Annotated in this window: 74 protein-coding genes and 2 pseudogenes (1 of these 76 cut by a window edge); 30 read left to right on the top strand and 46 right to left on the bottom strand. The window is 71.3% G+C overall.

The window, feature by feature from the left end; translation table 11 throughout:
* Positions 1 to 176: the end of an SDR family oxidoreductase gene (locus ACFPZ3_RS26410; RefSeq protein ID WP_379516916.1), read on the top strand. It extends 562 nt beyond the left edge of the window; only the last 176 of its 738 coding nucleotides appear in the window; its start codon lies off the left edge, out of view; it ends in the stop codon at positions 174 to 176.
* A gap of 9 nt (positions 177 to 185) precedes the next feature.
* Here ACFPZ3_RS26410 and ACFPZ3_RS26415 read toward each other — a convergent pair whose 3' ends face one another.
* The 5 genes from ACFPZ3_RS26415 to ACFPZ3_RS26435 form a co-directional block, all read right to left on the bottom strand.
* On the bottom strand, positions 186 to 1,118 hold the full coding sequence (locus ACFPZ3_RS26415) for an ArsR/SmtB family transcription factor (protein ID WP_379516917.1): 933 nt from the start codon (positions 1,116 to 1,118) through the stop codon (positions 186 to 188).
* 168 nt (positions 1,119 to 1,286) lie between these two features.
* Positions 1,287 to 1,658 carry a ribonuclease E activity regulator RraA gene (gene rraA, locus ACFPZ3_RS26420; protein WP_379517060.1) on the bottom strand — a complete coding sequence of 124 codons (372 nt, stop codon included), beginning with the start codon at positions 1,656 to 1,658 and terminating at the stop codon, positions 1,287 to 1,289.
* 3 nt (positions 1,659 to 1,661) lie between these two features.
* Positions 1,662 to 2,162 (bottom strand): DinB family protein, encoded by a 501-nt coding sequence (locus tag ACFPZ3_RS26425; protein WP_379516918.1) that lies wholly within the window; start codon positions 2,160 to 2,162, stop codon positions 1,662 to 1,664.
* Positions 2,163 to 2,228: 66 nt separating this feature from the next.
* The gene (locus tag ACFPZ3_RS26430) at positions 2,229 to 3,326 is read right to left on the bottom strand and encodes an aldo/keto reductase (protein WP_379516919.1); all 1,098 of its coding nucleotides are present in this window, start codon (positions 3,324 to 3,326) and stop codon (positions 2,229 to 2,231) included.
* A 73-nt stretch (positions 3,327 to 3,399) separates the two neighbouring features.
* Positions 3,400 to 3,987, bottom strand: a complete 588-nt coding sequence (locus ACFPZ3_RS26435; protein WP_379516920.1) for a TetR/AcrR family transcriptional regulator — start codon at positions 3,985 to 3,987, stop codon at positions 3,400 to 3,402.
* Positions 3,988 to 4,094: 107 nt separating this feature from the next.
* Here ACFPZ3_RS26435 and ACFPZ3_RS26440 point away from each other — a divergent pair, with 107 nt between their 5' ends.
* Positions 4,095 to 4,715 (top strand): VOC family protein, encoded by a 621-nt coding sequence (locus ACFPZ3_RS26440; RefSeq protein ID WP_379516921.1) that lies wholly within the window; start codon positions 4,095 to 4,097, stop codon positions 4,713 to 4,715.
* A gap of 6 nt (positions 4,716 to 4,721) precedes the next feature.
* Here ACFPZ3_RS26440 and ACFPZ3_RS26445 read toward each other — a convergent pair whose 3' ends face one another.
* Positions 4,722 to 5,681: an AraC family transcriptional regulator gene (locus tag ACFPZ3_RS26445; RefSeq protein WP_379516922.1), complete on the bottom strand. Its 960-nt coding sequence runs from the start codon at positions 5,679 to 5,681 to the stop codon at positions 4,722 to 4,724.
* 118 nt (positions 5,682 to 5,799) lie between these two features.
* Between ACFPZ3_RS26445 and ACFPZ3_RS26450 the strand changes: the two genes are divergently transcribed.
* Positions 5,800 to 6,360 (top strand): NADPH-dependent FMN reductase, encoded by a 561-nt coding sequence (locus tag ACFPZ3_RS26450; protein WP_379516923.1) that lies wholly within the window; start codon positions 5,800 to 5,802, stop codon positions 6,358 to 6,360.
* Between the two features lie 6 nt (positions 6,361 to 6,366).
* Here ACFPZ3_RS26450 and manD read toward each other — a convergent pair whose 3' ends face one another.
* The 10 genes from manD to ACFPZ3_RS26500 all read right to left on the bottom strand — a co-directional run bounded on the left by manD (position 6,367) and on the right by ACFPZ3_RS26500 (position 17,951).
* Entirely contained in the window at positions 6,367 to 7,566 is a 1,200-nt protein-coding gene (manD, locus tag ACFPZ3_RS26455; RefSeq protein ID WP_379516924.1) for a D-mannonate dehydratase ManD, read from the bottom strand.
* Between the two features lie 26 nt (positions 7,567 to 7,592).
* Entirely contained in the window at positions 7,593 to 8,420 is an 828-nt protein-coding gene (locus ACFPZ3_RS26460; protein WP_379516925.1) for a carbohydrate ABC transporter permease, read from the bottom strand.
* Positions 8,417 to 9,322 (bottom strand): carbohydrate ABC transporter permease, encoded by a 906-nt coding sequence (locus ACFPZ3_RS26465; protein WP_379516926.1) that lies wholly within the window; start codon positions 9,320 to 9,322, stop codon positions 8,417 to 8,419. Before ACFPZ3_RS26465 ends, ACFPZ3_RS26460 begins: the two co-directional genes overlap by 4 nt.
* On the bottom strand, positions 9,322 to 10,629 hold the full coding sequence (locus tag ACFPZ3_RS26470; RefSeq protein WP_379516927.1) for an ABC transporter substrate-binding protein: 1,308 nt from the start codon (positions 10,627 to 10,629) through the stop codon (positions 9,322 to 9,324). The genes ACFPZ3_RS26465 and ACFPZ3_RS26470 overlap by 1 nt, the downstream gene beginning before the upstream one ends.
* Positions 10,630 to 10,724: 95 nt before the next feature.
* Complete coding sequence (locus ACFPZ3_RS26475) at positions 10,725 to 11,510, bottom strand: FadR/GntR family transcriptional regulator (protein ID WP_379516928.1); 786 nt, start codon at positions 11,508 to 11,510, stop codon at positions 10,725 to 10,727.
* A 37-nt stretch (positions 11,511 to 11,547) separates the two neighbouring features.
* The gene (locus ACFPZ3_RS26480; protein ID WP_379516929.1) at positions 11,548 to 12,657 is read right to left on the bottom strand and encodes a glycoside hydrolase family 53 protein; all 1,110 of its coding nucleotides are present in this window, start codon (positions 12,655 to 12,657) and stop codon (positions 11,548 to 11,550) included.
* Positions 12,658 to 13,254: 597 nt separating this feature from the next.
* A complete protein-coding gene (locus tag ACFPZ3_RS26485) occupies positions 13,255 to 14,931 on the bottom strand; it encodes an urease subunit alpha (protein WP_379516930.1) in 1,677 nt (558 codons plus the stop codon).
* Positions 14,932 to 15,019: 88 nt separating this feature from the next.
* Positions 15,020 to 15,637 (bottom strand): urease subunit gamma, encoded by a 618-nt coding sequence (locus ACFPZ3_RS26490; RefSeq protein ID WP_379516931.1) that lies wholly within the window; start codon positions 15,635 to 15,637, stop codon positions 15,020 to 15,022.
* Between the two features lie 6 nt (positions 15,638 to 15,643).
* The gene (locus ACFPZ3_RS26495; protein WP_379516932.1) at positions 15,644 to 16,642 is read right to left on the bottom strand and encodes a dimethylarginine dimethylaminohydrolase family protein; all 999 of its coding nucleotides are present in this window, start codon (positions 16,640 to 16,642) and stop codon (positions 15,644 to 15,646) included.
* Positions 16,643 to 16,661: 19 nt separating this feature from the next.
* A complete protein-coding gene (locus tag ACFPZ3_RS26500) occupies positions 16,662 to 17,951 on the bottom strand; it encodes an MFS transporter (protein WP_379516933.1) in 1,290 nt (429 codons plus the stop codon).
* Positions 17,952 to 18,051: 100 nt separating this feature from the next.
* On the opposite strand from ACFPZ3_RS26500, the gene ACFPZ3_RS26505 reads away from it, so the two are divergent.
* Positions 18,052 to 19,182, top strand: a complete 1,131-nt coding sequence (locus ACFPZ3_RS26505; RefSeq protein ID WP_379516934.1) for a PucR family transcriptional regulator — start codon at positions 18,052 to 18,054, stop codon at positions 19,180 to 19,182.
* On the opposite strand, the gene ACFPZ3_RS26510 is transcribed toward ACFPZ3_RS26505, so the two are convergent.
* Positions 19,173 to 20,360, bottom strand: coding sequence for a cysteine desulfurase-like protein (locus tag ACFPZ3_RS26510; RefSeq protein ID WP_379516935.1), 1,188 nt, complete (start codon positions 20,358 to 20,360; stop codon positions 19,173 to 19,175). The genes ACFPZ3_RS26505 and ACFPZ3_RS26510 overlap by 10 nt on opposite strands.
* A gap of 9 nt (positions 20,361 to 20,369) precedes the next feature.
* Here ACFPZ3_RS26510 and ACFPZ3_RS26515 point away from each other — a divergent pair, with 9 nt between their 5' ends.
* The 3 genes from ACFPZ3_RS26515 to ACFPZ3_RS26525 all read left to right on the top strand — a co-directional run bounded on the left by ACFPZ3_RS26515 (position 20,370) and on the right by ACFPZ3_RS26525 (position 23,337).
* Positions 20,370 to 21,419 carry a winged helix DNA-binding domain-containing protein gene (locus tag ACFPZ3_RS26515; RefSeq protein ID WP_379516936.1) on the top strand — a complete coding sequence of 350 codons (1,050 nt, stop codon included), beginning with the start codon at positions 20,370 to 20,372 and terminating at the stop codon, positions 21,417 to 21,419.
* Positions 21,420 to 21,444: 25 nt separating this feature from the next.
* The gene (locus ACFPZ3_RS26520; protein ID WP_379516937.1) at positions 21,445 to 22,875 is read left to right on the top strand and encodes a WS/DGAT/MGAT family O-acyltransferase; all 1,431 of its coding nucleotides are present in this window, start codon (positions 21,445 to 21,447) and stop codon (positions 22,873 to 22,875) included.
* Positions 22,876 to 23,013: 138 nt separating this feature from the next.
* Positions 23,014 to 23,337 carry an MmcQ/YjbR family DNA-binding protein gene (locus ACFPZ3_RS26525; protein ID WP_379516938.1) on the top strand — a complete coding sequence of 108 codons (324 nt, stop codon included), beginning with the start codon at positions 23,014 to 23,016 and terminating at the stop codon, positions 23,335 to 23,337.
* 20 nt (positions 23,338 to 23,357) lie between these two features.
* On the opposite strand, the gene ACFPZ3_RS26530 is transcribed toward ACFPZ3_RS26525, so the two are convergent.
* Positions 23,358 to 24,056 carry a TetR/AcrR family transcriptional regulator gene (locus ACFPZ3_RS26530; protein WP_379516939.1) on the bottom strand — a complete coding sequence of 233 codons (699 nt, stop codon included), beginning with the start codon at positions 24,054 to 24,056 and terminating at the stop codon, positions 23,358 to 23,360.
* Positions 24,057 to 24,206: 150 nt separating this feature from the next.
* On the opposite strand from ACFPZ3_RS26530, the pseudogene ACFPZ3_RS26535 reads away from it, so the two are divergent.
* Both ACFPZ3_RS26535 and ACFPZ3_RS26540 read left to right on the top strand, forming a co-directional pair.
* Positions 24,207 to 25,157, top strand: a pseudogene (locus tag ACFPZ3_RS26535) (RNA polymerase sigma factor); the annotation flags it as partial.
* Between the two features lie 111 nt (positions 25,158 to 25,268).
* Positions 25,269 to 26,030 carry a class I SAM-dependent methyltransferase gene (locus ACFPZ3_RS26540; RefSeq protein ID WP_379516940.1) on the top strand — a complete coding sequence of 254 codons (762 nt, stop codon included), beginning with the start codon at positions 25,269 to 25,271 and terminating at the stop codon, positions 26,028 to 26,030.
* A gap of 24 nt (positions 26,031 to 26,054) precedes the next feature.
* Here the strand turns inward: ACFPZ3_RS26540 and ACFPZ3_RS26545 are convergent, their stop codons facing one another.
* A complete protein-coding gene (locus ACFPZ3_RS26545) occupies positions 26,055 to 26,795 on the bottom strand; it encodes an alpha/beta fold hydrolase (RefSeq protein WP_379516941.1) in 741 nt (246 codons plus the stop codon).
* A gap of 99 nt (positions 26,796 to 26,894) precedes the next feature.
* Here ACFPZ3_RS26545 and add point away from each other — a divergent pair, with 99 nt between their 5' ends.
* Genes add through ACFPZ3_RS26560 form a run of 3 tightly spaced genes read left to right on the top strand, consistent with a single transcriptional unit; the run spans position 26,895 to position 29,287 of the window.
* A complete protein-coding gene (gene add, locus ACFPZ3_RS26550; protein ID WP_379516942.1) occupies positions 26,895 to 27,857 on the top strand; it encodes an adenosine deaminase in 963 nt (320 codons plus the stop codon).
* Positions 27,854 to 28,774, top strand: a complete 921-nt coding sequence (locus tag ACFPZ3_RS26555) for a TIGR02569 family protein (RefSeq protein WP_379516943.1) — start codon at positions 27,854 to 27,856, stop codon at positions 28,772 to 28,774. Before add ends, ACFPZ3_RS26555 begins: the two co-directional genes overlap by 4 nt.
* 54 nt (positions 28,775 to 28,828) lie before the next feature.
* Entirely contained in the window at positions 28,829 to 29,287 is a 459-nt protein-coding gene (locus ACFPZ3_RS26560) for a phosphotransferase (RefSeq protein ID WP_379517061.1), read from the top strand.
* On the opposite strand, the gene ACFPZ3_RS26565 is transcribed toward ACFPZ3_RS26560, so the two are convergent.
* From ACFPZ3_RS26565 to ACFPZ3_RS26575, 3 genes are all read right to left on the bottom strand, one after another.
* Entirely contained in the window at positions 29,254 to 29,793 is a 540-nt protein-coding gene (locus ACFPZ3_RS26565) for a S1 RNA-binding domain-containing protein (protein ID WP_379516944.1), read from the bottom strand. The two genes, ACFPZ3_RS26560 and ACFPZ3_RS26565, sit on opposite strands and share 34 nt — an antisense overlap.
* A gap of 74 nt (positions 29,794 to 29,867) precedes the next feature.
* Positions 29,868 to 31,889: a beta-galactosidase gene (locus ACFPZ3_RS26570; RefSeq protein ID WP_379516945.1), complete on the bottom strand. Its 2,022-nt coding sequence runs from the start codon at positions 31,887 to 31,889 to the stop codon at positions 29,868 to 29,870.
* 29 nt (positions 31,890 to 31,918) lie between these two features.
* Positions 31,919 to 34,195, bottom strand: coding sequence for a beta-xylosidase/alpha-l-arabinosidase (locus ACFPZ3_RS26575; RefSeq protein ID WP_379516946.1), 2,277 nt, complete (start codon positions 34,193 to 34,195; stop codon positions 31,919 to 31,921).
* Positions 34,196 to 34,409: 214 nt separating this feature from the next.
* On the opposite strand from ACFPZ3_RS26575, the gene ACFPZ3_RS26580 reads away from it, so the two are divergent.
* The gene (locus tag ACFPZ3_RS26580; RefSeq protein ID WP_379516947.1) at positions 34,410 to 35,429 is read left to right on the top strand and encodes a LacI family DNA-binding transcriptional regulator; all 1,020 of its coding nucleotides are present in this window, start codon (positions 34,410 to 34,412) and stop codon (positions 35,427 to 35,429) included.
* A 10-nt stretch (positions 35,430 to 35,439) separates the two neighbouring features.
* Here ACFPZ3_RS26580 and ACFPZ3_RS26585 read toward each other — a convergent pair whose 3' ends face one another.
* Entirely contained in the window at positions 35,440 to 36,087 is a 648-nt protein-coding gene (locus ACFPZ3_RS26585; RefSeq protein ID WP_379516948.1) for a response regulator, read from the bottom strand.
* Positions 36,088 to 36,091: 4 nt separating this feature from the next.
* Positions 36,092 to 37,258, bottom strand: coding sequence for a sensor histidine kinase (locus ACFPZ3_RS26590; RefSeq protein ID WP_379516949.1), 1,167 nt, complete (start codon positions 37,256 to 37,258; stop codon positions 36,092 to 36,094).
* A 350-nt stretch (positions 37,259 to 37,608) separates the two neighbouring features.
* Between ACFPZ3_RS26590 and ACFPZ3_RS26595 the strand changes: the two genes are divergently transcribed.
* Entirely contained in the window at positions 37,609 to 38,190 is a 582-nt protein-coding gene (locus tag ACFPZ3_RS26595; protein WP_379516950.1) for a hypothetical protein, read from the top strand.
* A 197-nt stretch (positions 38,191 to 38,387) separates the two neighbouring features.
* Here the strand turns inward: ACFPZ3_RS26595 and ACFPZ3_RS26600 are convergent, their stop codons facing one another.
* The gene (locus ACFPZ3_RS26600; protein WP_379516951.1) at positions 38,388 to 40,700 is read right to left on the bottom strand and encodes a rhamnogalacturonan lyase; all 2,313 of its coding nucleotides are present in this window, start codon (positions 40,698 to 40,700) and stop codon (positions 38,388 to 38,390) included.
* A 610-nt stretch (positions 40,701 to 41,310) separates the two neighbouring features.
* On the opposite strand from ACFPZ3_RS26600, the gene ACFPZ3_RS26605 reads away from it, so the two are divergent.
* The gene (locus ACFPZ3_RS26605) at positions 41,311 to 41,574 is read left to right on the top strand and encodes a hypothetical protein (protein ID WP_379516952.1); all 264 of its coding nucleotides are present in this window, start codon (positions 41,311 to 41,313) and stop codon (positions 41,572 to 41,574) included.
* Here ACFPZ3_RS26605 and ACFPZ3_RS26610 read toward each other — a convergent pair.
* The 5 genes from ACFPZ3_RS26610 to ACFPZ3_RS26630 all read right to left on the bottom strand — a co-directional run bounded on the left by ACFPZ3_RS26610 (position 41,571) and on the right by ACFPZ3_RS26630 (position 46,075).
* Entirely contained in the window at positions 41,571 to 42,815 is a 1,245-nt protein-coding gene (locus ACFPZ3_RS26610; protein ID WP_379516953.1) for a zinc-binding dehydrogenase, read from the bottom strand. The genes ACFPZ3_RS26605 and ACFPZ3_RS26610 overlap by 4 nt on opposite strands.
* Positions 42,816 to 42,887: 72 nt before the next feature.
* Positions 42,888 to 43,247, bottom strand: coding sequence for a hypothetical protein (locus tag ACFPZ3_RS26615; RefSeq protein WP_379516954.1), 360 nt, complete (start codon positions 43,245 to 43,247; stop codon positions 42,888 to 42,890).
* The gene (locus tag ACFPZ3_RS26620) at positions 43,244 to 44,110 is read right to left on the bottom strand and encodes a DODA-type extradiol aromatic ring-opening family dioxygenase (protein ID WP_379516955.1); all 867 of its coding nucleotides are present in this window, start codon (positions 44,108 to 44,110) and stop codon (positions 43,244 to 43,246) included. Before ACFPZ3_RS26620 ends, ACFPZ3_RS26615 begins: the two co-directional genes overlap by 4 nt.
* Entirely contained in the window at positions 44,103 to 44,921 is an 819-nt protein-coding gene (locus ACFPZ3_RS26625; protein WP_379516956.1) for a citryl-CoA lyase, read from the bottom strand. The genes ACFPZ3_RS26620 and ACFPZ3_RS26625 overlap by 8 nt, the downstream gene beginning before the upstream one ends.
* Entirely contained in the window at positions 44,918 to 46,075 is a 1,158-nt protein-coding gene (locus ACFPZ3_RS26630; protein ID WP_379516957.1) for a CaiB/BaiF CoA transferase family protein, read from the bottom strand. Before ACFPZ3_RS26630 ends, ACFPZ3_RS26625 begins: the two co-directional genes overlap by 4 nt.
* Positions 46,076 to 46,233: 158 nt before the next feature.
* Here ACFPZ3_RS26630 and ACFPZ3_RS26635 point away from each other — a divergent pair, with 158 nt between their 5' ends.
* The 5 genes from ACFPZ3_RS26635 (at position 46,234) to ACFPZ3_RS26655 (ending at position 53,815) form a co-directional block, all read left to right on the top strand.
* Positions 46,234 to 47,667, top strand: a complete 1,434-nt coding sequence (locus tag ACFPZ3_RS26635) for an amidohydrolase family protein (protein ID WP_379516958.1) — start codon at positions 46,234 to 46,236, stop codon at positions 47,665 to 47,667.
* 69 nt (positions 47,668 to 47,736) lie between these two features.
* On the top strand, positions 47,737 to 48,537 hold the full coding sequence (locus tag ACFPZ3_RS26640; protein ID WP_379516959.1) for an IclR family transcriptional regulator domain-containing protein: 801 nt from the start codon (positions 47,737 to 47,739) through the stop codon (positions 48,535 to 48,537).
* A gap of 111 nt (positions 48,538 to 48,648) precedes the next feature.
* Positions 48,649 to 50,643 (top strand): M14 family zinc carboxypeptidase, encoded by a 1,995-nt coding sequence (locus tag ACFPZ3_RS26645; protein ID WP_379516960.1) that lies wholly within the window; start codon positions 48,649 to 48,651, stop codon positions 50,641 to 50,643.
* Between the two features lie 72 nt (positions 50,644 to 50,715).
* Positions 50,716 to 53,256, top strand: coding sequence for a M14 family zinc carboxypeptidase (locus ACFPZ3_RS26650; protein ID WP_379516961.1), 2,541 nt, complete (start codon positions 50,716 to 50,718; stop codon positions 53,254 to 53,256).
* Positions 53,257 to 53,311: 55 nt separating this feature from the next.
* A complete protein-coding gene (locus tag ACFPZ3_RS26655) occupies positions 53,312 to 53,815 on the top strand; it encodes a GNAT family N-acetyltransferase (protein WP_379516962.1) in 504 nt (167 codons plus the stop codon).
* Positions 53,816 to 53,868: 53 nt separating this feature from the next.
* Here the strand turns inward: ACFPZ3_RS26655 and fusA are convergent, their stop codons facing one another.
* Positions 53,869 to 55,881 (bottom strand): elongation factor G, encoded by a 2,013-nt coding sequence (fusA, locus tag ACFPZ3_RS26660; RefSeq protein ID WP_379516963.1) that lies wholly within the window; start codon positions 55,879 to 55,881, stop codon positions 53,869 to 53,871.
* A gap of 371 nt (positions 55,882 to 56,252) precedes the next feature.
* Here fusA and ACFPZ3_RS26665 point away from each other — a divergent pair, with 371 nt between their 5' ends.
* Together ACFPZ3_RS26665 and ACFPZ3_RS26670 are read left to right on the top strand one after the other, a co-directional pair.
* Positions 56,253 to 56,972 (top strand): GNAT family N-acetyltransferase, encoded by a 720-nt coding sequence (locus ACFPZ3_RS26665; RefSeq protein WP_379516964.1) that lies wholly within the window; start codon positions 56,253 to 56,255, stop codon positions 56,970 to 56,972.
* 335 nt (positions 56,973 to 57,307) lie between these two features.
* Positions 57,308 to 57,577 (top strand): WGxxGxxG family protein, encoded by a 270-nt coding sequence (locus ACFPZ3_RS26670; protein WP_379516965.1) that lies wholly within the window; start codon positions 57,308 to 57,310, stop codon positions 57,575 to 57,577.
* 627 nt (positions 57,578 to 58,204) lie between these two features.
* Here ACFPZ3_RS26670 and ACFPZ3_RS26675 read toward each other — a convergent pair.
* From ACFPZ3_RS26675 to ACFPZ3_RS26685, 3 genes and pseudogenes are all read right to left on the bottom strand, one after another.
* The gene (locus tag ACFPZ3_RS26675) at positions 58,205 to 59,608 is read right to left on the bottom strand and encodes a YVTN family beta-propeller repeat protein (RefSeq protein ID WP_379516966.1); all 1,404 of its coding nucleotides are present in this window, start codon (positions 59,606 to 59,608) and stop codon (positions 58,205 to 58,207) included.
* A 401-nt stretch (positions 59,609 to 60,009) separates the two neighbouring features.
* Complete coding sequence (locus ACFPZ3_RS26680) at positions 60,010 to 60,732, bottom strand: hypothetical protein (protein ID WP_379516967.1); 723 nt, start codon at positions 60,730 to 60,732, stop codon at positions 60,010 to 60,012.
* A gap of 152 nt (positions 60,733 to 60,884) precedes the next feature.
* Positions 60,885 to 60,998: pseudogene (locus tag ACFPZ3_RS26685) on the bottom strand (IS5/IS1182 family transposase); the annotation flags it as partial.
* Between the two features lie 135 nt (positions 60,999 to 61,133).
* Here ACFPZ3_RS26685 and ACFPZ3_RS26690 point away from each other — a divergent pair.
* Positions 61,134 to 62,366, top strand: coding sequence for a phospholipase D-like domain-containing protein (locus ACFPZ3_RS26690; protein WP_379516968.1), 1,233 nt, complete (start codon positions 61,134 to 61,136; stop codon positions 62,364 to 62,366).
* A gap of 123 nt (positions 62,367 to 62,489) precedes the next feature.
* Here the strand turns inward: ACFPZ3_RS26690 and ACFPZ3_RS26695 are convergent, their stop codons facing one another.
* The gene (locus tag ACFPZ3_RS26695) at positions 62,490 to 63,002 is read right to left on the bottom strand and encodes a hypothetical protein (RefSeq protein WP_379516969.1); all 513 of its coding nucleotides are present in this window, start codon (positions 63,000 to 63,002) and stop codon (positions 62,490 to 62,492) included.
* A gap of 149 nt (positions 63,003 to 63,151) precedes the next feature.
* Positions 63,152 to 64,450 carry an FAD-binding oxidoreductase gene (locus ACFPZ3_RS26700; RefSeq protein WP_379516970.1) on the bottom strand — a complete coding sequence of 433 codons (1,299 nt, stop codon included), beginning with the start codon at positions 64,448 to 64,450 and terminating at the stop codon, positions 63,152 to 63,154.
* Between the two features lie 275 nt (positions 64,451 to 64,725).
* Here ACFPZ3_RS26700 and ACFPZ3_RS26705 point away from each other — a divergent pair, with 275 nt between their 5' ends.
* Positions 64,726 to 65,742: an ABC transporter substrate-binding protein gene (locus ACFPZ3_RS26705; RefSeq protein WP_379516971.1), complete on the top strand. Its 1,017-nt coding sequence runs from the start codon at positions 64,726 to 64,728 to the stop codon at positions 65,740 to 65,742.
* Here ACFPZ3_RS26705 and ACFPZ3_RS26710 read toward each other — a convergent pair.
* The 3 genes from ACFPZ3_RS26710 to ACFPZ3_RS26720 all read right to left on the bottom strand — a co-directional run bounded on the left by ACFPZ3_RS26710 (position 65,735) and on the right by ACFPZ3_RS26720 (position 67,907).
* Complete coding sequence (locus ACFPZ3_RS26710) at positions 65,735 to 66,217, bottom strand: metallophosphoesterase family protein (RefSeq protein ID WP_379516972.1); 483 nt, start codon at positions 66,215 to 66,217, stop codon at positions 65,735 to 65,737. The two genes, ACFPZ3_RS26705 and ACFPZ3_RS26710, sit on opposite strands and share 8 nt — an antisense overlap.
* 90 nt (positions 66,218 to 66,307) lie before the next feature.
* Complete coding sequence (locus ACFPZ3_RS26715; RefSeq protein WP_379516973.1) at positions 66,308 to 67,555, bottom strand: RNA polymerase sigma factor; 1,248 nt, start codon at positions 67,553 to 67,555, stop codon at positions 66,308 to 66,310.
* Positions 67,556 to 67,577: 22 nt separating this feature from the next.
* Positions 67,578 to 67,907 (bottom strand): YciI family protein, encoded by a 330-nt coding sequence (locus ACFPZ3_RS26720; protein ID WP_379517062.1) that lies wholly within the window; start codon positions 67,905 to 67,907, stop codon positions 67,578 to 67,580.
* 101 nt (positions 67,908 to 68,008) lie between these two features.
* Here ACFPZ3_RS26720 and ACFPZ3_RS26725 point away from each other — a divergent pair, with 101 nt between their 5' ends.
* The 3 genes from ACFPZ3_RS26725 (at position 68,009) to ACFPZ3_RS26735 (ending at position 74,604) form a co-directional block, all read left to right on the top strand.
* Entirely contained in the window at positions 68,009 to 68,830 is an 822-nt protein-coding gene (locus tag ACFPZ3_RS26725; protein ID WP_379516974.1) for a nucleotidyltransferase domain-containing protein, read from the top strand.
* A gap of 228 nt (positions 68,831 to 69,058) precedes the next feature.
* A complete protein-coding gene (locus tag ACFPZ3_RS26730; RefSeq protein ID WP_379516975.1) occupies positions 69,059 to 73,621 on the top strand; it encodes a caspase, EACC1-associated type in 4,563 nt (1,520 codons plus the stop codon).
* A 116-nt stretch (positions 73,622 to 73,737) separates the two neighbouring features.
* The gene (locus tag ACFPZ3_RS26735) at positions 73,738 to 74,604 is read left to right on the top strand and encodes an ABC transporter ATP-binding protein (RefSeq protein ID WP_379516976.1); all 867 of its coding nucleotides are present in this window, start codon (positions 73,738 to 73,740) and stop codon (positions 74,602 to 74,604) included.
* Positions 74,605 to 74,637: 33 nt separating this feature from the next.
* On the opposite strand, the gene ACFPZ3_RS26740 is transcribed toward ACFPZ3_RS26735, so the two are convergent.
* Positions 74,638 to 75,582, bottom strand: coding sequence for a hypothetical protein (locus tag ACFPZ3_RS26740; protein WP_379516977.1), 945 nt, complete (start codon positions 75,580 to 75,582; stop codon positions 74,638 to 74,640).
* A 205-nt stretch (positions 75,583 to 75,787) separates the two neighbouring features.
* Here ACFPZ3_RS26740 and ACFPZ3_RS26745 point away from each other — a divergent pair, with 205 nt between their 5' ends.
* Entirely contained in the window at positions 75,788 to 76,915 is a 1,128-nt protein-coding gene (locus ACFPZ3_RS26745; protein WP_379516978.1) for a winged helix DNA-binding domain-containing protein, read from the top strand.
* A 28-nt stretch (positions 76,916 to 76,943) separates the two neighbouring features.
* Here the strand turns inward: ACFPZ3_RS26745 and ACFPZ3_RS26750 are convergent, their stop codons facing one another.
* The 5 genes from ACFPZ3_RS26750 to ACFPZ3_RS26770 form a co-directional block, all read right to left on the bottom strand.
* Complete coding sequence (locus tag ACFPZ3_RS26750) at positions 76,944 to 77,696, bottom strand: TetR/AcrR family transcriptional regulator (RefSeq protein ID WP_379516979.1); 753 nt, start codon at positions 77,694 to 77,696, stop codon at positions 76,944 to 76,946.
* A 48-nt stretch (positions 77,697 to 77,744) separates the two neighbouring features.
* On the bottom strand, positions 77,745 to 78,587 hold the full coding sequence (locus tag ACFPZ3_RS26755; RefSeq protein ID WP_379516980.1) for an LLM class flavin-dependent oxidoreductase: 843 nt from the start codon (positions 78,585 to 78,587) through the stop codon (positions 77,745 to 77,747).
* Positions 78,588 to 78,688: 101 nt separating this feature from the next.
* Positions 78,689 to 79,036, bottom strand: a complete 348-nt coding sequence (locus ACFPZ3_RS26760) for a hypothetical protein (protein ID WP_379516981.1) — start codon at positions 79,034 to 79,036, stop codon at positions 78,689 to 78,691.
* A 192-nt stretch (positions 79,037 to 79,228) separates the two neighbouring features.
* Entirely contained in the window at positions 79,229 to 80,020 is a 792-nt protein-coding gene (locus ACFPZ3_RS26765) for an alpha/beta fold hydrolase (protein ID WP_379516982.1), read from the bottom strand.
* Positions 80,021 to 80,086: 66 nt separating this feature from the next.
* A complete protein-coding gene (locus tag ACFPZ3_RS26770) occupies positions 80,087 to 80,458 on the bottom strand; it encodes a MerR family transcriptional regulator (RefSeq protein ID WP_379516983.1) in 372 nt (123 codons plus the stop codon).
* A 55-nt stretch (positions 80,459 to 80,513) separates the two neighbouring features.
* Here ACFPZ3_RS26770 and ACFPZ3_RS26775 point away from each other — a divergent pair, with 55 nt between their 5' ends.
* On the top strand, positions 80,514 to 81,746 hold the full coding sequence (locus tag ACFPZ3_RS26775; protein WP_379516984.1) for an MFS transporter: 1,233 nt from the start codon (positions 80,514 to 80,516) through the stop codon (positions 81,744 to 81,746).
* On the opposite strand, the gene ACFPZ3_RS26780 is transcribed toward ACFPZ3_RS26775, so the two are convergent.
* The gene (locus ACFPZ3_RS26780) at positions 81,670 to 83,172 is read right to left on the bottom strand and encodes an LLM class flavin-dependent oxidoreductase (RefSeq protein ID WP_379516985.1); all 1,503 of its coding nucleotides are present in this window, start codon (positions 83,170 to 83,172) and stop codon (positions 81,670 to 81,672) included. The genes ACFPZ3_RS26775 and ACFPZ3_RS26780 overlap by 77 nt on opposite strands.
* A 97-nt stretch (positions 83,173 to 83,269) precedes the next feature.
* On the opposite strand from ACFPZ3_RS26780, the gene ACFPZ3_RS26785 reads away from it, so the two are divergent.
* Positions 83,270 to 83,731 carry a MarR family winged helix-turn-helix transcriptional regulator gene (locus ACFPZ3_RS26785; RefSeq protein WP_379516986.1) on the top strand — a complete coding sequence of 154 codons (462 nt, stop codon included), beginning with the start codon at positions 83,270 to 83,272 and terminating at the stop codon, positions 83,729 to 83,731.
* The last annotated feature ends 40 nt before the right edge of the window (positions 83,732 to 83,771 follow it).

The following is an 83,771-nucleotide window of genomic DNA, read 5'->3' on the forward strand; positions in this document are numbered from 1 at the left end:
CCACGCCGCTGTTCCTCGACGGCAAGAGCGAGCAGGCGGTGCGGCAGCTCGCCGCCGCCGCCCCGCTGGAACGGCTCGGCGCCCCCGACGACATCGCCGAGACCGTGGCCTTCCTCGCCGGCCCCGGCCGCTGGGTCAACGGCCAGGTCCTGTTCGCCAACGGCGGCATCGCCTGAACCCGAGCCTCACGGGCCGGTGAAGTCCTGCCCTCCGAGAAGTGAGAGGCCGAGAGGGGTGGCCGTGTGGAGCACCTGCTTGGCCCGCCGCCTGCTCGTGATCAGTCCGGCGTCACGCAGCACCGACGCGTGGTAGCTCGCGGTGGCCGCCGAGACCCGCAGCAGCAGCGCCAGCTCGCCGGTGGACCTGCTCGTCCGCGTGGCCCCGAGGATCGCGGTACGGGTCGCGCCCAGCAGCGGATCCAGATGCGGCCCGGCCGGGGCGACGTCCCGGGCGACCGGGTAGGCCAGCACCGGCGGCAGCGCGGGATCGGCCAGGCCGATGGGCAGCCGCCAGCAGAAGAACGAGGGCACGAGGAGCAGCCCCCGGCCGTCCAGATGCAGATCCCGGCTGGTCGGGTAGTCCACTTCCAGCACGGGCCGGTTCCAGCGGATGTGCGGGCCGAGGGTCGCCAGCAACCGCTCCGAGCCGCCGTCGAGCAGCGCCCGACCGCGGATCGCGCGGTCGGCGTTCACCAGGGCCTCGATCCGGTCCCAGACGGGGGAGAGCGCGACGCGGAAGTACCCGTGCAGGCATCTGACCAGCTCGGTCAGTGCCGGTGACCGGCCGGCCGCCAGGTCGGCCGTCCACGACGGGAGCCGGCTCACCGTGCCCAGCGCCTCCATCTCCCGGCGCAGCCGCTTGGGCGACGTGCTGAGCATGGTCTCCATGCCCTGCTCCAGCCCGCCGGACGGTGTGAGGAAGTCCGGCACGTAACGCGCGACGGGAACGAGCGGCAGCAGGCACCGCAGAAGAGGCCGGAACTCCTCCTTGCCGAGGCTCGCGCGAGTCTGCCGGCGCCAGCCGTCGAACGCGCCCCCGCCCTGCCCGGTCTGCAGCGCCTGCAGGCTGAGCAGGATCTCCCAGAACGGGGCCGCCTCCTGGGCGACACGAGTGGACACGAGATCCTCGCTCGCGAAATGAATACGAAGCACGACGTCCCATTCAAGCTGACTGACTGTTCGCGTCACATCCTGGTCCCGGTCGGTGAGCGGCACAATCAGAAGCCCTCGAAGGTGGCGAACATCCCAGACGGGCCTCCTGGAGCGGGCCTCTTGGAGCGGGCTCCGTCAGCTCGCTTCGCGCGGCACCAGCGCCACCCCGTCCTCGTCCACGTGCACGGTGTCGCCAGGGGTGAACATGACGCCGCCGAAGGAGACCGGCTCGCCGGTCGTCCCGGTGCCGGCCTTGCGGCTGCGGTGCGGGTTCGAACCCAGGGCGGCCACGCCGAAGTCGATCTCGCGCAGCCTGGCCACGTCGCGTACCGCCCCATGGATGATCACCCCGGCCCACCCGTTCCCGGCCCCCAGGCTCGCGAGGACGTCTCCCAGGAGCGCGGTGCGCAGCGAGCCTTCGCCGTCCACGACGAGCACCCGGCCGCTTCCCGGCCGGGACAGCGCGGCTCGGACGAGCGCGTTGTCCTCGTGGCAGCGCTTTATCAGCGGTCATGAGTCGCGGTCCCAGATGCGGCCGGTGGCCCAGGCGTACTCCCAGGCCTGGATGTCCGGGGGCTCGATGCCGAAGCCGGTCAGGATGGCGCAGACCTGCTCGCGGTGGTGGTTGGCGTGGTTGAGCGCCTGGGCGAGGAAGATGCCGGCGCGGACCTCACGGGTTCCGTCGTCCACGACGATCACGCGTTCCACGTCGATCTTCCCGGCCAGGAGCTGCTCCCAGAGCTCCTCGGCCCGCGTCGCCCAGGCGAGCAGATCCGCCAGGCCGGCGTCCTCGTCGCCGTCCGCCCAGGCGAGCTCGGTCTCGGCCAGGCGCGCCACGTAGCTTCCGTCCACCGTGATGATGTGGTGGAGAGTGGCGAGGATGCCTCCGAAGGTTCCCACGCCACGGACCTCGAGTTGTTCCGCCGTGAGATTCTGTTTCTGACAGAACCTCACGAGCTCCTTCGTCGCCCAGTTGTTGTGGCGGAACGCGTCAAGCAGGATCTCGTTCACGGTTTTCTCCTCAGCTCGGGCTGCGCCCACGATCCTGCCGCCACGTGATCAGGCGTCGCAACGCGATTACGCCGCTTCCGGCGCCCAGTTCCGCACGGGCGGGGCGTACCCGGCCGGCTTGTCCCCGACCTTGACGCCGGGGCTGACCAGCCAGTTCTGATAGCCGGGCGTGAACATCCGGTAGACCGACGCGGGCGGCACGGAACTCGCCTCGTCGAGCTGGGCGCGCAGCTCGGCGGGCAGTTCGAGGTCGAGGGCGGCCATGTTGGCGTCGAGCTGGTCCGCGCTGCTCGCCCCGGCGATGGCCGAGGCGATGCCGGGCTGGGTGGCGACCCAGTTGAGCGCGACCTGGGCCATCGTCACCTCCAGCTTCCCCGCGACGCTCTCGAGCGCCGCCAGGAGCCGCCACTCCCGCTCCGTCCAGACGCGTCCGTCGCCGTCGAGCCGGCCTTCCCCGGTCAGGCCCTGGCCGGCGTGCCGGTACTTGCCGGTCAGGAAGCCGCCGCCGAGCGGGCTCCACGCGGTGATGCCGAGGCCCAGGCTCTGGCCCATGGTGACGTGCTCCGACTCGATCTCCCGGTCGATGAGGGAGTAGGGCAGTTGCAGGCTGACCATCGGCACGAGGGAGTGCGCGTCGGCGAGGGTCTGGGCCCGAGCCGCGTACCAGGCGGGCACGTCCGACAGGCCCGCGTAGCGGATCTTCCCGGCCCTGGTGAGGTCGTCGAAGGTGCGCAGGACCTCCTCGACCGGCGTGATCCGGTCCCACGTGTGCAGCAGGAACAGGTCGATGTGGTCGGTGCGCAGGCGGCGCAGGGACGCCTCGACCGCTCTGATCATGTGCTTGCGGCCGTTGCCGCCGGCGTTCGGGTCACCGGGGTCGACGCTGTTGGTGAACTTGGTGGTGAGCACCACCCGGTCGCGCGCCTTGGCCTCGGCGATGAGGTTGCCGAGGACGGTCTCGCTCTCGCCGGCGGTGTAGAAGTCGGCGGTGTCGATGAAGTTCCCGCCCGCTTCGAGGTAGCGGCGGAAGATGGGGCGGGCCTCCTTCTCGGTCTTGCCGTACGCGGCGTGGAAGCCGCCGGTGCCGAAGTTCATCGTGCCCAGCGCCAGGCGGCTGACGCGCAGGCCGGAACGTCCGAGCAGGTAGTAGTGGTCCAGGGACATGCGGGTGTCACTCCGTTCTGAAGCAGATGCCGTCAGTTTGCGCCCCCGAAAATGGACCCGCAAGTCCAAAAAGTCAGCTGCGCAGATAGGCCAGGCCCATGTCCAGCGCGGCCTCCAGATGGCTGACCTCGCCGGTGGACATCTGGATCAGCACGCCGCCCTGGATGCCGGCGAGCAGCGCCGCCGCCGCGCGGTCGGGGTCGAAGGCGGGGTCGATCTCGCCGATGGACTGCATGTGGCGTACGCCGGCGGCGATCTCGGCCTGCCAGCGGTGCATCAACCCGGTGACCACGGCCTGGGCGCCGGGTGTGCGGCTGCCCAGCTGCGAGGTGACGGAGTTGAGCGGGCACAGACGGCCCTGCCGCCGGTAACGGTCGACGACCTTGTCGCGCCAGGCCTGCCAGGCGGGCCAGGAGGTGAGCTCGCCGAGCTGGGGCTGCTGGTCCTCCAGCACACGATCGGCCTCGAAACGGGCCACCGCCAGCAGCAGTTCCTCCCGCCCGCCGGGGAAGTAGTGGAAGAGCTGGCTCTTGCTCGTCGCCGTCTTGGCCAGCACGTCGTCGAGGGTGGTGGCGGGCACGCCGTGCTCACGGATGTGCGCCGCCGCGCCCTCGAGGATGCGCTGCCGCGTCGCGGCCCCCTTGCGGGTCAGCGAAGGCATGATCACCCTCCAGAGTGGACTGTTCAGTCCATATTAATGGGTGGCGCGGTTCGGCGGGCCCGCATCGGGAACGATCGGCTCGGTGAGCCTGCCAAGGAGGCGGACAAGTGACCGAACCCCAGCTCGACCACCTGATGTACGCGGTGCCCGACCTTGCCGAGGGCGTGGCCGCGTTCGAGCGGCGCACCGGGGTGCGCCCGGTTCCCGGCAGCAGCCATCCGGGCGGCACCGCCAACCACCTCGTGCGTTTCGGCCCTGCCTCCTATCTGGAGATCATCGGCCCCGACCCGGAGTCGTCCACGCGGCCGCGGACGTTCGGTCTGGGGACCCTGACCGAGCCGCGGCTCACGGCCTGGGCGGTGCGCCCTGACGACATCGACGAGGCGGTGCGGCGGGCGCGTGAGCGGGGGTACGACCCCGGTGACGTGCGGCCGCTGTCCCGGCGTACCCCGGCGGGCGTGCTGCTGGAGTGGCGGCTCACCCAGCGCGACGACCCGGCGCCGGTCAGGCCGGTGCCGTTTCTCATCGACTGGGGCGGCACGTCCCATCCGGCCGCCTCGGACCTGCCCCTGGTGAGCCTGACCTCCTTCTCCGCCGTGCACCCCGACCCCGGCGCGCTGCGGCGCGATCTGGCCGCCCTCGACCTGCGGCTCGACATCTCATCGGGTACGGAGACCGAGCTGCGCGCCGTCATCGACACCCCGCTGGGCCCCGTGACCCTGCGCTGACGGGTTTCATGCCTTGCCTATTGATGGCTGCCCGGCCTCGTGAGAAGGGCAGACCTGGCGCCGGTAACGGCCGGGAGCCAGGCCGTACTCCCGTTTGAACGCGCTGTTGAAGGCGAACTCCGACCCGTAGCCGGACAGCGCCGCCACTTCGGCCACCGACGCGTCCGACTCCCGCAGCGCGCGGGCCGCCGTGGCCAGCCGCCACCAGGTCAGGTACGCCAGCGGCGACTGCCCGATCAGCGCGGTGAAGCGGCGGGCGAACCCGGCGCGCGACAGGCCGGCGCAGGCGCCGAGCGACTCGACCGTCCAGCGGTGGGCCGGGTCGCGGTGGATGGCGTCCAGCACCTTGCTGATGGCCGGGTCGGCCAGCGCGGCGGCCCAGCCCGTGTGCTCGCACGCCCCGCCCTCGACGTCGAACCAGGCCCGCAGGATGTAGAGCTGGAGCATGTCGAGCAGGGACGTCACGACGGTGTCCGCGCCCAGGCGCGGATTGTCGATCTCGCTCGCCAGCAGCTCCACCGCCGCCCTGAGCTCGTTGTGGCGGCCGAGCGTGGCCGGCAGGTGGATCACGCCGGGCAGCCCCGTCAGGACGGGGTGGGCGCGGCCGGTGTCGAGCTGATAGCCGCCGGAGAGCATGACGGTCTCGGCCCCGTCGCCGTCGAAAGTGGCGGAGCCGAACAACGTGTCTTCCTCGAAGGAGCAGGCGGGGGACTGCACGGGCGTGGCGGGGTGGTCGGCCAGCACGTATCCGCCGCCGTGGGGCAGGAACACCACGTCGCCCACGCTCAGCGGGACGGGGTCGCCACCGGAGGGGATGAGCCAGCACGATCCGCGCAGCACCACCTGGAAGGCCGCGGAGCCGGGTGAGGGCCGGAACGACTGCGCCCATGGCGCCCGCCACGAGACCCGCCCCGACATCGGCCGGCCCGTGCGCATCAGGGCGACGACGTCGCTCAGGACATCCATCGGAGCAGTCTACGCCATGAGACTCTGACGTAAAAAGACGAGCTGATCGCGCATTGGTTATCTCAACAGCAGCTCATACGGTGAGTCCCGAGCACTTCCAGCTGAGAGGGAACCTGAGATGACCAAGGTTGGCATCATCGTCGGCAGCACCCGCCCGAACCGCAGCGGCGAGGTCGTGGCCCAATGGGTGCACGATCTGGCGGCCAAGCGCGGCGACGCCGATTTCGAGCTGATCGACCTGCGCGACTACGACCTGCCCCACCTGGACGAGCCGGTCGCCCCGGCCGCGGGGAACTACCAGCACGACCACACCAGGCGCTGGTCGGAGAAGATCGCGTCGTTCGACGCGTTCGTGTTCGTGACGCCCGAGTACAACCACTCGATCCCGGGCGTGCTCAAGGACGCCATCGACTTCCTGTTCGCCGAATGGGCCAACAAGGCGGCCGGTTTCGTCGGCTACGGGGTGGACGGCGGCGTGCGGGCGGTGGAGCACCTGCGGCACGTCCTGGCCATGGTGAACGTGGCCACCGTGCAGGCCCAGGTGACGCTCTCGGTCCACAACGACTTCGAGAACTTCACCGTTTTCAAGCCCGGCCCTGGACAGGAGGAGCGGCTGACCCTCGTCCTCGACCAGGTGCTCGCCTGGGGCCACGCCCTGCGCCCGCTCAGGGCGGCATGACGGGACTCACCAGTCGTGGACGGTGCCGTCCTGCAGCCGGTTGACCGGCAGGTACGCCTGCTCGTACGGATGCGCGCCCGCCAGCTCCTCATCGAGCTCCACGCCGATGCCGGGCGCCTCACCCGGGTGCAGGTACCCGTCGGTGAAGGTGAAGGCGTGGGGGAAGACCGCGTGCGTCAGGTCGGTGTAGCCCGCGTACTCCTGGATGCCGAAGTTGTGGATCGCCAGGTCCAGGTGGATCGCGGCGGCCATGCCGACGGGGGAGATGTCCTCCGGCCCGTGGATGGCGCTCTTGATCTGGTGCTGCGCGGCGAAGTCGAACAACTTCCGCAGCGGTGACACGCCGCCGAAGTGGGTGACGGCTGAGCGCACGTAGTCGATGAGCTGCTCGCTCACCAGCGTCTGGTAGTCGTAGACGGTGTTGAACACCTCGCCGATCGCCAGCGGCGTGGTGGTGTGGGAGCGGACCAGGCGCAGGCCGTCCTGGTTCTCCGCCGGGGTGCAGTCCTCCAGCCAGAACAGGTCGTACGGCTCCAGGTCCTTGCCCAGCCGCGCCGCCTGGATCGGCGTGAGGCGGTGGTGGGCGTCGTGCAGCAGAGGCAGGTCGGGGCCGAACTCCTGGCGTACCGCGTCGAAGACCCTGGGGAGGTTGCGCAGGTAGGCGCCGGTGTCCCAGTCCTCCACGACGGGCCGGGCGCTTTGTGAGGAGTCCTGGGCGTGGCGGACGCCGTACACGAGCTTGAGGCCCGGCACACCCGTCTGCACGCGGATGGCCGGGTATCCCTGGGCCAGCCGGGCGCGGATGGAGTCGAACAACTCGGGCAGGTCGGCTCCGCTGGCGTGCCCGTACGTGCGGACCCGCTCCCTGCTCGCGCCGCCCAGCAACTGGTACAGCGGCAGCCCGGCGACCTTCGCCTTGATGTCCCACAGCGCGACGTCCACGGCGGCGATCGCGGCCATCGTCACCGGCCCCCGCCGCCAGTACGCCCCCCGGTAGAGGGACTGCCAGGTGTCCTCGATGCGGTGGGGATCGGTCCCCAGCAGCAGGGGGACGACGTGATCGCGCAGATAGGCCGCCACGGCGAGTTCGCGCCCGTTGAGCGTCGCGTCGCCGAGCCCCGTGACGCCCTCGTCGGTCTCGATCCTCAAGGTGACGAAGTTACGCCCCGGGCTGGTCAGGACCACCCTGGCGTCGACGATCTTCAATGCACTGCCTTTCGTGAGAGAGGGGGTCAGCCCTTCGTGGCCCCGGCGGTCAGCCCGGCGACGAGGTACTTCTGGCCGAGGACCGCGACGATGACGACCGGCACCGTCATGAGCGTGGCGGCGGCCATGAGACCGCCCCAGTCGGTGCTGGCGTAGGAGATGAAGTTGAACAGCGTCACGGGCGCGGTCTGGGTGGTCTCGTCGGAGAAGATCAGCGCGAACATGAAGTTGTTCCAGCTGAAGATGAACGCCAGGACGGACGCGGTCGTGGTGCCCGGCGCGGCCAGCGGCAGCGCGATGCGCCAGAAGGCGCCGAAGACGCTCAGCCCGTCGGTGCGGGCCGCCTCCTCCAGCTCGACCGGCAGCCCCTCGAAGAACCCGATCATGATCCACAGGATCAGCGGCACCGAGACGAACATGTGGCTGAGGACCAGCACGGTGTAGCTGCCGACCAGCCCGGCCTGGGCGAACAGGTAGTACCAGGGCACGAGCAGCGAGATCGCCGGGACGATGCGCGCCACGAGGACGAGCGACCCGGTCCTGCGCATCCGGAACCGCCCGACCGCCCAGGCGGCGGGCACGGCGATGATCGCCGACAGCACGGTGGACACCACGCCCACGATCAGGGAGTTGCGCAGCGAGGCCAGCACGTCCCCGTCGGCCAGGACGTTGCGGAAGTTGTCCAGGGTGGGGGAGAACAGCAGGCCCACGCTGGGGTCGGTGACCTGCACGTTCGTCTTGAACGCGGCGGCGAACATCCAGATGATCGGCAGCACGAAGGCCAGGCACACGACCGTGATGGCGGCGCCGCGCACCCAGGACAGCACACGTCGCCTGGAGCCGGGGGAGCTCATGCGGACTTCCTTCCAGGACGGCGCCGGAGCAGCACCACGACGCCGACGATGGCCAGGGTGAACAGGACGAGTACGGCCGAGGCCAGGCCGTACTCCTGGTAGTCGAAGGTCAGGCCGTAGGCGTAGACGTTGAGGGTCTCCACCTCGAAGCTGGAGCCGCCGCCCGGGCCCTTGGTGGCGTACAGGATGTCGAAGGTCTTGAGCGCGTCGATGGAGCGCAGCACCACGGCGGTGATCAGGGTCGTGCCGAGCATCGGCAGCACGACGTACCGGAAGCGCTGCCACATGCTCGCCCCGTCCACGTGGGCGGCCTCCTCCGGCTCCTCCGGCAGCGTGGACAGCCCCGCGAGCAGCAGCAGCGTCATCATCGGCGTCCACTGCCACACGTCGATCAGCATGAGGATGGGCAGCGACTGGCTGACCGAGCCGAGGAACTCCTGCGGCGCGATCCCGACGGAGGCGAGCAGGTGGTTGGCGATGCCGTTGGTGGGGTCGAGGATGAGCAGCCAGAGGATGCCGACCGCGACGGGCGTGGTCAGCAGGGGGATGATGAGCACCGTGCGGACCCAGCGGCTGCCCAGGAACGGCCTGCGCATCAACATCGCCAGGGCCAGGCCCAGCACGGTCTCGGCGAGCACGGCGCCGACCGTGAACAGGGCCGTGCGCCCGGCGGCCGGCCAGAAGCGGCGCACGTCGGTGAGGGCGTCGCCGAAGTTCCGCAGCCAGACGTAGCCCTTGCCGGCGTTCACCGCGCCGAAGGCGTCGGTCAGGCTGAGGTTGAGCGTGAACAGCAGCGGAAAGACGATCATCAGGCCGACGAACGCCAGCGCCGGGGTGAGCATCGTCCACTTCAGCCGGCGGTTGGCCTGCTCGAACGTCCGCCTGCTCCGAGTGACAGCCATCAGCCCTCCCTGTGGCGGTTGTCGCGGACGAGGAAGTCGGCGAACTCGGCGTCCGCCTCCCTGGCGACCGGCGCCACCGGCTCGCCGAGGATCCCGGCCACCAGCGGCCGGCCGATGATGTCGCGGGCCCGGCCGACCTGCAGCACGTCGGGCCGGTCGATCCCCAGCCCGGTCCGCGCCTGCGCCTGCATCGTGCCGGCCAGGTCGGAGGGGAACGAGGCGAGCGTGGCCGGGTCCGACCAGGCGGACTGCCGGGCGCCCGGGATGCCGTCCGCCTGCAGCCGCTTGACCATCTCGGGGCTGGAGGCCCACCGGAGGAACTCCCACGCCTCCCCGCGCAGCCGGGAGAACGCGCTGATGCCCAGGCTCCACGACGGGATGTTGAACGGCCGCGCCCCCGCGGGGCCCGCGGGGAACGGCGCGAAGCCGACGGTGTCCTGGACGATGGAGATCTTCGGGTCGAGGAAGTTGCTGTAGATCGCGTCGGCGTCCACGTAGAAGGCCGCCTTGCCCTGGGCGAAGATCGGCATGGCCTGCTCCAGGCTCATGTTGGTGGCGCCAGGGGGCCCGGCCCGCTCCAGCAGCCTGCCGTAGTACTCGTACGCGGCGATCGCCTCCGGCCGGCCGATGCCCGACCGCCCGTCGATGGTGAAGTCGCCGCCGTAGGAGTACAGGAAGCTCGACCACATGCTGACCGCGCCGCTGCGCTGCCCCCTTCCCACGAAGCCGAAGACGTCGCCTTTCGTGAGCCGCAGCGCCGTCTCCATGAGCTCGTCGAGCGTCTTCGGCGCGCTGGTCAGGTCCTTGCGGTAGTACAACACCGGCCGCTCGGTCACCACCGGGACGCTGAGGACCTTCCCCGCGGTGACGGAGCGCTCGCGCGGCGCCTTGAGGAAGTCGGCCCAGCCGTAGGCCGCGTCGCCCTCCACCAGGGTGGTGAGGTCGGCCAGCCAGCCGTTGTGGGCGAAGAGCAGCTGCTCCTGCAGGGCCCGGACCATCATGACGTCGATGTCGGTGGCCGAGGCGTTGAGCTTGACGTTGTAGCTGTTGGCGAGCTGGTCCGCGGTGAGCAGCGACATCGACACCCGGCGGCCGATGCGCTCCTCGAACTCGGGGAGCAGCTTCGTGACCGCCTGGGACCAGACATGGTTGATCCCCATGACCCGCAGTGGTGTGTCCGGGGAGGGCTTGCCGCTCTCGGTCGAGCAGCCCGTGAGCGCCGCCCCGCCGAGCGAGACCGCGGCCGCTGCCGCGAGCCTGCCGAAGGAGCGGCGGCTGAGGTGATGGCTGTTGATGGACATGCTCATGCTCGGCTTTCTCACAACGGTCCAACTGGTAGGACCGGTTGGACCATAGCAGTCCGACTTCACTATGACCAGAGCAGGTCAGTCAGGACGGTGGGTCAGTTACGGCTTTTGGACTGGCTCAGCAGCGTCTCGATGTGCTGCCTCGCCATCACGTCCACGCTCAGGTCGAGGTCCTTGCCGTAGGTGCGCAGGCCGAGCGTGAGGTGCTCACGCATGTAGCTCCTGGCCCGATCGACGTCGCGGGCCGTGATCGCCTCGAAGATCTCGAAATGGTGGGGGACGCCCGGCTCGCCGATGGTGGGATCGGAGTGCGAGCGGAGCATCATCTCGAACATCATGCCGCTGATCGACGACAACATGATCCGCAGCACCGGGTTGCCGCTGGCCTGCGCGATCGCGTCGTGGAAGTCGAGGTCGGCATGGGCCTTGTCGACGACGTCGGTCGCCTTGAGCAACGCGTCGTTGGCCCGCCCGATGGCCGCGAGCTGGGCCTGGTCGGCGCGTTCCGTCGCCAGCCCGACGATCTCGACCTCCAGCGGGATGCGCGCCTCGATGAGCTGGCGCACCGTGGGCCGGCCCGCCCGGTAGAGCGCGTCGTAGTTGCGCGCGTGCTGGGAGGACTGCTCCCGGACGAACGACCCACGGCCGGGGGCCACGTCGATCATGTGCTGCGCCTCCAGGCGGCGCAGCACCTCGCGTACGACGTTGCGGCTCGCCCCGAACTGGGCGGCCAGCTCACGCTCGGAGGGGAGCTTGGTTCCCACCTGGATGTCCCCGGAGCGGATGCCGTGCTCCAGTTGACGCGCGATGCGCTCGGTCAGCAGCCCGCGGTAGGACTGGGACAGATCAGTGCCCATCGGTGCTGTCGATTCGGTGGGCATGGACCGAGGATACAGGAGCTCCCCGAGCGCGGGATGTCTACGGCGTCCACTTGATGCCGGGGTTGACGTGGCCGGTCCAGTCGAAGGTGGCCATGTTGTCCCACTGGTTGCCGGTGCCGTTCATGTTGGCCGGGTCCCAGCCGTTGCCCGCGATGGCGTACCAGGTGGGCTCCCAGTAGAAGACGCCGATCGCGCCGGCGTTGCGGGCGGTGTTCTGGACATGGGTGAAGTTGGTCGCCTGCCCCGCCCAGGTGGCCGGGTAGCCGGAGCACGGGGCCGTGCCGCCGATGGCGTTGCCTTCGCTGTCGGCGTTGGCGGAGGTGAACGGGTAGGCGGTCTCGGCCACGATCACCGGCTTGCCGTACCGGGTCCGGGTGTCGGTGATCACGTTGTAGAGGGTGGACTGGGAGCCGTGCCACATGCAGTAGTACGACAGCGCGGTGATGTCCCAGGGCACGCCCTTGGCGCGGATGCCGTCGTAGAACCAGCGGGCGTGGTCGAGGTTGTCGGCGTTGGCCGTGTGGATGATCACCTGGGTGCCGCTGTTGCACGCCTTGGTGGCGTTGTAGCCGGCCTTCAGCAGCAGGCTCAGGTTGGTGAAGTCGTTGTTGACGACCCTGCCGTCGTTCCAGAGCATGCCGACGTTGATCTCGTTGCCGATCTGCACGCTGTCCGGGGTGGTGCCCTGGGCCTTGAGGCTGTTGCAGATGTCGTAGGTGTAGTTGTAGACGTCGGTCTGGAGCTGGCCGATGCCGTGGCTCGCCCAGGCCGCCGGCTTGTACTGCTTGCCGGGGTCGGCCCACGTGTCGGAGTAGTGGAAGTCGATCATCAGGCGCAGGCCCTTGGCCTTGACCGTCCTGGCGTACGCCAGGACCTTCGCCTTGTTGTTGTAGCCGCTGGGCGGGTTGTTCCAGATGCGCAGCCGGACGTAGTTGACGCCCGCCGCCGCCAGGATGTCGAGGGGGTCGGCGGCCGTGCCGGAGGCGTTGTAGTACTTGGCGCCCAGGTCCAGGCTGCGCTGGACGGAGGAGATGTCGGCGCCGCGCATGGACAGGGTGGCGGCCGCGGCGGGTGCGGAGTTCAGGGAGACGGCCGCGACCAGCGTCGTGAGGGCCAGGAGGAGCCTGCGTAAGCGATACCCGATCATGCCGACCTCTTTCTGTGAACGCTCACGGACTGATGGAGAGCAGACGTGCCTGATGAACACGCCTTTAGGGCACAGATTGGGGCATCTGACCTCTGTGAACGTTCACAGAGTCTCTTGCGCATGAGGATAGGAAAGAAACGGCCGTCGGGGAAGAGGCGATTTCCACCTTGTTTCGCTGCGGTGGCCGACGCGTTTCACCCGCGGGCGCGCGTTTCACCTCGCAGACGCGTTTCGCCCCGCAAATGCCAGCCGCGGCCCCCGAAGACGGGAACCGCGTGCTTGCACGTCCTTCCTCGCGCCTCAGCGGCGCCTACGCCGCCGACGCGAGCTGCGGCCACTGTCGCCACCATCGGGCCCAGGTGGAATCGGGATGGCGCGGAAGCGGGTCAGGCCGAAATAATGCAGAATCGACATGACATCCCCCGGTTGATCACGTGCCGGTCGTCGAACCAGCACTGGGTTTTCCTTCGCTTACACCCACGTCAACCAGGCCGGCATACCCAGACTTCCCCCACGACCCGTCCCAGGGAAAGTCTCGCCCCAGGTTTTACCGTTCACCTACTTGCGCACTCTGGCTGTTGCTCAACCGTGCATCGGTCACGCCAGATGATGCACCTGGGTGAGCGGGAGCACGGTGGCCGGCGGCAGGCCCGTCGGCCTGCCGTCCACCAGGACGGGGCCGCCGTCGCGCGGCACCCGTACGTGCGGGACAGCGGTGTTGCGGACCATGTCCGCGCGGGTGAGCCCCCGAGAGCCGTGGATCGGCAGGTAGCTCGCCCCGGCCGGCAGCGCCCGCCGCGCGGCGGCGTCCTCCAGGGCCTCCCGCGCGACGAAGACGTGGGCCAGCCGCCGCGGCGCGTCGCCCATGGCGCCGAAGAAGCGCCGGTAGGCGCGCGGCTGCCCGGCCCGCGTGGACGCCGCGCCCGACGCGCTCACGCCCCAGGCCACGAACCCGGACTTCACGACCAGCTCGGGCTTCGCGCCGAACCACGCCGGGTGCCACAACACCAGGTCGGCGACCTTGCCGGGGGCCAGGCTGCCGATCTGGCCGGCCATGCCGTGCGCGATCGCGGGATTGATGGTGATCTTGGCGAGGTAACGCAGGACCCGCTCGTTGTCGTGCCGGCCGTTCTCCGCCGAGACCGACTTCGCGTGCGCGGCGAGCTGCCACGTGCGGCGGGCGGTCTCGCCGACCCGGCCCATGCCCATCGAGTCGGAGTTGACGATGCTGACCGCGCCGGCGTCGTGCAGCGCGTTCTCCGCCGCGATCGCGCTCGCCCGCACGCGGCTCCTGGTCACCTCCGCGTCGCCGGGCAGCAGCGCGTTCTGCCGGTGCACGGTCATCGTCATCGGGAACAGCTCCGCCACGGTGTTGACCGTGTACGGCAGCGTGGGCGTGGTCGAGGAGGCCAGGATGTGCGCGTGCGCCAGGATCTCCAGCAGGTCGGGATGGCCGCCGCCGCCCTCGACGTGGTAGGCGTGCACCGTGCGCCCCCGCGTCGCCTCGATGGTGTCGGCCAGCAGGCCCGACTCGTTGAGCGAGTCGGTGTGCAGCGCCACCGGCAGGTCGGCGGCATCGGCCACCGCCAGGCAGGTGTCCACGACCGCGGGCTGCGCGCCGAAGTCCTCGTGCACCTTGAACCCGCCCGCCCCGCCGAGCACCGCGGCCTCCAGCGGCGCCGGCCGCACCGAGGAGCCGCGGGCGAGGAAGGCCACGTTCACCGGCACCTCCCGCCAGGCCTCGATCATCAGGTCGAGGTTGCGCTTGGGGTTGACGCCGATGTCCCACACGCCGCCGATGCCCATGCCGACCACGGTGGTCACACCGGCCGAGAGCGCCACGTCGAGCAGCGCGGGGCTGGACAGGTGGACGTGCGAGTCGACCACGCCGGGGGTGACGATCAGCCCTTCCGCGGGGATCATCGCCGTGTGCGGGCCGACCACGAGATCGACGTCGTCGACCGCGTCGGGCGACCCGGCCCGGCCGAGCCCGGTGATCCGGCCGTCCTTGATCCCGATGTTGGTCTTGACCACGCCGAGCAGCGGGTCGAGGACGAGCGCGTTGGTGACGACCACGTCGAGCTCGGAGGAACGGGCGCCACTGGTGAGCAGCAGCCCTTCGCGCACGGTCTTGCCGCAGCCGCCGAGCAGCTCGTCGCCGGCCTCGGTGTCGTCGCGTTCGACCTCGACCACGAGCCCGGTGTCGGCCAGGCGCACCCGGTCGCCGGTGGTCGGGCCGTACACGGCCGCGTAGGTGGCCCTGTCGAAGCTCATCCTTCGCCCCCAGTCGCTCTGCCGAAGCCCATCCTTCGCCCCCGCGCTCTCCCGAAGCCCATTCCTCGCCCCCGTGCTCTGCCGAAGCTCATTTCTCGTCTCCCAGCGTGAGCCGGGGCGCGGTGGCCGCGCCGCCCAGCATGACCAGCCGCACGGTGACCGTCACCCCCGGCGGGAAGCACAGGCTGCTGCCCGCCGGCACGTCCAGCCGCCGTCCGCGGGCCGCCTCCCGCTCGAACGACAGAGCCGCGTTGGCCTGCCAGAACGGGTAGTGCGAGGAGACGTGCACGTCCACGTCCGCGGTGTTGGTCACCTCGATCTCCACCCGGTCGCGTCCCGGCACCAGGGCGGCCTGCCCGGCCGCCGCCGGGATGACGGCCCCCGGGTCGGCCGGATCCGGCCGCCTGCCCAGGGGGTCGTCGACGGCCACGAGCGCCGTGCCGGCCGGGAACAGCGCGTCCACCTCGACCCGGCGGACCAGCGCCGCGACCCCGGGCCTGGCCTCCTCCGCGCGCACCGCGCCGCGCCCGGCCGCGATCACCGCCTCCATCGGCAGCCCGTCCCAGGCGGCCTCGAACACCGCGTCGGCGACCAGCGCCACGACCTCGGGCGCCGACAGCAGGGCGCCCCGGTCGCGGCGGCGCCGGGCCAGCTCCGCCACGGTGAAGACGGTCAGGCGGTCGTGCTCCGCCGGAGTCAGATGCATCGATACCTACCAGTCGCGGACGAGTTCCATGGTCGAGCAGTGGATGCCGCCGCCGTTCTTCAGGATCTCGTCGTACGGCACCGGCACGATCTCCACACCCTCGGCGGCCAGCCGGTCGGCGGTGCGCACACAGTGCGCGGGGAACAGCAGCCGCCGCGGCCGGATCGTGAGCGAGTTGCAGGCGTACTGCTCGTCCGGGTGCGGCGAGACGACCTTGATCCCCAGGCTGTCCAGCCGGGTGAGGAACTCATGCGGCAGGCGGTGGGTGTTGGCCAGCGCCAGATCCTCATCCACCATGTGGAACTGCCCGTCCACGTGAATCGTGTACCCCGGCAGCGGCACCGTCACCAGCTCGATGCCGAGCGGTTCGAGGAACCCGGCGAGCTGCCGCGCCCCCTCGGGGTTGCACCGGATCGACAACCCGAACACCGCCAGGTCACGCCGGAGCTTGACGAACGTGCCGCCCTCCGCGAGCCCCGCGCCGATGATCGTGCCGAGGATCGGCATGCCGAGCCCGGCGACCGTCCTGGTCACCGACGCCTCCTCACCGCGCCGCATCCGCGGGGCCAGCCGGGTGATGACGGCCCCGCCGGGCACGGTCAGCATCGGGTCGCGGGTGAAGACCGACTTGGTGTGGCCGGGCAGCTCCGGCGCCTCGACGACCTCGACGTCCTCGGCACGCAGCGCGGACAGCAGCGCCGCGTGCTGCTCCGTCACGAGCTGCATGTTCGGCGCCTTGTCGCCGCGCCAGTACCACCGCCGCTCCGGATCGACCAGCGCGCCGGCCCGGGGATCCCACGCCTCGGCGGTGATGTCGGCGAGCCCGCTGCTCGGAGGGCGTACCAGCACCGTGCGCAGCGGGCTGATCTCGTCCGCGGCGCCCCAGCGGCGGCCCCAGTAACGCTCCAGCTCGGCCGGGTCCTGGAAGGCGGGCTCCGGCTCGGGGCCGACCAGCTTGTGGTAGTAGTGCTCGGGCTGCGCGCCGTCGTCGGCGATCGTGCTCATGAACAGTCCTTTCCGTACGTCACAGTTCCGCGATCCTGAGCCGCTGGGCCGCCACGGCGGCGAAGAACGTGATCAGCGAGAACACCAGCAACATCACCGCCACCGGCCACAGGCTCTCCCCGGTCGCGGCCAGCAGGGCGGTCGCGGCCAGCGGCACGAACCCGCTGATGGCCCCGGACACGTTGTACGACAGTCCCACCCCTGAGTAGCGCACCTCGCGGGTGAACATCTCACTGAGCAACTGCCCGCAGGCGGCGTAGCTCACCGACACCAGCACCACGCCGGCCACCAGCCCGGCCGCGACCCCGAAGGGGGTGCCCAGCCCGACCAGCCAGAAGATCGGGAACGCCGCCACGGCCGAGGCCGCCGCCCCCCAGATCGCCACGGGCCCGGCCCCGACGCGGTCGGCGATCCGGCCGAACAGCGGGTAGAGGCACAGGTTGATGAAGGAGCCGAGGGTGGCCGCGTTGAGCAGCACGGTACGGTCCACGCCCACGGTGTCAGAACCGTAGTTGACCAGGAACGTACCGCACAGGTAGTAACCGCCGATCCCCACGAACGACACCGCGATGCCGACCACCAGCCGCCACCTGCTGGTGCGGATCAGCTCGACCAGCGGCCGCTTGGCGGCGCGCTGCTGGGTCAGCATCTCCTGGAACACCGGCGACTCGTCCACCCTGCTGCGCACCCAGAGCGCGAGCAGCAGCAGCGGGAACCCCAGCAGGAACGGGATCCGCCACCCCCAGGAGTCGAACTGCGCATCCGGCAGCACGCTGACCAGCGCGAACACCGCCGTAGCCGTCAGCGAGCCGACCGGGGAGCCCATCTGCGGCATGACGCCGTAGATGCCGCGCTTCTCCTTCGGCGCGTGCTCGACCGCCAGCGTTGCCGCGCCGCTCCACTCGCCGCCGACGGAGATGCCCTGCAGCAGGCGGAGCGTGGCCAGCAGGATCGGCGCCGCCACCCCGATCTGCGCGTACGTCGGCAGCAGGCCGATGCAGCCCGTGACGACGCCGATGAGGACGACGGTGACCATGAGGATGCGGCGCCTGCCGTACCGGTCGCCGAGGTGGCCGAAGAGGGCCGCGCCCACGGGCCGGGCGACGAAGCCGACGCCGAACGTGGCGAAGGAGGCCATCGTGCCCGCGAGCGGGCTCAGCTCGGGGAAGAACTGGCCGTTGAAGACCAGAGCCGCCGCCGTGCCGTAGACGTAGTAGTCGTACCATTCCAGCGCTGTGCCCGCGAAGGCGCCCAGCGCGACGGTGCGGGGGTGGGTAGCCGGCCGCTGGGGGTGAGCCGAGGATTGCATGGTGCCACCCTGTCGCGCCCCTGACCTGCGCTTCAATTGCCAAACGACACCCGGGTACCGCCACTAGACTGTGCATTTGCACAAGCGAGGAGGTCCGCGGATGACGGTCGAAGAGCTCTCGCGTGAGCTCGTGCGCGACGTCGCCCCGCTCGCCGGCCGCTTCGTCCGCGAGCTCGGCGCCCCCTACGCCGGGACGGTCGTGCCCGAGGAGACGCTGCTGGCCGACGCCCATCGCAGCCTCGAACTGATCCTGCGGCTCATCGGCCGGCTGCCGGTGCCGGAGCACGTCGCGGGCGCCTCGGCCGAGATCGGCGCGGCCAGGGCCGAGGCGGGCGTGCCGCTGGACACGCTGCTGCAGGCCGTCCGCCTCGACGCCAGGGTCGTCTGGGACGAGCTGCGCCTGCGCGCGGACCCCGGCGACCTGCCGAGCCTGGTGGCCGAGGCGCCGCGCGTGTGGGAGGCGGTGGAGCACCACTCCATGGGAATCCTGGCCGCCTACCAGCAGCGGGTGCTGGAGATGGCCCAGGCCAGGCAGGACGAGCGGGCGCGGTGGTTCGCCCGGCTGCTGGAGAGCGACGGGCGCCATCCCGACATCCGGCGGCAGGCCGCCACCGTGCTCGGCTTCGAGGAGGGCGCGTGGTTCGCCGTCGTCGCCGTCCCGCCGGGCCCTCTCACGGCCCTCCGCCCCGTACGCGAGCAGCTCGCCGTCCTCGGCGTCCGCGTGCACACGCAGGACTGGCCCGCCGGGTCGATCGTCGTGCTGCAACTCCCCACGCGGGCCGGCGCCGCCGCGGCCGAGGGCTGGTTCCGCGGCGTCCGGTGCGCCGTGAGCCCGGCCGTCGAAGGCCTCGCCGAGCTGCCCAGGGCCGTGCGGCTGGCCGAGCTGACCCTGTACGCGCTGCCGCCCGATGCCTCCGGGCCCCTCGCCACCCGCGACCTGTGGCCGGAGATCGCGGCGGGCATGCTCGGCGAGTTCAGGACCGACCTCGTGCGCGACGCGCTCGGCGGGCTGGGGGAGCTGCCGGCCCGCGACGTCGCCCGCGTGCTGGAGACCGTGGAGCGCTACCTGCGCACCGGCTCGGTCGCGGAGACGGCCAGGCAGCTCTACTGCCACCGCAACACGGTGCTCAACCGGCTGCACCAGTTCGCCTCCGCCACCGGCCGCGACGTCATGACCTCGGCCGACGCCACCGTCGTCACGCTGGCTTTGCGGGCCCGCGCCTACGAGTGACCTTCGAGGCGGGCCACCCCCTCCAGCAGCCGGTCCACGTCGGAGCGGTCGTTGTAGTGGACCAGGCCCGCGCGCACGGCGCCGCCCGTGTCGCGGATGCCGAGCGCGCCGGTCAGCTCCCAGGCGTAGTTGTGCCCGTTCCACACGTTCACGCCCAGTTTGGCCAGGTGCTCGGCCACCTGGCGCGGGGCGTGCCCGGTGACGTTGAAGTAGGCGGTGGCGGTGCGCCTGGCCGGCTTGCCGTACACCGTGACGTGCGGCATCGTCTCCAGCCCCGCGATCAGCACCGCGAACAGCGCCAGCTCGTGCTCCTCCGCGGCGGCCATCGAGGTCAGGAGGCGTTCGCGGCGGTTGCCCGTGCCCGGCACCATGGCGGCCAGGTGGTCCACGGCGGCGGTCACCCCGTCGAGGTCGGCGAAGGCCGCCGTGCCCGTCTCGAACCGCTCCGGCACCGTGTCCAGCGAGGAGGCCAGCTTGTCGGGCCTGATCGTCTCCAGCAGCGCGGGGTCCGCGACGACCGCGCCGATGTGCGGGCCCGACCACTTGTACGCGCTCGTGGCGTAGAAGTCGGCGCCCAGCGCGCGCATGTCCACGGGGCCGTGGGGGGTGGCGTGCACGCCGTCCACGTACACCAGGGCGCCCGCCTGATGCGCCAGCTCGGCGATGGCGGGCACGTCGGGGCGGGTGCCGAGGATGTTGCTGGCTGCCGTCACCGCGACGAGCCTGGTGCGTTCGTTGATCAGGCCGGCGTACTGCTCGACCGGCAGCTCCCCGGTGACCGGGTCCACCTCGGCCCAGCGGACGGTGGCGCCGGTCTGGGTCCAGGGGCGCACGTTGGCGTCGTGGTCGAGCCTGGACAGCACCACCTCGTCACCGGGCCCCGCGATGGCGCTGGCCAGGCGGTAGGTGAGGGTGGTCATGTTGGGGCCGAGGAGCACGCCCGCGGGGTTCCCGCCGACCAGGTCGGCCACGGCGGCGCGGCAGGCGGCCACGATGGCGTCGGAGCGGTGGCTGGCGGGGAAGGCGCCGCCGACGTTGCCGATCCCCGTCCGGTAGGCGGTGGCGATGGCGTCGATGACGGGCCGGGGGACCTGGGTGCCCGCGGCGCCGTCGAGATAGGCGTGGCCGTCGGCCAGGGCGGGGTACGTGGCGCGTACCTCTTTGATGGGGAAAGGCATGATAGGTAAATGCTCAACCTCCGCGACCTCAACCGTGCCACGCTGGCCCGCCAGCATCTTCTCTCCCGCCACCAGGGCGACGCGGCCGACATCGTGCACCGGCTGACCGGGTTGCAGGCGCAGGAGGCGCGGCCCCCGTACCTGGGGATCTGGACGCGGCTGGAGGGGTTCGAGCGCGACGACCTGCACACGGCGCTGCACGCGCGCACGCTGGTGCGCGCCACCATGTGGCGAGCCACGCTGCACCTGGTGACCGCGGCCGACTTCGCGGCGTTCCGTCCGGTGGTGGAGCCCGTGCTGGCCGCCGCCGCGCGCCGCTTCGACGGGGTCGACTTCGGCGCGGTGGTGGCCGCCGCGGACCGGCTGCTGGCGGCGGGGCCCATGACGTTCAACGAGTTGCGGCCGAGGTTGCTGGAGGAGTTTCCCGGCGCCTACGACAGGGCGCTCGGGTACGCGGTGCGCATGCTCACCCCGCTGGTCATGGAGCCGACGGGAGACCGGTGGAGCTTCCCCCGCGAGCCGGCGTTCGGCCTGCCCGGCATCACCTTGGCATCCGCGGGCGTGGAAGCGCTGATCGAGCGCTACCTGGCCGCGTTCGGCCCCGCCACCCCCGCCGACGTGCAGACCTGGTCGGGGCTCGGCGGGCTGCGCAAGGTCATGGCGGGCATGGACCTGGACAGGCTGACCGGCGCCGGGGGCAAGGAGCTGTTCGACCTGCCGGGCGCGCCCAGGCCGGGCGGGGACGTGCCAGCGCCCGTCCGGTTCCTGCCCGACTTCGACACGCTGGTTCTCGGCCACGCCGACAGGACCCGGGTGCTGGCCGACGAGCACAAGGGCTTGGTGGCCACCAAGAATCTGCGGGTCAGGGCCGTGTACCTGGTGGACGGGTTCGCCGCGGGGACCTGGCAGATCAAGCGCTCGGGCAAGAGGGCGAAGCTGCTCCTCAGCCCGTTCGGCCCGGTCGCGCTCGACCCGCTGGAGGAGGAGGGGCTGCGGCTGCTGGCCTTCGCCGAGCCGGACGCCACGGCACTGTCTATTGAAGTGACCGGCGCGGCATGATTGCGTTCGGGGCGGAGGTGTGACCATGCCGCAGCTGACCGCCCTGGACGCGCAGTTCCTCCATTTCGAGACCGCCACGAACATCGCCAACATCGCGGGACTGGCCGTGCTCGACGGCGACCTGAACCGCGCCGACCTGCAGGCCCTGCTCGAACAGCGCCTCCCGTACGTGCCCGCGCTGCGGCGCAGGCTGGCGACCGTGCCGCTGGGCCTGGATCACCCGTACTGGAGGCAGGAGGACGATCTCGACCTCGACTACCACGTGCGTGAGATCGGGCTGCCGCCGCCAGGCGACGACCGGCAGCTCGCCGACCAGGTCTCGCGCCTGCATGCCCGCCGCCTCGACCGCGGCCGCCCCCTGTGGGAGATCTACCTGATCCACGGCCTGGCCGGTGGCCGCATGGGCCTCTACACGAAGATCCACCACGCCGCCGTGGACGGCATCGGCGGCGCCGACGTCCTGGCCGCGCTGCTCGACATCACGCCCGAGCCCCCGCCACCGCTCCACGCCGAACCCGAGCGCGACTCGTCACCGCCGGGGCCCGCCTGGATGCTCGCGCGCGGCCTGGCCAGGCTGGCGGGCAACCCCGCCCACGCCGTACGGTTCGCCGCCCGCGCCATCCCGCACCTGGACGAGATCCCCGTCGTGTCGTGGATCCCGGGCACCGGGTTCGTCTCCGGGCTCGCCCGTCGCCTGGCCGGCAGCGGCCGGGCGCCGGACCTGCCGACGTTGCCCGCGCCCAAGACGCCGTTCAGCGGCCCGCTGTCCGCGCACAGGCGCTTCGCGTTCGTGTCGCTGCCGCTGGAGGAGATCAAGCAGGTGCGCAAGGCGTTCGGGGTGACGGTCAACGACGTGGTCATGGCCGTGTGCGCGGGCGCGCTGCGGACCTGGCTGGCCGCGCACGGGGGTGTGCCGCGTCAGCCGCTGGTCGCCGGCGTGCCGTTCTCGCTGCGGGCCGCAGGAGTGGAGGGGCCGGGCAACCAGGTGGCGATCATGACGGCGCCGCTGGCCGTCCACGTGGCCGATCCCGTCGCCAGGCTCCAGCACGTCCGGCACGCCATGCACCGCATCAAGGACCGGTTCTCGCTGGCGCCCGCGCGGTGGTTGCGCGAGTTCAGCGAGTCGATGCCGGCCGCGCTCATGGGGCTGGCCTCGCGCTCGGCGTTCGGGCTGGTCGGGCAGGCGGCGCCGCCGATCAACGTGATCGTCTCGAACGTGCCTGGGCCGCAGCTCCCCCTGTACGTGTGCGGCGCGCGGCTGCTCACCCACTACCCCGTGTCGGTGATCACGGAGGTGAGCGGGGGTGTGAACATCACGGCCTTCTCCTACGACGGCTCCCTCGACATCGGGGTCGTCACCGACAGGGAGATGGTGCCGGACGCCTGGGAACTGGCCGGGTACCTGCGCGAGGCCCTGGACGAGCTGCGCAACGCGGAAGCGGGCCTGCCGCAGTAGGCGCCGCCGATCGTGCGCACGTTCATGTTGGCTCTTGACCGGAAATATCAGGACACAGGGGGACGTATCCTTCGTCGAAACTGTCGGTGGCATGTGGGACCTTGAGGGTCGTCGCCGGTTGTGGAGGAGGAGAGATCGATGGTCGCCGCCCAGGAGCTCTATGACGATCTCGTGATGGAGCAACTCGCCCGGCCCGGGGTGAGCTTGGGGCGCATGTTCCACTCGGAGGGCCTGCGGGTCGGAGGGAAGGTCTACGCCTTCTTCTCGACGTCGAGGGACCGCGTCGTGCTCAAACTGCCGGCGGCGCGGGCGGCCAGCCTGGTGGCTGACGGCACGGCCGAGGTGATGCAGATGGGCGGCCGGCGGATGCGGGAGTGGGTGGGGTTGCCCGAACCGGAGGAGGAGACGTGGCGAGGACTGCTGGGGGAGGCCGCGGCATACGTGGAGAGCCTGGCCGGCTGACCGCTCTTCTCATGGCGTGCTCAGTTGCCGGCGTAGCCGCCGATGGCGGGCTCCAGCAGGCCGAAGACCCTGCGCGCGAGGTCGGCCTGCGCGGCGGCGAGGTCGTCGGTGGTGGCGCGGCCGTGGTCGGCGGCGGCGCCGTGTCCGTGCTCACCCGTCGCGCCGGCGGTGTCGCCGGTGTCTTCGGGGGCCATCATGCGGGCCTGGAGATCGCGGAAGAGGAGCCGGTCCGCCGCGGCGAGCTGGGCGGCGACGGCGCGGGCCATGACCGGGTCCCCGGGGACCTCGGCCGCGAGTTGCCTGGCCAGGGCCTCTTCACGCTGGTCGTGGAGATCGCGCAGCCGGGCGACCAGGGTCGGGCTGTCGGCGACCATCCGGGCGAACTCCCGCCCCGTGAAACCGATGACCGGATCGCGCCGCTCCAACGCCATCAGGTAGGCCCGCCGCACGGCACCCAGCGCCGACTCCCCGGCCGGACGGTGGGCGACCGTCTGCGCCAGGCCCGCCACGAACTCCGCGTGGTGGTCCAGCGCGAGGTCCTCCTTGCGGGGAAAATAGTTGGTGACGGTCATCTTGGCCACCCGGGCAGCGGCGGCGATGTCGGCAATCGTCGTCCGGTCGAAGCCACGTTGCAGGAACAGTTGGGTAGCGTGGTCAGAGATGGTCTGCCTGGTCTCTCGCTTCTTCTGTTCCCTCAAGCCCAGGGTGTCGATGCTCATAGCCGCAGTCTTCCACAAATTTTTAGGTTCGACCTTATTTTAGGTTGACCCCTCATTCGGGGGAGCCTAAAGTTGGGCGCGACCTAAGTTTAGGCCGCCGTCCACCACCCAAAGCCAGCGAGGAGAAGAGTTTTGTCCCAAGCAGCAGAGGTTCTCGAACTGGACGACAATGTCGCCGACGGCGGCAATGTCGTCGCCGCCGACTCGGTCAAGACCTACCTCAAAGAGATCGGCCGCGTGCCGCTGCTCACCGCCGAGCAGGAGATCGAGCTGGCCAAGCGCATCGAGGCCGGGCTGTTCGCCGCCGAGCGCCTGGACACCGAGCCGGGCCTGCCCGACGAGCTGCGCGCCGATCTGGAGTGGATCGTCGCCGACGGCGCACGTGCCAAGCGCCGCATGCTGGAGGCCAACCTGCGGCTGGTGGTCTCCATCGCCAAGCGCTACACCGGGCGCGGCATGCTCTTCCTGGACCTGATCCAGGAGGGCAACCTGGGCCTGATCCGGACGATCGAGAAGTTCGACTACCGGCTCGGCTACAAGTTCTCCACGTACGCCACCTGGTGGATCAAGCAGGCCATCACGAGGGCCATGGCCGACCAGGCGCGGACGATCCGCATCCCGGTGCACATGGTGGAGCTGATCAACAAGGTGGCGCGGACCCATCGCCGCCTGCAGATCGACCTCGGCCGCGAGCCCACTCCCGAGGAGATCGCCAAGGAGAGCGAGCTCGAGGTGGACCGCGTCATCGAGATCCAGGGCTACGGCCGCGAGCCGATCTCCCTGCACACGCCGCTGGGGGAGGAGGGCGACAGCGAGTTCGGCGACCTGATCGAGGACACCGAGGCCATCTCCCCGGCCGACGCGGTCTCCTTCACGCTGCTCCAGCAGCAACTGCACTCCCTGCTCGACCAGCTCTCCGAGCGCGAGGCGGGAGTGATCAGCATGCGCTACGGCCTCACGGACGGCAAGCCGATGACGCTCGACGAGATCGGCCGCGTCTACGGCGTCACCCGCGAGCGCATCCGCCAGATCGAGGCCAAGACGATGTCCAAGCTCCGCCACCCCTCCCGCTCCCTGGCACTGCGCGACTACCTGGCCTGACCCAAGCGCCGCCCGGCACGAGGCACACACGGGAAAGCTACGCCAACGGGAACCCAAGACTTTCGCCAACGGCCCGGTGGACGCCGGTTACGGTGACCTAGATTCCAAGGCGTGAAACGCTCCCGTTCGAGCCTCGCCCACCAAGTGACGTACGCGATCAAGAATCCGCGGAAGATCCGCCCCCATCTGCGGCGGCTGGCCCGGGACACGTGGTTCAGGCTGCGTACACGGGATCACGTCGCCTACTACCGCGCGGTCATGCGGTCCGACACCGCGCGCGACCCCGAGGGCGCCGTCGGCTCGCACACCCACAGGCGGTGGCTGGCGCTGGGCCGCCTGCAGTTCGACTACCTGGTCGAGCACGGGCTGAAGCCGGAATGCCGGATGCTGGAGATCGGCTGCGGCAACCTGCGGGCAGGCCGTCTGTTCATCGGCTACCTGTACACCGGCAACTACTACGGCGTGGACATCTCGCCCGACATCCTCATGGCCGCCCAGGACACGATCGTCAAGCACGGGCTGGGCGACAAGATGCCCTACCTCACCGCCGTACGCGACCTGCGCTTCGCATTCCTTCCTGACGAGCACTTCGACGTCGTGCACGCGCACAGCGTCTTCTCGCACTCCCCGCTGGAGGTCATCGAGGAGTGCTTCGCCCACGTGGGCCGGGTGATGAAGCCGGGCGGCTGGTTCGACTTCACCTTCGACCGGACCGAGGGCAGGGAACACCAGGTGCTGCGCGAGGACTTCTACTACCGCACCGAGACCCTCATCGCGCTCGCCGAGAAGCACAAGCTGCGCGCGGTGTTCATGGAGGACTGGGAACGGTCGCCGCACAAGCAGTCGAAGATCCGCATCACCAAGCTCGCGTAGCCAAGCTTTGAGCCTGGTTCGGGCCTACTTGGCGACGCCGCTCCAGAACTCCTCCAGCTTCGCCGCCCCCGCCGCCGGATCCTGGAGCATCCACCAGTGGCCGAGCCCCGGCAGAGTGGCCAGTGTCGCGCCCGACCTGGCCGCGCTCGCCCGCGCCACGTCGGCAGCCAGGAACGGATCGTCCGACGGCGTCAGCAGCAGCCCGGGCACGGAGATGCCGGTGAACGCCGGTGACCACTCCTCGGCCACGTGCACGGCGGAGCGGTAGAGCGCCAGGATGCTCTCCGCCATCACCGGGTCGGCGGCGGCCGCCATCGTTACGGCGTGCTCGTGCGGCACCCCGTAGCCCTCGAATGCCTTGGCCTGCTCCTCCACCGGTGCGGAACGCAACTGCTCGAAGAACTGCTCCCCGGCGCCCGGTGTCTGCCACAACCTCGCCAGGTCGTGCCAGCGAAAGTCGGGGTGGGCGATCCCGGCGGCGTCGCTGACCCAGGAGCGTACGAGGCCGGGCCGGGTGCTGACCAGGCGCACCACCAGGCCGCCGCCCCAGTCGTGGCCGACCAGGTCGATCTCGTCCTCCACGGTCTCCAGTTCGGCGGCCAGCCACTCCACGTACTCCTCCTTGGTGGAGGTGAAGCCGTCGGGGCGGGGGCAGCCGAAGCCGGGGAGCTGGAGGGCGCGTACGTCCTGGCGGCGCAGGATCGCACGCAGGGGGTCCCAGACCGCCGCGGTCTCGGGAACGCCGTGGACCAGGACTGCGGTCATGGTCGGCTCCTTTCGCCGTACGAACCGACCGTACGCCAGTCGGCCCGCGGGGGATAATTCGGGTGCGGGCGATTCGGGCGAACCATAGTATTGCGGCACGTGAGAGACGTACGGCTACTGCCGAAGGCCCATCTGCACGTCCACCTGGAGAGCACCGTACGCCCGGGGACGGTGCGCGATCTGGGGGGCCGGCCCGAGCCCGAATCGGGGTTCACCACCTTCAGGGAGTTCGCCGACCAGCGGGCCAAGGTGCGTGACCTGCTCCGCACGGCCGGCCATTTCCGCCGGATCGCGCTGGAGTTCTGCGCCGATGAGGCCGCCCAGGGCACCCGCTACGCCGAGGTGACCTTCACCGCCGCCTCCCACGGGGAGCGTGTGGGGGAGCCGGAGATGCCGCTGGAGGCGGTGCTCGACGGGCTGGCCGAGGGGCGGTCACGCTACGGGATCGAGTGCCGGGTGCTGCTCGACCACTCCAGGCGGCGGCCTTTGGAGCGGTTGTGGCAGACGTACAAGCTGGCCACCCGTTACGAGCAGGTGATCGGGATCGGCCTGGCGGGGGACGAGAGCCATCCGCTGGCGCCGTTCGCCGAGGTGTTCGACGCGGTGTTCGACGCGGCCGGGGACGCGGGGCTGCACCTGGTGCACCACGCGGGCGAGTCGGCCGGGGCGGCCAGCATCCGTGAGGCGCTCGACCTGGGGCACAGCGAGCGGCTCGGGCACGGCATCCGGGTGCTCGACGACGACGCGCTGGTGGCGGAGGTGCGCGAGCGCGGGATCCCGCTGGAGGTCTGCCCCACCTCCAACGTGCTGCTCGGCCTCGTGCCGTCGTTGCCCGAGCACCCGCTGCCACGGCTGCTGGCGGCGGGCCTTGTGGTCACGATCAACACCGATGGGGAGACGACGCTGGCGGACGAGTACGCCCGGCTGCGCGACGTCTTCGGCTACGACGACACGGTCCTGGCCGGCCTGGCCCGCGCCTCGATCGACGCCTCGTTCGCCCCCGAGGCCGTCAAGGAGCAGCTCAGGGCCGGGGTGGACGCCTGGCTCGCCACCGCCCCATGACCGCCACACCCGACCCGGCACACCACACCGACTCCGCCGCGTCCGACCAGGGCGGTCCGGCAGGCCACGCTGGCCCTGCCGCGTCCGACCAGGACGGTCCGGCGCATGGCATCGGCCCTGCCGACCAGGAGGGGGCGCCCCCTCCCGGTGTCGTCGCCGCGTTCGGTGGGCTGGGGGAGCCGGTGTGGCTCGGAGGGGCGTGGCGGGCCGGGGCGCTGGTGCTCAAGCCGGTCGACTTCCTCCCCGAGACCCTCTGGCGTGCCGAAGTGCTGGCCACCCTGCCGGAATCACCCCATTTCCGGCTGGCCCGTCCCGTGAAGGCGGACGGGAGCTGGGCGACGCGAGGCTGGGAGGCGTCCCGGCTCGTCGCGGGTGAGCCGGACGTGAGCAGGCAGGACGACGTGCTGCGGGCGGGCGTCGCCTTCCACGCGGCGATCGCGCACCTGCCCAGGCCCGGCTTCCTGGACCGGCGCGACGACCCCTGGTCCGCAGGCGATCGGGTCGCGTGGGAGGAGCTCGCGGTCCCGGCGGACTCCACGGGCCTGCTGGAGCCCCTCGTACGGGCCCGCCGCCCGGTGAATCTCCCCTCCCAGGCCGTCCACGGGGACCTGCCGGGCAACGTGTTGTTCGCCGACGGCCTGCCCCCGGCGATCATCGACTGGCCCGTCTACTGGCGGCCGCCGTCGTGGGCGGCGGCGGTCGCGGTCGCCGACGCCCTGTGCTGGTACGACGCCACGCCAGCGCTCGCCGCCCGCTGGTCACACCTGCCCGAATGGGGCCAGATGCTGATACGAGCCCTCATCTACCGCATCGTCACGCAGGAACTCGGACCCGCCGAGTGGACCCCGGACCAGGTCGCCGCCCACCGGCCCGCGATCAGCCTCGCGCTCACGTACGGGAAGGAGCGCGATGGCTGACCTGCCCGCAGCGGTGCTGAGGTCGATTCTCGGAGGCCCGGGCACCACCCTGACCTGCCACGAAGAGCCGATCGAAGGCAGCAGCGGAGCCGCGACCGGCGCCGTGACGCGCCTGACCGGGGTCGCGCGACGCGACCGGCCCCGGTGGCGGCCGACCCGCGCATCGAACGGCTGTGGCAGCGCCGCGACGACATCCTCGTGGTCCTGTCGCACGGCGACTTCTCGGCAGGAAACCTCATCGCCTCGGCGGGCACGACCGTGCTGCTCGACTGGGCCACCCTGGGCGCGGGGCCGGTAGGGGCGGACCTGGCCGCGCTCGCGCTCAGCACGTACACCGATCCTCTTGAGGACTACCTGAGCGGCGCGGACGGCCGCTTCACCAGGGCGGACGTCGAGCTGGGCTACCGCGCCACCCTCGCCCTGACCGGCGCGGGACGGGTGCGCTGGATGTTGTCGCGCGGAACGAAGCTCCCCGACGGCTACGAGGAGTTCGTCCTGTCCATGGCCCCCTGACCACGCGGGACGAACGCCAGGCGACGGCGGGGCACGTCGATCCGGGTCACGACCACGATGACGGGATCGCCACGCCGGACCCGGGCGTCCAGGTCGCGCTCATGGATCAGCCCCTCCAGACCGTTCGGGACGCGTACGAACGCCCCGATCGGCACCACCCTGCTGACCACCCCGTCCAGCACCTGCCCCACCCGCAGGTCCCGCATCGGGTCGGCCACGGTGGCGCGCAGCGACAGCCGCGCCTCGCCGTTGTCGGTGCCTGCCCGCAGCACCTCGCAACGCACCCGCTGGCCTACACGCACGACGTCGGAGGCCGCCCCGATGCGCACCCAGGACAACTCGGGGATCGAGATGAAGCCCACGCCGGGGAAGATCGGATGCCGCGGCCCGTCGTCCAGCTGCACGAACACCCCGAACGGCTCCAGCGCCGCCACCACGCCGGACAGCAGCTCACCCGGGCGCAGCGAGTCGAGGAACGACCGCAACTCCGGGGGCTCGAGATCCACGGCGGCAATCCTGCCACCTGCGTACTCTCCCCGGCCAGGGAAGACCCGAGCGGCCGGGAGAGTTCACGTGCCCGTCACACCCTGGCGAGCTGGATCACCGCGGCGCCGAGGGGCTCCAGCGCCACCTGCCCGGAGACCGCCGCCCCGGTGAGCAGGTCCGTCCCCTCCCCTCCGACGGGGACGGACGCGCCCTCCTCGGCGCTGTGGTTGAGCAGGAACACGTACTCGAAGGAGTCGTCCCCCCGCACCGAGCACTCCACGTGCGCGGGAACGCCGTCGAAGCGGGAGCCCACGCCGGCCTCCGCGACGACGTCCGCCACCACGGCGTCGAACGCCTCCTGCTCCAGCAGCGTCGCGAAGTAGACGACCCGCCCGGCGCCGTACCGGTTCTCGACCACGGCGGCCCGCCCCTTGAGCAGCCCGTCCGCGTACGTCGCCAGCGCCGTCCCCGTCTCCAGGTGCAGGTCGTCACGCCACCACGTGGACGTCGTCCGCCGCCCGTCGCCGAACTCCACGGCGAACTCCTCGTCCGGCCGCGCCGGCCAGTACTCGTCGATCTTGGCCCCGATGAGCCGGCGGAACGCCCCCGGGTAGCCGTCGGGACGCACGCGGTTGTCGCCGTCCACGACGCCGGAGAAGAAGGACATGATCACCGTCCCGCCGTTCCTGGCGAACTCCTCGACGCGCGCCGCGCCCTCGTCGTCGATCAGGTACGCGTTCGGCACCACCAGCACCTTGTACCCCTCCAGCGACGACCTGTGGGAGACCACGTCCACCGCGTGGTGCCGCTCCCACAGCGGCGTGTAGTGCCGCATGACCGTGTCGGTGTAGCTGAAGTCGGAGCGCGGCAGCCCGAAGACCTCCTCCAGCCCCCACCAGCCGTCCCAGTCGAACACGATCGCGATGTCCGCCCGCGAACGCGTGCCCGCCACCGGGGCCAGCAGCTTCATCTCCCGCCCGAGGCCGGTGATCTCCCTGAACGTGCGCGAGTCCGGCCCGGAGTGCGGCAACATCGCCGAGTGGAAGCGCTCCTGCCCGCCGCGGCTGGCCCGCCACTGGAAGAACATCACCGAGTCGGCCGCCCGTGACACCGCCTGCAGCGAGCCGAGCCGCATCCGCCCCGGCTCCTTGACGATGTTGAGCCGCCACTGGCTGACCGCGCTGCTCGACTGCTCCATGAGCATCCACGGCTGGCCGCCCTTGAGCGAGCGGAACAGGTCGTAGTTGAAGGCCGCCGACACGTGGGAGTCGGCGTCGGCCGGGTTCGGGTAGATGTCGAGCGCCGCCGCGTCCTCCTCGGGCGCCCACTTCCAGTAGTCGGCGTGGCGGAAGAAGCGCATGAAGTTCGTCATGACCGGAATGTCGTCGCGGAAGGAGCGCACGATGTCCCGCTCGGCGATGTAGCACTCCAGCAGCGCGTCGGAGGTGAAGCGCTTGAAGTCGAGGCGGCGGGTGGGGTTCATCCACGTGCGCGGGATGTGCGGCACGTCGATCTGGTCCCAGTCGGTGTAGATCTGGCCCCAGAACCGGGTGGTCCACGCCTCGTTGAGCGCGTCGAGGTCGCCGTACTTGCGCTTCAGCCAGCGGCGGAAGTTGACCGAGGCGGCCTCGCCGTACGACGTGGGCCCGTACTCGTTGCTGATGTGCCACATCGCCAGCGCCGGGTGGAAGGAGTAGCGCTCGGCCAGCTTGGTCGTGATGCGGGCCGCGTACTCACGGTAGATCGGCGATGACGGGTCGTAGTGCAGCCGGTTGCCGAAGCCGAACGGCTGCCCGTCCTCCCTGATGGGGAACACCTCGGGGTGCAGGTGGGTGAGCCAGACGGGCGGCGAGGCCGTGGGGGTGGCCAGGTTGACGCTGACGCCGTTCTCGTGGAGGAGATCCATGATCTCGTCCATCCAGTCGAACTCGTACTTGCCGGGCTCGGGCTCCAGCGAGGCCCATGCGAAGACGCCCAGGCTGACGGCGTTGACGCCGGCCTCGCGCATGAGCCTGACGTCCTCCCGCCAGACGGCGCGATCCCACTGCTCGGGGTTGTAGTCACCGCCGTAGGCGAAACCGCCCACGCGCCGCCTGAAGCCTTCCATACGTGACATCTCACTTGCTCCCATAGTTTCGGTGATCCTCAGGTGTCCCGCTCGACGGACACGGCGGTCAGCCGCCGCTCGTCGCCGGTGAACGCGTACACCGGGCCGATCAGCGACACCGCGCGCTCCTCGACCACGTCGGCGACCGAGCGGCGCACGGACACGCCGACCTCGCCGGGCTCCACCACGCGCCGCCCGTCCCTGCCCGTGAACGACAACAGCCGCGCCGGCACGTCGAAGGCGACCCGCGCGCTCTCCCCAGGCGCCAGCTCGACCCTGGCGTACCCGACGAGCTGGGCGACCGGCCGGGTGACCGAGGCGATCCGGTCCGAGGCGTACACCTGCACCACCTCCGCGCCCGCCCGCTCCCCGACGTTGCGCACCACCACCGCGCAGCGGATCGGCTCCCCGGCGACGACCTCCTCCTCGACCGTGAAGTCCGCGTAGGCGAAGCGCGTGTAGCTCAGCCCGTGCCCGAAGGCCAGGACGGGGGCGGGGTCGAGGTTGCTGACCGAACCGGCCCCGCCCAGCCTCGGGTGCAGATAGCTGTACGGCTGGCCGGCGGTGGCGCGCGGCATGCTCATCGGCAGCCGCCCCGACGGGTTCACCGCGCCGCTGAGCACGCGGGCGATCGCGCCGCCGCCCTCCTCGCCGGGGAAATACGCCTGTACGACGGCGGCGGCGTTCCCGACGAGGCCCGGGACCGCGTACGCCCGCCCGGTCATCAGCACCACCACGGTCGGCGTGCCCGTGGCGAGCACCGCGTCGGCCAGCTCCTGCTGCGCGCCCGGCAGGTCGAGGGTCTCGACGTCGCAGCCCTCACCCGAGGTGCCCCGGCCGAACAGCCCCGACCGGTCGCCCAGCACGAGGATCGCCACGTCGGACTCGGCGGCCAGGCGGGCGGCGGCGGGGATCCCCGAGCGGTCGCCGTCGTCCACGCCGGTGCCCCGCCCGGTTCTGATCTCCGCGCCCGGCAGCTCCTCGCGCAGGGCCTCCAGCAGGGTCGGCGCGGCCAGTCCCGTCTCCACGCCGGGGAAGTGCGGCAACACGTGGTTGACGAAGGAGTAGCAGCCGAACAGCGCGGCCACCTCGTCGGCGTTCGGCCCGAGCACCGCGATCCTCCTGCCCGTGAGCGGGAGCACGCCGTCGTTGGTCAGCAGGACGACCGACTCCTCGGCCAGCCGCCGCGCCAGGTCCCTGGAGGCGGGGTCGTCGAGGTCCGCCTCCTGACCGTCCGGCTCCGGGTCGTAGTCGTCGTCGAGCAGGCCGAGCGCCGCCTTCTGCCGCAACACGCGGCGCAGCGCCCGGTCGATCAGGGCCTCGTCGATCAGGCCCTCGTCGACCCGGCCTTCGAGCGTCAGGTACGCCACCCCGGTCGGCAGCTCGACGTCGATGCCCGCGCTCAGCGCCTGCACGGCGGCGTCCTCGGCGTCCTCGGCCACGGCGTGCAGGGTGTGCAGGAACGCCACGGCGAAGTAGTCGGCGACGACCGTGCCCTCGAAACCCCACGCGTCACGCAGGATCCGGGTGAGGTAGTGGTCGTCGGCGGCGATCGGGACGCCGTCGATCTCGGCGTAGGAGTTCATGACCGAGCCCGCGCCCGCGTCGCGCACCGCGACCTCGAAGGGGAACAGCAGCGTGTCGGCCACCTCGCGGGCGCCCGCGTGCACGGGGGCCAGGTTGCGGCCCGCGCGCGAGTTGGAGTAGCCGACGAAGTGCTTGAGGGTGGCGATCACGCCCGTGGACTGCAGGCCGCGCACGTAGGCGGCGGCGAGGGTGGCCACCTCGTACGGGTCCTCGGAGATGCACTCCTCGACCCGGCCCCACCGCTGGTCGCGGATCACGTCGAGCACCGGCGCCAGGCCCTGGTGCACGCCGAGCGAGCGCATGCTCGCCCCGATCCTGCGGCCCATCTCCTCCACCAGGACGGGGTCGAACGACGCGCCCCAGGCCGGCGGCACCGGATACGTCGTGGCCTGCCACGCCGCCAGCCCCGTCAGGCACTCCTCGTGCGCGAGGGCCGGGATGCCGAGCCGGGTGTTGTCCCGCAGCCAGCGCTGCCGCCCGGCCAGCGCCGAGCGCGCTTGCTTCGGGTCGACCGGGCTGGTGCCGTAGTGGCGGGTGATCTGTCCCACGCCGTCCCGGGCGAACGCCTCGAACCGCACGTCCTCGCCCTGCATGGAGTCCTGCAGGGGTGCGACGACGCCTTCCTCACGGTTGACGTTCAGCCAGACGCCCACGAGTTGCGCGAGCTTCTCGCGGAGCGACATGTCCGCCAGCAGTTCCTCGACCCGCCGCTCAACACCTGCAGGCATATACCCTCGTTCGCTCTTGTGGGTACGGAAAGTTTCTGGTGAATTTTCCGAAAGGTTACCGTGACATTGCCGAGCCGTTACGCTAAGCTCCCGCTGGTGACCATGTCAACCACCTGGGCCGATGTGCTGGCCGGGCCAGGTCAGAGGGCTGTCTAGTTTCCGAAACTCGCTGGTGCCCGCGCGAATCGCGGCACCACGGCAAACGGGAGGTTTGGTGCGCCGAGCCACGCTGGCTGACGTCGCGGCGGCCGCCGGAGTGTCGGTGCCGACGGTTTCCAAGGTGCTGAGCGGCAAGAAACACGTCTCCGCCGCCACCAGGGACAAGGTGCTCGAAGCGGTCAGAACCTCCGGCTACGAGGCCCCGCGCGCGCCCAGCAGGCCCAGGGTCGGCATCGTGGACCTGCTCATCGACGGCCTCGGCTCCCCGTGGGCCGAGGTGCTCGTCAGAGGCGCCGAGCAGGCGGCGGCCCGGTGGGGGTTCTCGCTCGTCGTCACCTCCTCCGCCCGGGCCGACTTCGACCTGCGGCGCTGGATCGGGATGGTGCGCAAACGCACCACCGACGGCATCGTGCTCGCGCTCTCCCGGGCCGAGCAGCGCGAGATCGAGGCCATCGAGGAGCTGCTGCACGTGCCCCTGGTGCTGCTCGACCCCGTCGGGCAGCGCGACCCGCGCCTGTCCACGGTGGGGGCCACGAACTGGCTGGGCGGCGTCATGGCCACCACGCATCTGCTGGAGCTGGGGCACACCAGGATCGCTTTCATCGGGGGGCCGCTCGACACGCAGTGCACGCTCGATCGTTACGAGGGCTATCTGGCCGCGCATCGCACCTTCGGGATCGACTCCGACCCGGCGCTGACCCGATACGGCGACTTCGTGGTCACGGGCGGGAAGGCGTACGGGGGTGAGCTGCTCGACCGCGACGACCCGCCCACCGCCGTCTTCGCCGGGAACGACCTGCAGGCCGCCGGGGTCTACCAGGCCGCCACGGAGCGCGGTGTCCGCGTGCCCGACGAGTTGTCCGTCGTCGGGTTCGACGACTCGATGCTCTGCGACATGCTCTCGCCGCCTCTCACCACCGTGCGGCAGCCGCTCGACGAGATGGCCAACGAGGCGGTCCGGCTGGTCTCCGAGGAGCTGACCCATCCCCGGGGGAGCTCGGGCACCCGGATAGAGCTCGCCACGACCCTGGTCGTGCGCGGCAGCACCGTGTCTCCCGTCGTCCGGTCCCGGTGAGGGCCACGGCTCAGAGCAGGCCCGCGTCGCGCACCTTCATGGCCACGTGAACCCGGTTGTCGGTCCCGAGTTTGGCGAAGATCCGGGTGATGTTGGCCTTCACGGTCGCCACGCTCACCGACAGGTCCTTGGCGATCTCGGCGTTCGAGCTGCCCCTGGCCACCTCGATCGCGACCTCCCGCTCGCGGTCGGTGAGCGCGGCCAGAGCGCGGGCGGCCTCCGGGTGGCGCGGTTCGTAGCGGGCGGTGGCCGCCGAGATCACCTGCTGCGCGACGCTCGGTGACAGCACCGGCTCGCCCTTCGCCACCGCCCGCACGGCCTCGATCATCTTCGGCGGCGGCGTGTCCTTCAGCAGGAAGCCGCCGGCGCCGAGCTGCAGCGCCCGCAGCACCCTGTCGTCGGCGTCGAACGTGGTCAGCACCAGGATGCGCGGCGGCGACGGACGCGCCAGCAGCAGCTCGGTGGTGGTGAGGCCGTCCTGCTCGGGCATCCGCAGGTCCATCAGGACCACGTCGGGCCGCAGGTCGCGGATCACGGTCATGGCCTGCTTCCCGTCGCCCGCCTCGCCCACCAGGTCCAGGTCGGGCTCGCCGCCGAGAATGAGGCGCAGCCCCGTGCGGACCATCGGGTCGTCGTCGACGATCACCACTCGGATCACGGGATCAAGCCTCCCACGGCAGTAGAGCGTCCAGGACGAACCGCCCATCACGTACGTCATGGGTGATCGTGCCCCCGGCCATCCGCGTGCGCTCCGCCAGCCCCACCAGCCCCAGGCGCCCGCCTGGCCCCGCCGCGCCGTCCGGGACCGGGTTGCTCACCCGGATCCGCAGCCCGGCGCCGGGCCGCCCGCCGATCTCGGCGCGCACCGGAGTGCCGGGCGCGTGCTTGCGCGCGTTCGTGAGCGCCTCCTGCACGATCCGGTACGCGTGCCGCCCCGTCTGCGTCGGCAGCGACTCCCTGCCGTCCAGCGTGTCGTCCACCTCGACCCGCTGCCCGGCCGCGCGTACCTCCTCGAACAGGGCGTCCAGGTGCGCCAGCGTCGGCTGCGGCGCCTCCAGCCCGCCGTCGCGCCGCAACATGCCGAGCACGGCACGCAGCTCGTTGAGCGACTGGTGGGCGTTCTCCTGGATCGCCAGCGCCGTCTCGCGCGTCTGCTCGGGACCCAGATCCTTCCGGTAGGCCAGTCCGCCCGCGAGCATCGCCAGCAACGAGATGCGGTGGGCCAGCACGTCGTGCATCTCCTGGGCTATCTTGAGCCGTTCGGCCAGCTTGGCCTGCTCCACCCGCTGCGCCTGCGCCGCCTCCTGCGCGGCCCGCTGGGCGTCCTCCAGCTCGCGCCGCCCGCGCAGATAGAGGCCGAAGAGGGTGATCCCGGTGAACACGAGCCCCGAGACCAGCCCGTAGAGGGCGGTCAGCAGGAACTCCCCCTTCCACCTGGTGGAGGCGAGCACGCAGAGCCAGAACACGACCGCCACCGGCACCACCTGCCGCCACCGCCGGTGCAGGGCCAGGGACGCGAACGCCACGATGGCCGGGCCGTTCATGGCGAACGAGAACGCCGTCGGCAGCGCCGTGAGCAGCGCCACCTGCCACGGCCACCGCCGCCGCCACGGCAACAGGACCAGGCCCGCCGCGCCGATGCCCATGTCGGTGAGCAGCCCCGGGATGTCGATGTCGGGCGTGGGAGTGCGGCCGGCGGCGGCCAGGAGGAGTGAGTAGAACAGCAGGGGGGCCGCGGCGAACAGGTAGAGAAACGCGGTGCCCAGTTTGTCGGGAAGCGGCCGCCGGCCAGAGGTCAGTTCTTGGTCGGGGTCGGGATGGTCGTGCACGGACTCCAGCCTAGACACCACGTGTCCAGCGCTTTAGCACCCTGGGTCCACTTCACTGGAGACCATGGGCTACCTCGACGACGGGATCCGCTTTACCATTCAAGGTAGATCTATGCCGGTTTCGTGGTAGTCCGTTTGCCTTTGTCCGGTTTGGGCGGTAATGTCGTGACTGTTGCCGGCGAAGGACCCTGTGCCCTACGCATGTAGGCAGGGCTTGCCGGATCTCTGAGATCCCGATTCTGGGGATTCTCACGCGCTCCACGTAGTGTCCGTACGGCCGCGTTGCCCGGCTACGTCTTGTTCAGCGAGCGCAAAGTTCCCGTCCCCTTTCCTAAGGACCTGAATTTACTATGATTGCTGCTCGCCTGCGTTCTACTGCCCTGCTCGCCGCTACCGCCCTCACCGCTCTGACCATTGGTTCCGGCATGGCCCACGCCGATGCCCACGCCGATGCCGGCTCCGAGCAGAAGGGCGTGCTGAAGGGCTCGACCACGGCGTCCTACTTCTGGGACGACTCCTCCGGCCGCGCCGGTGACACCGGCCTCCCGGCCGCGGGCAAGCCCATGCAGAAGGGCCTGGTTGCCAGCCCGAGCTGGCCGCTCATGACCGAGGGCTACGTGATGTACCAGGGCAAGAAGCTGCCGTTCTTCGTCGGTGACCGCGGTCCCGGCGACCCCTCGAGCGACGGCGTCATGCTCGACCTTGACGCCAAGACCTTCGCCGACCTCACCGGCGGCCGGTTCAACCCCAGCACGCTGGGCGTGGACGGCGCCGGTGGCGAGGGCCACATCAAGATCGACTACGTTGTCACCAAGTGGGGCAACGGGGTCGGCAAGAAGAGCTATCCGGTCTCCTTCTCCAGTGGCGCCTGGTCCGAGAAGGACAAGAACCCGACGATCCAGCAGGTTTCGGTCAAGAACCCGACCGGCTGACCTGCTCGGTCGTTGCAGAACCGCTCAAAGAGGGCGTCCCCGTCGCCGGGGGCGCCCTCTTCGGCATGTACGGCCCTTTGCGAAGAGCTGCGGTTCGGCGGGGCGGTGGGCCGTCCGGCAGGGCGGGGCCACGCAGTTCGTCCTGTCGTGGGTGCCGCCGGTGTAGGCCGGCCCGGAGGCCGGCCTACACGCGGGGATTACTTGAGGTTGGGTACGGGGACCTTCGACCAGTCGATGTCCGAGCCGAAGTAGAAGCTCGGGTACGCGGGCTGGTTGTAGCCCGTCTGCTGCCTGGCCACGTCCACGCGGTACTGCGGGTCGTGCATGAGGGTGTACAGCTTCCTGCTGGTGACCTCGGTGCTGAGATACATGCGGATCGCGGTGCTGTCCGTGGTGCGGACCAGCAGTTCCTCGCGCCAGTCGCCGAAGACGTCGGCGACCAGGCCCGGGTTGCCCTTCGTCCAGTTGTTGGTCAGCGTGCCCTCGGCGGTCAGGACCGTGCCGCGCTTGTAGTCGTCGATGGTGGGGGTCTGCAGGACGGTGGTGGCGGTGCCGTTGATGAGCTGGGTGGTCATGTCGGCGGCCCAGCGGATGCTCATGTTCGTGCCGGGGGCGTTCCTGCCCAGGTAGTCGCCGCGCGCGGACCACAGGCCCGCGTCGATCGCCTGGTTGGGCGGCATCGAGGACCACGTTTCGAGGCCGCGGATGTCCGGGTCGATGTCGCCGACCATGCCTCGGCCGGTGTCCACGCCGCTGTAGCCGCCGTGGATCACCTTGCCGGTGGCCGCCTCGCGCAGCGCCCAGCCGTACGGGGCCGACGACGCGCCCTCGTGCACCGTCCAGATCTCCAGGCCGGGGCGGTCGGGGTCGAAGTCGCCGACGTGCATGGCGTCGCCGTGGCCGAGGCGGACGTTCTGGCCCGGCACACCGCTCTGCGGCGGGGCCACGGCGAAGGAGGAGTACAGCAGGTCGCCGTCGTCGTCGATGGTGGCGGAGCCGTACACGATCTCCTGTTTGCCGTCGCCGTCCACGTCGGCCACGCCCATGGAGTGGAAGCCCTGGGTGGTCAGGCCGGCATATTCCGGGTTGCTGCCGGGGACGCCGTGGGGTGAGGAGTTGAACGGGTTGGACATCGGGGCGTGGCCGCTGTCGACGTACCAGCGCTCCTTGAGCTTCTTGCCGTTCCAGTCGTAGGCGACCAGCGTGGTGCGGGTGTAGTAGCCGCGGGCGAAGACCGCCGACGGGCGCTTGCCGTCGAGGTAGGCGACGGAGGACAGGAAGCGGTCCACGCGGTTGCCCGGCTCGATCCTGGCCATCGCGTAGTCGCCCCACAGCAGGCCGTCGTCGCCGCGGCCCGGCTTGTAGCGGATGGTCTGCAACTCGCGGCCGGTGGCGCCTTCGAGGACCGACAGATATTCGGGGCCGGTCAGGATATATCCGGCGAACTCGCGCAGCCTGTTGTTGCCGCTGCGGGCGGGTGCGTAGACATCGATGAAGTACGTGGCCAGCTCCGTCGCGTCCGCGCGGGAGAGCGGGTAGGTGTACTTCTTCTCGATGCCGAACGCCTCCTCCAGGGTGGCGGGCCAGCGGCCGGCGACGACCTCCGGGTGCTCGTGCCATTTCGCGAACATGTCAACAACATGGTCGAAATAGTCTGCGGCACTCTTTCGATAGTCGTCGGTGTTGGAGTATCCGGCTTTGAGGTCCTCGCGCGGCATCGTGATATAGCGCTCGGAGATGACCCGGCCATTGGTCCCATAGCGAATGATCTTCGTGCCCGGGGCGGTCTTGAGCATCATCTCCGAGCGGCCGTCACCGTCGAAGTCGTAGACCGGGAACTGCGTGTAGTGGGCGCCGGAGCGGATGTTCACGCCCAGGTCGAGGCGCCAGCGCAGGGTGCCGTCCAGCTCGTACGTGTCCACGTACGTGTTGCCGGTGTACCCGCGCTGGGAGACGTCCTTGGAGTTCGACGGGTCCCATTTGACCACGTACTCGTACTGGCCGTCGCCGTCCACGTCGCCCACGCTCAGGTCGTTGGCCGAATACGTGTACGCCTCTCCCGCCGGGGTCACTCCGTCGGCGGGCTTCTTCAGCGGCAGATCATAAAACGATTTAACCCACGGCGTGGCCGCCGGGCTGCGCCGGCCTTCGCGCCCCTTGACGATCGGGGCCACGCGGTACTCGGATTCCGCGGTGCCGGTAGCGTCACGGTAGTTGGTGCTGTCGGTCACGGTGGCGATGGGGCGGCCGTCGCGGTAGACGCGGAAGTCGGCGCCCGTCATGCCCGAGGCGCTGTGGCCGGACACCTCCTCGCCGAGGAGTCGCCAGCTCAGGAAGACGCCTTCGCTGGTGGAGGCGGCTACCAGGCCGCGGTCCAGGTGTTCGAGCCGGATGCCGGAGCCGTGGCCGCCCGAGGTGACCGCTGCCGCGGGTAGCGCCGTCAGGGGGAGGCAGAGCAGGGCGGTTAAGCCTGTGGCCAGGGCGCGGCGGATGCTGCTGGGGGGTCTCATGGTTTTGAGCTCCGCTGGATTAAATCGATATAATTTTAGGTGGGAGAATATTGGGCGCTTGTGAGGTTTGTCAAGGGTTTGTTTCTATGGGGTTACTCGGAATGGGGAAATGGGGTGGCCATATGGGGGTGAATTCACCATCGGGAAAACGGCCTTTCCGATCGCCCGAACTTTCTCCACCCGTTCGCCATCCCCCACCCGCCCACCCTGATCCAGACCGAACCCCCTCGGCCGTGGGGGCGTCCCGCGCGTGGGGACGCCGGTTCCGGACGCCGGCTGGGGCCGTTCGGGGGAGGGCTTGGCGCCCGGGCCGGACTCGGGGTGCGAGACGCGGGGTGCGGATGCGAGACATGGGTGCGGGGTGCGGGGTGCGGGGTGCGGGGTGCGGAGTGCGAGACGCGGGGTGTGGGATGCGCGCCAGGGGCCGGGTGCGGGGTGCGGACGCGGGATGCGAGACGCGCGCCAGGGGCCGGGCGGGGTCGCGAGGGAGGCGGTCGCAGACGTCCCGGTGTTGTCGTCGCCGCGGTCGGAGCGGCCCAGCTCGTGTGACACGAGGTTGCCCTCGGCGTGACAAAGCGGTGGCACGCCGAGACGGTGGCACCGTGGGCTCGTGGCGCGTGTGGTGCAGATGGCACCCCTGGTGCCTGTGGTGCCCGTGGCGCTGATGGTGCCGGTGGTGCGGGTGGTGCCGATAGTGCCGATGGTGCCGGTGGTGCGAGGGGTGCCAGAGGTGCGGCTGGCCCGGATGGTGCGGGCGGGTGGTGCGGTGAGCCTGAGATGCGTCGAGAGAGCGGCGCCGAAAGCTGGTGGCGCGCCCGAGACGGTGGTGTGGGCGAGCCGGGTGGTGTGTGTGGGCCGGGTGGTGCGGGGTTAGCTGGTGTGCAGGACGATGCGGCCCCTTGCCGTGCCCGCCGCCTGACGTTGCCAGGCGGCCGCGGCCTCCGCCAGTGGCGACACCTCGTATACCACCGCCAGCCGTCCCGCCGCCGACTGCTCCGCGATGAACGCGACGGCCCTGGCCAGCTGCTCCCGGGTGAGTTCGTTGTTGGTGTATCCCAGCACCCGGAGTGAGCGGCTCCGCAGGGTGGAGGAGTCGAGCGGGCACGTCTCCGACGCCGACCCGCCCAGGTTGACCAGCCGGCCACCCTTGCGCAGCGTGCGGGCAGCCGCCGCGGCCGGGATGCCGAAGAGGGGGTCGAGCACCAGGTCCACCGGCCCATCACAGGCGGCGGAGAACCGGTCGGCCAGCTCCGCCACATCGGTGCTCACGGGCGGGATCGCGCCCGCCGGTGCCGCCACTTCGGTGTCTCCGGGCGAGGTCCTGGCGTCCGGTTCCGTTACAGAAGGATCTCCGGGCGAGGTCCTGGCGTCCGTGCCGGCCGGTTTCGTCACGGAAGCGTCTCCGGGCGAGGTCCTGGCGTCCGTGCCAGTCGGTTCCGTTACGGAAGCGTCTCCGGGCGAGGTCCTGGCGTCCGTGCCGGCCGGTTCCGTTACGGAAGGGTCTCCGGGCGAGGTCCTGGCGTCCGTGCCGGCCCATTCCGTTACGGAAGCGTTCCCGAGCGGGATCACGGCGTCCGCGCCCGCCAGACGGGCCCGTTCGAGGCCGGCGGAGGAGCGGGCGGCCGCCACGACGCGGCGCGCTCCCGCCAGGCGGGCGAGCTGGATGGCCGCCTGCCCGACCACGCCGCCCCCGCCGAGCACCAGCACCTGCTCACCGGCCGCCAGCTCGCCCCGCCAGGTCAGCGCCATGTACGCGGCCACCGCCGACAGACCGAGCGCGGCCACGGCGAGCGGATCGGCCCCGGCGGGCAGCTCGACCAGGTCCTCGGAGGGCACCGATGCCAGCTCGGCCATGCTGCCGTCCCCCGGAGCCATGCCGGCCGGGGTGGGGAACCACACGAGCCTCCCCCCGGCCGTGCCCACGCCCTGGACGCCGGGTACGTACGGGAGGGCGGGCGTGCCGAAGTAGGACGTGCCGCCCGCGCACAGCAGGTCAAGCGGCGTGATCGGAGCGGCGACGACCCGCACCAGCTCCCGGTCCGCCCCGGGCACAGGCGAGGGGTGCTCGCCCACGACGGGTGGCCGCCCGCAGGTCTCGATCCGGACGGCACGCATCGGCGATCGCGGGGCCGTGGATCGCGGGGTTCCCGCGGCGCCCATCAGACGGCGCCCATCACGTGGCGCCCATCACGTGGCGATGTCCGGGTACGGCAGCCGCTCGTGCGCCAGCCGCCGCGCGTACTCCGTCTGGAACCCGAGCGGCGGATGATCCCGCTCGAACAGCGCGATGAACAACGTCAACGTCAGGAACGGATGCGCCCCCAGCTCGAACAGCACCGGATAGTCATGGGAGGCCAGCGCCTCGCGTTCCCTGTCGTCGAAGTGCAGCCAGGTGGACGACTCGCCGGTGTGGCAGCCGAGGATGCGGTTGGCGTACGCGGCCTCCCACCAGTCGACGGTGGCCCGCGGCTGCTCACGGTAGCGTTCGACCAGTTCGGGGTCGCGGTCCACGGTGAACAGGAATTTGTTCAGCAGGTACTTGCTCACGATCGGGCGCCTCCGTCCGGGTACCAGGTGAAGTACGCCTCCATGGTGTGGAACAGGTCGTAGGTGTCCACGTAGTCAGCCTTCCTGCCGTCCCCCGCGACCCCCATCATCAGCATGAAGTCCATGAACCCGTGGGTGGCGTTCCCGGGCAGGTGCAGGCTGTCCAGCGTGACCTCGGCCAGGCAGCCCTCGATGTCGCCTGAGGAGATCCACTCCACGGCCCTGCGGTCGAACTCGGGGTCGGGGCCGTGCGGGCCGAACTGGCGCGGCCCGCCGAGTTCGAGCGACAGGTGCCCGGTGCCGATGATCGCGACGCGCTGCCGGGAGGGCCAGGACTCGACGAGCTCCCTGATGGTCCGCCCGAGCTGCACGAACCGCTTCGGCCGGGGCAGGGGAGGGGCGAAGATGTTGGTGTAGACGGGCACGATCGGCAGGTCGTTCTGCGGGCGCAGGGTGATGATCGGGCAGGTGATCGAGTGGTCGATCCGCAGCTCGTTGGAGAAGGCCAGGTCGAAGCCCGCGTCCAGGCCCTCGCGCAGGATGTACGCCGACAGGTCCTCCTGCCCCCTGCACACCATCCGCGGCAGCCCGAACTCGCGTTCCTCGTTGTAGAAGTTCGCGTCGTAGTAGGGCGCCTTTCCGATCAGGAACTGCGGCATGTTGTCCAGCCAGAGCTGGTGGAAGTGGTCGGAGCCGACCATGACCAGCACGTCCGGCCGGGCCCTGGTCAGCGTCTCCCTGAATGCCGCCACCTTGCGCGCCCACTCGTCGGCGAACGGCGGCCGGTCCTCGCCGGTGGCGGTGCTGGCCCGGTAGTAGAAGGGATGGTGGGTGGATGCGATGACCGCGACGATCTCAGCCATGTGAACCTCCATCGGAGACATCGGACGGGAACGGCTCAGGTGGGATGGATCGGTTGTTCAGGTCCACCGACAGGAAGATCTCGTTGGCCACCGGCCGCCGCAGCTCCTCCGCGAGCTGCCCGATCAGCCCGGCGGTCCTGGCCAGCAGCGCGAACCCCCGCAGCAGCTCCAGGGGCAACCCCAGATCGGCCAGCGCCGCGCCACAGGCCCCGGCCCCGTTGAGCGGCAACCTCCGCCCCAGGACGCGCGGATGCACCCGCCCGATGGCCTCGAACAACGACAGGTGCGGCCCGAACAGCCCCTCCTCGGCCGCGATCTCGAACAGCCGCGACGTACGCGGATCGCCGTCCTTGTGCACGTGGTGGCCGAGCCCGGGAATGAGCCCGCCGGCCTCCCGCCGCGAACGCACGCTCTCCAGGGCGAGCACGTCCCAGTCGGCCTCCTCGGACGGCAACGGGTCACGCGCGGCCAGCTCCTCGTGCAGGAACCGCCCGCAGTCCTCGGTGACGCCGAGGAAACGCGAGCCGCCGCCGAGCAGCCCGGCGGCCAGCGCCCCCTGTACGGAGTCCGGCGCCGACAGGTACGTCAGCCGCGTAACGATGGCGGTCGGCGTGAACCCGTGGTCGGCCAGCGCGGCCAGCACGGCCTCGAACACCCGCACCTCACCGGGGGAGGGGCGGCGCTGGGTGGCCAGCCAGAACGCCAGCTCCCCGAACCCCACCTCCCCCATCACGTCGGCGGCCAGATCCCGCCCCAGCAGCGTGATCGACGTGGGCGAGGACGCCCCGAGCGCGGTCGGGTACTCGGTCATGAGGCCCCCAGCCACTTCCGCAGCTCGGCGCCATGCTCGTCCAGCTCGGGCGGCGGCAGCGCGTACCCGGCGGGCGTTTCGGAGAACCGGATCGGATGCCGCGTGGTCGGCACCGCCCGCGCGCCCTCACCCACCACCACGACCGGCTCCAGCCCGAACCGCTCCGCCACCGCGAACCCGCCGTCGATGGTGTTGATCGGCCCGCTCGGCACCCCGGCCTCCACCAGCAGCCCGAACCACTCGTCGGCCGGCCTGAGCACCAGCCGCTCGACGAGCAGCGGCCGCAACTCCTCCCGCCGCTCGGTACGGTCGGCGTTGCGCGCGAAGCGCGGGTCGTCGGCCAGCGAAGGAACGCCGAGCACCTCGCACAACTTGCGGAACTGGCCGTCGTTGGCCGCCGCGATGATCAGATCGTGGTCGGCGGTCGGCAGCGGCTCGTACGGGAACACGCTCGGATGCGCGTTCCCCATCCGGTACGGCACCACGTCCCCGGCCACGTACGCCGAACTCTGGTTGACCAGCCCGGTGAGCGCCGACGACATCAGGTTCACCTCGACGTGCTGCCCCTGTCCGGTGGCCTCGCGGTGCCGCAGCGCGGCCAGCACGCCGATGACCGCGTGGTTGCCCGCCATCACGTCGAACACCGAGATCCCGGCCCGGTACGGAGGCCCGTCCGGCTCCCCGGTCAGGCTCATCAGCCCGGACATGGCCTGCACCATCAGGTCGTAGCCGGGCACCCGCGCGCCGGCCCCCGCCCCGAACCCGCTGATCGAGGCGTACACGAGGCCCGGATTGCCGGCGGAGACGGCGGCGTAGTCGAGCCCGTACTTGGCCAGCCCGCCCGGCCGGAAGTTCTCCACCAGCACGTCCGCCCGCCGCGCCAGCTCCCTGGCCAGCCCCGCGTCACCCGCGTCCCGCAGGTCCAGCGCGATCGAGCGTTTGCCCCGGTTGACCCCCAGGTAGTAGGTGGACGCCGCGCCCCGGGCGGGCGGCGTCCATGAGCGGGTGTCGTCCCCGCCGGGCCCCTCCACCTTGACGACGTCGGCCCCCAGGTCCGCCAGCAACATCGTGGCGTACGGCCCGGCCAGGACCCTGGAGAAGTCGGCCACCAGCACGCCGGACAGCGGCCCTCCAGGATCAGAGGTGTCAGTCATCCGGCTCCATTCTCGCGTCCGTGAGACGGACGATTGTCCGTTAGGGTGATCTCAACATTGCGAAGCCACTGCGTCAACCGTCTTGACAGCGTCGTGCCCGCTTATCACAGTGACGGTGACCGTACAGCGGACACTCGTTCGCTAGTAAGGAGCACGCCATGAACGAGTTCGAGGCCGGACGCCCCCTGATCCTGCGCGGCGGCACCGTGCTACCCATGGAGGGACGCGAGGTGCTCACGAGCACCGACGTCCTCGTCACCGGCGACAGGATCACCGCAGTCGGCCCCGGACTGGAGGCGCCCGAGGGCGCCGCCGAGATCGACGCGACCGGGGGCATCGTGATGCCCGGCATGATCGACACCCACCGGCACATGTGGCAGACCGCGATGCGCGGCTACGGCGCCGACTGGACCCTCACGCAGTACTTCGTCTGGTACTACCTGGAGTACGGCAAGCTCTTCCGCCCCGAGGACGTGCACGCGGGCAACACCCTGGCCGCCATCGAGGCCCTCGACGCCGGGGTCACGACCGTCGTGGACTGGTCGCACGGCCTGCGCACCCCCGACCACGCCGACGCCGCCGCCGACGCGCTGCAGGGGGTGCCGGGGCGCTACGTGCTCGCCTACGGCAACATCCAGCAGCCGCCCGCCGAGTGGACGACCGCGCCCGAGTTCCGCGACTTCGTGCGCCGCCGGATCACCGGCGACGACCTGCTCGGCTTCCAGATCGCCTTCGACGTGCTCGGCGACCCCTCCTTCCCCGAGCAGCCCGCGTTCGAGGTGGCCAGAGACCTCGGCGTGAGCGTCACCACGCACGCCGGCGTGTGGGGCGCGACCAGCGACGACGGCATCCGGCTGATGTACGAGCACGGCTTCATGTCTCCCGGCGCCATCTACGTGCACGCCGCGTCCCTGTCGGCCGACTCCTACCACCGCATCGCAGCCACCGGCGGCTCCATCTCGGTCTCCACGGAGAGCGAGCAGAGCGCCGGGCAGGGCTACCCGCCCACCTGGGCCGTCCGCTCCCACGGCATCCCGGTCTCGCTGTCGATGGACACCAGCGTCTGGTGGAGCGGCGACCTGTTCTCCGCCATGCGGACCACACTCGGCGCCGACCGCTCGCGCGAGCACCTGGAGGCGCACGCCAAGGGCGAGACGGTCACGCACGCCGCCCTGCGCGCCGACCAGGTCGTGGACTGGGCCACCAGAGGCGGCGCCCAGGCGATCGGCCGCGACGACCTCGGCACGATCGCGCCGGGGCAGAAGGCCGACCTGGTGCTCATCAAGAACGACGCGTCGCCGGTGTCGTTCCCGCTGCTCAACCCGTTCGGCCACGTCGCGTTCCAGGCGCAGCGCGGCGACGTGCACACCGTGCTGGTCAACGGGCGGGTGGTCAAGCACGAGCACCGGCTGGTGGGCATCGACCTGGCCGTCGCGCGGGCCCAGGTGGACCGCACGATCGACTACCTCAAGGGCGAGATGGGACAGGAGGCCTGGGACAAGGGCATGAACCCGGACATCCCCACGGGGGAGGTGCTCGACAACCCGTACACCTACACCGACTACCGCAGCGACAAAACACACCGCCTCTGATCGGCCGTGGTGCGGACGGGCGACCGTCTAAAGTCGGACCCGTCGAGATCTGAGCGAGTGAGGGCCTACATGGCACGTGGTGAGACAGGACCTGACTTCATCGAGGCGCTGGCCCGCGGCCTCGAGGTCATCAGGGCCTTCCGGCCGGGCCGCCCGGTCATGTCGCTGACCGAGGTGGCCACCGCCGCCGGCCTGGCCCGCCCCACGGCCCGCCGCATCCTGCTCACCCTGCAGGAGCTGGGCTACGCCAGGGCCGAGCGGGGCGGGTTCGCGCTCACGCCGCGGGTGCTGGAGCTGGGCGTCTCCTACGTGCGCTCGATGGGACTGTGGGAGGTCGCCAGGCCGCACCTGGAGCGGCTGGTCACGCAGACCCGCGAGTCGTCGTCGATCGCCCAGCTCGACGGCTCCGACATCGTGTACGTCGCGAGGGTCTCCGTCCCGAAGATCGTCGCGCTGTCGGTGCAGATCGGCACCCGTTTCCCCGCGCTGCAGACCTCCCTGGGCAAGGTGCTGCTGGCCGCGCTGCCGCCCGCCGAGGTGGAGCGGGTGCTGGCCGAGCCCAGCCGCTCGGGCGTCGAGCCACGCTGGTGCCCCGACGCCAAGGAGCGCGAGGCGGCGTTGCGCTCGGTGCGGGCCAAGGGCTGGGCGATCACCGACCAGCAGCTCGCCCTGGGCATCAGGTCGGTGGCCGCGCCGCTGCGCGACGGGCTCGGCAACGTCATCGCCGCGGTGAACGTCAACGCCCACGCCGCCGAGACCTCGTTGGAGAAACTGACGGAGGAGCACCTTCCGCTGCTGCTCAAGACGGCGAGCGCGATCAGCGCGGACTGGGCGGCGTACGAGGCGGTGCCGCACGTGACGGCCTCCTGAGCTGATCGGGTCTTGCCGGTTGGTCATTGTCGGCCTTCAATGATCCCCATACGGGCGATTCAGGAGGGGCAGATGCGTGGCTTACGGGCGTCCGCGGTTGTTGCGTTGATCTTGGGCACGACATTCATGGGGGCGGCGCCACCGTCGGCCCCCGCGGTCGCCGGGCCGGCCGACCCCGAGCCGGTCTCGCTGGTCACGCTGTCCGTACCGGACCGCGCCGCCATGGAACGGCTGGTGGCCTCCGGCGCCGACCTCACAGAACGGGTACGCCCCCAGCGCGACGGCAGCGTCCAGATCGACGCGGTCGTCACCCAGAGCCAGCTCGCCGACCTGCGCGGACTCGGCGCCACCCTGGCCCCCGACACCCCGCCGCAGGCAAGTGCGAAGGCCACCGCGGCTCAAGACCAGATCGTCATCGAGCGGGCGGTCTGGTACAAGTCCCGCGACGGGTACTTCCTGTCCGTCGAAGCCTCCAGCAGCGCCGCCCAAGCGGCCACGCTCACCGTCGCGTGGCGGGGCAGGCGCGGCACCACCGGGCAGGCGGAGATGGTCGCGTACGTGGACGCGGGCGCCTACCTGGGGCACCAGTTCAGCACCCCGGTGCCCGCCGCCGACGAGCCGCAGTCGATCACCGTCACCTCGGCGGGTGGCGGCAAGGCCGACGCGCGGGTCAAGGAATGGCCGGACGGTGAGCGGCCCGACCGCGCCGGGCACGGTTACCAGAAGGACTTCGTCACCCAGTACATGCCCCCGTCGCAGCTCAACGAGCGGATCAAGAGCCTGCACCGGCGCTTCCCCAAGCTCACCGAGCTGATCGCGCTGCCGTACAGGACGAACGGCTACCGGCGGCACGCCCAGGCGCTCATCGGAACCCCGCCCGGCGCGGCCGTCGTGATCACCTCCAACGCCTACGGGTCGGAAGGCGGCAACGACCTGAGCGTCGAGCTGGTCGATCCCGGCGCGCCGGGACGGCCGCTGCAGGTCACGCTCAACGGCAAGCTCGTCACCGTCAGCCTGGCGACCGGCGAGTCCGGCGCGCCGGTCAGCACCTCCGCCCAGGTCGTCGCGGCGATCAACGCCACCGCGGGGCTGCCCGTCAAGGCCTCCCTCTACCGCACCGACCCGGGCGCGGGTGTCCTGACGCCCGCGCCGTCCACGCAGCTCGACGACTTCCTCAACGCCCCCGCCGACGTCTCCCGCGCGCCCGCGCAGGTGCTGGCCCTGCGCATCGGCACGCGCCGCGACGGCTCACGCACCGGCGTGCTCGCCTACGCCCAGGAACACGCCAGGGAGTGGGTGACGCCGCTGGTCACGATCGAGGCGGCCGAGCGGCTGCTGCGCAACTCCGGGCGGGACAAGGCCACCCGGCGGCTGCTGGATCGTACGGACATCTTCATCGTGCCGACCGTCAACCCCGACGGGGCGAACTACAGCTTCTACGACTTCAACTCCCAGCGTAAGAACATGACCAACCACTGCCCGCCGCAGCAGTCCGACCCGGCGCTGCGCAACAGCTGGGGCGTGGACGTCAACCGCAACTACGCCGTCGGCTCGTTGTCCGACGGCTACTTCGGCGCCTCGGCCAGTTGCCAGAGCGGCACCTACGCCGGCCCCGCCGAGCACTCCGAGCCCGAGAGCCGGAACGTGATGTGGCTGGCGCAGAAGTACCGCAACATCCGGTTCGCCATGAACGTGCACAGCTACGGGGGGTACTTCATGTGGCCGCCCGGGGCTTACCAGCTCAACGGCCGCGTCACCCTGCCGAGGCCCACGGCGAGCGAGGAGGCGTACTTCCTGCGCTCGGCCCGCACCATCGAGCAGGCCATCGTCGCCGAGCGCGGCACCGTCATCTGGCCGCAGCAGACCGGCCCCGTGACCGACGTGCTGTACTCGGCGGCCGGGAACTCCGCCGACGAGCTCTGGTACGACCACGGCGTCTACGGGTGGGACTTCGAGGTCGGCGCCGACCTGTGGAATCCCGCGACGCGCACGTGGGAGGGCGTGGGCTTCCAGCCGCCGTTCGAAGAGGGGCACGCGGAGGCGCAGGAGTTCGCCGCGGGCCTGATCTCCCTGATCGGCGTCGCCGCCGACTACCGCGAACCGTGATCGTCAGGTGGCCGGGCGCCGCGCCCGGCCACCGTCCTCCTGAGCCCTCACCCTCGACGCGCTGGAGGTTTCGTGCGTTTCCCGACCGCCCTGCTCGGCGTGGCCGCCATCTCGGCCGCCATGCTCCTCCCACTGTCCGCGGCCGCTGAGCCCGCCGAGCCGCCGCCCTCGGCCGTGCGCGACTTCGGCAACGGCCCGGAGCGCAACGAGATCGCGGCCGACGTGCCCGAGCAGGCCGCCACCCTGCTCGGCGCCACCCCGTACGGATGGCCGCGCGAGCGCGGCTACCCCCGGCACACCAAGCTCCCGCTGCCACCGGAGAACCCGGCCGACGCCTCGATCAAGCTGGGGCTGGTGCCGTACCACGGGATCGCGCCCAGGCTCAACGGCCTGCAGCGCTCCGACCGGGTGAGCGCGGAGGTCATCGGCCGCTCGGCCCAGGGCCGCGACCTCTACCTCGTCACCGTCACCGCGCCGGAGAGCGCCGCCCAGGCGCGCGAGCAGGCCCGCATCCGCGAACGCATCGAGAACGACCCCGCCGGCGCCGCCCGCGACCGGGGGCTGGCCAGGGCGTACAAGGCGCCGATCTTCGTCAACGCCAACATCCACGGCAACGAGTGGGAGGGCGCCGACGCCGCCCTGCGTACCATCGAGCAGCTCTCCACCAGCACCGACCCGGCCATCGCGAACCTGCTCAAGCGCACCAGGCTGTACTTCAACGTCACCGCCAACCCCGACGGCCGCGTCAACGGCGTACGGCAGAACGGCGCCGGGTTCGACCTGAACCGCGACTTCGTCACCGCCTCCCAGCCCGAGGTGCGCGCGATGCGCCAGATCATGATCGACACCCAGCCGGTCACCATGATCGACCTGCACGGCTACGTCAACGGCACGCTCATCGAGCCCACGACGCCGCCGCACGGCGCCAACTACGAGTACGACCTGTTCATCACCAACACCTACGCCAACGGCCTCGGCATGGAGGCCGCGGTCAACGGCCTCGGCTACACCCCGGAGAAGGACGGCGTCGAACCGGCGCAGATCCCGTTCCGCGACTCCGAGGAGGGCTGGGACGACTGGCCGCCGATCTTCACCCCGCAGTACGCGCCCTTCCACGGCACCGTCGCGGCCCACACCGTGGAGATCCCCCTCGACGTCAACGAGCCCGCCTACAGCACCGAGCCGGTCGAGGAGCTGCGCCGCCGCTCGGCCATCAACACCGACGTGGCCGCCGCCGCCATCCGCGCCACCTACGGCTTCGTCCAGGCCAGGCACGACCGGCTGATCGCCGACCAGATCGAGGTCTTCCGGCGCGGCACGGCGGGCGAGCCGTCGAAGCCCGTGCCGCTCGGCATCGTGCCCGGTTTCGGCCCCGAGGACGTCTACACCACCACCTACCCCCGCGCGTACGCCATCCCGGCGGGCTCCACGGCCGCCGCGCGCCTGATCGACCATCTGATCGCGAACGACGTCCGGGTCGAGCGCGCCAGGTCGGCCTTCCGGTCGGGCGGGAAGACGTATCCGGCCGGTTCGTACGTCGTGGACATGCGCCAGCCCAAGCGCGGCCTGGCCAACGTCATGCTGGAACCCGGCGCGGACATCTCGCCCAGGGTCGACGCCATGTACGACATCTCCGGCTGGAGCCACGCCCTGCTCTGGGGCGCCACCGTGGACCCGGTGGACGCGCCGCGCGTGCGCACCGATCCGGTCAAGGCCGCCGCGCCGACCGGCTCCGTGCCGAACGGCCGCGGCCCGCTCGCCCTCGCGATCACCGACGCGAAGGCCGTCACGGCCCTCAACGACCTGCTGGCCCAGGGCGTGGCGGTGACGTGGGCCGCCGACGGCACGGCGATCGTCCCGTCCTCGGCCCGCCAGGCCGCCAGAACGGCCGCCGACCGCTACGGCGTCACCTTCACCACCGCACGTCAGAGCACCGGCACCCCGCTCGCGCAGGTGCGCGTCGCCGCCGCGGCCTCGGCCGACGAGCTGTTCACCCTGCGCGAGCTGGGCTTCCCGGTCACGCCCGTCTCCACCGCCGTGCTCAACGCGGGCTACGACTGGAGCGGCACCGACGTCCTGTACGTCTCCAGCGGCCTCAACTACGCCACCCTCAACCCCGCGGCCAGGACGGCCCTGGACACGTTCCTCGCGAGTGGCGCAGTGATCACCCGGGGTGCGACCGGCGGCCGCTTCAACACCGCGGCGGGCCTGCTCACCGCCACCACGGTCGCCGGCCGCGGTGACGCCAACGGCGTGGTCCGCACCGTCTCCACCGACGGCCCGGTGGGCAGCGGATCACCGATCCACTCGTTCGTGTACTCGCCGCTCTGGTTCACCGGCCTCGGCCCCGAGGTCAGGATCGAGCAGTCGTACGCGGCCGAAGGCCCCCTGGTCTCCGGCCACTGGCGTGCCGACGAGAACGGCGCCGGAGGCCAGGACGCGGCCAGGGGACAGGCGGCGGTGGTCAGCGGCCGGGACGAACGAGGCGCCGCCGTGGTCCTCTTCGGCACCGAGCCCATGTTCCGCAACCACCCCAAGGGCCTGTTCTCCCAGGTGGCCAGGGCGTTGTACTGGTCGAGCTCGGTCACGGGCGCGACCGTCACCACGCCATGATCTGCTAATGTCTATACCTTCCGGCCGGATTTGATCCCGGCCGGAAGGTGTTTCTATGACCTCTTTTCGTGGATCAGTGCGGTCCGTGACCGCCTCCGACCACCCAGCCGTCGAGCGCCTGTGGCTCATGTTCCGGCACGACATGTCGGACTTCGATGGACTGCTCCCCAACCCCGACGCCACCTTCAGAAGTGAGCGGTTGCAGTCGGCGTTCGAGGACGACGACTGGACGGCCTACCTGTTCACCAGCGGTGACCACCCCGCCGGCTTCGCGTTCGTCCGCAGCCTGTCCGGTCCGGCGCGCGTGCTGAACAGCTTCTTCGTCGTACGCGGCGCGCGCCGTTCCGGCATCGGCCTGGCAGCCGTCCGTGAGGTGATCGCCCGGCACCCCGGTCCCTGGGAGATCGCCTTCCAGGACGCCAACGCCGGGGCGGTGGCGTTCTGGAGGCGCGTCGCCACCGAGATCATGGGTGAGGCCTGGACCGAGGAACGCCGCCCGGTGCCGAACCGGCCCGACGTGCCGCCGGACGTGTGGATCTCCTTCACGACCACCGGATAGCCGAAGACCCGCGGCCCCACCGCCAGGAAGGGGGTGGGGCCGCGGGCCGCCCGTCATGCCGCCGGGGCGTAGCCGGCCGGGCGGGTGGTGAAGGTGCCCCGGCCCTGGGTGCGGCCGTGCAGGCCGGTGGCGTACCCGAACACCTCGGTCAGCGGCACGATCGCGCTGATCACCACCGTGCCGGCGCGCGCCGTCGAGCCCGAGATGCGGCCGCGCCGCGCCGACAGGTCACCGAGCACGCCGCCGGCCATGTCGTCCGGCACGGTCACCGTCACCTCCACCACCGGCTCCAGCAGCACCATCGCGCACGAGCGCAGCGCCTCGCGCAGCCCGAGCCGCCCCGCCGTGCGGAACGCCATCTCCGTGGAGTCCTTCACGTGGGTGGCCCCGTCCGTCAGGGTGACGCGCAGGCCCGTCACCGGGTGGCCGCCGAGCGGGCCGGCGGACAGGGCGTCCCGGCAGCCGGCCTCCACGGCCCGCACGTACTCGCGCGGCACCCGCCCGCCGGTCACCGTGGAGGCGAACGCGAAGCCCTCCTCCAGCGGTTCGACGTCGAGCACCACGTGCGCGAACTGCCCGGCGCCGCCGTCCTGCTTGACGTGCCGGTACACCAGCCCCTGCACCCCGCGCCCGACGGTCTCCCTGAAGGACACCTGCGGCCGCCCGACGCCCACCTCCAGCCGGTGGTCACGACGGAGCTTCTCCGCCGCCACCTCCAGGTGCAGCTCGCCCATCCCGGACAGGACGGTCTGCCCGGTCTCGGTGTCGGTGCGCACGGCCAGCGACGGATCCTCCTCGGTCAGCCGGGCCAGCGCCGTCGCCAGCCGGTCGCCGTCGGTGCTCCTGCGCGCCTCGATCGCCACCGACACCACCGGCTCGGTCGCGTTCGGCGGCTCCAGCAGCAGCGGGGAGCCCGGCGCGCACAGCGTCGTGCCCGTACCCGCGGCCTTCGGGCCGACCAGGGCGACGATGTCGCCGGCCACCGCCCGGTCCGCCTCGGCGTGCCGGTCGGCCTGCACACGCAGGATCCGGCTGATCCGCTCGGTACGGCCCGCGCCCGCGTCCAGCACCACGTCCCCCTTCCGCATCGTCCCCGAGTACACCCGCACGTACGTCAGCCGCCCCGTCGCCGTCGAGCTCACCTTGAACGCCAGCGCGGCCAGCGGCGCCTCCGGATCGGCGGCCCGCGCCTCGCCGTCCTGCCCGCGCACCGCGGGCACGTCCAGCGGCGAGGGCAGGTACCGCACCACCGCGTCCAGCAGCGGCTCGATCCCGCGGTCGCGGTAGGCCGAGCCGCAGAGCACCACGACGCCCTCACCGGTACGGGTCAGGTCGCGCAGCGCCGCGGCCAGCGTCGCCTCGGAGATCGACGATTCGGCGCAGAACTCCTCCAGCGCGCCCGCGTGCGACTCGGCCACCGCCTCCTCCAGCATCCGGCGCCGCCGCAGCGCCTCCTCCAGCAGGTCGTCCGGCACCGGACCGGACACGCAGGAGTCACCGGACCACACCAGCGCCCTCATGGCGAGCAGGTCGACCACGCCGGTGAAGGCGTCCTCGCGGCCGATCGGCAGCTGCACCACCAGCGGCACGGGGTGCAGCCGCCGGCGGATCGACTCGACCGCGGCGTCGAGGTCGGCGCCGGCCCGGTCCAGCTTGTTGACGAACGCGACGCGCGGCACCCCGTGCCGGTCGGCCCGCCGCCACACCGACTCGCTCTGCGGCTCGACCCCGGCGACGCCGTCGAACACCGCGACCGCGCCGTCGAGCACCCGCAGCGAGCGCTCCACCTCGTCGGAGAAGTCGACGTGGCCGGGGGTGTCGATCAGGTTGATCCGGTGCCCGTCCCAGTCGCAGCTCACCGCGGCGGCGAAGATCGTGATGCCGCGGTCGCGCTCCTGGGAGTCGAAGTCGGTGACGGTCGTGCCGTCGTGCACCTCGCCGCGCTTGTAGGTGGCGCCGGTCAGGTACAGGATGCGTTCGGTGACCGTGGTCTTGCCGGCGTCCACGTGGGCGAGGATGCCGATGTTCCGGACACTGGTCAGGGGATTGAAGACTTGAGCACGCACGGCCCATGACCCTTTCGGGACGTTTCTTGGACAGGACGGCGCGATTCCCCCGGCGAAAAGGGATCTTCGTCAGGGCGACATCCAGCGGCGGCCGCGCAGCCGGCGCCGGGGCGACGAAGACACCAGGATCACCTCGTAACGCGACGGAGAGACGACGGCAGCGGTGTTGTGACGCACGGCCGGCTCCCTTCCCTCGTCGCGTGATGGCGTTTCGCGGCGAGTGTAGCGACGCCGGTCTGAGGGAGGGAAACCATTTTGTTTCGCGAAAGGTCCGCCTGAACGTCATCACGCGGACGCCTGCTTGCCCCCGGTGGCGTCATTTCGGCATGTCGGCATAGGTGCGAGACGCTTTCAGGGAAGGACGCGCGCCCATGACGATCTCTCTTGACACCGGCCGCTACACGGTCGGCCTGGCCACCAGTGCCGCCGACCTCCAGGCCGCCCAGAAGCTCCGGTACGCGGTCTTCGCCGAGGAGATGGGGGCGTTGCTCGACAGCCCGGTCTCCGGCCTCGACGCGGACCGGTTCGACGCCTTCTGCGACCATCTGCTCGTACGGGACGGCTCGGAGGTCGTGGGCACGTACCGGCTGCTGCCGCCCGGCCGCAAGGAACGGCTGCCCGCCGACGCCGAGTTCGACCTCACCGCCCTGGCTCCCCTGCGCAAGGGCCTGGTGGAGGCGGGCCGCACCTGCGTGCACCCCGGCCACAGGAACGGCACCGTGGTCGCTCTCATGTGGGCCGGGATCGCCCGGTACATGGTGTCAGGCGGGCACCAGTGGCTGGCCGGCTGCTGCGCGGTCCCCCTCGACGACAGGGGAGCGCTGGCCGCCGCCGTGGCGGAACGGGTGCCGCTCGGCCCGGAGGAGTACCGCGTGACACCGCGCGCGCCGTGGCGTCCCAAGAAGCCGGCCGCGGCGCCCGACCGGTTCGTGCCGCCCGCGCTGATGCGGGGGTATCTGCGGCTGGGGTCGTGGGTGTGCGGCGCCCCCGCCCACGACGGGGACTCCGGTACGGCCGACTTCTTCATGCTGCTGTCGATGGCCAACGTGAACGCCCGCTACCTGCGCCACTTCCTGGGATCGTCCCTCTGACCCCGAGTCGTACGGTGACCATGCCGACGCCCAGCGTGATCACACAGCGTGACGTGGTGGTGGAGGTGCTCCTGTGAATCGGCGTGCCGCCACGTTGCGGCGTCCGCGGGCCCGTGTGGAACCGGTCCAGATCTCCGGGATCCGCGTAGGCGTGGGGGGTGTCCGCCCATCAGGGCCCTCACCTGCGAAGACGAGGCGTTTGATGTCCCCGGGACGATGGTAGGTGCGTACTTAGCAGGGGATATGGAGATCGCCCCGCTATCGGGAGCCTTCAAGTGGGAAGGCGTGATAGGCGGTCTCCGCGGTTGTTGAGACCGCCGGATCGGGGGAACCCAATGCGCAAGACCCTCACCGGGCTGGGCCTGGCGTTCTTCTTGACGCTAGCCCCGGCAACTGCCGCGACGGCCGACTCGCCGGTCGCGCCGGTCGCACAGAGCCAGGTGACACCATCACCGCAGCAGAACAACAGGGACGACGGGGGCGGCAACGCCGGTCTGTGGGGCCTGCTGGGCCTGCTTGGCCTGCTGGGCTTCGCCGGCATGCGCAAGCAGCGCAACCATGTCGGCACCGCGGAGCACATGCAGCACCGCACCCCGCGCCCATAACAGGGCCCGGCCCCGGCCGCCGGCCGGGGTGACACCCAAGGGTGGCACGGCTGCCGATCAGGCCAGCCGTGTCACCGGGTGCCGTAGACCCGCCCGTTGCCCGTCTGGGTGGCGGGCCGTCCGACACCCGCCCCGAAAGGACTTCGCAGGGGGCGCTTTCGCGCATCGGTGCTCAGGCATCCTTCTTTCAGGCGCCTTACGGCGCACCCCCCGACGCCTCCGGCGTCCCATCGCCCCACCCCTTGCCCCGCGAGGTGGCGGGCCGTCGAATGCCCACCCCGACCACAACGCCGCAGCGGTGGCGGTGATCAACACGGTCAGCGTGATCAGCCGGCGTAGGCCACGGCGCCGGGCCTGACAACAGTTCGGGGCCGGGCGCGAGATGAGACACCGGCATTCCTCTTGGCTTACTGGCGACCCCAGGCCGCCGGTGACCCAGGTGCGAGGTTGCGGCTGGGATGCGACGGGATCGGCGTTGAGGAACATCCGCGGAGCGGGCCTGTGCCTGTCCAGGCACATCGCAACGGAGGGCCTGTCCGAAGATCGCCGCGCCGACTTGAACCGCGGCAGCAGCGGTGGGGTCACCGGCAGGCGGGTTGCCTGCCGGTGACGTCAGGCGCTGGTCGGTTATGAGCAGGTGACGAGGAGGATGGAGATGACGGTGCAGGCGGCTGAGGCGTTGTCGTTGGCCGGGTTGGGGTCAGTGGGGGCGCTGGTGGTGCGCACCGCGGTGACGGTGACGCGCCCCAGCGACAGCAGCGACAGCGGCACCCGGAAGGTCTTGTCCACTGAGGCGCCGTTGGCGATCGCCCCGTAGGTGCAGGTGACCGTGCGCGCACTGGTGGTGCAGCCGGAGGAGAGGTTGGTGGCGGACGCGCCCGGCGGCAGCTTGGCGGTGAGGGTGGCGGAGGTGACCGCGTCGGGCCCGGTGTTGTCGGCGGTCAGGGTGTACTTCAGGTACGGCACCAGGATGCCCAGGTGCGGCTGGGCACTCAGGTCTACGTCGAGGTCGGCGCCGGTGGGGCCGGTGGTCACATCATCCACTGCGACACCGAACGGCGCACTGCCGACGGCGACGGTGGCGGTGACGGTGTTGGTGGCAGTGTCGATCACCGACACGTTGTCAGAGCCGAGGTTGGCGATATAGGCGAAGGCGGAATTGGCCGCCACTCCGGACGGGCTGGCCCCGACGGCGATGGTGGCGGTGACGGTGTTGGTGGCGGTGTCGATCACCGACACGTTGCCGGAGGACTGATTTGGGGTGTAGGCGCGGGTGCCCGCCGGGTTGAGCGCGAGTTCGTAGGGGTCGCCGCCGACGGCGATGGTGGCGGTGACGGCGTTGGTGGCAGTGTCGATCACCGACACGGTGTCGGAGTTGACGTTGCTGGTGTAGGCGCGGGTGCCGGCCGGGTTGAGCGCCATTCCGTACGGGCCGGCGCCGACGGCGATGGTGGCGGTGACGGCGTTGGTCGCGGTGTCGATCACCGACACGGTGTCGGATTGGTCGTTGGCGATGTAGGCGCGGGTGCCGGCCGGGTTGACCACGACCCCGCGGGGCTGGTTGCCGACGGCGATGGTGGCGGTGACGGTGTTGGTGGCGGTATCGATCACCGACACGCTGCCGGCGCCGAAGTTGGTGACGTAGGCGCGGGTGCCGGCCGGGTTGAAGGCCACCCCGTACGGGCCACTGCCGACGGCGATGGTGGCGGTGACGGCGTTGGTCGCGGTGTCGATCACCGACACGCTGTCCGAGCCGTTGTTGGTGGCGTAGACGAGTGTGCCGGCCGGGTTGAACGCCGTCTTGAGCGGGCTGGAGCCGACGGCGACCGTGGTGGCGACGGTGTTGGTGGCGGTGTCGATCACCGACACGTTGCCGGAGTCGACGTTGGCGACGTAGGCGAGGTTGGCGGTGGCCGCATGCGCGGGCTCGACCGGCATACCGGCCAGGGCTAAGGCGGTCAGCAGCAGCCCGCACAGGGCTGCCAGTGTGCGCCGCCCGAAAGGCGCGCGCAGGCGCGTGGTGGAGTGCAAGAGACTTCCCCCAGGGGGTAAAGACGGACAGGGTGATGCGCCGGGATAACGGACGGGTGATCGTCACCACCTGGTCCTTGCCGGTGTGCTCAGATGCAGCAGATTGAGCCGTACTGTCCGCCCCAATCCCGCCATGCGGCATCTGACCTCTCCGGGCACCGATGAGGCCCTCAGTGGAACACGCTGGCGTTATGGAGAAAAGGACCATGCGCTGTCCACATTCGGCCAGTTGCAACGGTCCAACCGAACTCGACGCGTCTCAGTTCCCGATGGTCAGGGAGCGGGACATGACTGCCGCTCAAAAGATCGCCATCGGGTTCGGCGACAGCCACGGGTGAACGCCCCGGCGCAGCCGAGTCGATCTCGTGCTCGGTCGCGCTGACGTGCTTGTGAAGTAGTGATCAGTCGTCGGGGTTGGACCTCGTTCCCGTGTCGAACTTCGCCGTCACGGGCGCCGCGCTCCAGTCGCTCACCTCATCGCCCCTGTCGACGCGCAGCAGCCGCGCCTGCGTGACGTCCGTCAACTGGTCGGCACCGGGCAGGAACTCCGGGCCGTTGACGAAGTGCATGACGGCCCCGACGACGTCCTGGCTGTCGTCCTCGTCGAGGTCCTCGGCGTCGAACGGCCTCCAGCCCGTCGCGGTGGCCGCCGCGAGAAGGCGAGCCGGGTCGTGGACGTGCACCTCCAGCAGGCTGATCGTGCGTACGACCGGCCCGGGGAAGGCATCGAGGCGAGCGTCGCCCGGCGTGCGGCTCTCAAGGTCGCCACCCAGGCCGGCCGAGTCGCCGCGGCCCCGCCGCAGGGACTCCCACGTGGCGGCCAGCTCGGGAGCGTCGGTCCAGGTCCCGTTCACGACATCGGCCAGCGTACGACGGAAGGAGGCGGCGGGCGCGTCGGGCAGAGCCGCTGCGATCCGCTCCGACTCAGCGCGGGCGGCGGGGCCCAGGCCGTTCTCCAGCACCGAGGAGAGAAGGTAGGCGGCGTGCTGAGCGGCGGCGGGATCGGTGCAGGTCAGTACGGCATGCAGGGTCGGCGGCTGGCCGGAGCGCTCGACGAGGGCGTACACCCGACTCTTGGCGCGAGTGTGCTCGCAGTGGAAGGCGCGAGGGGCGGCAGAGGTCATGATCGGGTTCTCCATCAACGTGAGGTACGTGGAAAACCGCTGGTGGGCGCGGTACGGCCACGCCCCCTGACGGAGAAGTCCTGCCCGCTGGTGCTGCTGGTACAGCCAGCTGCCCGGTTCGGTGTTCGCATCGTACCGCTTGGGTGATGTTAGACCAGCACCAGCAGGGCTTGGCGGCCGAGGTTGGGCCGCCGCCAGATCGGCCCGATCGCCTTACGGTGGCGCCGAATCATCCCGGCGACGTAGCTCAGGGTCTGATGCGACATGGGAACAGCATCCGGAGCCACGGGTTGCGACGGTGATGGTTGTGGTGATCAACCCGTCTACCAGGGATTCTTTGCTTCCCGCGTGGCAGTTGTACTTAAAGCGGAAACATATCGCAGCGAACTAACATCCTCGCCATGCTCTTGCGTAAAAGTGTGGCCGCGGCCATTGCCCTGCCCCTTCTGTGGCCGAGTGCGGCCGGTGCGGACGCCGTACGGCAGGCGCCGCTCGGTGCCGTGTTCAACAACCCCAACACAGCGGACAAAACCAAGATTGTAAGTCAGTTGATCATGCTGATCAACGGCGCGGAGCCGGGCTCGGACATCCGGGTGACGGCGTTCGAGTTCACCGACCCCGACGTGCTCGCCGCCCTGAAGGCCGCGCATGCCAAGGGCGTCAACGTCCAGGTTCTGGCCGACGGCGGCGCCAAGGACTCCGATCAGTTCAAGGATCTCGCCGCGGCGCTTGGCGGCGAGATCGGCAAGCCATCCTGGGCGGCCCCCTGCCGGCACGACGGCAACTCCTCGACCGCATGCATCGGCGACGTCCCCGGCGGCGACGGGTCGAAGATGCACAACAAGTTCTACCTGTTCTCCAACACCCTCGGCAGCTCCGACGTTGTGATGCAGTCGAGCGCCAACCTCAAGCCCGGCGGCTCCGGGACGGGCCAGTGGAACAGCTCCTACACCCTCTCGGACAAGGCTGTCTACGACGCCTACCTGGCTTACTTCGGCGACATGGTGAAGATGAAGCCGATCCCCGACTACTACGAGACGCATCCGCCGGTCGAGACGCCCACCATGAAGATCTATCACTCGCCCCGCGAGGACGGCGACACCATGTACAACATCCTCGGCCACGTGAAGTGCAAGGGGAACACGGAGGGCGGCACCACCGGCGACCACCGTACGATCATCCGGGTCTCCACCTGGCACCTCGCGCGGGAGGCCGTGGCGAGGCGGCTGTGGGACCTGGACCAGCAGGGCTGCTATGTCGACATCGTCTACCGGCACGTCGGCGAGGCCGCCCTGCAGGCGCTGCTGAAGGAGCCCAACGGCTATCACGGTCCGGAGATCAGGACGTTCAAGGACGTTCCAGGAACGCACCAGAAGGACCTCCTGATCGACGGCACGTACAACGACGAGATCAATCAGAAGGTGGTCTTCACCGGCAGCATGAATCTCAATCCTTCCTCGCTCCGCGAGAACGACGAGACCATGCTGCGGATCACGGATCCCGAGGTTCATCGCGCCTTCAAGTACAACTTCTGGGAGGTGCAGGAGGCCGCCGACGTCGACGTCCAGACCAGCAAGGGACGGGCCGGGAATCCGCCTCCCACGGTCGAGTCCCCCGACGAACGGGCAGAGTGACCACTCGAACGAGAAGACGGGCCGTCGGCGCCGCTCATACGGGGAAGAGGTCAGGTTCGCGCCGAGAGCGGGCACGAGCCCCCGACAGTGCCGGGGGCTCGTGCCGGATGTTGCCGAAAGACGCTACGGGACGATGGTTATCGCGGCCACCGGCGAGGTGAACGTCCGAGTTCCCCCGGTGCGCGGGTCGTACAGCGTGACGCGGGCCCGCAGTGTGTCGATGCCGGTGTCCACGTTCAGGAGTCCTCCGGCGCCCTCGGCGCGGGCGCTGACGCTGAACCCGGCCTCGTCCGAAGCGCCCAGGCCGGTGACGGGGGCGACGAACAGGGTTCTCAAGACGTTGTTGTCGTCGTCGAGCACAGTGGCGCTCGCCGGGTCGCCGAAGGCATCGATGATCGTCTGGGCTTCGTCGTGGCCGATGCGGAAGTCCAGGCCGACATCGACGGCGTATCGGCCGTTGCCGAGAGGGCTGATGGTCAGGCACACATTGGATTCGACCTGACCGCTGCAGGCTTGCACCGCAGCGGAGGCGGGTAACGCTGTGACCCCCATCGCGAACAGCAGTGCGCCGATGGCGCCGGACAGCTGCAGGAGGCGGAGTCTGGAACGGCCTTGCTTTCCCGTGGCGATAGACATGTGATCTCCATGATCCGGGCCGTCACTGGAAGACGGCCGTCATGCCTCAGGGCGTGACATCGCTGTTCCATCGTCGCCGTTCCAATGGAACGGCCGTGGCACCAGCAGCGGCGCCGAGGGAGGTGCCCGCGCTTCCTCCATGTGGGCGATCACGCCGGGACGACGTGGCCGACGCGGAAGAAGGCGTCCGGGTCGTAGGAGCGCTTGACCTCGCGCAGCCGCTCGTAGTCCGGTCCGGTGTACGCCGCCGCCGTCCTCGACGGGTCCGACAGGAAGTTCAGGAACGTCCCGCCGTTCGCGTACGGCCGCAACTCCTCGGCCAGTCCCGGCACCACCGTGTCCACGATCACCGACAGGCGGGTGGAGCGGTGGCTGACCGGGCCGGCGTCGGGGCCGGGACGGCTCATCGCGCCGCCCCAGTGGCGGATCTCGATGGTCTGCGCCTGCTCCGCGGCCCGTACCAGCGTGCCGAGCACCTCGTCGGGGACGGTGTCGAACATGGACATGTGCCGGTTCGCGGTCCCGCCCATGGCCGAGGCCGCGTACGTGGCAGTCCGGGTCTCGTCCAGCAGCGCGGGCCCCGCCGCCCGGCGCAGCGGCGCGAGCGCACGACGGGCCTCGCCGGTCGTCCCGGCGTGCAGGATCTTGAGCATCGCCACGTGGCGGCCGCGCACCGCCGCGGGCACGTGCGCGTCGGCGGGCATGCGCTTGAGGACGATCGCGGTGCTGAGCGCGTCGGGGGCGTCGTCGATCCAGTTCCGGTACGCCGTCAGCAGCCCGGCCGCCGCCTCGACCGGGAAGTAGGCGAACCCCGAGTACACCTCCGTCACCGGGTAGAGCCGGAACTCCAGCGAGGTCACCACGCCGAACCCGCTCCCGCCGCCCCGCAGCGCCCAGAACAGCCCGGGGTGGCTGTCCGCGCTCGCCGTGACGTGCCGCCCGTCCGCCAGCAGCACCTCGGCCCGCACCACGCTGTCGGCGGCGAACCCGTGCTTGCGCGCCAGCCAGCCCAGCCCGCCGCCGAGCGTGTAGCCGGTGACGCCGACGGACGGGGAGGAGCCCGACAGCGGCGCCAGGCCGAACGGCGCGGCGGCGGCGATCACCTCGCCCCAGCGCGCCCCCGGCCCCACGCGGGCGATCCGGCGGGCCGGGTCCACCAGCACCGACGCCATCGGCGACGTCCTGACCAGGACGCCGTCGTCGCACACGACGTGCGTGCCGTGCCCGGTGGCCTGGACCGCGAACGCCACCCCGTGGGCCCGCGCGGCCAGCAGCGCGGTGCGGACGTCCGCGGCGCCGTACGCCTCGGCAACCAGCGCCGGGCGGGAGTCCACGGCCGGGTTCAGCGAACGGCGCGCCTCGTCGTAGCCCGCCTCGCCCGGCAGGTGCACGGGCCCGGTGAAGCCGGGAAGGCGGATCTCGTCCTGGACGGTGTGCGGCTGGCTCATCTGCTTCGCCCTTCTCTGCGGTGATCTGGGATCACTGTGCTGGAGGGCGCTTACGGCCTCGTTCCTGTGGCCTTACCGCCGCCCCTTAAGCCTCTGAAGGACTCCAGGATCTTGCGGGCCGCGCTTCGGCGAATCCGGCGGCCGTCGCCGTCCCCGGTACGACACCGGGCGTACACGGAAGGGCCCAGGCCTACACCGGGCAGGACATATAGGTTAGGTAAGGCTAAGCTAATGTGTCGTCCCTGGCGGCGAAGTCCGTGTGATGAGGAGAACCCATGGCCAGTGTCCCGCGACGCACCTTCGTCGCCCTCGGCGCCGCCGCCCTGCTGGGGGTGAGCGCCTGTGGTACGGCCGCACAGCCCACCGGCCAGGCCCCGGCGCAGTCGCAGGGGCCCTGGACGTGGACCGACGACCGCGGCAAGAACATCAGCAGCCCGCAGCGGCCGCGGCGCGTCGTCGCCCAGTCGGCCGCGGCGGCCGCGTTGTGGGACTTCGGCGTGCGGCCCATCGGCGTGTTCGGCCCGCACAAGCTCAAGAACGGCGGGCGCGACCCCGAAGTGGGCGAGGTGGACATCTCGAAGGTCGAGTCGATCGGGAACGTGTGGGGTGAGTTCAACGTCGAGAAGTACGCCTCGCTCCAGCCTGACCTGCTGGTGGCGGGCATGTACATGAAGGACACGCTCTGGTACGTGCCCGAGCAGTCGGTCGAGGCGGTCGACCAGATCGCCCCGACGGTCGGCGTGCAGCTCAGCGGCAAGGGCCTGGTGGAGATCATCGACAGGTACGGCCGGCTCGCCGGCGCCCTCGGCGCGGACCTCGACGCGGCGCCCGTGGTGGAGGCCAGGAAGCGCTTCGAGGCCGCGAGCGGCGCGCTGAAGACCCTCGCCGCCGAGAGGCCCGACCTCAAGGTCATGATCGTCACGGCTACGCCCGACTCCCTGTACGTCGCCTACCTCCCCGACCACCCCGACATCAAGTACTGGAGCGAGCTCGGCCTGAACATCGTCTCTCCCGAGAAGCCGACGGAGAGCGAGGGCGGCTTCTGGGAGGTGCTGAGCTGGGAGAACGCCGACAAGTACCAGGCCGACGTGATCCTCGTGGACGCCCGCTCCCAGTCGATGAAGATCGACGAGATGGCCGGGAAGCCGACCTGGGCCAAGCTGCCCGCGGTCAAGGCCGGCCAGCTCTACCCGTGGCACGCGGCCGAGCGCTACAGCTACCTCGGGTACGCCAAGGTCCTGGAGGAGCTGAAGGCCGACCTGGAGAAGGCGCGCGACGACGTCGTCAAGTGACCGGCACGATCTCGGCCTGGGCCAGCGCGCCCGCCGAGATGGTGAGCAGGCCCAGCGTGCCGTGCGGCTGGCGGCGGCGGTCGGTGGGGGAGCCCGGGTTGAAGATCCGCAGGCCCTCGCCCGACTCGTCCAGCGGGATGTGCGAGTGTCCGAAGACCACCAGGTCAGCGTGCGGGAAGCGGTGCCGCATGCGGACCAGGCGGCCCTTGGCCGGGCCACTGTCGTGGATCATGCCGATCCGCAGGCCGTCCAGGGTCACCTCCAGCGTCTCCGGCGCCACCACGTCGGGCCCGTCGTTGTTACCCTTCACGACGTGGACGGGCGCGTACACGGCCAGCTCCGCCAGCACGGACGGCACGCAGACGTCTCCCGCGTGCAGGATGACGTCCGCGCCGCGCAGGTGCTCGGCGACCCGCGGCGGGCACGAACGCCAGCGCCTGGGCGCGTGCGTGTCGGACAACGCGACGACTCTCACCGGCTCAATCCTGCCCATCCGGGGACGGCTCATCCACCCGATCAGTTCCGGTGACGGCTCATCCACCCGATCGGCTCCGGGGTGGCGAGGTCACGGCAGTCTGGCCGCTCGTTCCTCCAGGTAACGCTGCTCCGGCAGGCTCGTGGTCAGCCGCGCCGCCTCCCGGTACGCCGCCACCGCCGCCTCCAGGTCGCCCTCCATCTCCAGCAGGTGCCCGCGTACCGCCGCCAGCCGGTGGTGCCCGGCCACGCGCTCGTCGCCGGCCAGGTCGTCGAGCAGGGTGAGCCCGGCCCGCGGCCCGCGTACCATCGCCACGGCCACCGCGTGGTTGAGCCGCACCATCGGGTTGTCCTCGACGCCGAGCAGCACGCCGTACAACGCGATGATCTGCGGCCAGTCCGTCTCGTCCGCGGCCGGCGCCTCGTCGTGCACGGCCGCGATGGCCGCCTGGAGCTGGTACGGGCCCACCGCCGTGGTGGACAGCGCCGTGGTCACCAGCTCGACGCCCTCCTCGATCAGCTTGCCCTCCCACAGCCCCCGGTCCTGCTCGGCCAGCGGAATCAGCCGCCCGTCCGCACCCGTACGGGCGGGGCGGCGCGCCTCGGTGAGCAGCATGAGCGCCAGCAGCCCCGCGACCTCCCCGTCGCCGGGCAGCAGCCGGTGCACGGCCCTGGCCAGCCGGATCGCCTCGCCCGTCAGGTCGGCCCTGAGCAGGTGCGGCCCGGAGGTGGTGGTGTAGCCCTCGTTGAAGATCAGGTACAGCACGTGCAGCACCACCCGCAGCCGCTCGGCCCGCTCACTCTCCGGCGGCATCCGGAACTCCAGCCCGGTGGACTTGATGCGCTGCTTGGCCCGGCTGATGCGCTGCGCCATCGTCGCCTCCGGCACCAGGAACGCGCCCGCGATCTGCGCCGTCGTCAGCCCGCCCACGGCCCGCAGCGTGAGCGCGAGCTGCGAGGCTTGCGACAGGGACGGATGGCAGCACAGGAACAACAACGTCAGCGTGTCGTCCCGGTCCGCGAGCCGCTCCTCGCTCGGCGCCGCGGCCGTGAACGCGTCGGCCGGCGCGCTGACCGCCACGCTCTCCTCCCGGCGCCTGCGCGCGTGCTCGCTGCGCATCTGGTCGATGACCCGCCGCGCGGCGACCGTGACCAGCCAGCCCCTCGGGTTGTCCGGCAGCCCCTCCTTCGGCCACTGCACGGAGGCGTCGAGCAGCGCCTCCTGGACGGCGTCCTCGCACGTGTCGAACTGCTCGTAACGCCGTACGAGCGCGCCCAGCACCTGCGGCGCCAGCTCACGCAGCAGCCCCTCGACCTCGCCCACCTGGACCTCGCTCAACCCGCCACCTTCTCGACCCGGCTCAACCGGTCACCTCGTTGATGACCGGCCACACCTCCATCGCGCACAGCTTCGCGTCCGGCCACCGCGCCGCGATCTCCGTGGCCCGCTCGATCCCGTCACACTCGACCACCAGGTAACCGGCCAGGTATTCCTTGGCCTCGATGAAGGGCCCGTCGGTGACGGCGGGCACGCCGTCGCGCACCTTCACGGTCCTGGCGGCCGCGGGACCCTCCAGCGCCTGCCCGCCGACGAGCTCGCCGCTCTCGCCGAGCTCCTCCATGATCGCCCCGGCCTCCGCCATGGCGTCGGCGCCGGCCGGCGAGGCGGGATTGGCGTAGATCATCAGCATGTATTTCACGGGAACATCCTAGATGCCCAAAGGTCCAGCTCAGAGCCCAGGTTTCGGTTCCTGACCGTTCGGCCGCGGACTGCGGAGGCTAGGCTCGGGCCGTGCTGGACAAGGATCTTCATGACATCGCCGACCGGCTGGCCGGGGTGCCCGGTGTGGTGGCCGTCGTTCTGGGTGGGAGCCGGGCCCGCGGCACGCACCGGCCCGACTCCGACATCGACCTCGGCCTCTACTACCGGGGGCCGCTCGCCGTCGGGGAGCTGCGCGCGCTCGCGCGGGAGATGACGGGCGAGGACACCGACGTGACCGAGCCGGGCGGCTGGGGGCCGTGGGTGGACGGGGGCGGGTGGCTGACCGTGGACGGGTGGCGGGTGGACTGGATCTACCGCGACCTCGACCGGGTCCGCCGGGTGTGGCGGGACTGCGTGGCCGGGAGCTACGAGATCGGGTTTCAGGTCGGGCATCCGCTGGGCTTCTACTCCCACGCCTACGCGGGGGAGGTGGCTCTGTGCCGGGTGCTCGCCGACCCCACGGGTGAGGTCGCCGCGCTGCGGGAGGAGAGCGGGCACTACCCGCCGGCGCTACGCGAGGCGCTGGTCAGGGGGTTGTGGGAGTGCGACTTCGCGCTCTCCACGGCTCGGTACGGCGCCGCCGGCCGTGATCCGGCGTACGCGGCGGCGGCGCTGTTCCGCGCGGTGGGCGTGGCCTGCCAGGCGTTGCACGCGGCCGACGGGGCCTGGTTGATCAACGAGAAGGGCATGGTCGCCTCGGCGGACCGGCTGCCGTCGGCTCCCGAGGGGTTCGGGGAACGGGCGGGGGCCCTGCTGGCGGCGGTGGGGGACACGCCGGAGGAGATCGGGAGCACCATCGACGCGGCGGCCCGGCTCATCGCCGACGTCCGCGCCTCCTGCGGCGCCGCCTGAGACCAACGGCCGCCTGAGACCAACGGCCGCCTGAGACCAACGGCCGCCTGAGATCAACGGCCGCCTGAGGGCGGCAGCCGTCTGACATTTGCCGAAGGTCCCGCTTCGTTCTGGCGCATCGGTGGAAGGTGGGGGAAAGTGACCGCATAGCAGCGCACTCCGTCTCGGTCGCCCCTGGCGCCGGGGAAGGGGAAGCGGAGATGATCCTTTCCGAGCCGTGGCGGTGAGATGCCGCGCCTGATGCTCGAAGCGCCGGGCGCCCGGGTGGTGGTGGCCGGGTCGGGGAAGTACGCGGCCGGTTCGCGGCTGCCGGAGGTCGGCCAGGTGGCGGCATCGGTGCGCGATCTGGGCCGCTGCCTGGTGGAACGCGCGGGGCTCGACCCGGCGGGGCTGACCACGCTGATCGACCCGGCAGACCCCGTGGAGCTGGGTACGGCGCTGGTCGAGGCGGCCCGGCAGGCGACCGACGTGCTGGTGTTCTGCTTCGTGGGCCATGGCCTGGTGGGGCCCGACAACGAGCTGTACCTGGCCACGTACGCGACCGTCGATCTCAGCGAGGGGATCACGCAGCACCAGGCGCTGCCGTACTCGGTGGTCCGTCAGGCGCTCGCGCGGTGCGGTGCGCCCCTCGTCCTGGTGATCCTGGACTGCTGCTTCTCCGGCCGCGCCACGCCCGACGCCCGGGACACCGGCCAGCGGGTGATGGACGCCACGCTGCCGGGGACGTACCTGCTGGCCGCCGCCGGGCGCGACCAGGCCGCCTGGGCGCCGCCGGGGGAGCGGCACACCGCGTTCACCGGGGCGCTCGTGGAGCTGCTGACCGGCGGGGATCCTACGGCGCCCGGCCTGCTCACCCTGGACGACGTCTACCGCTGCCTGGCGCGCACGCTGCCCGAGCGCGGCCTCCCCGCGCCCCGCCGCCAGGCCACCGACCAGGGCGACCGTCAGCTCCTCGCACCCAATTCCGGGCAGGTGGCCGGGGAGTTCAGCCCGTACCGGGGGCTGGCCGCCTTCGGGCCGGAGGACGCGGACTACTTCTTCGGCCGTACGGAGCTGACCCGCGTGCTGGTGGACCGGGTGGCGCGGCAGGCCGGCATGGGCGGGCTGCTGGTGGTGACCGGGCCGTCGGGGTCGGGGAAGTCGTCGTTGTTGCGGGCCGGGCTGATCCCGGTGCTGGGCCGCTCGCCCGGCACCGAGGTGGCGGTCATGACCCCGGGCTCCGACCCGGCCGGGGTGCTGGCCGCCCGCTTCGCCGCCCTCGACGGCAGCCACCCCGCGGACCTGCGCCGCCGCCTGGAGGACGACCCGCGCGCCCTGGCGGGCCTGTTCGCGGAGCGGCAGTCGGTGGTCATCGTGGACCAGTTCGAGGAGGTGTTCACCGCCTGCGCGGACGAGGAGCGGCGCCGGGTCTTCATCCGGGCCCTGCACGCCCTGTCCGGGGAGGCCGTGGTGGTGGTCGGTGTCCGCGCGGACTTCTTCGGCCACTGCGCCGGCCACGGCGAACTCGTACCCGCGCTGGGACACCCCGTGGTCGTCGGCCCCATGACGCCCGCGCAGTTACGCGAGGCCATCGAGGGCCCCGCGCGGCGGGCCGGGCTCACCCTGCAGCCCGGACTGATCGATCTGATCCTGGAGGACCTCGGCTTCGACCAGGCCGCGACCGAGCCCCGCCCCGGCGGCGCGGCCCTGCTGCCGCTTCTGTCGCACGCGCTCCTGGTCACCTGGCAACACCGGGAGGGCAGCGTGCTGACCATGGGCGCCTACCGGGCCACCGGCGGCATCCGCCAGGCGCTCGCCCGCACCGCCGACGCCACCCTCGACAACCTCGACCTGCCAGGACGGCAGAGCGCCCGCCTGCTGCTCACCCGCCTCGTACGGCTCGGCGAGGGCCAGGACGACACCCGCCGCGACATGCCGCTGACCGAGCTGCTGCCCGACTCCGAGCAGCACGAGGCCACCCGCGAGGTGCTCGACCGGTTCGTCCACGCCCGCCTGCTCACCGTGCACTCCGACACCGCGCAGATCGCCCACGAGGCCCTCATCCGCGCCTGGCCCCAGCTTCGCCTCTGGATCGAGACCGACAGGGGCACCCTGCTCATCCACCAGCAGCTCGCTGAGGACGCCGCCGAATGGCTGCGCCAGGAGCGCGACCCGGCCTTCCTCTACCGCGGCACCCGGTTGTCGGCCGCCCAGGAGGCCAGCGACCTGTGGCGGATCGACCCCGGCCGCTATCCCGCGCTGACCGACGTCACGCGCGACTTCCTGCGGACCGGCCGGAGCGCCGCCGACCGCCTCGTCCGCCGGCGGCGGCGGAGCGTCATGGCTCTGGTGTTGCTGCTGGTCCTGGCCGCCACCGGTTTCGGGACCACCGGGTACCTCGCGGCCGAGGCCGACGGGCAGCGGGCCCAGTCACTGTCGCGCCAGCTCGCGGCGCAGAGCGAGAACATCGGCGACACCGACATCGACCTGGCACGGCGGCTGAGCGCCACGGCCTGGCACATCGCGCCGACGGCCGAGGCGCGGCTCAGCCTGCTCAGAACGCTGAACAGCCCGCAACGCGCCGTCCTGTGGGGCCACACGGACCCTGTCGAGGATGCCGTCTTCAACCGGGACGGCTCGCGCCTGCTCACCTTCGGCAGGGACGGCGGCGGGCGCCTCTGGGACGGGCGCACGGGCAGAGCCCTCGCCGCGTTCCCGAGCGGGTCATGGCAAGTGTTGCGGCCCGTGTTCAACGCGGACGGCTCCCGGCTGATGACCAAGAGCGAGGAGGGCGCCGTACGGCTCTGGGACGCGACGACGGCGAAGGCGATTGCCGCCTTCGAGCATGGCCCCGACCAGGAGACCGGTGCCGCCTTCAGTCCTGACGGCTCTCGTCTGGCCATCGGTGGCGAGGACGGCACGGTGCGGATCGTGGACTCCGCCACCGGGCGGGAGACGGCCACTCTCACGGGTCACCACGACAGGGTGACCGAGATGACGTTCAGCCCCGACGGCACCCGCCTGGCCACGAGCGGCTACGACGAGACCGCCCGCCTGTGGAACGTGGCCACGGGCAGGACCATTGCCACGATCAAGAACGCTCTCTACGCGCGCTGCGCCTTCAACCGGGACGGTTCGCGCCTGGCCCTCATGACGGACGATCAGGTCTTATGGCTGCTGGACGGGACCACGGGCAAGGCGGTCGCGGAGATCAGGCATGCCGACGAGGGCGGAGCCACGGCCGAGTTCACCCCCGATGGCTCTCGCATCGTGGTGTCGTGGAGTGGAGGGCTCGAGCTCAGAGACGCGGTCACCGGCAGGCTGATCAGCTGGTTCGGCCGTGATTACCCGATTTTCAGCCCTGACGGCTCCCGGGTGTTCACCGCGACCTTCGAGGATCCCGTCGGCCGGCTCCGCGACGCGGCAACCGGGAAAGTGCTCGTCAAGCTCGAAGGGCACACCGGGAACATCAACGACGTGGCCTTCAGCCCCGACAGCTCTCGTCTGGCCACGGCGAGCGAGGACGGGACCGTGCGGTTGCGGGACCTGAGAACCGGCAAGACCATCGTCATCAAGGGTCATTCGGGGGCCGTGCACCGCGTCGAGTTCAGCCCCGACGGCTCCCGCCTGGCAACCACCGGCGCCGACCGCACCGTGCGGTTGTGGGACGGGAGGACCGGCGAGCGGATCGCCGCCCTGACCGGCCACACCGGTGACGTTCTGGACCTGGCTTTCAGCCCGGACGGCTCCCGCCTGGTCACGACCGGCGACGACCGCACCGCACGCGTCTGGGACGCCCGCACCGGCGGCTCCGCCGTGTACCGGGGCCACACGGCGCTCGTCCACGGCCTCGCCATCAGCCCCGACGCCTCCCTGCTGGCGACCGTCGGCGAGGACGGCGCCGCGAACCTGTGGAACACGGCCACCGGCAGGCCGGTCGCCCTGTACCAACGCCGCGACAGCGCCGCGTACGGCGTCACCTTCAGCGCCGATGGCACCCGTCTGGCCACCGTCGGCGAGATCGGCACCGAGCAGGGCGCGGACGGCGACGTGGAGATCGCGGACGGCATCACGGGCAAGGCGATCACCAAGCTCACGGGCCACAACGGCGCGGTCAAGGGCGTCGCCTTCCGGCCCGACGGGAGGCGACTGGCCACTGTCGGCGACGACGGCACCCTCAGGTTCTGGGACCCCGTCGCAGGCAGGCAGACCGCCGTCATGCGCGGTTACCACCCCGTGCTCGCCCTCGCCTACCGCCCCGGCGGCCGCAGCCTCGCGACCGGCGCCTACGACGGCTCGATGCGCCTCTGGGACGACGCCACCGGCAGGACGATCCGCACGCTCGGCGGCCACGCCGGCCCGGTCTACGGCGTCGCCTTCAGCCCCGACGGCTCCCTGCTGGCCAGCGCCGGCTACGACGGCACCGTCAAGCTCTGGAACGCCGCCACCGGCGCCTCGGTCGCCGTGCTCAGAGGCCACACCGGCCCCGTGTACGGCGTCGCGTTCAGCCCCGACGGCTCCCTGCTGGCCAGCGCCGGAGACGACGCCACGGTGCGTGTCTGGGACCGGGTCACCGGCAAGCCGATCACCATCCTCACCGGCCACAACGCCGCCGTGTACGCGGTCGCCTTCACCCGCGACGGCTCCCGCCTGCTCACCGGCGGCGCGGACAAGACGGCCCGGCTGTGGGATGTGCGCCTGCCCGCCGACCCGTTCTCCGCCACGTGCGCACTCCTGCGCGAGCCCATGAGCCGGCAGGAGTGGGCGCAGTACCTGCCGGACGACCCTTACCAGCGCGTATGCCTCCGCTAATCATCAGATGTCTGATGACGGTAGGTTAGGTGGCACGTACCGAGAAGGGAGCGCGTGGTGGCGGAATCGTCCTGGCTGCGGCCGGAGGGTACGGCGAGCGACGGGGAGGCGGCCCGATGACCGTCCTCTCACGCCCCGCCGACACCGGCCCCGTGCTGCGGGCCGACAGCGTGGACTTCGTCCGCGACGGCCGCCACCTGCTGCGGGAGATCTCGCTCACCGTGCACCCAGGCGAGCACTGGGCGCTGCTCGGAGCCAACGGCGCCGGCAAGAGCACCCTGCTCGGCCTGCTGGGCGCCGTCACCCACCCCAGCCGCGGCAGCGTGGAGGTGCTCGGACGCACCATGGGCCGGGTCGACGTCCGCGAGCTGCGCTCCTACCTGGGGCACATCAACCCGCGCCACACCCCCGACGGGCCGCTGCGGGTCCGCGACGTGGTCCTGACCGGCCTGACCAACACCGCCGCCGTCGTGCCCAGGTGGACGCCCGCCGAGCAGGAGGCGGAGCGGGCCGACGGGCTGATCGCCATGCTCGGCATGAGTCACCGCGCGGATGCGACCTGGCCCACCCTGTCCCAGGGCGAGCGCGGCCGCGCCCTGATCGCCCGCGCGCTCATGCCGCAGCCCCGGCTCCTGCTGCTCGACGAACCGGCCACCGGGCTCGACCTGGCCGCCCGCGAGCAGCTGCTGGCCAGCATCGACGCGCTACGCGCCCGGCACCCGTCGCTGGCCACCGTCCTGGTCACCCACCACCTGGAGGAGCTCCCCGCCACCACCACGCACGCCATGTTGCTGCGCGGCGGGCTCTGCCTGGCCAGCGGTCCCGTCTCAGAGGTGCTGACCAGCGACCTGGTCAGCACCTGCTTCGACCACCCGGTACGCCTCATCCGCAGCGACGACGGCCGCTGGGCCGCCCGCGCCCAGCCCGTCCCGGTCACCATGCCCGGCGACGAAGCGGACGCGCTGGTCTCCGCCGCGTCCTGACCACTCCCCAGGACCTCCGCGCGAGAGGTGCGGTCACGGTCGCAGGCGGGCCGGCGGCGCGGCCGGGGCCGTGAGGCGGCCCACCCGGGCCACGTGGAGCAGCGTGCGCGGATCCGCCACACCCAGGCGGTCCGCCAGCACCCGCCGCGTCGGCTCCCAGTCGATGATCTGGCTGAGCGGATACGTGGTGTACCCGAGCGCCGACAACCTCAGCCAGTTCCGCATCAGCGCCCGCCCCGGCTCAACGTCCGCCATGTCCTTCGCCATGTCCTCCGCCATGTCCTCATGAGCCGGCCCGACCAGCACCAGCACGTCCCCGTCGTAGTCCAGCAACTCGCGCGACGCCCCGGCCAGCACCCTGGGCAGCCCCAGCCGCCGCAGCGCCGGGTAGAGGGCGAGGGAGGCGCGCAGCGCGAGCGCCTCGGCCTTGGTCAGCGCCAGCGCCCGGTCGCCGAGCCCGTCGAGGAAGCGCCGCCGGTGCCGCCGGGTCAGCCGCAACCAGGAACGCAGCTCCCGCGTCACCTTCCTGTCCCCGGACTGGCACAGGTCCGCCGCGCGCAGCAGGTCCGCCAGGTCGCGGCAGGGCAGCCGGCGCATCCCCTCCAGCGGCACCTCCTCCGGCAGCCGTCCCGCGTGGTACTCGCCGCGGCCGGCCACGCGAGCCCGTACGTCGGCGATCGTGAAGTCCGTCTCGTACGGCCCCTCGGCCTCATGCAGGAAGCCCGCCCGCAGCGGACCCGGGTCGGGGCGGAAGGCGATGTGCAGGCCCGCGTCCGCGCACACGATCAGGCAGCACTCGACGAACGCCCCCAGGCTGAGCCGCAGGTCGCGGCCCGTCGGGTCGCTGATGGGCAGGGCCCTGGCCGGGTCCCAGCCGACGGCCGCCTCCTCGCCGGCGTAGGTGAGCGTCCACGGCCGGGTGTTGTGCGCGCTGGGCGCACGCCAGAAGTCGGGCTCCAGGTCCCGCAGCCGTTTCACCCGAGGTCCTTGCCGTGGCCGTCCCGTGGGTCACGCGAGAGCGGTCGTTTGTTCGCGAGGAGGCGGGTCATGTCGCGTGACACTAATGGGATGACATGAAAAACCGCTTTATAGTCACTTTCACGCACTTTCGGGTTGCTAACGCGGAACGTACCTTTCCGCATCGCGTTCTACGGTGGCCTGGCGAACGAACGGAGGAGCGCACGTGATCGAACTGTCGTGGCCGCAGGTCAGCGCGAGACGGCTGGAGCGCGCCGGGCTGGCCGGCAAGGCGGCTCAGGCGCGGCCGGAGGAGATGGTGGCCGCCATGTGCGGGGCGCACGCGCAGGTCATGTCGGCCGCCGAGGCGTCCGTCGGGCTGCGGCTCGACGGCGTCACCCGGACCCATGTCCGTGAGGCGTTGTGGGAGACGCGCAGCCTGGTCAAGACGCACGGGCCGCGCGGCACCGTGCACCTGCTGCCCACCCGCGACCTGCCGATGTGGGTGAGCGCCCTGTCGTCGGTGCCCGCGGGGAGCCGCTCCGTGCCCGAGTCCATGCGGATGACGGCCGAGCAGATCGAGCAGGTGGTGGCGGCCATCGGGGAGGCGCTCGCCGGGGCGGAGCTGACGATCGACGAGCTGAGCGAGGCGGTGGTCGCCGCGACCGGGCCGTGGGCGGGCGACCTCGTCATGCCCGCGTTCCAGACCTGGTGGCCGCGCTGGCGGCAGGTGATGCACCTGGCGGCGCAGCGGGGCGCGTTCGTGTTCGGCCCGGTACGCGGGCGCAAGGTCACCTACACCGCCCCGCCGCCGGCCGCCCCCATGACGGACGGGCTCGCCGCGCTGGTCAGGGCCTATCTGACGGCGTACGGGCCCGCCACGCCCGCGCAGTTCGCCCAGTGGGCCGGCGGGCCCGCGCGGTGGGCGGCCGAGGCGTTCCGGGGGGTGGAACTGGAGGAGGTGCGGCTGGAGGGCAGCCCGGCCTGGGTGCTCGCGGGCGACACCGCGGTGCCCGACGAGCCGCCGCGGGGGGTGCGGCTGCTGCCGTACTTCGACGCGTATGTGGTGGCCGGGCGGCCCCGCGAGCTGCTGTACGCGGGCCGCGCCGCCGAGCGGGCCCTGGCGGGTGGGCAGGCGGGGAACTTCCCCGTGCTGCTCGTGGACGGGAACGTGGCTGGTGTCTGGCACCAGCGGCGCTCGGGGAACAGGATCGACGTCACGGTCGAGCCGCTGCGCGACCTCACCGCGGCCCAGGCCCGCGGGCTGGAGGAGCAGGTGGAGCGGCTGGGCGAGGTGCTGGAGGCCCGGCCGCGCCTGACCATCGGGCCGGTCACCGTGGGGGCGCATGCCTGACCGTTCCGGCCGCGCCTCCGACGCTCGCTCAGCCCGCCTTCACCGCCGCCTCGATGCCGTCCAGCAGCACCGTCAGGCCGACCGCGAAGGTCTCACCCTCGACGGGCTCGTCGTCCTCCGACTCGATCCACGTCACCATCGGGTAGCGCTCGGCGAACCCCGGAGCCACCTCCTCCAGCAGGTGGGAGCGCGCCCGCCACCACTCCTCGTCCGACACCCCGGTGGCCGACGGGGCCAGCCGTGAGTCCGAGATCGTCGTGGCCGCACCGCGTACGAAGTCGAACAGCAACGCCACCAGCCCGCGCAACCGGCGCGGCCGCAGCCCGGTGACGCGCAGGATCGCCACCACGCTCTCCAGCATGGCGAACTCGTTGGGCCCCAGCACCGGCCGCGCCTGCGACACCTGGAGCACCCACGGATGGCGCAGGTAGAAGGCGAGGGTGTGCTCGGCCCACGACGCCACGGCAGGACGCCACCCGGCGGAGACGTCGTATTCGGCGGGCAGTTCGGCCAGGGCGCGGTCGTACATGAGGTCGACCAGTTCGCCCTTGTTCGGCACGTACGTGTACAGCGCCATCCCCGTGCGGCCCAGCCGTTCGCCGACCCTGCGCATGGACAGGGCCGCCATGCCCTCGGCGTCGGCCACCTCGATCGCGGCGTTCACGATCGTGTCCACGCTCAGCCCTGGCTTGGGGCCCGGCCGTGTCTCGCCGGGCTCGCCGCTGCGCCACAGCAGCGCCATGGACCGCCGCGCGTCACCCTGACCGGCGAAGACGACCAACGCGGAACTCCCGTCCCGGACAACTCTTTACGGCATAAGGATATATGGCTAGTCCGCGTTTCTGAGCGCGGCCACTGCGGCGAGCATCTCCCACGACGACTCCGGGTGCCGGGTCTGCTCCGGATCCCCCTGGAACGGGTCGAGCAGAACGCTCTCCGCGCCGAGCAGGCCGAGTTGCTCCAGGTCGTCGGCGACCTGCTCGATCGTGCCCTCACCGGCGCGCCGGCCGGGGCCGGTGAGCTTGTCCTTCGTGATCCGCAGCGTGATCCGCGGGGCCAGCGCGGGCGTGGGCCGCCCCAGCTCCGCCGCGATCGCCCGCAGGCGCGGCATCTTCTCGCGCAGCCACGGCAGGGTGCTCCTGAGCGGGTGCCACGCCTGCCCGAAGCGCACGGTCCTGCGCAGCGCCGCGTCGCTGTCGCCGCCCACCCAGATCGGCACGCCGCCGGAGCGGTAGTCGCTCTCGTCGGCCCAGGCGTCCGCCATGGCGGCCAGATGGTCGTCGGTCAGGCGGCCACGCTGCTCGTAGGCCACCCCGAGCGCCTCGAACTCCTGCCGCGCCCACCCGACCCCGACGCCCAGCACCAGCCGGCCGCCGCTGAGGTCGTTGATGTTGGCCGCCATGCGGGCCATGAGCAGCGGATGCCGGTAGGGGAGGACCACCACCGTGGTGCCGAGCCCGATGCGGGTGGTGGCGCCCGCCAGCCAGGCGAGGGTGGTGAACGGCTCGTAGAAGGGGGCGGGGTATTTCTCGGCGACGTCGGGAGTGATCACCACGTGGTCGGAGATCATGAGCAAGTCGAACCCGAGTCCCTCGGCCGTCAGCGCCCAGCGCCGCAGCATGTCGGGGTCGGTGCCGGGGCCGAAGTTGGGGACGTTCACGCCAAGTCGCACCGGGCCAGGTTATCCAGAGATCATCCGCGCGGGAAATCCGGGCACGCGCCGGTCCCGGCACCCGAACACCGGGTACCGGGACAAGTCGTGTGGCAGGAGGTCTAGCGGCCGACCAAGTTGCCGGCCCCGGGGCCGTAGCCGTGCCCGATCCAGTTGCCGTTGCCGCTGTTGGGCCAGTTCCTGTGCTCCCAGTGGTGGTCGTGCCCGTGGTGACCGCCCCAGCGCCAGTGGTCGCCGGCCTTGCAGCCGTCGGCTTCGCGGGTGCCCGCGAAGACGCCGTGCTCGGTGACGTGGTGGTAGGTCGTGTCCTCGTTCACCCCGACACCGCAGTGGTCCGGGTAGTGGTGGTTCCAGTCGGTCCAGATGTCGGCGGCCGCAGTGCCTGCTGTCCCGAACAGCGCGGCCGCGGTGAGCAGCGCACCGCCGGCGGCGATGAGGGTCTTTCTCATGATCTCCCCCTGTAATCACGAAGTGACATCGGCCATCACTATACGTAGCGATCTTGTGGCATCCGAGCAGCGCCACGCCCGGTTTCGCCCAACAGGGGGCCGTTGACCAGCAAACTCGCGGCTGTCACCGGACGTGACCGTACGCGGAGACCGACCGCATTGACACCGCCGCGTCTGATTAGAGGGGGCGGATCAGGCCCGCTCGCCGAAGAACTCGCCCAGTACGGGCGCCAGCACTCCCGCCTCGACGTCATGGAACCCGCCGGGCAGGCTGCGCCGCCGAGCGCCCGGCACGGCCTCGGCCACCGCCCGGGTGGAGGCGTGCAGGAGCTCCGGGCTGGCCAGGCTGTCGATGAGGATCGCGGGCACCGAGACGGCGGCGTACCGTCCCAGGTCCGCCGCGCTCGTCAGGGCGGTGTCGTAGACCAGCGTGGGCGCGATCGCCTCCAGCGCGGCGCGGAACGGCGACTCCCGCATCCCCGCGACCATCTCGGGCGGCAGGCCGATCGCCGTCTGGAACGCCTCGACGGCCTCGCCCCTGCGGCCCGCGCGGACCAGCTCGTCCAGCCGCTTGAACAACTCCGCCTCCGAGCCGCCGCCGACCGGCGGCGGCTCGAACAGCGCCAGTCCGGCGATCCCCGGCTCCCGTAGGCTCGCCTCCAGCGCGAGCACCGCGCCGGAGGAGTGGCCGAAGACGAACGCCCTGCCACCGGCCTGCTCGACCAGCGCGGCCAGGTCGTCCACCTCACGCTCGACGCTGGAGACGCTGTCCCCGGTGGCCTCCCCGGTGGCGTCGCCGCTCTCGCCCCGGCCGCGCCGGTCGTAGGTGTGGACGGTGAAGGCGCCTGCCAGCTCCGCCGCCAGCGCGTCCGCCGGGCCCGCGCCCCGGTAGCACATGGCGCCGTCCACCAGGATGATCGCGGGCCCCTCGCCGGCCCGGTCGAAGGCGATGCGGGTGCCGTCGCGGGAGGTCACTGTGCTCATGGTCGTCCCTTTCTGTTGGTCATCGCCCTACCGACGAACGGGAGGACCCAGGACAGACACCTCCGGTCAGGATTTCAGCGTCCGCACGGCGGCGAGGTAGGCGTGGATGGCGTCGCGGTTGCGGGACAGGCAGTCGATGCGCTGCTGGATGCGGGTCGCCTCCGCCTCCAGCAGGTCGGCCAGCTCGGGGGTGAGGCACTGCGGGTGGAGGTGGATCCGGTCGGGATCGCCGAGGAACGGCAGGATGCGGCGGATGATCTCCGTGGTGAGGCCGGAGTCGAGCAGCCCGCGAATCTGCTGGACCCGGTAGACCGCCGGCTCCGGGTAGTCGCGGTAGCCGTTGTCCGCGCGCTCGGGGTGCAGCAGGTCCTGCTCCTCGTAGTAGCGCAGCATCCGGGCGGGGACGCCGGTGCGCTGCGACAGCTGCCCGATCCTCATGGCGCTCCTCCGGCCGTTTGCCTTCACACTGATGTGAAGGTTTCAGCATGGTCGCATGTCTGAGGTGATGATGCCCAGAGCGCGGAGAATGCCGTGGTCGGGGCTGCTGGCATTGTTCGCGGCCGCGTTCACGGCGGTCATGACGGAGTTGCTGCCCGCGGGGCTGCTGCCGCGGATCGCGGGCGCGCTGGAGGTGAGCGAGGGGCGGGCCGGGTTCCTGGTGACGGCGTACGCGGTGGCGTCGTTCCTGGCGGCCATCCCCGTGACGGCGCTGCTCCGCGGGTACGACCGGCGGCCGGTGCTGGTGGGGGTGCTGGCCGGGTTCGCCGTGCTGAACGGGGTGACCGCGCTCTCGTCCTCCTACGCGGTGACGTTCGGGGCGCGGGTGCTGGCCGGGGTCATGGGCGGGGTGTTGTGGGCCATGCTGGTCGGGTACGCGGCCAGGATGGTGCCCGCCGAGCGGCGTGGGCGGGCGATCGCGATCGTGTCGGCGGGGATCACGGTCGCGTTGAGCGCCGGGATACCGGCCGGGGCGGCGCTGGCGGCGGTGTCCGGATGGCGGGCCGCGTTCGGCGTCCTGGCCCTGGTGCCCGTCGTGCTGATCGGGTGGGTGTTGTGGCGGGTGCCGAACTTCCCCGGCGAACCGGCCGGCACCCGGGCGCCGTTGCGGCGGGTGGTGGTCGTTCCCGGGGTGCGGATCGTGCTCGGGGTGACGTTGCTGGTGCTGGTGGGGCATCAGGCGGTGTACACGTACCTGGCGCCGCTGGTGGACGCGCCCGCGCTGGTGCTGCTGGTGTTCGGGGTGGGCACCGTGGCGGGGATCTGGGTGACCGGGGTCGTCATCGACCGGTTCGCCCGCGTGACGCTCGTGGTGGTGCTGGCGGTGGTGGCCGGCGCGATGGCGGTGCTGGGGGTGTCCGGCGGGTCCGGTGGCCTGGCGCTGGTGGCCGCCGCGTCGTGGGGAGCGGCGTTCGGCGGGGTGCCGACGTTGTTGCAGACGGCGCTGGTGAACCTCGCGGGGGAGGGGAACGCGGACGTCGCGACGTCCCTGCAGACGACCGTGTACAACGCCGGCATCGCGGCGGGGTCCCTGACCGGCGGGCTGGTGCTGGAGAGCGCCGGGGCGGGGCCGTTGCCGTGGACGGCGCTCGTGCTGGTGGCGGTGGCGCTGGCGATCGTGACCGGGGCGCGGCGGCAGGCGTTCCCCGGCCCTACATCCCGTGCCTGGCCAGGGGTTCGACGAGCTCGCGCTCCTCGTACGACAGGTGGGACAGCAGACTGTCGGTGAGCAGGTCCACGGCGGCGCGCAGGTCGTCCAGGCCCGAGGGGTCCGTGACGAAGGCGACCAGGGCGCGGTCCACCCGTTCGAGGACCTTGTGGATGGCCTGGTGCTCCTCCCGCAGCCGGTCGAGGACGGGGGCCAGGCCGGGCTCGGCGCGGCGCAGGCCGGGGAAGACCATGGCGTCCTCGGCGGAGTGGTGCATGGTGACCAGGCGGCAGTAGGACTCGCAGTAGGCGCCGAGGGTCCAGTTGTTCTGGCGCATGGTCATCGTGCTGATGTGGTCGCGGGCCGCGCTCGCGGCGAGCGTGCCCTGCGCGACCTGGTCGGCCAGGTCCCGGAGCTGGGCCAGTTCGGCGCGCAGGTGGTCGTGCACGTCGATGAGGTGGCGGCCGTTGGCCTGCTCCCTGGGGGTGTAGCGCCTGCCGGGGACCGGGCGGGGGGCCGTGGGGCGGGTGGCCTCGTCCCAGACGCGGACGTCGGTGAGACGTACGCCGTCGTCGGGGGTGAAGGCTAACGGCGTGTCATCCTCGGACCCGGCCTCCGTCGTGTCCTGGACTCCTGCCCCTTGCTCGCGTCGGTCTCGGGAGCGTTCGGCGGCGACGAGTTCGCGTACGGCGGGGGCCGTCTCGGCGGCGAACCGCTCGATACGGCGCGCGTCGTCGGCCATCAGCGTGAAGACGCTGATGCCGTGATCGAGGGCGAGCTCGGCGAGCTGCTCGGGCGGCAGCTCCCGGCCCAGGTTGAGCAGGCGGCGGATGTCAGCGGGCGAGCGGCCCGCCTCGGCGGCGGCCTCGTCGACGATGGCGTTGCCCTCGCCGATCTCGGCGAAGCTCTGGAAGCGCGGCAGCGAGGGCAGCCAGCCGTCGGCGAGCCGGCCGGTGAGGCGGAGCATGCGCGGCTTGTACGCGCCGAGCCAGATGCCGATGTCGTGGGCCGGTCGCGGGCCGCGCTCCGCGCCGTCCACCCGGTAGTGCGTGCCGTGGTGCCGGATGCCGCCGGGGGCACTGGTGTCCCAGGCGGCGCGGATGATCTGGATGCCCTCCTCCAGCGCCTCCACCGCCTGGCCGGGGGTGAGGCGGGGCGCGCCCATGGAGGCGATGGCGTCCCAGTAGCCGCCGGTGCCGAGTGCCAGCTCGAAACGGCCGTGGCTGAGCAGGTCCAGGCTGGCGGCGGCCTGGGCGAGCATCGCGGGCGGCCGCAGCGGCAGCGGGTGTACGTTGCCCGCCAGCCGGATGGTGCGTGTGGCGGCGGCGACGTAGCTGAGCAGGGTCCAGGTGTCGAGCAGGGCCGGCTGGTACGGGTGGTCCTGGAACGTGACAAGGTCGAGCCCGGCCCGTTCGGCGAGCTGGGCGTGGGCTACAACGGTGTCGGCCTGCTGGGCGGTCGGCACGAGATTGACGCTGAAGAGCAGGTCGTGGCCGTAGTCGGGCACGGGTGGCTCCCGTTTAGTTGGTTATACGAATAGTTGGCTGTACGAAGAAATTAGTTCGTTTTGCGAACGACTGTCAACTAGACTTGGGCGGGTGGTCATGACGAAGGAACCGGTCCTGCCGTTCACCGACGCCCTCGTACGGCTGGCGCACCTGGTGCAGCAGGTGTTCGGTGAGGTCGGCCGCGAACACGACCTGACGCCGCAGCAGGCGCAGCTGCTCTGCCTGCTGGTGGGCGGGCCCGTGGGGATGGGCGACCTGAGCCGCGCGCTGCACCTGGAGAAGTCGAGCCTGTCGGGGCTCGTGGACCGGGCCGAGAAACGCGGCCTGGTGGCGCGCGTCCGCGACTCCCGCGACCGGCGCGCCTGCCACATCGAGCTGACCGCCGACGGCACCCGGATCGGTGTGCTGGCCCACCAAGGGGTCGCAGGGCGCCTGGAGAGCCTGGCGGGCGAACTGCCGCAAGACCAGCGGGACCTGCTGGCCACCGCCATCGGCGGCATCCTCGCCGCGCACACCGCGCACACCGCGCACACCGCGCACACCGCGCAGAACTCCTGACCACCGGCCGCCGTCCCGGCTCTCGCGGGGGGCCGGGGCG

Source organism: Nonomuraea insulae (assembly GCF_042656245.1).

What these genes read in the sequence shown, in the direction of transcription:
- ACFPZ3_RS26485 (WP_379516930.1), bottom strand. Translation starts at nt 14,931, where the DNA reads ATGAGCTTCGACAGGGCCACCTACGCGGCCGTGTACGGCCCGACCACC.
- ACFPZ3_RS26760 (WP_379516981.1), bottom strand. Translation starts at nt 79,036, where the DNA reads ATGAGAAAGACCCTCATCGCCGCCGGCGGTGCGCTGCTCACCGCGGCC.
- ACFPZ3_RS26665 (WP_379516964.1), top strand. Translation starts at nt 56,253, where the DNA reads ATGACGATCTCTCTTGACACCGGCCGCTACACGGTCGGCCTGGCCACC.
- ACFPZ3_RS26555 (WP_379516943.1), top strand. Translation starts at nt 27,854, where the DNA reads ATGACCGCCACACCCGACCCGGCACACCACACCGACTCCGCCGCGTCC.
- ACFPZ3_RS26610 (WP_379516953.1), bottom strand. Translation starts at nt 42,815, where the DNA reads ATGCGTGCCGTCCGGATCGAGACCTGCGGGCGGCCACCCGTCGTGGGC.
- ACFPZ3_RS26575 (WP_379516946.1), bottom strand. Translation starts at nt 34,195, where the DNA reads ATGCCTGCAGGTGTTGAGCGGCGGGTCGAGGAACTGCTGGCGGACATG.
- ACFPZ3_RS26480 (WP_379516929.1), bottom strand. Translation starts at nt 12,657, where the DNA reads ATGATCGGGTATCGCTTACGCAGGCTCCTCCTGGCCCTCACGACGCTG.
- ACFPZ3_RS26735 (WP_379516976.1), top strand. Translation starts at nt 73,738, where the DNA reads ATGACCGTCCTCTCACGCCCCGCCGACACCGGCCCCGTGCTGCGGGCC.
- ACFPZ3_RS26460 (WP_379516925.1), bottom strand. Translation starts at nt 8,420, where the DNA reads ATGAGCTCCCCCGGCTCCAGGCGACGTGTGCTGTCCTGGGTGCGCGGC.
- ACFPZ3_RS26670 (WP_379516965.1), top strand. Translation starts at nt 57,308, where the DNA reads ATGCGCAAGACCCTCACCGGGCTGGGCCTGGCGTTCTTCTTGACGCTA.
- ACFPZ3_RS26655 (WP_379516962.1), top strand. Translation starts at nt 53,312, where the DNA reads ATGACCTCTTTTCGTGGATCAGTGCGGTCCGTGACCGCCTCCGACCAC.
- ACFPZ3_RS26515 (WP_379516936.1), top strand. Translation starts at nt 20,370, where the DNA reads ATGCTCAACCTCCGCGACCTCAACCGTGCCACGCTGGCCCGCCAGCAT.
- ACFPZ3_RS26495 (WP_379516932.1), bottom strand. Translation starts at nt 16,642, where the DNA reads ATGAGCACGATCGCCGACGACGGCGCGCAGCCCGAGCACTACTACCAC.
- ACFPZ3_RS26570 (WP_379516945.1), bottom strand. Translation starts at nt 31,889, where the DNA reads ATGTCACGTATGGAAGGCTTCAGGCGGCGCGTGGGCGGTTTCGCCTAC.
- ACFPZ3_RS26470 (WP_379516927.1), bottom strand. Translation starts at nt 10,629, where the DNA reads ATGAGCATGTCCATCAACAGCCATCACCTCAGCCGCCGCTCCTTCGGC.
- ACFPZ3_RS26430 (WP_379516919.1), bottom strand. Translation starts at nt 3,326, where the DNA reads ATGTCCCTGGACCACTACTACCTGCTCGGACGTTCCGGCCTGCGCGTC.
- ACFPZ3_RS26505 (WP_379516934.1), top strand. Translation starts at nt 18,052, where the DNA reads ATGACGGTCGAAGAGCTCTCGCGTGAGCTCGTGCGCGACGTCGCCCCG.
- ACFPZ3_RS26700 (WP_379516970.1), bottom strand. Translation starts at nt 64,450, where the DNA reads ATGAGCCAGCCGCACACCGTCCAGGACGAGATCCGCCTTCCCGGCTTC.
- ACFPZ3_RS26500 (WP_379516933.1), bottom strand. Translation starts at nt 17,951, where the DNA reads ATGCAATCCTCGGCTCACCCCCAGCGGCCGGCTACCCACCCCCGCACC.
- ACFPZ3_RS26545 (WP_379516941.1), bottom strand. Translation starts at nt 26,795, where the DNA reads ATGACCGCAGTCCTGGTCCACGGCGTTCCCGAGACCGCGGCGGTCTGG.
- ACFPZ3_RS26640 (WP_379516959.1), top strand. Translation starts at nt 47,737, where the DNA reads ATGGCACGTGGTGAGACAGGACCTGACTTCATCGAGGCGCTGGCCCGC.
- ACFPZ3_RS26635 (WP_379516958.1), top strand. Translation starts at nt 46,234, where the DNA reads ATGAACGAGTTCGAGGCCGGACGCCCCCTGATCCTGCGCGGCGGCACC.
- ACFPZ3_RS26450 (WP_379516923.1), top strand. Translation starts at nt 5,800, where the DNA reads ATGACCAAGGTTGGCATCATCGTCGGCAGCACCCGCCCGAACCGCAGC.
- ACFPZ3_RS26530 (WP_379516939.1), bottom strand. Translation starts at nt 24,056, where the DNA reads ATGAGCATCGACACCCTGGGCTTGAGGGAACAGAAGAAGCGAGAGACC.
- ACFPZ3_RS26680 (WP_379516967.1), bottom strand. Translation starts at nt 60,732, where the DNA reads ATGACCTCTGCCGCCCCTCGCGCCTTCCACTGCGAGCACACTCGCGCC.
- ACFPZ3_RS26490 (WP_379516931.1), bottom strand. Translation starts at nt 15,637, where the DNA reads ATGCATCTGACTCCGGCGGAGCACGACCGCCTGACCGTCTTCACCGTG.
- ACFPZ3_RS26730 (WP_379516975.1), top strand. Translation starts at nt 69,059, where the DNA reads ATGCCGCGCCTGATGCTCGAAGCGCCGGGCGCCCGGGTGGTGGTGGCC.
- ACFPZ3_RS26520 (WP_379516937.1), top strand. Translation starts at nt 21,445, where the DNA reads ATGCCGCAGCTGACCGCCCTGGACGCGCAGTTCCTCCATTTCGAGACC.
- ACFPZ3_RS26785 (WP_379516986.1), top strand. Translation starts at nt 83,270, where the DNA reads ATGACGAAGGAACCGGTCCTGCCGTTCACCGACGCCCTCGTACGGCTG.
- ACFPZ3_RS26765 (WP_379516982.1), bottom strand. Translation starts at nt 80,020, where the DNA reads ATGAGCACAGTGACCTCCCGCGACGGCACCCGCATCGCCTTCGACCGG.
- ACFPZ3_RS26775 (WP_379516984.1), top strand. Translation starts at nt 80,514, where the DNA reads ATGTCTGAGGTGATGATGCCCAGAGCGCGGAGAATGCCGTGGTCGGGG.
- ACFPZ3_RS26620 (WP_379516955.1), bottom strand. Translation starts at nt 44,110, where the DNA reads ATGGCTGAGATCGTCGCGGTCATCGCATCCACCCACCATCCCTTCTAC.
- ACFPZ3_RS26595 (WP_379516950.1), top strand. Translation starts at nt 37,609, where the DNA reads ATGATTGCTGCTCGCCTGCGTTCTACTGCCCTGCTCGCCGCTACCGCC.
- ACFPZ3_RS26770 (WP_379516983.1), bottom strand. Translation starts at nt 80,458, where the DNA reads ATGAGGATCGGGCAGCTGTCGCAGCGCACCGGCGTCCCCGCCCGGATG.
- ACFPZ3_RS26435 (WP_379516920.1), bottom strand. Translation starts at nt 3,987, where the DNA reads ATGCCTTCGCTGACCCGCAAGGGGGCCGCGACGCGGCAGCGCATCCTC.
- ACFPZ3_RS26705 (WP_379516971.1), top strand. Translation starts at nt 64,726, where the DNA reads ATGGCCAGTGTCCCGCGACGCACCTTCGTCGCCCTCGGCGCCGCCGCC.
- ACFPZ3_RS26465 (WP_379516926.1), bottom strand. Translation starts at nt 9,322, where the DNA reads ATGGCTGTCACTCGGAGCAGGCGGACGTTCGAGCAGGCCAACCGCCGG.
- ACFPZ3_RS26510 (WP_379516935.1), bottom strand. Translation starts at nt 20,360, where the DNA reads ATGCCTTTCCCCATCAAAGAGGTACGCGCCACGTACCCCGCCCTGGCC.
- ACFPZ3_RS26625 (WP_379516956.1), bottom strand. Translation starts at nt 44,921, where the DNA reads ATGACCGAGTACCCGACCGCGCTCGGGGCGTCCTCGCCCACGTCGATC.
- ACFPZ3_RS26475 (WP_379516928.1), bottom strand. Translation starts at nt 11,510, where the DNA reads ATGCCCACCGAATCGACAGCACCGATGGGCACTGATCTGTCCCAGTCC.
- ACFPZ3_RS26695 (WP_379516969.1), bottom strand. Translation starts at nt 63,002, where the DNA reads ATGTCTATCGCCACGGGAAAGCAAGGCCGTTCCAGACTCCGCCTCCTG.
- ACFPZ3_RS26525 (WP_379516938.1), top strand. Translation starts at nt 23,014, where the DNA reads ATGGTCGCCGCCCAGGAGCTCTATGACGATCTCGTGATGGAGCAACTC.
- ACFPZ3_RS26690 (WP_379516968.1), top strand. Translation starts at nt 61,134, where the DNA reads ATGCTCTTGCGTAAAAGTGTGGCCGCGGCCATTGCCCTGCCCCTTCTG.
- ACFPZ3_RS26630 (WP_379516957.1), bottom strand. Translation starts at nt 46,075, where the DNA reads ATGACTGACACCTCTGATCCTGGAGGGCCGCTGTCCGGCGTGCTGGTG.
- ACFPZ3_RS26720 (WP_379517062.1), bottom strand. Translation starts at nt 67,907, where the DNA reads ATGCTGATGATCTACGCCAATCCCGCCTCGCCGGCCGGCGCCGACGCC.
- ACFPZ3_RS26445 (WP_379516922.1), bottom strand. Translation starts at nt 5,681, where the DNA reads ATGGATGTCCTGAGCGACGTCGTCGCCCTGATGCGCACGGGCCGGCCG.
- ACFPZ3_RS26600 (WP_379516951.1), bottom strand. Translation starts at nt 40,700, where the DNA reads ATGAGACCCCCCAGCAGCATCCGCCGCGCCCTGGCCACAGGCTTAACC.